Raw genomic sequence first — 115,343 nt, 5'->3', positions numbered from 1 at the left:
ACTGAATTATGATATACAATTCCATTCAAAGAAATAATCGCTACTTCAGTAGTTCCACCCCCAATATCTACTACCATAGAACCATTGGCCTCATCTACTGGCATTCCAGAACCTAATGCAGCAGCCATAGGCTCTTCGATAAGAAAAACTTCTCTAGCTCCAGCTCCAACAGCAGATTCACGAATAGCCCTTCGCTCAACTTGAGTTGATCCACAAGGAACACATACTAACACTCTAGGACTAGGTCTAATAAATTTATTTTCATGAATCTTATTAATAAAGTATTGCAACATTTTTTCTGTTACAAAAAAATCAGCAATTACACCATCTTTCATCGGCCTTATTGCAATAATATTACTTGGAGTTCTTCCTAACATAGACTTTGCTGATACTCCAACAGCAGCAATTCTTTTCTGTCCATCTTTAATTCTTAAAGCTACCACTGAAGGTTCATTTAAAACAATACCCTTTCCTTTAACATAAATTAAAGTATTAGCAGTTCCTAAATCAATTGATAAATCATTAGAAAAAATACCTCTCAATTTCCTTAACATAATAGACTCTATGCTTAATACAATAAAAAACAAAATAAAAATATCTGACAAATAATAATTTTGAAATAGCTAAAAACAATAAAATCAGAAAATACTTTTAAAATTCTTTATAAAATTTTTTGCTATTTTCTTTAAAACCGACTTAATAAATACATAACAATAATTTTCAATATTTTTTATATATATTTTATTCTATATAAAATATACAATGTATAATCAATACAAGATATTATCACTATTTTAATTGTTACATAAAACGATAAAATTATAAAAGAATCTAAACAATTAGTCTATAAAATTATTTTTTTTAAAATAAAAATAAAACTTAATCTTTTATAAATTATAAATAATGTTCTATTTTATCTCATTCTTAATAATATTTACTATATTTTCAACAGAAGAATTAACAAATAAAGATTTTATCCTCCTTTTAATATCTTTTCGTTTTGCATATAACTTATTAACCCATAATAAAAGACTTTCTGCAGTTACAGTATTTTCATTTAAAACTATACTAACCCCTTTTTTTTTAAAATAAAAAGCATTGTCAATTTGTTCTCCACGACTAACATTTTTAGACAATGGTATTAAAATATTTGGTTTTCCTAAAGAGAGAATTTCATAAATAATATTAGCACCAGCCCTAGATATCACAATATCACTTGCCGCTAATAAATCCGAAAAAATTTCATCAGCAAACTCAATTTGAAAATAATTTTTTCTATAAAAAAAAGATAAATCTAAATTATTAGATCCACATAAATGAATTATTTGATAATTTATGCAAAATAAATGTAATGACTTTCTTATAATAGAATTTAAAATCAAAGAACCTTGACTTCCTCCAACTATTAATATACAAGGAATACTATCATGAAAACCACATAAAGATAAACCTTTAGATTTCAACCCACGAAATATAGAAGATCTAATAGGAACACCTGTAACAAATACTTTTTTGTTTTTTAAAAATAAATATTTTTTTTTTAAATCCATTGATAAGCACACAGATGTTACAAAAGGCAAACTTAATCGGTTAGATAATCCTAAAGTTATATCAGACTCATGTAAAATTACAGGAATACTATTTAACCATGCTGCAATAATTACAGGAAAAGAAACAAAACCACCTTTTGAAAAAACAACATCAACTTTCATTTTTTTAAATTTAAAAAATGTTTGAATTATTCCAAATAAAACTTTTATTACATCTATAAAATTTTTCCAACTAAAATAGCGTCTCAATTTTCCACTTACTACACAATGATATGAAACAAATGGCAAAGATGATATAAGATACTTATCCAATGTTTTATTTAAACCAAAATAATATATTTTCCAATTACTATCATATTTTAATGATTCCATAATTGCTATATTTGGAATAATATGACCAGCACTACCCCCTCCTGTAAAAACAATACAAAACATAAAAAGTATAAAATATCGTTATTTTATAATGAACATACTATAAAAATTTTAAAATTTTATTTTATATAATTTAAAATTACTAAATTTAATAACCAAATATTTTATCATGATATAAAATATAAAAATTATTTGTTATTACTTATAACCTATTGCTTAAAGTCAACTAACAAAACTATTATTTTATATAAAATTACACATTACCATTTTATAATAAACAAAAAATTATAAAAAATATAGATTACAAACATTAATAAAAATTATTAACCAATAATAATGTATTTAATTTTTATTAAAAAATATTTTATAATTACAAATCATTCTAACTTAGAATAAAAAATTAGAATACATAATGAAATCATTCAATTTACATTCTATATCTCCAATAGACGGTAGATATTCAAAAAAGACAAAAATATTAAAAGCTTATTTTAGTGAATTTTCTTTAATATATCATAGATTAAAAATAGAAATTTATTGGTTAAAATCCTTGATAAATAACAAAAAAATTAAAAATTTATATAAATTAAATCATAAAGAAAACAAATATTTAAAAAAAATATTAAACAACTTTAATGAATCTGAAGCAAAAAAAATAAAAAACTATGAAAAAAAAACAAATCATGATTTAAAAGCAATAGAATATTATTTAAAAGACAAATTTAAAAAATCTAAAATACTACAACAATATATACCTTATATTCATTTTGCATGCACATCAGAAGATATAAATAATCTTTCTTATACAATTATGATAAAAAATGCTATTCAATATGTTATAGAACCTATATTATCTAAAACCATTAATAGCATCCTAACTTTAGGGAAAAAACATAATAATATACCAATGCTATCTAGAACACATGGACAACCAGCATCACCAACAACAATAGGAAAAGAAATGGTAGTGTTCTTATCTAGACTAAAACATCAAAAAAGTCAATTATCTAAAATAAATTTATCAGCAAAATTTAATGGAGCCGTAGGAAATTATAATGCACATATTATTGCATTCCCAAAAATAAATTGGATAAAACATTGCAAAAAATTTATTAATTCATTTAAAATTTCATTCAACAATTATACAACACAAATAGAACCGCATGATAATATAGCAGAATTATGCCATGTAATGGTACGCATTAACAATATACTACTTGATTATACAAAAGATATATGGTACTACATATCAATAAACTATTTTTCCTTAAAATTTTTTTCAAAAGAAACAGGTTCTTCTACAATGCCACATAAAAATAATCCAATAGAATTTGAAAATGCAGAAGGAAATCTAAGTTTATCTAATACATTATTTGCATATTTTGCAAATAAACTAACAAAATCAAGATTACAACGTGATTTATCAGGATCTACTATATTACGAAACATAGGAGTTCCTTTTTCTCATACAATAATTGCTTACAAATCAATTATCAAAGGAAATAAAAAAATCATAATTAATCATGGAACAATAAAAAAAGATTTAAACAATAATTGGGGAATAATGTCTGAAGCAATACAAACTATCATGCGAAAATACAAAATACCAAACGCTTACGAAAAAATAAAGAAAATAACAAGAGGAAAAAAAACCAATAAAAACAACATAAAAAAAATCATAAAAGATTTAAATCTACCAATCAAAATAAAAAACAAATTAAATAAACTAAACCCAGAAAAATATATTGGATTATCTAAATTATTATCAGGTAATTTTTATAAAAATTTTAATAAAAATATATAAAATAATATATATCAATAAAAACAAAATTATAAAATATTAAAAATAAAAAATGAAAACCGAGATGGCGAAACTGGAAAACGCGCTAGACTCAAAATCTAGTAGTTATTAATAACTTTACGGGTTCAAATCCCGTTCTCGGTAAATATATTTTTACAAAATTAACATATAACACTATATGTCATATACAACGATCATTCAAAATGGACCATCTAGGCTTAACTGATATAGAAAGATCAGGATCTTGAATTCCCTTTAAAAAATATTGACATCCTACATAAGCAACCATAGCACCATTATCTGTACAATACTCTAAACTAGGAAAAAATACATCACCATCCAATTTTTTCATCAACTTTGTCAATGCTTTTCTTAATGCTTTATTTGCACTTACACCACCTACAACAACTAATTTACTATTTAAAGTTTTTTTTATAGCTCTTTTACATTTGATAACAATCGTATCTATAACAGCATCTTGAAATAATTTAGCTATATTTTTTTTTGCCCTTTCATCTTTATCACTTTTATTCCAAACTTCAACTGCATAGGTTTTTAACCCACTAAAACTAAAATCTAAACCAGACTTATAAATCATTGGTCTAGGAAATTTTTTAAATAATAAATTATTATCACTAATAATATCTCTATCTTCATTAAAAGAATCTGCAATTTCAGCTAAAATAGAACCACCAGGATACATAATACCCATCATTCTAGCTATTTTATCAAAAACTTCTCCAACAGCATCATCTAATGTATCTCCTAATAAACAATAAGTACCCAATGAACATACTTTAACCAACTGAGTATGTCCACCAGATACTAATAACCCTAAAAATGGAAAATCAAGATTTGGATAATCAAGTTTAATCGATAATAAATGTGCTTCTAAATGATTAATTGCTAAAGAAGGTTTATTTAACGAATAAGCTAAACTCTTTGCAAAACAAGTGCCTACTAATAAAGAACCAACTAAACCAGGACCTGCAGTATATGCTACAGCATCAATATCAGTTATTTTCAACTTTGCTTTCAATAAAACTTCATTCATTAGTGGTATCAAACGCTTTATATGATCACGAGATGCTAATTCTGGAACTATTCCTCCATAAACTCTATGTAATTTAATTTGTGAATATAATACATGAGAAAGTAATCCATATTCAGAATCATAAATTGCCATACCCATTTCATCACAAGATGATTCTATGCCTAATATTCGCATTTATACTAAATAATACATAATAATTATTATTATTTTTATAATTTATTATAAAAAATAAAATTTGACAAATACATCCTATAAAATTAGAATATGTCAACTATATTTTTTTAGGAGAATAAATGCCAACAATTCGTATAAAAGATGGAGAAAATTTAGAATATGCACTAAGACGCTTTAAACGATCATGTGAGAAATCTGGAATTTTAAATGAATTAAGTAAAAGAGAATTTTATGAAAAACCAACTACAGAACGAAAAAGAAAACAAGCAGCTGCTATAAAAAGACATTTTAAAAAAATAACCAGAGAAGAACTTTTTATAAAAAAATCTAAAAAAAATACTAAACATAATAAAAAAACGAAAAAATATAAAAAAATAAAGTATTTAAACAATTTAAAATATTAAAATAATTTAATCAACATTACAATTTCATAACTATCATATTATTAGAATAATTAATTAATAAATTTAAAAAATTTTTAATATTAAAAACTAATATAGTTATTATTTATTAACCAATAAATTTCTATGTAAAAAATACAAAAATTCGATTTTTAAAAAAAATTTATAAAAAAATATCTTAAAATAATGTTTCCAACAGATTCACAATATATAGCTAATATAGTATTAAAACAAATAGATATAGTTCAAATAATTAATAATTACCTAAAATTAAAAAAAATAGGAAATAATTTTACTGCATATTGTCCGTTTCATAAAGAAAAAACTCCATCCTTTAAAATTGAAACAAAAAAACAATTTTTTTATTGCTTTGGATGTGGAAAAGGAGGAAATGCAATTAGTTTTATTATGAATTATTTTAACAAAAATTTTTCTGACTCTGTTAAAATATTAACTTCAAAAATTAATACAAAAATAAATATTATTCCAAATAAAAATAAACTTTATTATTTCACAAATACATATAATCTATTAGAAAAAATAAATTCTTTTTACCAAAATACACTAGAAAAAAAAGGGAAAAACGCAATAAAATATTTAAAAAATAGAAATATAAAAATAGAAACAATAAAATTTTATCAATTAGGATATGCACCAAAAGGATTTCATACTCTTATAGATAAATTTAAAACTCATCAACAAGATTTAATCGATACTGGAATGATTATAAAAAAAAATAAAAAAATCTATGATCGATACCAAAACAGAATTATGTTTCCTATACACAATCATTATGGAAAAATCATAGGTTTCGGAGGAAGAGCTCTAGAAGAAAAACAAAGTCCAAAATATATCAACTCACCAGAAACAACCTTTTTTAAAAAAAGTTTTGAACTTTATGGATTATATCAAATAGCACAAACTAAAATTAATTCTATAATTATCGTAGAAGGATATATTGATGTTATCACACTATTTCAAAATAAAATTAGAAATACAGTTGCTGTATTAGGAACATCAATAACAAATAAGCACATAGAAATATTAAAAAAATACACAAAAAAAATAATCTTTTGCTTTGATGGAGATCTACCAGGAAAAAAAGCAGCATGGAACGCAATGAAAATTTGTCTATCACACATAAACAAAGAATTAAACATTTATTTTGCTTCATTACCAAATAATCAAGATCCAGACGAAATTATTCAAAAAGAAGGAAAAAAAAAATTTATTCACTATATAAATAACTCCAAATCATTAGATATTTATCTTTTAGAAAATTTTTATAAATATTTTAACACAAACTCAATTATAGAAAAACATAAATTTATACACACAATCAAACCATATATACTAAAAATTCAAGATGAAATATACAAAGAATTATTATTAAAAGAAATATCCAAAAAAATAGGAATTGACATTAATAGATTAGAACATTTAATTAATAATTATAATAATAAAACAATAAATATATATAATAAAGAAAACAACTTTATCAAATCAAAGAATCCTGTATTAAATATCATCTCTTTACTAATTCAATATCCAGAAATTATTTACAAATATAATATGAATTTAAATTTACTAACTGATAGTAACATAATAATAAAAAATATTGTAAAACAAATACATGAAAATCCTAAAATTAATACAGCAATATTACTAGAAAAATGGAGAAACACCTCGTTATTTAAATATTTTATTAAATTAGCATCTTGGGATTATACATTATCAAAAAATAACTTATTACAAGAAATCAAAAATTACATTACAATTTTAAAAAAAAAAAAATTAGAAACTAAAATAGAAAAATTAATTAAAAAATCAAAAAATAAAGAACTTACTCAAACAGAAAGAACACTTTTACAAAATATGATAAAAAAAAAACATAAAACTAAAAAAATTAAAAATTATTAATAATATAAATAAATATTGGAAACTAATTATACCTAGTTTATAATCAAATTATTTTTTTTATTCTAAACGATATTTTATTAAATACTTCAAACTATGAAAAATGACCAAGAACAACATTCACAAATTACTAAAGTAATTAAATTAGGAAAAGAACAAAATTATCTTACTTATTCTCAAATTAATGATTTTTTACCAAATATCATTGATCCAGAACACTTTGACGTAATTATAAACATGTTAGAATCAATGAATATCAAAGTATTCGAAATATCCCCCAATGAAAATGAACTTGCCTTACTAGGAACAACAGAAGAAATACCAGAAGATGTAGAAGAAGTAGCAGCTGCTATCGCATCAGTAGATACAGAAACAGGAAGAACAACAGATCCAATTAGAATGTATATGAGAGAAATGGGAAGTGTAGAATTATTAACACGACAAGGAGAAATCGAAATAGCAAAACGAATTGAAGATGGAATAAATCAAATTTTAAAATCACTAGCAAATTATCCTAAAACAATAGAATTACTATTAATAGATTATGATAAAGTTCTATCTGAAGAAATAAAATTAAATGATCTCATCAATGGCTTTCTAGATACTAAAACAATAAAAGAATCAAACATCGATAACATACAAAAAACAGTAATAGATAAAACACCACAAGACGATCTTATTTTTATACAAAATCTTGAAGAAACAATAGAAAACAATAATATAAAAAATAATATTAATTCAGAAGAAGAACTAAATCCTAAACAAGCTAAAATGTATTTTGATAAACTAAGAAAAAAATTTAATAACGTAATAAAAACACTAAAAAAATATGGAAATACATCCAAAAAATCTCTATCCTCAATAAAAACAATGTCAAATTGGTTCTTGAAATTTAAACTAACAACAAGACAAGTAGACCGTTTAACACAATATTTTAAAAAACTTAAAAATCATATTAAAAAATATGAAAAAAATATTATGCAATTATGTGTTTATAAGGCACGCATACCTAAAAAAATATTTATAAATTCTTTTTTAGGTAAAGAAACAAATTTAACTTGGATTAATACGCTAATCAACACATATTCTAAAAAATTAAATCTAAAATTAATATCAAAATATAGTGACAAAATAAAATTTCTTCAAAATCATCTAATCAATCTTGAAAAACTGCACGGGCTTACAATTAACGAAATAAAAGACATAAATAATAAAATTTCATCAGGAGAAACTAAAGCAAAAAAAGCTAAAAAAGAAATGGTAGAAGCAAATTTACGTTTAGTAATTTCTATTGCCAAAAAATATACTAACAGAGGTTTACAATTTCTGGACTTAATTCAAGAAGGAAACATAGGTTTGATGAAGGCTGTAGATAAATTTGAGTACAGAAGAGGTTATAAATTTTCTACGTATGCTACATGGTGGATTAGACAAGCAATTACCAGATCCATAGCTGATCAAGCTAGAACTATACGAATTCCTGTACACATGATAGAAACAATAAACAAATTAAATAGAATATCTAGACAAATTCTACAGGAAACAGGAAAAGAAGCTACACCAGAAGAATTATCAAAAAAAATGGACATAAATGAAGAAAAAATACGAAAAATATTAAAAATAGCAAAAGAACCAATTTCCATGGAAACTCCAATAGGAGACGATGAAGAATCACATTTAGGAGACTTTATAGTAGATAATAATATCGAATCTCCATCAGATAAAGCCACAATAGATGGACTGAAAGAAGCAACAATAAACATATTATCCACTTTAACTCCTAGAGAATCTAAAGTATTAAAAATGAGATTCGGAATAGAAATGAATACAGATCATACTTTAGAAGAAGTTGGAAAACAATTTGAAGTTACAAGAGAACGTATTAGACAAATAGAAGCAAAAGCATTACGAAAATTAAGACATCCATCTAGATCAGAAAAATTACGTAGCTTTCTTGAAAATGATAAAATTTAATCTTATTCATATACATATAATCAATACTTTTTATTAAAATTTAAATCAATTAAAAAAATATATACTTTCTTCATTATTTTATATAAAATAGTACGCACATATTTATTAATCTTCAGGGCCTATAGCTCAGAGGTTAGAGCAGCGGACTCATAATCCGTTGGTCCTAGGTTCAAATCCTAGTAGGCCCAAAATTAAATAATTTGAACAAAAATTTAAAACTAAATACAAAAAAATAAGAATTTATTTTCTATAAGTTAAAATCTCATCTTTTTTATCTTCGACCAATTTATTAATTTTAGATACATACAAATCAGTAAGTTTTTGAACAACATCTCTAATTAAATAGCGTTCATCATCTTTAGAAATTTTCTTTGACTTACTTAATATTTTACAATGATTATTTACATCACGACGAATATTCCTAATACAAACTCTTGCTTCCTCTCCCATCGATTTTATATACACTACTATCCTTTTCCTTTTCTCTTCAGTTAATAATGGACTATAAACATAAATATCTTCTTTTTTTACAATTACAGATAATCCTAAATTAGAATCTAAAATAGATTTTTTAATAAAATTAACTAAATTTTTATCCCAAGGTTTGACAATTAACGTTCTAAAATCTAAAATACTAATATTAGCAATCTTTCTCAAAAAAAATTTATTACAATTATAATTAACAATAATATTATTCAATAAAGAACTATTAATACGAATCATCACATTCTTTTTTAAATTATCTTGCATAGAAAATAAAACTTTATCCATTTTACAAATAACATCAGACTTAATATTGTTAATAATCATATTCTAATCACCACTTACAATAGTCCCAATTTGCTCACCAAACATAATTTTTTTTAAAACATCAAAATCCGAAAATTTAAAAACTTGAAAAGGCATATCATATTTTTGACACAAATAAACAGCAGTAGTATCCATAATTTTTAATTCATCTTTTAAAATTTTATTATATGTTAAAAACTTATAAAAAATAGCCTCTGAATTTTTTATAGGATCATCTGAATAAATTCCATCAACAATTGTTGCTTTTAACATTATATCAGCATTAATTTCAATAGCTCTTAAACACGCAGCAGAATCTGTAGTAAAAAAAGGATTTCCAAGTCCTGCCGTAAAAATTACAATATATTTTTTATTCAAATAATTAATTGCTTGATTTTGATCATAAAAATTAGTTATACCCATAATAGGTATAGATGACATTAAAAAGGAAGGAACATTAATCTTTTTAAAAGATCCATGAATAGCTAATGCATTCAATACAGTAGATAACATACCAATATGATCTCCCGTAACACGATCAAAACCAATACAACTCAATTCTGATCCTCTAAAAAAATTTCCCCCACCTATCATTAAAGCAACTTCAATCCCCATATTAATTAAACCAACAACAGAATCCCTTATAAAATTAACAGCATTAAAATCTATACCAAAACTATTGTTACCTAACAATGCTTTTCCACTATATTTTAATAAAACCCTTTTATATTTAAACACATAATTTTCTTTTATTACCATCAACTCAATATAAAACTCCTAAAATAAAAACAAATCTATACTAAACCACCTAAAATTAGAATTTATATAATTCATCATTTTCCAATCTCAAATCTTATAAAAGACAATACAGTAACACATTTCTCTCTTAAATAATCATTAACTTTCAAATTACTATCTTTTATATAAACTTGCTCTAATAATGAATTTTCTTTAATAAACTTATTAAGTTTTCCATCAACTATTCTATGATATAAATCATCTGATTTATTTCTATAATGTTTTTTAGATTGTTCTAAAAAAAATTTGCGTTTTTCAGAAATCATTCTATCAGAAAACTGATCTCTACTAACTACCATAGGATTGCATGCTGCTATATGCATAGCTATATTTTTAGCTATCAAATCATCTCCACCGTTCAAATGAACTAAAACACCAATGCGAGATCCATGTAAATAATATCCAATTCTATGATCAAAGCTATTACATACAATCTTATTCAAACGATTTAATTCAATATTTTCTCCTAACTTTAAAATAAGATTCTTTTTACTTTGATCCACCGTTATTGATTCACCTAACAAATTTTCATTATTTAAATCCATTATACTAAATACTGTTGGAATAAATAATGCTGTATCTGCAACTTTCATCACAAAATGCATAAAATGAGCATTTCTTAATACAAAATCAGTTTCGGAACGAACTTCTAATATCACTGCACTTTTACAATCTTCTGATCTACTAATAAAAATAACACCCTCCTTGGTTTTTTTTATAGATTTATTAATAAATTTATCCTTGCTATATTGATAAATATTCTCTACAGCTTTATCAAAATTCCATTCAGATTCTATAAGAATCTTTTTACATTCCATTATACCAACTCCTGTATATTCCCTCAATTTTTTGACTAAATTAACGTAATTTAAATCCATAAATATCTCCTCATACTTTAAACAAAATAAAAACATTTAATCTTACAATTAAGATATTATCTAATAAAATATTAGTATAACATTTAAATATTATTTTTCAGACTTTGATAAAAATAATGAAGAATTAGATTTATTCTTCTCTATAAGATTTTTATTTTGCTCAGAAATAATAGCATTAGTAATAAAACTAATATAAATATCAATAGCTTTCATAGAATCATCATTACCAGGAATAACATAATCAACATAATCAGGATTATTATTAGTATCTACTACTCCTATTATAGGTATTTTTAAACGACAAGCCTCTCTAACTGCAATATGCTCAAATCCAATATCTACTATAAAAATAGCATCTGGCAAACTTTCCATGTTTTCAATTCCGCCTAAACTTCTATCTAATTTATTAAACTCCCTTAATAAAATTAAAGCTTCTTTTTTAATCATTGTATCCAAAATTCCTTTGCTCCTCATTTCTCTTAATTCTTTTAATCTAAATATAGATTGACGAACTGTTTTCCAATTAGTTAACATTCCACCTAACCATCTATGATTTACATAAGGCATTTTACATCGATTTGCATTTTCAAAAATACTTTTCTGAGCCGCCCTTTTTGTACCTACATAAAGAATCTTTGCTTTATGCATCACCAAAGTACTAACATAATTTGCAGCTTCTTTTAACTTAACTAAAGTTTTTTCTAAATTAATTATATGAATTTTATCTTTAGAACCAAAAATATAAGGAGACATCTTCGGATTCCAAAATCTAGTACGATGACCAAAATGTACTCCAGCCTCTAACAATTCACGTATACCTAAATGCATATTCTTCCTCATAAAAATAAAAATTAAATTTTAACTTATATTTTATTAAATAATATTATCATCTTAACGATAGAACATAAAAATAATAATATTAAATTTTAAAAATCAAACAACAAACTTAATATTTTTTGAAAAAAATTATGTTTTTAAAATTAATTCTACTATTATACATATTTTAATATTATAAAATATAAAATACATATTTTATTACTAAAGGAAACATATCAATGAAAATAAATATTAAAAATAATCAAGAAATTCAAAAAATGAGAATTGCAGGAAAAATAGCAGCTTCTGTATTAGAAATGATAGAACCATACATACAAGAAGGAATAACGACAAACGAAATCAATAATTTATGTCATGATTACATAGTAAATACACAAAAAGCTATTCCAGCTCCATTGGGATACTTTGGATTTCCAAAATCTATTTGCACATCCATAAATAATGTTGTATGTCATGGAATACCAAATAATAAAACATTAAAAAATGGAGATATAATTAATATTGATATTGCTATTATTAAAAATGGATATCACGCTGATACTAGTAAAATGTTTATAATAGGTACAGCCTCCGAAAAAGCAAAAAATATTGTGCAAACTTCATATGAATGTTTATTAATTGGTATTTATCAAGTCAAACCTAATATACACTTAGGAAACATAGGACATGCGATACAAAAACATGCTGAAAAATACCAATACTCCATTGTAAAAGAATATTGCGGACATGGAATTGGAAAATATTTTCACGAACAACCACAAATCCTACACTATGGAATACCAGGAACAAAAGAAATATTAAAAAAAGGGATGACTTTTACTATAGAACCAATGATTAATGCTGGAAAGCCTGATACAAAAATACTACAAGACCAATGGACTGTCGTGACAAAAGATAATAGTTTATCAGCACAATGGGAACATACAATATTAGTAACTGATAATGGATTTGAAATTTTAACTTTACGAAAAAAAGAGAAAGAAACGATAAAAAATATCATAAAATCTCTTAATAAGAAAATAAATGTTATTTAAAAAATTATTATTAATTTGTAAATTAATAAACTAAATATATATAACTTAAAAGTTGATATTTTCTCTGATTTATATCAAATTATAATTTTCTACATTCGTCAAAAAAGTCTTTTAACAACTTCGAACACTCTAACTCTAAAATTCCTTCATCAATTTTAACTTTATAATTCAATAAATTACTATTAAATAAATTACATATTGAACCACAAGCACCATTTTTAATATTTCTCAATGAAAAAACTATCCTACCTATTCTAGATTGAATTATTGCTCCAGCACACATATAACAAGGCTCTAAAGTAGTATATATCATAGTATCTAATAATTTATAATTTTTTAAATTTAAAGCAGCCAAACGAATTGCATTCATTTCAGCATGAGCACACGGATCACATTTTTGTAAAACCTGATTCCAACCATAACCAACTAATGTTTGTTCTAACGTTGTTATTACAGAACCAACTGGAACTTCACCCTGATTCTTTGCAATTAAAGCAAAGTTATATGCCTTCTTCATCCAAAAAAAATCATTTTTACGATACACTATTCCCATTCTATTGTTGATGGAGGTTTTCCAGAAATATCATAAACTACTCTAGATACTTCTTCAACTTCATTAATAATTTTGTTAGAAACATTTTCTAAAAAATCCCAAGGTAATTTTACAATTCTAGCTGTCATAAAATCCATACTCTTTATAGCTCTTAAACAAATAACATACTCATATAATCTATTATCTCCAATAATTCCAACAGTCTTAATTGGAAGAAAAATAGAAAATGCTTGATCCACTTTATGATAAAGATCATATCTTTTTAATTCTCTAATATAAATTTCATCAGATTTTTTTAAAATATTAATATATCTTCTTTTAACTTCTCCTACAATACGAATACTAAATCCAGGTCCCGGAAATGGATGATTATAAACTATATCACAAGATAATCCTAATTTTAAAGCTATATCTTTGACTTCATCCTTGAATAAATCTCTAATAGGTTCTATTAAATTCAAATTAAAATTAGGTGGTAATCCTCCAACATTATGATGCGTTTTAATTTTAAAAGAAAAATCATTAAAATCATTAATTAATGAAGATTCAATAACATCTGAATAAATAGTACCTTGAGCTAACCAATTAATATCAGAAAACTTTCTTGCATTATCAATAAATATTTTAGCAAAAACAGAACCTATAATCTTTCTTTTTTTTTCTGGAGAAACAATACCACTTAAAGCATTTAAAAATTTATCTTCAGCATTTATTCTAATAACATTTATCCCAGTATCTTTCGTAAAATCATCTATTATTCTACGAATAAAGTTATAATCTAATAATCCTGTATTAATAAATATACAAATTAAATTATTTTTTATTGCCATAAAAAGTAATTTAGCTACTACTAAAGAATCCAAACCACCAGATAAAGCTAATAGTACTTTATCATTTTTAACTTTACCTTTAATATCAAAAATAATCTTATCTATAATATTTGTTTTCATAAAACAAACATTTGCACTACAAATATCAATAACAAACCTTTCTAAAATTTTTACTCCTTGTAAAGTTTGTGTAACCTCAGGATGAAATTGTAATCCATACCAAAATTTTTTTTCATTTGCTATACCTGCAATCACCCTATTGCTTGTACTGCAAATAATATCAAAATTTTTTGGTAAAGTAACAATATGATCTTTATGACTCATCCAAACATCTAAAACCCTAATATTTTTACTATTTTTCCTATCATAAATATTTTCTAACAAACTATTACTATTTTTGGACAAAAAAACCTCTGTATGACCAGATTCTAACTTATTCACAGAACAAATCTTTCCACCTAATTGTGCAACCATGATTTGCATTCCATAACAAATACCTAATATAGGTATTTCTAAATCAAATAAATATTTAGGAACTTTAATATGCGATATAGAATTTACAGAATATGGACCTCCAGACAAAATTATTCCACAAGGAAATAAACTCTTTAAAAAATTAATATCTACATTGTATAAACAAATATTGCAAACAACTCCCATTTCACGAATTCTTTTAGCAATTAATCTTGTATATTGTGAACCAAAATCAAAAACTATTATAGAATTTCTTTTTTTAATTTTTAACATAAAATTTAATCAATTTGATAATTTGGAGCTTGTTTAACTATATTAACATCATGAACATGTGATTCTCTCATTCCAGAATGAGTAATTTTAACAAATTTTGATTTTTCATGTAACATTTTTATGTCTATACAACCCAAATATCCCATACAAGATTTTAATCCACCTATTAACTGTATAACAACAGAATGCAATACACCTTTATAAGGAACTCTTCCCTCAATCCCTTCAGGAACTATACTATCTGAATTCTCTTCATTATCTAAAAAATAACGATCGGAATATCTGGTAATTCCAGACATAACACCTAAAGAACCCATACCCCTATAACTTTTATAGGCTCTACCTCTATAAAATTCAGTATTACCAGCAGATTCTTCAGTTCCAGCAAATATTCCACCTAACATTACAGAATCTGCCCCAGCAGCCAAAGCCTTACATATATCACCAGAATATCTAATCCCTCCATCAGCTATTATAGGAACTTCTCCTTTTAACTTTTTAAAAATACTTAATATAGCTGTAATTTGTGGCATTCCAACTCCAGTAACAATACGAGTAGTACAAATAGATCCAGGTCCTATTCCAACTTTCACCGCATCAACACCTGCTTTTACTAAAGTAAAAGCAGCTTCAGGAGTAACTACATTCCCACCAACTACCTGTACAGAAAATTTTTTTTTAATCCATCTTATAATATCTATAACTCTTTTTGTATGACCATGAGCCGTGTCTATAACCAATACATCTACTCCAGAATCTACCAAAGAATAAACTCTGTCTTCAGTATCCTTCATACTAACACCAATAGCAGCACCTACACATAATTGTCCAGAATTATCCTTACAAGCAAAGGGATTTCTCTTAGCATTTTGTATATCTTTAACAGTAATTAATCCACATAAATCAAAAGAATTATTTACCACTAATAATTTTTCTATACGATTTTTATGTAAAAGTCTAATAATTTTTTCTCTATCATCATTTTCATTAACAGTAACTAAACGCTCTTTAGGAGTCATAACATTCTGAACTAATAATGATAAATTAGTTTCAAAACGAATATCTCTACTAGTTACAATCCCAACTAATTTACCATCTTCAACCACAGGAAAACCTGAAACATTATAGTTATTCATTACTTCTAATAATTCTTTAACTGTAATATCCGAATTAACAACTATAGGATTTCGTACTATCCCACTTTCAAATTTCTTTACTTTTTTTACCTCTTCAGATTGAGAATAAATACTCATATTTCTATGTATTATTCCAATACCTCCTTCTTGCGCCAATGCTATAGCTAATCTAGATTCTGTGACCGTATCCATTGCAGCAGAAAGAAATGGTAAATTTAAAGATAATTCATTTGTTAATCGAGTTTTTAAAATAACCTCTTTAGGAAGAATATCTGAATATGATGGAACTAACAACACATCATCAAAAGTCAAAGCTTCTGCTTGCATATTAAAATCTAACATAATGAAGAATTTTTCCTTCTTATCTATGATAAGATCAATATTTACCTATTTAATAAATGTTTCCTTGAAAATCAAAAATAAAACATTTTATACTTTTATAAGTCAGAATATGATATCATATTTTATTAAGAAACTACAAATATATACTACTATTCAATAGAATCCTAAAATTGGCTAAAATAATTGTAATTACTTCAGGAAAAGGTGGAGTTGGTAAAACTACAACATCTGCATCAATAGCTACAGGAATAGCATTATACGGATATAAAACTATAGTTATTGACTTTGATATTGGACTAAGAAATCTTGATCTCATAATGGGATGTGAAAGAAGAGTCATATATGATTTCATTAACGTAATTAATGGCGAAGTCACACTTAATCAAGCTATTATAAAAGATAAAAGAATAGCAAATTTATTCATATTGCCAACCTCACAAACAAAAGATAAAGAATCGTTAACATTTAACGGAGTAGAAAAAGTACTAAGTGACCTTTCTAACGAATTTGACTATATAATATGTGATTCTCCAGCAGGAATAGAAACAGGAGCTTTAATGGCAATGTACTTTTCTGATTACGCAATTGTAGTTATTAATCCAGAAATTTCTTCTATACGAGATGCTGATAGAATATTAGGATTATTATCAAGTAAAACTAAAAGAGCAATTGAAAATAAAAATCCTATACAGGAATACTTACTAATAACAAGATACGATCAAAAACGCGTAACAAAAGGGGAAATGCTATCGATTTCCGATATAAAAGAAATATTAGGTATACCAATTATAGGAATAATACCAGAATCTAAAAGTATTCTACAATCTTCTAACACAGGAATTCCAATTATTTTAAATAAAAAAAGTAATGCAAGTATCGCTTATCAAGATACAGTAGATAGATTTTTTGGAAAAAACAAACCATTTAAATTTATCAAAAATAAAAAAAGAGGAATACTATATCGTCTATTTGGAAAAATAGGAATATATTAAAATGAATCTATTAAATTTCTTCAAAAAAGAAAAATTTTCTTCAAAAACTGCAAAAGAACGATTAAAAATTATTATTTCTCACGAAAATTCTAATGAAGATACAAAAAATAAATTATTAGAATTAGAAAAAGAAATTATAAGTGTAATAACAAAATATATTCATATAAATAAAGATCAAATAAATATTCATTTAAAGAAAATCAATAATCACAGTTCTACTATAGAACTAAATATAACAATGCCACATATAAAATAAAACATGTTCAATGATATAAATATTAATAAATAAAAATTATTTAAAATCTTTAAATCATTTATTTATTAAACATCATCGAATATTTGTTAATTATAGATTTTACTGATTTGATTCGTATATTTAAATCATCTGGTATATCTCCACCTCCTTGAGCAATACAATCATTTCCACCACCACGATCACATAATACTTTAATAATATCTATAATTTTTGGAAAATACATAACAATATTCCTACTGATACTAGATATAACATTAAGTTTATTTTTCTTTATAAAAAATATAATTAAAATCGTGCTTTCAAGTTCTTTATTTATTAACTCTAATGTATTCTTTAATACTTTAACATTATCCACAACATCACTTTTTATTTGCTCAATTAAAAAACTAATTCCATTAATTTCTTTCATATTTTTAAGTAAAGTTTTTATAAAATATAAAGACATTTTTCTATTTAGTTCATTTAATTTTTTTTCTATATTTTTTTCTTTCTCTATAATATTTAATACTTTATTTACAATAAATTCCGTTGTTGTATTAAAATGATTTGAAATTGTTTGTAATTGGTTTATTCTTTCACGAATCCAAGAAAAAGCATAATAACCAGTTTTTATTTCTATCCTTCTTACACCGCTAGAAATACCATTCTCAGAAATTATCTTACATAATCCAATACTTCCTGTACTCTTTACATGAGTACCACAACAAAATTCTTGTGATATATCTTTCCCTATAGATACAATTCTCAAATTTTCACTATAACGTTGACTACTAAAGGAAAATCCAGTATTTATATTTTTAAAATCTTTTTTTTGCTTATACTTTATCAATACTAAATAATTAGACCTAATTTTATTATTTATACTATCCTCAATTTCATATAAAGAATTTAAAGATACTTTATCAAAATGAAAAAAATCAAATCTAGCACGTTTATCCTCTATCAAAGATCCACATTGACGCACATGAATTCCAAGAACTTCCTTCAATACACTATATAATAAGTGAATCGCAGTATGATTAGAAGATATTGCACAACGCCTAAGAATATTAATTTCAATAACAACCTCTTGATTAATAAAAAACTTTCCTTTTTTTAAATATCCATAATGAAAAATATTTTTTCCAAAAAACTTAGCATTTTTTACAAAAAAAATACTACCATCATTAGAGAATATCTGTCCAGAATCACCTACTTGTCCTCCACTTTCAGCGAAAAATACAGTTTTATCAAGAACAATTATACTTCTAACTTTATAATTGTCTAAAATAGAAATTGACTTATTATCAATAAATAAAGCAATAATTTTTGCTTTTATCGTAAAATGATCGTATCCAAAAAATTCAGTAGAATTAAAATTCTTACATATTAAAAAATCATCTTTTACATTAATAGAATGTTTTAAAAAACTCCTTGATAACTCTTGTCGTTTTTTCATTAATCTATCAAACTCTTTTACATCAATAAAAAAATTATAATCTTTAACAATATCTAACATTAAATCCAATGGAACACCATAAGTATCATATAATTTAAATGCCACATTTCCAGAAATTTCTTTATTTTTTGAATAATTCATCTCTCTTTTTAAAAAAATAATTCCTCTATTTAAAGTATGATTAAAACGTAATTCCTCCTGCATTAAAATTTCTTTTATTTTTTCTTTAGAACTTAATAATTCTGGATACTCAGTTCCCATCAAAAAAACTAAAGAATCCACCAATTTATAAAAAAAAGGAGAAATTAATCCTAATTTATTTCCATATTTAATAGCTCTTCTAATAATACGACGCAATATATATCCTCTACCTACATTTTCTGGTAATACTCCATCCATAATCAAAAAAGAACATGATCTAATATGATCGGAAATTATTTTTAAACAAACACTTTTCTTATCACTATCTATAATTCCTAATTTTTTTATTTTATCAATAATATACTTAAAAAGATCTATATCATAATTATCCTTCACCCCTTGCATTACAGAAGTAATTCGTTCTAAACCCATTCCAGTATCTACAGAAAATCTAGATAAAAGACTTAACTTTCCATATTTATCTTTATTAAATTGCATAAATACAATATTCCAAATCTCTACATAACGATTTCCCACATAAAAATCATTAAAATCAAACAAAATAGAATCTCCATTATCATAAAAAATTTCAGTACAAGGACCACAAGGACCAATATCTCCCATAGACCAAAAATTACTATCTTTTCCCCTTCGTATCAATCTTTTACTGGATACACCTATTTTATTTAACCAAATATCTTCAGTTTCTTTATCTTTTTCATAAATAGTAATCCACAATTTATCTTCTGACAAATTTAAAAAATTTAATAAAAAATCCCAAGCATAATAAATAGCTTCATACTTAAAATAGCCACCAAAACTAAAATTACCTAACATCTCAAAAAATGTATGATGTCTTTTTGTATATCCAATACTTTCAAAATCATTATGTTTACCACTAACACGCATACAACGCTGCACACTAGCAACATTATGAACAATTGGTTCTTCCAAACCAAGAAAAATATTTTTAAACTGAACCATACCGGAATTAACAAACAATAACGTAGAATCATCTGAAGGAATTAAAGAAGTCGAATCCACAATATGGTGATTATTTTTATAAAAATAATCAATAAAAACTTTTTTTATTTCTAATCTTTTCATTATTAATAATGAAACTAAAAAATATAAAAAACATAAAAACTATAAAATAATGGTTTCTAAATCATATTAACCTTAAAAAATAAAACTTAATTACAATTCTTCTAATAAATAAAAAGTATCTATATCTATTAATACTCAATTTTAATGTTATTAAATATAAAATTTTTTATATAATTTCAAACAAACAATAAATAATTCTATATCTATACAATGCTTATATTAAAGTATATATATTAAAAATATTCAACTAAATTTAAAATTTTACTAAAGAAAATTGATCTATATTAAAAATAATAATATTATATTTTATATATAAATACTATTTTTATCATTCTAATCTACTTAATAAATGTACATATATCGAAAAATATAAAAACTATTTAACACTATTTTTAATTCTATTCCTACGTATCTCTTTTGGATCAACTAAAAGAGATTCATAAATTTCAATACGATCCCCATTATTTAAAAATGTTTCTAAAGAAACTTGTTCTGAAAAAATTCCAATAATTTTCCCAACAAGATTAGGACATAAAGAAATAATATTTGTTTTATACAAAGCATCTTTAACCGTAGAACGAAACGGTAAAAATAACTTGAAATGAAACCATGTAAAATCATAATTAACATAAATTAATTCAATATTTAACATACAAATCCTTAGCTCTTTTATAAAAAGCATCCACAATTCTATTAGAAAATTTATATAAAATAAACTGAATAGGAAAATACTTTATTTTCCTCTCGATAATTTTGCAACTTAAACTAAAAGATATCTTACAATTAACATTTTTTTTTCTATCAAAATACCAAAATCCACGTAAATAATTAAATGGACCACTAATTAAATTAATTATAATCATTTTATTTAAAAACAAATAATTATATGTAGTGAATGATCTTTGTTGTCCCAATACAGAAATAACTAATGTAGCTTTCAATTCATTATTATTTTGATAATGCACTAAACTTTCAGAACAATATGGTAAAAATTCATCATATTTTTCAACATCATTAACTAACATAAACATTTGTTCACAACTAAATGGAACAACACAAGTTTTTTTTATATAAAACATCATATACCTCTTTTTTTAAACTTTAAAAATTAATAAAATACTTTTAAAAATTTCTTAATTTTCATATGTTTTTACATAAACATTCTTTTTATAAAAAATTAATATTTTCTTAACCAATCTTCTAAAAAAATACAAGCAGAAAAACTATCAATAGGAGAAGACATAACTTTACGATAACCCCCACTTTTAAATAATCTATCACGTGCCTCAACAGTAGATAAACGTTCATCTATAAAATAAACTGATTTTAAAAATCTATCTCTAAGTTGATCAGCAAAAATTCGAGTAGCAACTGTAATATGTTGTTCTCTACTATCAATACAAATTGGTAAACCTAATATTAAAGCATTTGGATTCCAAATACTAATAATTTTTTTAATGGAATTCCAATCTGGTACACCATTAACAGATTGTAATGTAGGCAAAGGATTTGCACTACATGTTACTCTTTGTCCAACTGCTAAACCTATACGTTTATATCCAAAATCAAATCCTAAAAAAATTTCATAAAATCTATTCATAAAAATTTTTATTTAAAATTTTGTAAAAATATTCTTACATATTCTAACAACATTAATAATTAATTATTTTCTAAAATAAAAATTAAATATCACTTCCATATTCTAATAACTAAAAAATTTTCATATAAAAAAAAATAATATAATCAATTAATAAAATCAAAATATAATTTATTATACCTATAATACCTAAGAAAAACTGAAAAACACCAAACATTAGTAACAAATATATAACTTTTAACAACAACCATATTTTTAGTTCCATTAATTAACAAACCAATTTTTTTATCTAAAAAATTATTTATACTTATAACCAACATATACAACAGCCAATTCCAATTATAGATATTAAAATATCAAATAATCTAATTCCAATTTACAAATAATAAATACATACCACAAAAATGCTTTTTCATAACATATAAACATTACTATTCAAAACCTTACATAACTTCAAATAACAAATTTTAATTTTAATAAAACTTATATACCTTTCAATAAACAATAATGCTTTCTCCTTTGTGTTAAAAACAATAAAAATATTAATATAGAAAACAATAAAATTGCCATAAAAGTATGAATCATAGAAACCCATAACGGTAAAAAATAAATAACATTAATAACCCCTAAAATACATTGAAAAATAACTATCAATAAAACAATAAAAATAATAATTTTCAATCCATTTTCTTCAACATATTTCATAAAACTAATACATAAAATTAATAAATAAATTAATGTAAAAACCGAACCTAAACGATGCATTTCCTGTATAGCAGAACGAATTTCAACATTAAAAATCCCTCCTTGATAATTTTTGTTAACCAAATGAAACATATTAAAAATGTAAGAAAAATACAACTTAGGAATCCAAACACCATTACACTTTGGAAAATCAACACAAGAAATTCCTGAATAATTCGAACTAACCCATACACCTAAAATAATTTGTATAAAAACAATCAATATACCAATCTTAATCCATATTTTCCATTGAGGATAAAAATTTATATTGGCTCTCGGATATAAAAACAACATAAAATAAAATAAAAGTGAAAAAATCAAAATACCTACTATAAAATGTCCAACTACTATAATTGGAAATAATTTCAAAACAATCGTTAATTTTCCCAATTCTATTTGTAACAATAATAAAAATAACAAACTAAAAAACAATTTATAAGGAAACCTAACAAAACATGATCTGAAAAAAAATAATAAAAAATCTAAAATAATAATAAAAACCCCTAAAATACTAGCAGCATACCTATGGGTAATCTCTATATTTGCCTTCTTAGTATCTAATACAGATAAATAGCTTAATTTACTTTTTAAGTAAACCCAATTTCCATAACAAAATGGCCAATCTGGGCAACCCAAACCTGAATTACTTAAACGAGTATATGATCCTAATAAAATTACTACTATAGATAAAAATAATAAAAAACATATTAAAATTCTTATTATTTTAATTTTTATTAAAAAATTTTTAATATAAAAAAAATTATTATTAATCAAAACAACCTCTTATATTACAATTTAATACATAATCGCTTAACAAATAAAACATCTATTTTTTTAAATAAAAAACAATAAAAATTATAGACAAAAAAAACCACTGAAAAGCATAAATATAATTTTTCAAAAAAAAACTCATACTATCAATCTTTTCTTCATAAAAACAATTATGTTTTTTTTGATAATCCAATAACAAAATAAAAGGATAAATTCTTTTTTTCAAAAATTTGCCTAATTCTTGTAAATCTAATGATTCTACAAAAAATATCCCATGCCGTTTTTCTAAAAACTTTCCTAATAACCAATAATTTTTTATAGGATAATAAACATATCCAATAACATTGTGAAAATCATTAATAACCGAAAGCAACTTTTCTTTTCTTGTTTTCTCTATATTAAAATTACTATAACTAATCCAGCCATTATCAACTAGTACTAATTTTCCATTTAACAACAATAAAGGAACAAAAAAACGATATCCAAAATTGTGATGACAGTACTGATTATCTAAAAGCAAAAAATTTTTCAAGTATTTACCTTTAATAATAATCTTTTCTAAATTATACGGAAAATTCATATTAACAGTCCATTCTTTTAGATAACTATTTTTATTAAATAAATAACTTTTTTTTAAAAATTCTCTTTTCTCATTCGCCTTATGAAATTGAAATAACCCCAAACTAATTAATATTAAAAATATTAACAAATATATTACATTAATAAAAATTTTAAAAAACATAAAATGACTTATACTAATAAAAAACAAATTAATAATTCAATAAAAATATTACTCATATAAAACTATTTATCCATATAACTATAAAAATTAATTTTACCAAAAAATACCAATAATCTTTATTAATTTACCTATTAAAAATAAATTTATAAATTTTATTTATAATTAAATTATTAGTATAAAAATATACATACACTAACACTAAACACTTTTTTTTAATATTATAAAATTATTATATATTCTTCAATATAAATATATATTTTAACATATCAATCGGAGAGACAGGGATTCGAACCCTGGGAAGATTTATCTATAAAAATAACAATTTCTTCAACGATTTTCGAAACCGTCGCTTTAATCCACTCAGCCATCTCTCCATATATAATGTTTATATAAAATTTCCTTTTTATAAAAAAAACCTTTTTTTTTTAAAAAGTAAACAAATAACCCAAATATTAATCCACAAAATATAGAACTTATTCCTAAAAAAGAAATACCAGAAAAAATAATAATAAAAGTAACAAGAGATGCTTCTTTAGCATACTGATCAACAATATTAAAAGACATATATAAACTTTCACTAATGATACTTAATAATGATAAACCAGTAATAGCTGTAATTAATTCTTTAGGAAATATGCTAAGTATAGAAAACATTAAAGATCCACCAATTGATCCTATAAAAAGAAAAAAAAATCCTGCAAAAACAACTGATTTATAACGTTTAGATGGATCTTTATGTGCATCACTTCCCATACATATAGGAGCAGTAAATGTAGACAAATTAATAGCATAACAACCAAAAGGAGCTAAAAAAATCGTAATAATCCCAATCCAAATAATTAAAGATGAAATTGGAGGATTATATTTAAAAGAATTAATAATTGTAATTGCAGGAAGATTTTGAGTCATCATCATTATAAAAAATAATGGTAAACCAATATTAACCAAAGAGTAAAAAGAAAACTTTGGTTTTATATAAGTTAATTCAATCAAATTAAAATATAAAGGATGAAAAATTAATAATTTTTTTAAAAAAGATATTAAAATACCAATAAATAATACTAAAAAAATAATATATTCATTAAATATTCTTTTCCCTATTAAATAAACAAAATACATAGAAAGAACTAATAAAAATTGACTTTGCATCGCTTTAAAAAAATTTATACCAAAATGTAATAAAACTCCAGACAACATTGAATAAACAATAAACTTAGGTATCCGCATAATTATATTTTTAAACCAACCCGTTATTCCAAATAAAACTGTCAAAAAACCACAAAACATAAATATACCAATAAATTCATTTAATGAAACTCCACAATAAATATTAGTAATTAAAAAAGCAGCACCAGGAGTTGACCATGCTGTTAAAATAGGCATTTTATAATATGCAGAAAATCCAACACAAGTTAAAAAAATTCCTACGCTTAAAGCAAAAATCCAAGAACTAGCTTCCTTTAAACCTAAACCAAATGCTAAAGGTAATTGAAAAATTACAGCAGAAGAACTAAAAAAACCAACCATTACAGCTGTAAAACCAGCATTTAAATTAGAAAAATTTATATATTTTTTCATAACAAATCAAATCTATAACTAAACTATATTAAGATAAAATCAATTTTATTAAAATTATTACTAAAATTATAGTAATTATTCTTGTACTAATTATCTAACAATCAACTAACTCTATCACTAAAACTATTTAACTAAAAAAATAATAAAAAACCAAAAAATAAAAACTCTTATATCTACAATATTAAATTCTATAAAAATAACTTATATATAAATTAAAATAACATATTTAATATAAATAAATAAATTACGGATCAATAAATATTGTAGAAATAAAATTTCTATATATAATACTTCTTACTTTTATCAAACATTCTAATTTAACTATTAAAGTCAAAATTATGTTAATCCTCAAAAAATTTCATAAAAAAACAAATCAAAATTTTTACTAAAAATTTATTTAAAATTCATTAAATTTTATAGAAACTAAGTTTTATTAATACAATTTTATATAATAATCACTAATTAATCATATATAACAACTGCAAAAAATATAGGATCTTAATCTAATGAAAAAAATCAATCATATCATTATATACATAAGAAAAAAACAAAAAAAACAAAACATTAATCAAAGCTTACATAACTTAATTGAATATCTAAAAAATAATAATATAAAATATTTTTTGGATTACAAAATAACAAAAATTTTTAAATTAAAAAAAGCAAATCCAGATTATAAACTAATAAAAAAATATGATTTAATTGTTGTAATAGGAGGAGATGGAAGTCTACTATCCGCAGCACAAATAGCTATTCAAGCTAACATACCAATTATAGGTATTAACCAAGGAAATTTAGGATTTTTAACAGACATATCTCCAAACAATTTAAAAAAAAATTTAAATTCTATTTTCTCCGGAAATTACCAAGAAGAAATTAGATCTTTACTTCATTTATCTATTTATAATGGAAAAAAAATATATTATCAAAAAGATGCACTAAACGATATTGTATTAAGTAAAGGAATAAAAACATATCTTATTGAATTCGATATTTATATCAATAAATATTTCGTAAATCACTATTGTTCAGATGGAATAATTCTGGCAACTCCAACAGGATCAACAGCTTATTCTTTATCAGCAGGAGGACCTATTGTTCATCCAAAACTTCATGCAATTATATTAACACCTATATCCTCACATAACTTAAATTCTCGACCTTTAATAATTGATCAAAAATCAAAAATAAATATAAAAATCAATAAACGTAACAAAAACACAATTTTCATCAGCTGTGATGGACAAAAATATACATTAATTAAACCTGGTCAGTATATATCTATTAAAAATAGTAACAAAAAACTTAGAATACTACATCCAAACAATTATCAATATTACAAAAGCTTAAAAATTAAATTAGGATGGGGATACAAAAACAAAAAAATAAACTATTCATAAAATAGATCCCAAAATTTTGCTCTAACAAAATATCTATTTATACTAATATAAATATAAAATCAAATTTATATTAATATCAAAAATATAAATTTGTTATATATAAGTAAATTTTGTCCTGCAATAAGGGCAAATTACAGTACTCATTTTTTTTATAGATAAATAAACTTTTGGATGAAAACCATATTGATTTGGAATTCTATTATTAGGACAACTTAATGGCAAATCAATTTTAGATATTAAAAATTCTTTTTTATTTTTAAACAATCTTTTTCCTCTACTTAATAAAAAATTATTATTTTTATACATTTTCTTTATCCACATTTAATATAAAAAATGATATTTAAATAATAAATCTTGTACCGTATTTACAATACGAGTATAAATATCACTTTTATCGCAACAAAAAAAATAACCATCTCTTCTCCAACGTCTTAACCAAGTTAATTGTTTCTTTGCTAATTGACAAGTAGATTTGATTCCTTTGTTACACATATTTTTATAACTATAATAACCTAATAAATATTCAATTACCTGTTTATAACCTATAAGCTTCATGATAGGAGACGATAAAGATAATTTCCATTTTACAATTAATTTATTCACTTCTCCTACCAAATCTTTAGATAACATTTTCAAAAAACGTACAGAAATCCTTTCGTATAACCAAAATCGATTCTCTGGATACAAAATTAAATTTATAAAATTAAATTTAACATCACTTTTCTTTAAAAGATAATAAGATAAAGGTTTTCCGGTAAAATAATATACTTCAAGACCTCTTTGAATGCGTTTTTTATCACCAGAACAAATTTTGGAAGCAAATAAAGGATCAACACTTTTTAATTTTTCGTATAAATAATTCCATCCATATTTTTTTGCTTTATATAGAACATATATTCGTATAGAATCACTACATTCTGGAGAATAATATAAACCATTCTGTAAAACATTAAAATACATCATAGAACCACCTACTAATAAAGGAATTTTATCTTTTCTTAAAATATTTTTTATACATAAAAATACATCATTATAAAATTTTGCAACTGAATAATATTCACAAGGATTTAAAATATTAATTAAATAATGAGGATATTCTGATAATATCCTACTACTTGGTTTATTTGTTCCTATATTTATCTCTTTATAAACCATACCAGAATCCACACTAATAATCTCAAAAGGAAACTTTCTATACAAAGCAATAGCAAGAAAAGTTTTCCCCGAAGCAGTAGGACCCATTAAACAAAAAACTGTAGGTAATTTCATTTTTTTAAAAACAAAATTTTTAACAACATTACTAACTAATTTTAATTGAAAATAAAATCTTATATTTTAATTATTTCTTATCAAAAATAAAAATATTAAAAAATCTTAAAATTATATACTCATTAAATTTTATTAATAAAATAATAACCCATTTTATACAACATTGCTATCTTACTATTAAATGGAACATTTTCTTCAAAAAAACATTTTAAACCAGAAAAAATTGCGTATGCAATCTTCATTCGATAAAAAGATACGTTTAAAAATTTTTCTTCCTTTGGATTAGATATAAAACCTATTTCTATTAATATAGATGGTATATCCAAGGATTTTAATATCATAAATCTGGCTTGCTCTACCATAGAATTATGTAAATCTATTACATTATTCAAATAATATAATACCCTTTTAGCTACACCAAAGCTAATCCTCATTGTATCAATTTTATAAAAATTAGAACAAACTGATGTTAATAAATTACTGTTACTATTAATTCTCGAAAACTTATATTTTTTACATCTAAATAATATTTTGTTAATTGATAAATATTTAAGATATTTTCTATCTTTTTTTATATTCGATAAAGTAAAAACTAAAGCACCACTAGATTTTTTATCTAAACAAGAATTTACATGAATAGAAATTAATAAATCAGCATTATATCTTTTAGCAATCAATAATCTATCTCTTAATGAGATATAAGAATCTTTTTTTCTAGTTAAAAACGCATGCATACCAACTTGATTATCTATTAACTCTTTAAGATATTTTGCTATTATTAATGTAATATCTTTTTCTTTACTGGAATCTAATCCAGAAGCTCCTGGATCTTTTCCTCCATGTCCAGGATCCAATATTATTACTAAATTACGATATAAATTTCTAATATTAAAATACCTTATAAAAAAATCTGAAATATAATAAATAATTTCCTTTTTTTTAAAAAAATCTTTATTACTTATTAAATAAATAAAAAGCTTTTGATTTAAACAAAAAAAATCTAAAACAAACTTAACCTTAACAGAAACCATCCTATTAATATTAAAAATCAAACGTAATATATTATTATTAACATAAAATTTACTTACATTCGTAATTAATGAACCCTTAAAAAAAACTTTTTTAAAATCAAACACTAGAGGTTTAATACTTTTTAAATCAACAATAATTCTATTTGGTTTACTTAAAACAAAAACATGACATATTACTAACGAACTATATCTTAATAATATATACGTTTTATATTTTTTTTTTTTAATATTGATAGATATTGATTGATCAATATTGTCAATAAAACAAAAAATAAACAACAAAAAAATAAAATTTACAATATAAAAAATAAAAAATAAAACTTTATTAAAATAAACTAATAATTCTTTCTTATTAAACATAAATTTAATAATTTATGTTACAGATAAAATCCTAACTTAGACATTATTATTTCCCCTTTTTTACTTAAGCATTGTAAAGATAATAATCTACCCCATTCATATAATGATAAAACAAAATTAAGATCAACATACTTTTTAATAAATGGATAAATAACCTCAGGCCACTCAATACAACAAACAGAATTTTGCAATAAATAATCCATAATTTCAATATTATCTAATTCACAAATATTATTTATTCGATAAAAATCAAAATGATAAATATTTATATTTTTCATAGAATTTTGATAACTTTCAACGATAGAAAATGTTGGACTCACAACTTTATCTCGGATTCCCATATTTTTTAATAAAATTCGAATAAGAGTTGTTTTTCCTACCCCTATATTACCACTAAAAGTTAAAATTAAAGGAGGAATTAATACTTTAACCAATTGTCTAATAATACTTTGGAAACATCTTTTACTTAAAATTTTAAAAAAATATTTTTTTTTCATAACTTATTTTCATATTTATACATAACAATAAATATTGTCTAACACAATATATTTTTTATCATTATCATAAAAATAATCACTATTTTTACAATTCTTCACTTATAAATAAAAATACTTATTAATAGATAATATTATTTTTTTACAAATAAAAATCAAATAAACTATCTATTGAAAAAAATTTATATTCCTTTGTAACCAAAACATTAAATCACTAGCTAATAAACCACGTTCACCATTTATAAATGCAGCTTGAGAACCAGATATTCCATGAACCCATACTCCTAATATAACAGAATCTCTGATAGATAGACCCTGCGATAGTAATCCACCTAACACTCCACTTAAAACATCACCCATTCCACTACTAGCCATTCCAGGATTCCCTTCACAACAAAGATAAGGAATATCTTCTTGATCAGTATAAATAAACGTATCATATCCTTTAAGAACAACAGCACCACCATATTTATTTTTTATTTTTTTTAATGCTTTGTAACGATCTTCTTGAATTTCTTTAACTGTACAAGATAATAAAGATGCAGCCTCTCCAACATGAGGAGTTAAAATCCAATTATTTTTATAACAATTCTTAAATTTTGATAAAATTCTCAAAGCAGAAGCATCCACAACAGTAACAATATTCGATAATATTATCTTTTTAAATAAAAATCTCGTACATGTATCTTCTATCAATCCAGGTCCAATTACACAAACCGTTGACTTTTTCATTAATTTAATAAATTGCAATATATCTTTAAATTCATAAACCATAACTTCAGGTAAACTAAAAGAAAATTGATTTACATATTCACTTTTAGTAAACACAATTACTGAGCCAGCACCAACTCTTAATGCAGCCTTAGCAGACAAATATACAGATCCAGGCATTCCATAATTTCCGCCAATAATTAAAACACGACCAAATAAACCTTTATGAGAATTTTTTTTTCTTTTCAAAAAAACTATATCTTTATACAAATAATTATTTAATAAATAAACTGTAGGATTAACATCTGAACAAGTATTATCAGATTGAAATGAAATACAAACTATTTCTCCACAATAATCAGGACCATCTAAAATTAATAAACCCAATTTAATTACTAAAAATGTTATAGTTAAAGTAGACTTTATTGCTCCACATTGAAAAATGCAACCAGTATCTCCATCTATTCCTGATGGAATATCTAAAGATATCACAGGCAAAAAACTATTGTTAATCCTATTAATGACATTACTTATTTTTTCTGTATTTATAAAAAAATCTTCATCATCGTCATCTATTCCAATTAAAGCATCAATAATTAAATCTACATTACTATCTATACAATCATCAATTGTTTTATAAACAAAATTAATTTTAAACTTATTAAGTATTAATTTTTGAATTAATAAAGATATTGATTTAAATAAATTACACTGATATATCATCATAGTGTATCCGTTTTCATATGCAAACTTCGCTAGCATATAACCATATATAGCATTGAAACTACTTCCACAAAATATAGCAATTGTTTTAACCATAGGATATCTATAATTAATATTTAATAAAATATTCTTTGCAATCTTTTTAATTAAATCGCTATCAGTTAAATTAAATATTTTTAATATATTTTTTTTATATAAAAAAAAATCTTTTTTTCTATATACAGAAAAATATTTCATAATTTTTAATAAAAACTAAAACAAAAATATATAATTATTGTATATAAAATTCGAAAATAATATTCATACATTAACGCTTAGAATATTGGGTTGATTTTCTAGCCTTATGCATTCCAAACTTTTTCCTTTCAACCGTTCTTGAATCACGAGTTAATAAACCATTAGATCGTAATTTTTTTCTATAAAATTGAGTAGAATATTCTTCATTTAACTGATCATCATTTAATAAAACACTATTAAAAAATTTCCTTTCATCATAATTTACTAAAGCTCGTGCTATACCTAAACGAATAGCACCTGCTTGCCCAGAAATTCCTCCACCATAAACTTTAACATTTATATCAAATTTATTCATAGAACCTATAACCATCAATGGTTGACAAATTAATACACAAGCTACATCCCCAAAGTAATCTTCTAAAAAACGATTATTAATTTTGATTTTACCACTACCAATCGATAAAAATACTCTGGCAACTGAACTCTTTCTTCGTCCAGTTCCATAAAAATAAATATTATTAACATTCATATTTATCAACTCCCTCAAATATCTATATTTTTAGGATTTTGAGCCTTATGAGGATGTTTTAATCCTAAATAAATTTTTAATTTTTTAATTATAGACCTTCCCAAAGAATTTTTAGGCAACATTCCTTTTAAAGCCAATCTAATAATATGTTTCGGATTCTTTTTTTTTAACTGAAAAAAATAAATACTTTTTAACCCTCCAGGATATCCTGAATGTCTATAATATTTTTTTTCTTTAAATTTTTTTCCAGTTACCAATATTTTTTCTGCATTTACTATTATTACATAATCTCCATTATCTAAATGTGGAGAATATTCTGGTTTATTCTTTCCCATCAAAATAATAGCTACCTTGCTTAAAAAACGACCTAAAATTTTATTAGAAGCATCAATAATATACCAATCACGTTTAATTTGTTTTTTTTTCAAACTAAATGTTTTCATATTAAACTCCATAAATACCTTCAAAAATAGAATTTTTATTACATAGAATTAATATATAAATAATTTCTATTTAAAAGATCTCTTATGTATTATAATATAATAATTTAATTTATTATTATTTTACATATACCTTAATACAATTGAGTGTTCTTTTTCTAAAGAATTAACAATAAAATTTATTGTATCATTTATTTCACTATCCGTCATTGTTCTATCAAACCTTTGAAAAACAAAAGAAATAGTAACACTTTTTTTATTACTAGGTATTAACTCACCAACATAAATATCGCAAACACCAAAAAACACTACATTTCTGAACCTTACTAATTTACTAAGTATATTTTCTATATTACAAATATTCATATTTTTATCTACCAAAAAAGATAAATCTCTAGAAATTTTAGGAAATCTTGAAAATTTTTTGTATTTTTTTGGCACAAACGTAAAAATTTTTTTAATTTTTTCTAAAAACAATTCAAATAAAATAATTCCTTCAGGCAAAGAAAACATATTTGCAATATATGGATTCAATTTTCCACACCATCCAATACAATCTGAACTAAAAACAATTTTTACTGACTGTCCAGGATGTAAAGCTTGATTTGCAAAAGAAACAAAACAAATATTTTTTATATTTAAAATAGAAAAAATTAATTCTAAATCTCCTTTTATATCATAAAAATCAAAATTTTTTTCTGAATACTTCTTCCAAGATAAATTATTATTTCTCTTTCCTAATAGTAAACCAGAAATACAAAAAGTTTCTTCCAAATATCCATTTTTATTAAAAAATACTATACCAGTTTCAAATAATTTTATAGATTCTTCTTTACGAAAAATATTATTTTTCATAGACATAATTAATCCAGGCCATAAACTTGTTCTCAAATACGAAAATTTTTCAGACATAGGATTAACTAATGATAAAACTCCTTTACTACCAAACAAAGCATTTTGTAAAGAAGGATCTGTAAAACTATAATTTATCACCTCACTATACCCTCTATTTACTAGCAATAAAGAACATCTTTTAGATAAAAGATCAATAGAATCTATAGAACTAATTTTCAATAGAGAAACTATTTTTTTTCCAATAATTTTATTATACCCATAATATCTAACAATTTCTTCAATTAAATCTATTTCTGATTCAATATCAAAACGATATATAGGAATAGTTACAATCCAATGCATATTATTTTTTTTTAGAAGTACCATATTCAATAAATGAAATATATTAGTTACTTTTTTTTCAGATAAATAAAAACCCACCAACTTTTTAAAATTATTAAAATTAAAAAAAATCTTTTTCCTAGATGGAAAAAATTTTTTATTGAATACTTTAAATACCGAAGAAAGATTTCCTCCCAGAATATTTTTTAAAAGATCTGAAACACGTTCTAAAGACAAAGATAGCAAACTATAATCTATACCTCGAGAAAATCTTTGAGAATATTCAGTATATATATTGTATCTTTTAGAAGCTGACAAGATCAAATGTGGATCTAAAAAAAAATTACTAAAAAATAAATTTTTTATATTTTTATTACAACATATAGAACTATTATGTATCAAACCAGGTAATGCTAAAATTTTATTATTACTGCACATTACTAACGTTTTATCATCTAATATTATCTTTTTTCCATCAAAAGATTCAAACTGTTCTCCACAATAAGATAATCTAATAATAATACTATTTTCATGTATAAGATCTAAATCAAAATAAAAAATAGGAATACCAATTTCTAATACAACATAATTAATAATATCTACTATTGGTGAAACAATTTTAATATCAGATCTATTTAAACGCTCTTTCATCCAATCAGGAGTATAAGACTGACAATTAATATCTCGTATAATTCTTCCATTATAAATTGGACAAAATTTAAAATCATTTACATAAATATTTAATTCTTCATTAATGTCTTTTTCAATAAATAAATTACTAAAAAAATTTTTTACAGGAGCCCCCATAAAAGAAGATACTTCTCTGGCTATACCCAATACACTAAAACAATCAGAACGATTAAAGCTTAAAGCAATATCTAAAACATTATCTTTTAACAATAAATATTTAGATAAATCTGCACCAACAGGTGCCGTTTCATTTAAAATTAAAATTTCATCAACATTATCACTCTTTGTATAAAAATTTAAATTATAATATGTGCATAAAATTCCTTGAGAAATTTCTCCAAATATTAAATCTTCTTTTACAATAAATTTATTTAATAATTTCGAACCAATTATGGCACAAGCAACTTTACTACCTATATAAATTTCCTCAGAAATCTTGCAAACAACCTGTATGATATTAAGATTTTTATCTATTTGTAATTTACATATCATTAATCCATTTTTTTTTGGATGACGTATTATATCAATAACTTTTACAATTTTAACATTCGAAACACCACTAGAAACTGGAAAAACTGATTTAACTTCTAATCCTAAATTAGTTAAAATATCTACTAATTTATTAGTATCAACAGAAAAATCAATCCACTCACGTAACCAAAATTCACTTACTCTCATTATACTTATATCAAAATAATTAATATGTATTTACAAATATCTCTAATAAAACTAACTCTAAAATGAAATTATTTTATACAAATTGTTTTAAAAAAGATAAATCATTTTCAAACATTATTCGTATATCATCAATTCCAAAATATAACATTGCTAACCTATCTAATCCTATTCCAAAAGCTAATCCCTGATAACCCTTAAATGCACTATTTATATTATTCAATATATTTGGATGTACCAAACCACATCCAAGAACTTCTATCCACCCCATAAACTTACACAATTTACACCCAGAACCTAAACAACTTACACATCTAATATCCACTTCAGCAGATGGTTCAGTAAATGGAAAATAAGATGATCTAAATCTGAGTACTACTTTCTTTTTAAAGAAATAATTAAAAAAATCTTCTAATAACCATTTTAAATTAGATAAATTAATAGTTTTATCTATCCATAAACCTTCTACTTGATGAAACATTGGAGTATGAGTACGATCAAAATCTCTTCTATAAACTTTTCCTAAAGATATCAACCTTAATGGAGGCGAACATGTTTTTATTGTTCTAATTTGTATAGTAGTTGTATGAGTTCTTAATAACTTATTACTATTATTGATATAAAAAGTATCTTGTGTAGTACAAGCTGGATGATAATCCGAAATATTTAATGCCTCAAAATTATAAAATTTTGTTTCTATTTCAGGCCCATTTATAAAGTCAAATCCAAAATAACTAAAATAGTCATAAACTATATACTTTACTTGAGTAATTGGATGAAAAGATCCACAATGATTATTACGACCAGATAAAGAAGTATCTAAATATTCAGTTGATAACTTTTCTAATAATTCTTTTTTTTTTAAAAATTTTTTTTTATTTTTAAATAAAACCTCAATCTCATTTTTTACTTTATTAATTTTATTCCCTACAATAGAACGTTGATCAATAGATATATTTAATAAATTTTTAATAATTTTTTTTAAAAAACCATTTTTTCCTAAATATCTTGTACGAATTTTTTCCAATAAAAAGATACTATCAACTCCATCAATAGCAATTTGAATTTCTTTCTTTAAAGTATCAATATCTTTTTCCTTCATAATAAAAATTATTATTTTTTAAACAAAAAATTATTCTTTATGAAATAAATATTTAATTCAAAACAGAACATTAATTAAAATTAAATTCTTCAATGTACTAAATTAAATCAATTTTTTTTAATAATTCTAAAAAAATAGAATGATTATAAACAGCCATATTTGATAATATCTTTCTATTTAAAGAAATACCCATTCTTTTTAATTTATATATAAACTTACTATAAGACAATCCATATTCTCGAACTTTAGCATTAATACGTATAATCCATAGAGATCTAAACTGCCTTTTTCTTTGTTTCCGATCTCGATAAGAATATTGATTAGCTCTAATTACAGCTTGTTTTGCTACGCGAAAAACACGACTTCTAGCGCCATAATACCCTTTTGCTTTTTTTAAAATTTTCTTATGACGTTTTCTCGATATTATACCTCTTTTAACTCTAGGCACTTTAACCTCCAAACTTATATAATTTTAATATCGAATATGTATCACATTTCTTTAAAAACTTACTAGATACACGCAAAGAACGTTTCCTCTTAGAGGATTTCTTAGTAAGAATATGATTTCTATTAGAATGTCTATATTTAATCAAACCATTACCTAAAATTTTAAAACGTTTTTTAATACCACGATGTGATTTTAATTTTATCATTTATATGATCCTATATTTGTCAAAAAATACAAATAACATATTGTTATAAATCAACTTTATTTCTTTGGACCTAAAATTATTAATAATTGACGCCCTTCACGTTTAGTTTTTTGTTCTACAATACCATACTCCATAGAATCTTTCTGCAAACGATCCAACAAAGATATACCAATCTCTTGATGAGATAATTCTCTCCCTCTAAACCTTAAAGTTATTTTTACTTTATCTCCATCTTTTAAAAATCTAATTATATTACGCAATTTAATCAAATAATCTCTTTCATCTGTTGTTGGTCTAAATTTAATTTCTTTTAAATTTACTTTTCTTTGCTTTTTTTTAGATTCAGAATATTTTTTATTTAAATTAAATATAAATTTTCCATAATTCATTATTTTACATACAGGAGGATTTGCTTTTGAAGAAATTTCTACTAAATCATAACTTAATTCTTTTGCCATTTTCAATGCATTATCTAAAGAAACAATACCAACTTGATTACCATCTATATTTATCAAACGAACTTCTTTAGCAAAAATTTGCTCATTAACTTTAACATTACAATTTTTAAAAATACTATAATATTTATTATTCTTAATAATAATTTATATCTCCTAAACATTTTGCTTTAGCCTTTAAAGCCACAGCATGTTTTAAAAAATTACACATTAAATCAACATTCATCAAACCTAAATTAATTCCTTCTCTGGTGCGTATAGAAACCATATTATTTTTTTTCTCTTCATCTCCTACTATTATTAAACAAGGTATTTTTTCTATAGTATATTTATAAATTTTCAAATTAATTCTTTCTCTTTCCAAATTACATGCTACTCTAATACCTTCTTTTTGTAAAATTTTAGTAATCTTTGTTGCATAATTATATTGTTTTTCACTAATAGGTAATATAACTACTTGTACTGGTGATAACCAAAACGGAAAAGAACCAGAATAATGTTCTATTAAAATACCTAAAAAACGTTCTAAAGATCCTAAAATAGCCCTATGTATCATAACAGGAATTTCATATTTATTGTTACTTGATATATACATTGCTCCCAAATTTTTAGGCATAAAAAAATCTATTTGAATAGTTCCACATTGCCAAATACGACCAAAATTATCTAATAAAGAACACTCTATCTTTGGACCATAAAAAGATCCTTTATTATTAATACCATTCCATTTTATATTTTTATAAATTAAAGAATCTTTTAAAGAACTTTCAGCAATATCCCATATAGAATCACTACCAATTCTTTTTTTAGGTCTAAATGCTAAATCATATTGAATATTGCTAAAACCAAAATCCATATAAACCAATTCAATAATATTAATAATATCAACAATTTCATTTTGAAGTTGTTTTTCAGTACAAAATATATGAGCATCATCCTGAATCATATTCCTTAATCTCATTAAACCATGCAATGATCCAGAAGGTTCATTTCTATGACAATTTCCAAATTCAGAAAATTTAATCGGTAGTTCCTTATAACTATGAATTTTTTGATTATAAATTTGGACATGACATGGACAGCTCATAGGTTTTATAGCATAACTTCTTTTATTTGTATTTATAAAAAACATTTCTTTATTAAAATTTCTGTAATGACCAGATAATTCCCACAATTTTTTATCTATTAACTGAGGTGTTTTAATTTCTTGATATTTATTTTTACATAACAAATCTCTTAAATACGTTTTTATAAGATTTAAAATTAACAAACCTTTTTCATGCCAAAAAACCATACCAGGAGCAATATCTTGAAAATGAAATAAATCCAACTTAATTCCCAATTTTCTATGATCTTTGGATTTTAAATTCTCTATATTTTTAAAATATAAATCTAAATCACTTTTAGTTTTAAAAACCACACCATATATACGTTGTAACATTTCATTTTCAGAATTCCCTTTCCAATAAGCACCTGAAACTTTTATCAATTTAAAAAAATTTAAATACCCAGTAAAAGGTACTTGAGGACCTCTACATAAATCCGCAAAATCTCCTTGTTTGTAAAGAGAGAATACAGAACTTTTTGAAATTTTTTTTATAATTTTTACTTTATATATTTCTTTTTTTTCTTTAAAAAAAGAAATAGCTTCAATATAGTTGAATTCAATTCGTTCAATAGAATAATTGTTTTTAACAAACTCATACATTTTATTTTCTATACGATGCAAATCATTTAAATCAAATGAACGTTTATAATAAAAATCATAATAAAATTCCTCTTTTACAGATGAACCACTTACCAATAAAACATCAGGAAATAAAAACTTAACAACATTTGCTAAAAGATGCATCATAGAATGACGTATTATAAACATTGCATCATTATCGTCTTCAGTAATGATTGATAAAAAACTATCTTTATCTATAAGATAATTAACATCAACAAATTTATTACCTATATTACCGGCTAATATCTTCTTTTTAGAAAAGAAATCAATAGTTTTAGCTACATCTAAAACTGTAACAGGAGAATCAAAATATACACTCCTATTATTAGAAAACTTAATATTTGGCATAATTTAATTCATTAAAAACCTTTATTAATAAAGGTAAAATAAAACATACAAAAAGTTCACATAATAATTAGGCACGAGTGGAATCGAACCACCAACCACCACCATGTCAAGATGATACTCTACCATTGAGCTACGCGCCTTTTTCTCTTTTAAAAGAACCTATTTATAGCAAATAATAAAAAAGTATTATTAAAAATAAACCTGGTAATCACCTACTTTAACATGAAGAAGCTTCATACTATCATCGGCGCATATTCGTTTCACTTCTGAGTTCGAAATGGGATCAGGTGGTTCCAAATCGCTATAATTACCAGGAAAAATTCTAATATATCTTAGAATAATTAAAATATTAATTAATAAAATATCAAAAAACTAACAATAAAATTTTATATTATATGATCAAGACAATCAGCCTATTAGTACGAGTTAGCTACACTCATTACTGAGTTTACACATCTCGCCTATCAACGTTGTAGTCTTCAACGAGCTTCAAGGGAAAACTTATCTTGAGGTTGGCTTCCCACTTAGATGCTTTCAGCGGTTATCCTTTCCAAACATAGCTACCCGGCTATGCAACTGGCGTTACAACCGGAACACCATAGGTTTGTCCACTCCGATCCTCTCGTACTAGGAGCAGCTCCTCTCAATTTTCCTACGCCCACGGCAGATAGGGACCGAACTGTCTCACGACGTTCTAAACCCAGCTCGCGTACCACTTTAAATGGCGAACAGCCATACCCTTGGGACCTGCTTCAGCCCCAGGATGTGATGAGCCGACATCGAGGTGCCAAACACCGCCGTCGATATGAACTCTTGGGCGGTATTAGCCTGTTATCCCCGGAGTACCTTTTATTCGTTGAGCGATGGCCCTTCCATTCAGAACCACCGGATCACTAAGACCTACTTTCGTACCTGCTTGACCTGTCAGTCTCGCAGTTAAGCACCCTTTTGCCTTTACACTCTTAGTACGATGTCCGACCGTACCGAGGGTACCTTTGCGCTCCTCCGTTACTCTTTAGGAGGAGACCGCCCCAGTCAAACTACCCACCATACATTGTCCTTAAGCTTGATTAAAGCTTGAAGTTAGAATTCCAATAACAACAGGGTGGTATTTCAAGGTCGGTTCCACATGAACTGGCGTTCATATTTCATAACCTCCCACCTATCCTACACAATTATTATCAAAATTCAATATAAAGCTATAGTAAAGGTTCACGGGGTCTTTCCGTCTAGCCGCGGGTATACTGCATCTTCACAGCAATTTCAATTTCACTGATTCTTGGGTGGAGACAGTGTGGCCATCGTTACGCCATTCGTGCAGGTCGGAACTTACCCGACAAGGAATTTCGCTACCTTAGGACCGTTATAGTTACGGCCGCCGTTTACCGAGGCTTCAATCCATTGCTTCAAAATCATAAACTGATTTTTAACAATATCAGTTAACCTTCCGGCACCGGGCAGGCGTCACACCCTATACTTCTTCTTACGAATTTGCAGAGTGCTGTGTTTTTAATAAACAGTCGCAGCCACCTATTCTCTGCGGCCAAATTAAGCTCAATTATGATTAATATATAATATCACTAAATATGGCATACCTTCTCCCGAAGTTACGGTATTATTTTGCCTAGTTCCTTCACCCAAGTTCTATCAAGCGCCTTAGTATTCTCTACCTATCTACCTGTGTCGGTTTGCGGTACGTATTTTTATAAGTTAAGGTTAGTAGATTTTCTTGGAAAATGGCGTAAACAACTTCTTCACACCTATTCGGTCAAATCCTTTAGCACCTTAACGATATATATACTATTGTATATATAACGGAACGGGATTTTCCTCATTCCTCGTTTATATGCCTCTACCAGAAATCCAATAACTGGCTTGCCTAGCCTTTTTCGTCCCTACAAAATCACCACTTATAAAAAGTTCAGGAATATTAACCTAATGTCCATCGGCTACGTCTTTCGACCTTACCTTAGGATATCGACTAACCCTGCCCCGATTAACGTAGGGCAGGAAACCTTAGACTTTCGGCGAGGAGGTTTTTCACCTCCTTTATCGTTACTCATGTCAGCATTCGCTCTTCTGATACCTCCAGTTTACTTCACAATAAACCTTCTACGGCCTACAGAATGCTCCCCTACCTATTTACATTATTTTTTTTATACATAAAAATATATAAAAAAATATATAAATATCGTAGCTTCGGTGAATAATTTAGCCCCGTTAAATCTTCCGTGCAAGATGACTCGACCAGTGAGCTATTACGCTTTCTTTAAAGGATGGCTGCTTCTAAGCCAACCTCCTGGATATCTATGCCTTCTCACTTCGTTTTATCACTTAATTATTACTTTGGGACCTTAGCTGACGATCTGGGTTGTTTCCCTTTCCACAACGGACGTTAGCACCCGCTGTGTGTTTCCCATGATACAATTAATCCGTATTCGTAGTTTGCATCGGTTTAGTAGGTCATTCAAGACCCCCTAGCCGAAACAGTGCTCTACCCCAGATAATTATTCTCATAAGACGCTACCTAAATAGCTTTCGGGGAGAACCAGCTATCTCCGAGCTTGTTTAGCCTTTCACTCCTAGCCACACCTCATCCGATAATTTTTCAACATTACCCGGTTCGGACCTCCAATTAGTGTTAACTAATCTTCATCCTGGACATGGCTAGATCGCCCGGTTTCGGGTCTATTCCTAGCGACTATACAAACCAAAAAAACAAACGCCCTATTAAGACTCGATTTCTCTACGGCTCCCTTATAAAAAGTTAACCTCGCCACTAAAAATAACTCGCTGACCCATTATACAAAAGGTACGCAGTCACTAATAAAAACATACCTATAAAATAGAATTTTAAGTACATTATTTTTAGCTCCCACTGCTTGTACGCAAACAGTTTCAGTTTCTATTTCACTCCCCTCTCCGGGGTTCTTTTCACCTTTCCCTCACGGTACTTGTTCACTATCGGTCAGTAAGTAGTATTTAGCCTTAGATGATGGTCCACCTATCTTCAACCAAGATTTCTCGTGTCCCGGTCTACTTATTAATGTACTTAGTCTCCGCACAAATAATATATACAGGACTTTCACCTTCTATGGTTAACTTTTCCAAATTATTCTATAATTTATTAAATGCGTAACTTACACTGGCTGTTTCCCTTTCGCTCGCCACTACTTAGGAAATCTCAATTTTGATTTCTTTTCCTCTAGATACTAAGATGTTTCAATTCTCTAGGTTCGCTTTTAAACTCTATTTTATTTAAGTTTAAATGACCAATAAATTTGGTCAGGTTTCCCCATTCGGACACCTTTGATTCTTTCGCCTGCTTTCAGCTTATCAAAGATTTTCGCAGAATGCCACGTCCTTCATCGCCTCTTACTGCCTAGGCATCCACTATTTGCGCTTACTTTTCTTGATCATATAAAATAAAATCTCTACAAAAATTTTATTATCTAATTTGCTTGTGTATACCTAAATGCATTTTTCCAAATTGTTAAATAACAAAAAAACATATAAAAAAACCTCATGGAGTCGGGGAGAATTGAACTCCCGACCATCTGCGTGCAAAACAGAAGCTCTACCAACTGAGCTACGACCCCCCAAAAAAAATAAAAAACTTATAAAAACATAAAAACAAACTAATCAGACACAATAATTAAATTATGATTTCTTATTCTACTTACTTCGTAAGGAGGTGATCCAGCCGCAGGTTCCCCTACGGCTACCTTGTTACGACTTCACCCCAGTTATGAACCACACCGTGGTCAACGTCCTCCTAAAAATTTTAGGTTAAACTATTGACTTCTGGTGCAACCCACTTCCATGGTGTGACGGGCGGTGTGTACAAGGCCCGGGAACGTATTCACCGCGACATGCTGATTCGCGATTACTAGCGATTCCGACTTCATGAAGTCGAGTTGCAGACTTCAATCCGGACTACGACTCGCTTTTTAGGATTGGCTCCAGGTCTCCCTTTGGCTACCCTCTGTACGAGCCATTGTAGCACGTGTGTAGCCCTACCCATAAGGGCCATGATGACTTGACCTCATCCCCCCCTTCCTCCGATTTTTCATCGGCAGTCTTCTTAGAGTCCCCGACTTTATCGATGGCAACTAAGAACAAGGGTTACGCTCGTTACGGGACTTAACCCAATATCTCACAACACGAGCTGACGACAGCCATGCAGCACCTGTATCAGCGTTCCTCCCGGCACTTTAACATCTCTGTTAAATTCGCTGTATGTCAAGGGTAGGTAAGGTTCCTCGCGTTGCATCGAATTAAACCACATGCTCCACCGCTTGTGCGGGCCCCCGTCAATTCCTTTGAGTTTTAATCTTGCGACCGTACTCCCCAGGCGGTCAACTTAACGCGTTAGCTTCGCTACTTATCATTAAATAATGACCAACAGCTAGTTGACAACGTTTACAGCATGGACTACCAGGGTATCTAATCCTGTTTGCTCCCCATGCTTTCGTGCCTCAGTGTCAGTTTTGGGCCAGGTAGTCGCCTTCGCCACTGATGTTCCTTCCGATATCTACGCATTTCACTGCTACACCGGAAATTCCACTACCCTATCCCATACTCTAGTTTGGTAGTTTTATCTGCACTTCCTAAGTTAAGCTTAGGTCTTTCACAAATAACTTACCATACAACCTACGCACCCTTTACGCCCAGTAATTCCGATTAACGCTTGCACCCTCCGTATTACCGCGGCTGCTGGCACGGAGTTTGCCGGTGCTTATTCTGTAAGTAACGTCCAATATAAAATGTATTAAATTTTATATTCATCTTCCTTACCAAAAGTGCTTTACAACCCTCAGGCCTTCTTCACACACGCGGCATTGCTGGATCAGGGTTTCCCCCATTGTCCAATATTCCCCACTGCTGCCTCCCGTAGGAGTCTGGGCCGTATCTCAGTCCCAGTGTGGCTGACCGTCCTCTCAGACCAGCTACTGATCGTTGCCTTGGTAAGCCTTTACCTTACCAACTAGCTAATCAGACGCAGGCTGCCCTTAAAGCGTTAGGCCTATATTGGTCCCCAACTTTTCTCCATAGAGAATATTCAGTATTAGCCTAAGTTTCCCTAGGTTATCCTAAACTTTAAGATACATTCCTACGTTATACTCACCCGTTCGCTACTCGCCATCAATTTAAGATTTAACTCCTAAATTATGCTGCCGTTCAACTTGCATGTGTTATGCATGCCGCCAGCGTTCAATCTGAGCCAGGATCAAACTCTTCAGTTTAATTCTCTAGCATTTATTTTACATATTTACTAGCTATATACCACTTTACTATTCATAACTATCATAAAGTGTCCTCATAGTCTGTTTTAAATTTTTAAAGAACTTTATCTATACTAAGAATACAAAATATTATACTTACTTAATAAATTTGTCAAACTTTTTATATGAAATATATTTTTCCATTATTTTTTTAAAATAAATTTAGAAAAACGTAATTTACCAACTTGTATAATATATATTTTATTTTCAAAAAATCGCACAGATAAATCAAAAATACGTTTACCATCAATTTTAACAGCACCTTGTTTTATTAAACGAAAAGATTCAGAATTACTTCGAGAAAAATTTAAATGTCTCAAAATATTTATAATAGACAACCCTTCATCATATAAAATAGTTTCTATAATTAAATTCTCTGGAACTAATTTATTTCTAAACTTATCTATAAATATCTTATGTGCCAAATTAGCATCTTTACGAGTATATAAAAACATAACTAATTCTTTAGCTAACAAAACTTTAACATTCATTATATCTAATCCACTAATCTTTTTTGTTTGACTAAATAAATCGAATCCACACAAAGATTTTAAATCTAACACTTTAATATAATGCCACATTGTATTATCTGAAATAGACATAATTTTTCCAAATATCTCTTCAGGAGATTCATTAATTCCAATATAATTATTAAAAGATTTTGACATTTTTCTAACACCATCTAAACCTGTCATCAATGGCAGCATCATAACACATTGTGGTGTCAATCCATATTTCTTTTGAATCTCTCTTCCAATCAATAAATTAAATTTCTGATCAATACCTCCTACCTCAACATCAGCATTTAGAACCACAGAATCATAACCTTGTAACAAAGGATATAAAAATTCATTAATTAAAATAGATTTTTTCAAAGAATATCTTCTTCGAAAATCTTCTCTCTGAAATATTCTAGAAACAGAACACTTAGACATTAAACTAAAAAAATCTTCAATACTCAAAGTATTTAACCATGCAGAATTATAAACTATCTTTGTCTTATTTCTATCAAGAACTTTGAATATTTGTTCCTCATAAAATCTAATATTATTCCAGATACTTTCTTTGGAAAGAGGTACTCGAGAAACACTACTTCCACTAGGATCACCTATCCTAGCAGTAAAATCACCAATTAAACAAATAATCTGATGCCCCAACATTTGAAATTGACTCAATTTCTTAAGAATGAGAACATGACCTAAATGCAAATCTGCAGATGTTGGATCAAAACCAGCCTTAATAACTAATTTCTTCTTACTTTTCAATTTATAAATCAATTCACTAATCGATATAATTTCACAACATCCAGAAATTAACTTATCGTACCAAACTTGTTTTTTTGAACTGTAAATTTCTAACATATATAATTCATTATTAATAAACAAAACTTTAAAGTTTACATAAATACAACAAAACAAATAATTTTTACTAAAAAACAACTATTTGTATAACATCAGTTAATACCGTTATTTATCTAATTAAAACTAATTTCTTAAAAAAAAAATGAAAAATAACAATACTAGAAGCAATCCCAAAAAAATCAGCCAGTAAACCAACCAAAACAGTATATCTCGTATTTTTAATACCTATAATACCAAAATAAGTAGTAATAATATAAAAAGTAGTTTCTGTACTACCCATCATAATAGCAGCCATTTTAGCAATATCAGAATTTCCTCCATATTCATGCATTAATTCAGCCATAATTCCTATAGAAGCACTACCAGAAAATGGCCTAATTAATATTAATGGTAACAATAAAGAAGGAATACCTAATTTAAATAATACAGGATGAAGAATCTTCTCAATTATTTCAAAAAAACCAGATGAACGTAACATACCAACAGCAACTATCATAGCTACTAAATATGGAACCAAAACAATACTAGTTGAAAACCCATCCTTAGCTCCGGAAACAAAAACATCAAAAACATTAACCCTTACAAAGGCAGCATAAACAAAAACAAAAATAAAGAAAAAAACAAATAAAAAACTAAAAAATTTACTTAAATCAATAAACATATTGTCATATCCCACTATAATAAAACTCTTTACTTATCTACCTGATAAGTATAATATTTCTCAAAGATTTTCGTAAAAAAAATAGCCACAATAGTAGATACTGATGTAGCTAATAAAATAGCGTACACAATTTTTCCAGGATGTAAATTTCCATTCATAGAAAGCAAAGCAAGTGTAGTTATAGGAATAACTTGAATACTAGAAATATTAATAGCAACAAAAGTACACATAGAATTAGTAGCATAATCTACATAATTATTTAATTTATGTAACTCCTTCATTGCCTGCAATCCAAACGGAGTGGCAGCATTAGATAAACCTAAAATATTAGCAATTATATTTAATGACATGGCTTTAATAGCTGGATGAAAAATTGGAATATCCGGGAATAAAACATACATAATAGGTTTAAGAATTCTAGACAAATAATTAATTAAACCGGAATCTAAAATAACTTTCATAACACCTAACCACAAGGCCATTATTCCAGATAAATTAATGGCAATTTGAAAACCAAACTTAGCAGACTTAATAATAGATATCATCAATTGATCTATACGATTTTGAATAATCGCACTAATAAACGATAGTATAATCATACCCAACCAGATTAAATTTATCATTTTTAAACCATATATTTTAAATAAAAAAATATTATTCTTTTTTAAATATCTATTTATACCATCTTAAAATACTTTTGATAATAACTAAATTAACAATTTTTTAAAAACTAAACTAAAGACATAATAAAAATCTACTAAACAAAAATAAATAATTTACTATAATTCAATAATATTAACTATACAACATATCTAATTTAAATTAGTAAAATATTTATATCTATAATAAAACTTAAAATTTTATAACAAAAACTTTTATTTAGTTTTATTAACATAAGTTTCCTTTAAAAAAAAGGCTAAAATAACAGCAATAATAATACCAATAGGTATGCTAGATAAAGCAAATTGATAATCAATCCTAGTATATAAATCTTTAACCCTATTAATATTATCTATATTACCTAAAAAAACTTTACTTGTATGCAGTGACAAGCTTAAATCTAATAAATTTCCTACAAAAGGTTGCAAAAACATCGCTCCAAGCATCACTATCATATTTGTAACAGCCATTGAAGTACCAGAATATTCTTCAGATCCTATTTCTCTACCAATAACAAACACAATACATTGAACGCTATATAATATACCCAAAATAAATACCAAAAAATTAATTGAACATTTACTTAACCAAGGATAATATAAAATTATTAACATAACACCTGCTGCTCCAGAAGCTCCAAATAACATTGGTATCTTACGACATCGTAATCTGTCAGATATATATCCCATTAAAGGAGCACCAACAGTAAAACCAAAAAATAATAAAGAATTAGCAAAATTAGCTTCTTCTTGCGTAAAATTACAAGCATGAACTAAATAAGGAACTCCCCATAATTCAGCAAACACAGTTGTAGGTAAATAAACCAAACATCCAAAAAAACCATTTACCCAAATTTGTTTATTACAAATAATAACACATAAACTTATAAAACTTTTTTTAAAACTTAAATACAAATTATCAGAAACTTCATATTGTTTTTTATCTCTAATACCAATCCATAACATAATAACTAAAAAAAATCCAAAAAGAGCAGTAAAATTTATAGCTCTTTTCCAACCTACAGCAATCACTAACTCTCCAAGTAAATTATCTGCAATCATAGCACCAATAGTTCCTAAAGATGCAGTTATTCCTGCTATTAAAGCTAACTTATCCCTTGGAAGCCAAATTGTCGCTAATTTTAAAACACCAACAAATGCAAAAGAAGATCCAAATCCAACTAAAAATCTTCCTACCGCAGCAATCCAAAATATATTTGTATTAGAAAATACAAAAGTACCTATAACACAAAAACAACAAGCTACTGTTAAAGATAATCTAGGACCATAATAATCTAATAACATTCCAACAGGTAATTGCATTGGAACATAAGCACAGTAATAAAAAACAGATAAAAATCCAAATCCAGTAGCTGACAAATGAAAATACTCACGCAAAGAACTCTCCATAACACTGGGGAAAATACGTAAAAAATATTCATAACTATAATATAAAGCACTAAGACCACATATAAACCAATAAAATATTGTACATTGTCTTTTTTTATTATTTAAAAATATTTTATTTTCTATCTTTTCTTCATACATAAAAAAATCCTAAATTTATATGAAATTAACATAAAAACTATATTTCTTTTAAAACATGTTTACTCATCAAAATTTCATTAACTTTATGTAAAAACAAATTTTTTTAAAAACTAATTTTCATTAGAACATAATTTTAATTTAATACTCAATAAAATAAAAACTAATAAAAAAATTTAATGTTTTAACAAACAAATATTATAACAATAAGTATCTTATTTAAAAATAAAATTCAAAATATAAAAAAGGCGCTACACAAGCGCCAATACTAACTATACATAATATATATACTTTTATAACATTATTAATTTTAACTTTATTAAAAAACAAAAATATCTTACTTTATTTTATAACGATCTATAAACTTTTGAACTCTACCACCTGCACTAACTATCTTTTGCGTTCCTGTATAAAATGGATGACACTGAGAACAAATTTCAATATTCAAACTTTTATTTAAAGTTGAACCAACAATAAAATAATAACCACAATTACACCTAACTTCTATATCAGTGTATTTAGGATGTACTAAATCTTTCATTAACATTCTCCAATTTCATATATATTATGAAATATATTAATAATTATTAATTTTTATCTACTAATAATTTTTAATAATAACAACAAAAATCTTTATTTTAATTCATATCACAAAAAAAATTTTTATTCAATAAATAATCTATTATAAATAAACTCACCTACAAAAGCATCTAACCTACATAATTTAATACACACCATACTGGTGCATGATCTGAAGGTCTATTTAATCCTCTAAGATATTTATCAATTCCAAAATCTATACATATATTCAATAAACTATTACTTAATAATATATGATCTATACGAAAACCTTTATTCAATTCAAAACTATTAAATCTATAATCCCACCAACTAAAACATTGTTCATATTTCAATAATAAACTAAAAATATCCTTAAAACCTAAAGACAATATTTTAAAAAAAAAATTACGTTCAACTTTACTGACTAACAAACAATCTTTGATTCTTTTAGAATCATAAATATCACTATCTCCTGGAGCAATATTAAAATCACCCAAAATAATTATTTTTGAATAAAAACATAATTGACTCTTAATAAAAGAAATCAAATCTTTTAACCAAATTAACTTATACAAAAATTTTTCTGAACCTATATTAAATCCATTTGGAACATATATATTAATAATCCTAATATCTAAAATCGTAACAGCCAACAAACGAGAACCTAAATATCCCAAATTCTTATAATTAATCACACTATTATTCATGATTGGAAATTTACTTATAATAGCAACTCCATTATAAGATTTTTGACCATTAAACACTGTATAATAACCTAAATCAAAAAAAATTTTTTCCGGGAAATTTTTATTTTGTAATTTAGTCTCTTGCAATGCTAATACATCTATATTAAAAAATTTAATCCAATCTAAAACATAACTCAAACGAACTTTTAAAGAATTAACATTCCACGTAGCAAATTTAATCAAAACCAATTACCATTATATTCAATAATCAAAGGAGCATGATCAGACCAACGATTTTCTTTATAGATATTAACATTACACACTCTATTTGCTAAACCTTTTGTAACAATCTGATAATCAATTCTCCAACCTATATTATTCATCCAAGATTTAAAATTACGATAACTCCACCAAGTATACTGATTTTTACTCTTATTTAATACACGAAATGCATCTACTAAATCAAAATCTTCAAATATCTTATCCATCCATTTCCTTTCTTCTATTAAAAAACCAGATTTTTTTTGATTACCACGCCAATTTCTAATATCTATCTTTTTATGTGCAATATTAAAATCTCCACAAAAAATAATTTCCTTTTCAGATTTTTTTAAACTCAACAAAAACTTTAAAAAATTATTTAAAAATTCATACTTTACCTCTTGCCTATAACTTCCACTACTTCCAGAAGGAAAATAAACAGATGCAACACTAAATTTTGAATAATCAAATTGTAAATATCTACCTTCATTATCACATAAAAAAAAATCTAAACCAAATTTAACATGTTTAGGTTTATAACGAGAAAAAATTGCTACACCACTGTAACCATTTTTTTTAGCACTAAAATATGTACAAAAATAATCTTTAAAATTATAAACACTTTCCTTTGGTAAAAAAACTCTACTTCTTTCTATCTTAACTCTCACTTCTTGAATACACACTATATCAGCATCTTGTGTAAATAACCAATCAAAAAATCCTTTTTTTATAACTGAACGAATTCCATTAACATTAAAACTGATAATCTTCATTAAAAATATAAACTAACGTTTTATTAAATAAATAATAATCATTTAAAAAAAACAAATTTAATTGTATTAATATCTAAATATTAAAACTAAAATAATATATCTCTTTACATTAATATAATTATTAAAATAAAAATAATTATATCAATAAAAATTCAAAATTTTTTTAAAAAACTACAATATCAAATAATATTGCTTTAAAATCTAAAAAAGTATATTTAACAAAATAAAAATCTTATTATATAACTAAATATACTAATTTCCATATAGATGAAAATAATTTTTTACTACGACGTTCAAATTTCGTTAACGGTCTTGTGTCGTTATTTAAAAAAAATAAATAACTGTTTTTAACATGATTAAAACAATCATTATCAACTAATTTTAAACTAGAATAACTACTAAAAATAGTTCTCATACTTTTTGCATAGCTCTCACAATCCGTCATACAAAATAAAAATCCATATTCTCTGATCTTGGAAATAAGAGAATTAACAAAATCAAATTGAATTAATCTACGCTTATGATGCTTTCTTTTTGGCCAAGGATCTGGAAAAAAAATCTGTACACCCATTAAAGATCTATCTTTTACTTGATATTTAAAAACATCAACAGCATCATAAGGTGCAATACGAATATTTTTAATATTTCTATCCTCTACATTAGCTAAAACATTCCCAATCCCAGGATCATATACATCAATACCAATAAAATTTAAATGTAAATTTTTCTCAGCTGCAAAAAGTAAAAAATCCCCCATACCAAATCCTATTTCTATAATAGTATCTGATTTTCTATTAAAAACAGAATAAAAATCCCATTTTTCATAATTTAAATCTAATTTATAAAAACTTAACAATTTCTTTAAAGCTTGAAATTGTCTATTACTCATTCTTTTATTAGATCTTATAGAAAAACTTTTAATCCGATTCAACATATACATATTATAAAACATAAATTGTTTAATAAATATCTTAAAATTCTAATCATATTAACAAAACCAATTAATAACTTGAAAATATTTAAAAAATACAATATTTAATTGCACTTTATATTGTTTCAATGCTATAATCCTTTAAAAAAATAATTTTAACATCTAAATGATTCATTTTTAATATGTCTCGTATATGCAAAATAACCAAAAAAAGACCCATGAAAGGAAATAACGTATCACATTCAAACAATAAAACAAAAAGAAAATTTTTTCCAAATTTACACTTTCATCGTTTTTGGATTCCAAAAAAAAATAAGTTCATAAGGATTAAAGTCAGCAAAAAAGGTATAAAAATACTAGAAAAACAAGGAATGAATATTCAATAAATAAATAACTTTAACACATAAAAAAAATATAAAAAAACAATGTCAAAATCTAGAACAAAAATAAAATTATTATCTACATCAGGAAGTGGATATTTCACTACAACAACAAAAAATAACAAAAATACTCCCAACAAATTAAAACTCATGAAATATGACCCTACTATAAAAAAACATTGTTTATTTGAAGAAAAAAAGATAAAATAAAGTTAATATATTAAAAATATATACAAAATACTATTTTTGCAAGTTCCAAACATATAATTTTATTAAATCCACTTTAATTCAGAAATTTATTAAAATACATTGACTCCACAAAATCTATTTCATAAACACATAAAAATATTACAGCTATTTTAATTATATTAAAAACATAAATAAAATAAATAATACTGATTATTTCAACCAAAATATAATATATAGTAACAACAAAAATAAAATTATGTAATAAACATACTGTTTACAATAAATATTAAATTTAATAATATTATTTAATATATTCTTATATCCAATTTATATAAATATAAAATATCTAAAAAAAATATATAAAAATTATCTTATGCTAAATAACATTTAATAATTAATATATAATTTATTCTAAATAATCTTAACTTATGTAAATTAAAACAACACAAAAACTAAATTTAGATCACACTTATTATAAAACTTATGGTACAATTAAACAATAAATCTAGATAATAAATTAATCATCACAAATGCAAATTAATTATGAATTCTAAAACATTTAATATAATTCTAAAAAAAACATCAATGCTATCAAAAAATGTTAAAAGTCTAATTTTTAAAATCAAAGATGAAAAATCTACGTTCTCCTATAAACCAGGTCAATTCATTACAATATTTTTTAATTACAAAAATCAAATAATTAAAAGAAGCTATAGTATAGCTAACATACCAAACGAAAAAAAATATATAGAAATTGCAGTAAGTTACATAAAAAATGGTTTGGCAACAGAAATATTATTTAATTTAAAATATAACGAATGTTTAAATATAAAAGGACCCTTTGGGAAACTAATATTAAAAACTAATAACGAAACATTTAAACGTTATATCTTTTTAGCTACCAATACAGGTATAGCTCCATACAGATCTATGATAGATGAATTAAAAACTAAACTAAAACATAACAAAAACTTAAAAATAATTATTTTACAAGGAGTTAAAACAAGAAAAGATATCTTATTCAAAAATGAATTTATTGATTTTTCAAAAAAATATCCTCAAACTTTGTTTAAAGCATGTTTAAGTCAAGAAAAAAATACTTTACATAATTATGAATTCTTAGGATATGTGCAAAATGCATTAACAAATTTTAATTTAAATACGAAAGATGATATTATTTACTTATGTGGAAATCCTAATATGATTGATCAATCAACAACTTTATTAAAAAAAATTGGATTCGAATCTCAACAAATTATACGAGAAAAATATATATCAAAATAAAAATTAAATATTGCAACTAAATTGCAATAATTTAACAAATTAATGTAAAATTAATAAATAAAAATATAAAAACTTATAATACTAACAAAATCCTATACTTATAAAGTATAACAATAACTTTTTATATACTTATTTTAAGTAATAAATAACTTCAATAATCACAAACAATTACATAAAAAAAACAATAAATCATTTCTAATACCAAATATCTATAAAACTTACATATTATATATAATATAAAAAACTATTAATTCTCAAAATAAAATAAGAACATGAGCTTTATTACAAAAAACATTAAACTTGCTATCTCTTATATTAAACAAGGAAAAATTATAGCAATACCAACCGAAACAGTTTATGGACTAGCAACTAACATTTACAATATTAAATCTATTAAAAAAATATTTTCCATAAAAAAAAGACCATTCAATTATCCACTAATATTGCACATAAATAAAAACTGGAACATAAAACAATGGATTTCTTTCATTCCACGATACGTTCACACACTAACTAAAAATTTTTGGCCAGGACCTCTAACATTAGTAATGAAAGCAAAACCAAATACACATATAAACCCTTTAATTATCTCTAGCACAAATACTATAGCATTAAGATGTTCTTCTCATCCTATTCTATATTTTATTTTGAAAGAACTAAAAATGCCTTTATTAATAACATCAGCAAATACTTTTGGAAAAATAAGTCCAACTACAGCTAAACATACAAAAGAATATTTAAAAAATGAAAAAATACTTATTTTAAATGGAAAACGATGCTCTATAGGTATAGAATCAACTGTTATAGATGCAACAAAAAAAAATAAATTAAACATATTACGATTAGGAGCTATTAACTCTGAAAACATAAAAAATGTCTTATTAAAAACAAAAAAAACTAATAAGTTTTATCAAAAAACACAAAACAAACATATAACCATTAATTCTAATCAATTAAATAAAAACTATTTATTTAATAAACCATTATATTTTTTTGAAAATATAAATACAATCAAAAATTTTTATAAAAAAAACCAAATGCCAATATATATATTGGCATTTTCTAATATCAAATTTATACCAAAAACACCATTATTTTATAAATTCCCAAATAAAATCAAACAAAGTACATTTGAATTCTATTTCCAACTACGAAAAGCAGAAAAATCAATAGCAAAAATAATAGCAATTGAAATGCCACCCAATACAACTAAATGGGAAACAATAAAAGACCGAATAAAAAAAATTTCTGTTCCAATAGAATCTATATAACTAATACACTTTATTAAATAATTACCAATATTAAAATACTATTTATATTTATTTTATAAAATTAATAAATGTTCTACCATAAAACACATAAATTTACAAAAAAATCATTTTTTATCTTCAGATAACATAAATATACCTGGAGCATTGCGTAAATATTCTTTATAATCCATACCATAACCAAATATAAAATTATTTTTAACTCTTAAGCCAATAAAATCTGCACTTTTAAAATTTGAAGAAATACGATTTTCATTTTTCTTGTCCACTAAAACAGCACTATAAACTTTTTTTGTTTTCATTTTCTTTATTTTCTCTATTATTTTAGATAAAGTAATCCCTGCATCTAAAATATCATCCACAACTAATACTGTACGATTAACTAAATTAATTCTAGGCTTTACTTTCCATTTTAAAATTCCACCATTGATATTTCCACAATAACGAGTTACATGAATATAATCTACTTCTAACGGAAAATTAAGTCTAATTAATAAATTTCCCATTAAAACTAACCCTCCAACCATAACGCATACTATAACTGGATTTTTATCATATAACTCATTACTTATATTTATAGCCATTTTATCCAAAGCAGCTTCTATTTCTTCTATTTTAAATAAACATACAGACTGTTCATAAATTTTTCTTATTTTAAGTGGAATAAACATATTTTTTTATATACAATATTTACTCTTTATTTTTATTTGGGATTGGAAAAACATTTAACTTACCAATATTTTTCGTACGATCATAAATTTTAGAAACACCCCTTTTTTTGACTTCATCTATTCTAAATATAGAATTCATTGGAATAAATGTTCTTAAAACACTACCAAATTCTATTTTTAAACGCTCTTCAGAAGGATCTACAATAAAAGAAGTAGTCTCTCCAAATATAAAATCTTCTACTTCAATAAATCCAAATATTTCACTTTCAGAAATTTTACTAGCATATATTTCATATACCACATCTTGATTCGAAAATGTAATTCGATACAAAGATTTTTTCAACATTTAATTACCTAAAGCCATTAAATACTTGCTAAATTAGCATAAAACGTTATCAATAAAAAATACAAAAATTATTTAATATTATTATAGCATTAATAAATTAATTACAAAAAATGACTACATAAATTTTAGAAATTTCAATAAAAAATCTTTTTTTTAAAAATATAAATAAAAAAATTAACTTCCAAAAATGTTATATAAATAGTTATTAATATATCAGTTAAATAATGTTGCATAAGTAACACACGAGAAAGAGATACAATAAAAGCAAAAAATATTAATACATAAAAAAAATAAGGATATATAGTGGAAATTCCTAATGTTATACTGATAATAGTTGTTACATGACTAGAAGGAAAAGACCAAAAAAACTTATCAAACTTCAAACCATATATACCATATAAACCTTTAAGAAAAAATAATTTTGGCCTAGAACGACCAATTAAAACCTTTAAAACCCCACAACAAATATTCGGTACAAATATACATAAAAAAAGAAATAAAAACCTATAAAACCATATAAACGACATATAAAAATATCTAAAATAGATAATAAAAAATATAAATAATATTAAATATATATACCACACTCCAAATTTAGTAATCCAATTAAAAAATATAAAAAATCTTATTTTTAATCTACTAACATATATGATAAAGATCAAATCATAAAAAAAAATAACATTATTAAAAACAAATAAAATACCAAAAATAGTGGATTTAAAAAAATCAAAAAAACTTTATTTAAAAACAAAACATTTTCATTAAAAATATTTTTATATTTCATACAAATAAATTAATAATAATATTTAATTTTGGATTAATACCAAATCTAAATCACTATTTTTAAATCTATTAAAATAATAGTACTTCAATTTCCTAAAATTACTTAAAAAAACTTAAATATTACAATTTATAAAATATAAAATTATAAAAAATAAAGTAATAAAACTATTATTTTTAGATAAAAATTCTATTTATTAATAATTCAAAACATAAAATCTATATTTATTACAAATAATATATATTTTACTATGATACTTGTATTTATTATTTATAAACAACACTCATATTGTTTTATGACAAAACCACTTACCTACAAAATAATTTTTTTTATATAATTACTAAAATTACAAAATTAAAAAATACTGAAAAAACATTTATAAAAATAGTATTATATATTTTTACAAAATATATATAAAAATAAATAACTCACCCCACACAAAATTCTTGTAAAACTATTAAAATAAGTTTAAAAACTGAAATTAACGATAAATTTACTCATTCATAACTACAACATCTTGTGCTTTAAATCCCTTAGGACCTTTTCCCAAAACAAAACTAACTAAATCATTTTCATGCAATGTTCTAAATCCTGGGCTCTGAATATCTTTATAATGTACAAAAATATCTTCTCCTTCATTTTTACTAATAAAACCATATCCTTTTTTTTCATTAAACCACTTAACACGACCAGTTACTCTTTGTGACATATTTTCCTCACTTTATAAAATAAACTCTTAATAATAAAATTTTTGTACTACAATAATTATTATTATTTAAATCAATAAATATAAATAATAATATTAATAATCGATTTTTAATACTAAAAATATAAATTTAAAAAATAAATATTATACTTTTACATATTATAATATATTATATATATAAAAAATACAAAAAAGTATAATTTATATTTAAAATAACATTCTAATTAACAAAAATAAAACCAAAATTTCTAATAAATTAGAAAGTAAACCAATACTTTAACTTTAATTAAAAATAATTGACAACAAATCCCAAAAAAACAAACTTTAATAAACCTTTTGTTATATCAATCTTTAATTTTAAATTAATAAAATTAAATATAAAAAATGGTCTTACAATTTTTCCATATAAAAATATTAATTAATTAAACTAATATAAAACAATTAATGCCAATTAATATAACTTTTCAGAACAAGGCCTTATTATATCTAATCCAGATAAATAGGTTTTTAAAACATTCGGAACACAAATATTTCCATTCTCATCTTGATAATTTTCCATAATAGCAGCTAATACCCTACCAACTGCTAACCCAGAACCATTTAACGTATGAACCAACTTAATTTTATTTGTATTACATTCTCTATACCTAGCTTTCATTCTACGAGATTGAAAATCCTCCATATTAGAGCAAGAAGAAACCTCTCTATAACAATTTTGACTAGGAAACCACACTTCTAAATCATAAGTCTTAGAAGCATTAACACCAATATCCTTCCTACATAAATTCATAACACGATATGGTAATTCTAAACGCTTTAAAATAACCTCAGCATGATTTATCAAAATCTCAAGAGATTCATAAGACTTCTCAGGTACAGTTATCCATACTAATTCAACCTTTTCAAACTGATGCTGTCTTATTATTCCTTTATTATCTTTTCCGTAAGAACCAGCTTCTTTTCTAAAACAAGGAGAGTAACAAACATACTTAATTGGCAAATTTTTTTCCATCAAAATAATATCTCTAACAATATTAGTAACAGATATCTCTGAAGTCGATATAAGATAAAAATCTTCTTCACCACACAATTTAAATAAACCATTTGAAAATTTAGGTAATTGACCAGTACAAAACAAACTCTTTTTATTAACAATATATGGAGTATATATTTCTCGATAATCATGCTCGAGAACATGAACATCCATCATAAACTGAATTAAAGCTCTATGTAACCTAGCAATATGCGAGCTCATCACAACAAATCGACTTCCAACAATTTTAGCAGCACTATTAAAATCTATTTGCCCTAATTCTTTTCCTAACTCATCATGAGATTTTATAGGAAAACCAAAATTTGAAATAGTTCCATATGTTCTTATTTCCTCATTTTGATTTCCTAATGGAACAGAACAATGAAGAAAATTCGGTAATGATAAAAGAATAACTTCTATTTGTTCTAACACTTTTTTTAATTTTAATATCTTCGTTTTTAAAACTTCATTAATAAAATTAATTTTATTAAAAAAACAATTTGTATCTTTTGACTTTCTATTATCAGAAATTTTAATAAAATTAGAATACTTCTTCTTTTTATCTTTTAAATCCTGTATAGAATTTTGCAAAAATTTCCTATCTGTATCAAGTTTACTAAACAAATCTGCATCAAAAAAAAATTTACGTTTTAAAAGTTCACCTTCAACATATTTAGGATGTCTACGTAATAATTTGATATCTAACACTACAAAATACCCTTAACAATTTTAACTAAGATTTAACTAAAAAAAATAATAAACAAAATTATATAATATTAACTACATAAAATGTAATAATCCTTATCCAATCATTTTAAAAAAAATAAATCAAAAAAATTTCTAAAAACTATATTTATTTAATAAATTTATAAAATTCCTATAAATATAGGCAGTGACAATCAAAAAACCATATATATCCAAATATTACGAAATAAACAATATTCAAAATTATTTTATTTATTAACTTCAACTTCTTTTGCAAAACATATAAAATCAGCAGAACAAACAATCTTATTATTAACTAACGATTCCCCATATATTTTCCAAAAATTTCTTCTTCTTTTAATGATACTAACTTTTAAATATAACTGATCCCCAGGAATTACAGAATCCCTAAATTTAGCATTATCAATAGAAGAAAGTAAATATAAAAATTTATAACCTTTTTTAGGAGAATTAGATAAACTTGATAAGATTCCACCAGCTTGCGCTAATGATTCTAATATCAAAACACCGGGCATAATCGCATTTTTAGGAAAATGCCCAACAAAAAACACTTCATTAATTGAAACGTTTTTTATAGCTATTAAATACTGAGATACTTTATACTCTAACACTCTATCAATTAATAACAATGGATAACGATGAGGCAATAAATCCATTATTTCATTAATAAATACAAAATTATTCACATTTAAAATCATAACTTATATTAAAATATATACTTTCTCAATACTACTGATATGACTTGATCCTTATTATACTATAATAAACTCTCCTTTTTAAAAAATAAATTTACATAAAAATAAATATTTATCTAAAACAAAACTAATATTATTTATCTCCTTAATTATCTTAAACTTTAATTAAAGATTAATAAAACAAATTTTAATGAAATTAAATACTAAAAAAATCTTTTTAAGCACATTATGATAACATAGAAAATTGAAAAAACTTACACTGATCAAATGGATACTTATTCAGAGGAGTTGCTAAGGAAAACATTACCAATCCAAAAGGAGATTTCCATTCCATAGAAAAACCAGAGGAATAACGTAAATATCCATAATTTTTCCCAGATAAATATTTAAAAGACTTATATGAAAAAACACCACCAATATCTATAAAAATAGAACTTCGAATTTTTTCATTAGTAAATGGATGCGGGAAAATAAGATTAAAACTTCCGTTAATTAACAAATTTCCTCCTACTACTTTTCCAAAATCATCTTTTGGACCCAATGAATTAACTTCATAACCTCTAACTTGACCAAAACTAGATATTCCTCCAGCATAATAATTTTCAAAAAATGGTAAAGTAGAACGTTTATTAAATGAATTTCCATAACCCACATTATTAGATACAAAAAAAACAAAACCTTTTCCTAAATTAATATACCATCGACCTTTATAATCAATTTTATAATAAAACAAAGAATTAATATTAATAGGAAAAGATACTAATAAATTAATTAAATATTCTAAACCAGAAGTAGGAAACACTTCTCTATCATAACTATGATGAAACAAACTACTAACAATACGAAATTGATTAAAAACTTTCCCATTCATATCAATAAAACGTTGTATATATCTCATATCTTTTCTTACATGTTTTATTCCTAAATTTTCATAACCAAAACCAAATTTAAAATTACTTTTTTTATTTAAAAACATATTTAAATTTAAATCAAAACCAATTTTATTAGATCGATAAGAAAAAATATCTGATTTATTAAAGATTTCTCTATGACAATATAAATTAACACCATATTCAATTTTAGAATTGTAAAAAGGATTTAAATAACTAATAAAATAATTTTTACTATAATTAATATTATCAAATTTAAAACTCAATAAATTCCCACTACCGAACAAATTTAATTCTTGAATAAATAAATTCAATTGTAATCCACTTAATCCATATCCAATAGAACAATTTATCTTTTTAGAAGAAGATTCTTTGATGTAAATATCTAAATCAACTTGATCTTTACTACCTTTAACCAAATTAATTTTAGTATAAACACTATTTATATAACCCAAAGATTTTATTCTTTCCTCAGATTCTCTTATTTTACTCAAAGATAATAACTCACCAAAATTACTTTGAACCATCCTACTTCTCAATACATAATACTTAGTTTTTTTATTTCCATGAAATCTTATTTTTCTAACATACATATGTCTTCCTGAAGACATATCAAAAATAACAAATACTAATCTATTTCTATCATTAATATTAAATATCACACCAACATTAGAAAATTCATAACCTAATTTGCTATACTCTGACTTAATCAATATCACATTATTATTGATAGTTGACCAAGAAAATATATTACCTTTTTTAATATTAACTATTTTCATCATTTTATTAAAAGAAATAATATTATTTTTCTCAAAAAAAGAAAAACCAGCAAACCGATATTGTTTTCCTTCATATAATACAACTTTAACAAAAATACTTTTTTTATCTGATAATAAATTTGTATTAATAGACAACACCCTAAATTTTATATATCCATTATTAATATAAATTACTTTAAGTACATTTAATAAAATTATTTTTATAGATTCTATAGAAAACTTACCGTTTTTACCTAAAAAACCAAAAATTTTTTCTTTAAAAATATTAAAATCAAACAATAATTTTTTTTCAGAAAAAACATTATTACCAACAAATTTAATTTTTTTAATAAAAAATAAAGGCTTAGAAAAAATAAAAATTTTTATATCTACATAATTTATTTTCAAAAATTGTACTTTATATTTAATATATAAATTATATTTTTCATTAAAAAATAAAATTTTTTTAACATCTTTCTCAAACCGAAATAAAGTATTACTACTAAACAGAGATCCTTTTACTATTCCCAGCTTCTTTTGTAATTTTACAATTAAATTAATATCAACATTATTTCTTAAACCCACTATATTTACAGATCTAATAACTGATTTTTCTATCAACCTAACTAACAATACCTTATTTACTTTTTTTAAAGAAATAAATTGAAATAAACCAGTATAATTTAATTTATTACTAATTCTGTTAAGATCTACAAAGCTTATATCTTTTCCTATTATATTTGAAAAATAATTTAGAACATTATTAGAATTAATATGCTTTAAACCATATATTTTAATATTATTAATTATAAATGCATAAGAAACATTAACAATGTTGCTATAAAAAAAATAAACCAAAAAAAATAATATATTTTTAAATAAAATTTTAAAAATTTTTGAATAAAACTTCATCATTCTATTTTAATCCTAATATAAAAAACTATATAAAACTATCAATAGCAATAAATTTATCACTAATCTAATATAACTAAAACAATAATTATTTATTAATAGAACTTTTTTTTAAAAATTAAATATATTAAAATATATATCTTATTAAATTTTATAAAAAAAACTAAATTTTATTAAACAAAAATTTATCAACAAACAAAATCAATTTATAAATTATTAAAAATAATATCACTAATACTTATAATTACATTATTTTTAAATATAAAAACCAACTTTTCATTAATGTTTTCTAAAATTTTAATTAATTAAACATTTTACTATCAAATAAAAAAAAAAGTAGAAGCAAATAAACTATCCAAACGATCCAAAAAACCACCATGACCTGGCAAAAAACCGCTTATATCTTTTAAAAAAACTCTTCTTTTAAGCATACTAATAAATAAATCTCCAAATAATGACATTACTAATACAATAAACACCACAATCATCCAATAATAAATATTATCCATTACATGGAATAATCTATGTTCTAAAAAACCACAAAATAAAACACAAAAACCACCTCCCAAAAACCCTTCAATTGTTTTTCCTTTACTAATCTTACTAGCTATTAAAATTTTCCCATATTGTTTCCCAAAAAAATATGCACCAATATCTGAAACCCAAACTAAAAAAAATAAATTAATCATTAAACATTTGCCATGTTTATATTTGTATATTTCAGCCAAACTTCCAAAAAATGAAGTTAAAACTATTAACCCAAACAAAAATACCATAAATTTACTACTCCAAATAAATTTTAACCTAGGAAAAATTCCTATAAAACACAATAATGTTATCCAAATTAATAAAATTAATAACAAACAATACTTAAAAATATTAAAAATTAATATCCAAATACAAAACAACATTACAATGATAAATATCAACCTTTTCCATGTTGTACTTATTGGAATTAAATACATCCACTCAACACTACAAATTATAGATAACAAAAACAATATAAATATAAAAAAATAATAATTAGAACATTTAACAATAATTAAAACTAATGGAATTAAAATTAAAGATGTTATAAATCTTGATATCAACACTATATTATTATATTTCACCTTATATTTTTTTTTAAATATTACCATAACGACGACTTCTCAAACTAAAATCTTTTAAAGCTTTTTCAAAATCTTTAATTGTAAAATCTGGCCATAAAACATCAGTAAAATATAGCTCAGTATAAGCTAATTGCCATAAAAAAAAATTACTTATTCTTTTTTCTCCACTAGTACGAATAAATAAATCCGGATCAGGAAGTGGGTAAGTACATAAAAATTTAGAAATCAACGACTTATTAATTAATTTATAATTAATTCTCTTTGAAACAACTAATTTTACAATATTTTTTATTGTCTTCAATAAATCCCATCTACCGCTATAATTTACTACTATATTTAAAATCAATTTTTTATTATCTTTAGTTACATATTCTGCCTTTCTTATTCTATCTCTCAAAGAAATAGGAAGTTTTTTACATTCACCTAAAAAACGTAAAGAAACATCATGATTATTAAGATTATCAATTTCTCTATCTAAAACACTAATAAACAACAACATTAAAGATTCAATCTCCTCCTTTGGTCTGCTCCAATTTTCTTTACTAAAAGTAAATAAGCTAAGAATAGGTATACAATGATTTAAAGAATAAAAAATTATATTTTTGATAACATTTACACCATATCTATACCCATCAACACGTTCCAAACCATGTTTTTTTGCCCATCTACCATTTCCATCCATAACAATAGCAACATGCTTTGGTAAATTCTTAATTTTCACAAATTTAAATAAATTCCTATTTAATATAAACAAATATAATAAATTATTATATTATCTTTTTAAAACAAAATAAAAATTACTTAATTAACAATAAAATTACAAAATATAAATAAAATATTTTTTAAATAATTATTTAAATTAATATAAATTTCATTATAAATAAATAGTATAAAATTTAAAAATTAATACTATCTTTAAATCTATATAACAAAATTTTCCAAAATACTGAAAAAAAAAATTAATCTAACTTTGTATAATTTACCGCATTAACGGAAATAAAATAACATCACGAATCGAAACGGAATTAGTTAAAATCATTACTAATCTATCTATTCCAATGCCTTCTCCAGCTACAGGTGGCATTCCATATTCCAATGCTTCAATGTAATCTAAATCAAAATACATCATTTTTTCTTCATCATCAATATTTTTTTTAATAATTTGTCTCCTAAAACGCTTTTCTTGATCTTCCGGATCATTTAATTCTGAAAATCCATTTGCTATTTCATAACCACAAATAAATAATTCAAAACGTTCAGAAATATTGTGATCACAATCACATCTTCTAGCTAAAGGAGAAAATTCTACAGGATAATCTAGAATAAATGTCGGCTGTATTAAATATTTTTCTACTGTTTTTTCAAACATTATCATATGTAAACGGTCTAAACTATCCATTTTATCATATGACACATGTAAATAATCTAAAAAATCTCTACACTTATCTAATGTATTTATATCATTTTCTTCAATATCCTTATTATATGTAATAATAGATTCTTTTATAGTTAATCGAGAAAAAGGCTTTCTAAAATCAATTAATTGATTCTGATAAATAACTTCTCTTGTACCTAACACAGAATCACACAAATAATGTATTAATTTCTCCGTAAAATCCATTAAATAACGATAATTAGAATATACCTGATAAAATTCTATCATTGTAAATTCAGGATTATGACATATGGATAAACCTTCGTTGCGAAAACTACGATTAATCTCATAAATTCTTTCAAATCCACCCACTATTAATTTTTTTAAATAAATTTCTGGGGCAATTCGTAAAAATATTTTTTTATCCAAAACATTATGATAAGTAATAAACGGTTTAGCCTCTCCTCCTCCAGGAACAGACTGTAACATAGGGGTTTCAACTTCTATAAAATCATTATTATCCATAAACATTCTTAAATTTCTTATTATTTTTGATCGCAATAAAAACGTCCTCCTTGTTCTATCATTAGACATCAAATCAATATAACGTTTTCTATAACATATCTCTTTATCAGAAAGACCATGAAATTTATCTGGCATAGGATGTAAAGATTTAACTAATAGTTCCATTTTATTAGCTCTAACAGTAATTTCACCAGTATTTGTTTTAAATAAAATACCTGATATCCATACAATATCTCCTAAATCTAAATTTTTAAGTTTATTAAACAATACTAAAAAATCTTTTTTATTTATATAAACTTGTAATTTTCCAGATATATCTTGAACATGAAAAAAACCAACCTTTCCTATAATTCTCTTTAAAACAATACGTCCAGCAATAATTACATTTATCTTATTTTTAAATAAAAAATCTTTTTCCTTACATTTATATTTAGATAAAATTACAGAAATCAAATCTTTATAGTTAACATTATTTGGATAATTAAAACCTTGTTTCCTTAGACTAATTAATTTTTCTTTACGAACTCTATATACAAAACTTGTATTATTTAAATAATTCTTATTCATCATCACTATTATGTATAATTTTAATTACTAATATTTTTTCTTAAATTAGATTTAATAAATAAATCTATCCCACCATATAAAACTGATTGAACATCATTCACTATAACTCCAGTACGTAAATCCTTAATTTGTGACTTATCTAAAACATAAGAGCGAATTTGAGATCCCCAACTAATTTTTAATTTATTAGAGTTTAAAACTTCTTTTTCAGCTTGTTTTCTTCTTATTTCAATCTCATAAAGTTTAGCACGTAATTGCTTTATTGCTTGAGCCTTATTCCTATGCTGACTTCTATAAGATTGACACTGAACAACTATCCCAGTAGGCTCATGTGTTATACGAACAGCAGAATTAGTACAATTAACATGTTGACCTCCAGCACCTGAAGAATGATATGTATCGATACGCAAATCAGAAAAATTTATCATTAAATGAATATTTTCATCTATATCTGGATATACAAATACAGAAGAAAATGAAGTATGACGTTTATTACCTGAATCAAATGGAGATTTTCTCACTAATCTGTGAATCCCTGTTTCTGTTTTGAGTAATCCATAAGTGTACTCACCAAAAAATTTTATAGTAGCACTCTTAATTCCAGCAATTTCTCCAAAAGAACATTCAAGTAATTCACTAACAAAACTATGTTTGTCTGCCCAACGTAAATACATACGTAACAACATATTAGACCAATCTTGAGCATCTATCCCACCAGAACCAGCCTGTATATCCATATAAGCATTCTTCTTATCCATTTTATCTGAAAAAATATATTTGAACTCAATATCTGTTATTTTTTGATTTATTTTTTTTATTTCACTTTGTATATCAAAAACTATATCCTGATTATTTTCCTTGCAAGCTAAATTAAATACACTTTCAATGTCATCTACATATTTACTTAACTTATTTATTTTATAAATTTTTTCTTCTAATTCTATCTTTTCTTTTCTAAAGCACCTTATTTTTAACAAATCTTTTATAAAATCATGTGACTCTAATTTGTCTTTTATGTAAACTAAACGTTTACATTTATTATCAAAATTAAATATAGATTTAAGTTCTAAAATATTATTTCTCAAATTAGATATACTTAAAAAAACTTGTTTTTTATTTATCATAAATAATAAATAATAATTAAATATGTACGAATAATCCATATGATGTTATAAACAAACATACATATAAATACACTTTTAAAAAAAAATTAAAAATCTATAAATAAATCAATCAATTTAATTTAAAAATAAATTCAAAATATAATTTAACTATAAATTAAAATTATTAATAATTATAATATAATTCAAATTCAAACGGATGTACTAAATATTTAAATTTATTAATTTCTAATTCTTTTAACTTAATATAATCTTGAATAAACTTTTTAGAAAAAACATTTCCATTTAATAAAAAATTAAAATCATTCTTTAATGATTGTATAGATTCCTCTAAAGAATTACACAAAATAATATTATTTATATAAAACCTATTTTTAGATTCTTGAGAAAGAATATACTGATCTAATATTGTAGAATAATAAATTTTATTCAAAACACCATCTATACCAGCCATAACAATAGCTGAAAATGCTAAATAAGGATTAATCATTGAATCCATAAAACAAATATTTATTTGATAATATCTGTTTTTACTAGTTAAATAAAATTTACAATAAGATTGTTCTTTCTTTTCTAAATAATAACAAGATATAAAAATAGATTTATTAGCATTTGATTTTATTCCTTTATAACTATTCACACTAGGCATAGTAAATGCCTGCAAAGCACGAATATGCTTTATTATACCACTAAGATAATAAAAAAAAATATTATCTTTATTCAGAGAAGAATTAAAATTTTTTTTCAAAAAAAATAAATTAACATTATCTTTTACCAGAAAATGACTGCAATACATAATATTGTCTTTAATTCCAACAACAGGATACGGCATAAAAGTAGATGTTTTTCCATAATTATGAGATACATTATGAACTATATATTTTACAATCTGAAAAAAATCAGATTGATTTAATAAAGAATTATTCTGCATAGTTAAAACACATTGATTACTATTAAATTTATTCGAATAATGCATTTCAATAGGTATACCTATTGAACACAATGTATTAGACATGGTAGAACATATATCTTTTGAGAAATCTATTGATAGCCCAGTTGTATCTTTATTAAACATTTCATCTAAAGAAAAAACATAATTTTCTTCAAAACGACCACTTACTTTCCAATCTAATACTTTAGAATTTACCTGATAAAATACTCCATTCATCTCCGTTTTCCATAAAACATCATCAAACAAAAAAAAATTAGGAGACACCTTGAATATCACCTTATTAGCAAACCCATTTGTATTAATATAACTTTCTGCTCTTTTTGCTAAAGAACGAAAATCACAATACAGATATGTATTATTTTCAAAATCAAATATATCACAATAAATTATAACAGTATTATCTTGACTAAAAGGATCAATCCAAAAATGATTAATATCAGGAATCAATTTATATTCTTTATAATCCGATTTTAAATATTGATTTAACAAAGAACCACTAATTATTTTTCCAGAATTTATAAAATTTTTATTGATAAACTCAGATGCTATTAAAATTCCATTATCTTTACCAAAAAAATCTATAAATTTTAAATTAACAAATTTAATATCTTGTTTTTTTATAAAATTTTCTAAATTTTCTATATTATTATCCATATTAAAATAAATTTCTTAAAAAAAATATTAACATATTTTAAAACAAAAATTTTATTAAAAATAAATTTACAAACTATAAATATCAATAAAATTCTTAAAATTTACAAATAATCAATTACACTATACTAATAATTTTTTATTAAAAAAATAAAATCAAAAAATTTATTTTTATATCTTATAAAGATAACGTAATTCTCTAACACACCATATTATTAATATAATAATATATCCTATACTAATTATAATAACTTCTCAATTAATAAAATTAAAATGTCTAAACAATATCGCCACATTTACCAAAAAAAATTTGGACAAAATTTTTTAAAATCAAAAAAAATAATCAAAAAAATTCTACATTTACTAAATATTAATCCAAAAGACAAAACTATAGAAATAGGCCCTGGCTTAGGTGCAATAACTAAATATCTATTAAAAAAATTAAATCAATTAATAGCAATAGATATAGACAAAACAATTCAAAAACCATTACTTAAACTTCCATATTCCAATAAATTAAAATTAATTATAAAAAACGCATTAGACATAGATTATTCCCAATGGGGGAAGAATTTACACATAGTAGGGAATTTACCTTATAATATATCAATACAGCTATTAATATATCTTATAAAATATAAAAAATTTATTAGCACAATGCATTTTATGATACAAAAAGAGGTTGCTTTAAGATTAATAGCAAGTCCATCTTCCAAGAAATATGGACAATTGACAATCATTATGCAATACAATTATAGAATTCAATACTTATTTACAGTAAAACCAGAAAATTTTTCTCCAAAACCAAAAGTAACCTCATCAATGATAAAATTAATTCCATATTCTCATCCTCTAAGTAAAACCACAGACTATTTATTACTGAATAAAGTAATAAAAAAAGCATTTTCAACACGTCGAAAAACTTTATTAAATAATTTTAAACCAATATTAAAACAACAACATTTTATCAAATTACAAATCAATCCTAAATTAAGACCCGAACAGATTGATATTAATGATTATATTAAAATTACAAATTTTATAAAAAAATACTCTATACAATGTCATTAAACACATACCAAAAAAGTCAATCTATTCTAATATAAAACTAAAATTATACAAAAATATGTAATATTATACATTTCATTATATATGAAACATATATACTATATTGACATATTAAATTTTAATAATAAATTATAAAATAATTGAATAAATCCTATAAAATAGGTTATATTATCATTTTTAAATATCTTTAATTTTCATTAATTTAATAATGTCTGATTACGCAATAGGTGACATACACGGATGTTATGACAGTTTATTAAATCTTTTAGAAATAATTGATTTTTCTGATAAAAGAGACAAACTTTGGTTTGTAGGAGATTTAGTAAATAGAGGACCTAATTCTATAAAAGTATTACGTTTTATAAAAAATTTACCCATAAAACCAAATATATCCCTAGGGAATCATGATTTATATCTACTTAATTGTATATTTAATAAGCACTTTTCAAAACACATCAATAAAAAAACTAAAACAATATTACAAGCTCATGACATATTACATTTAGGACATTGGTTAAAACAACAATCTATTATACATTATAGTAAAAAACTAAATGTAATAATGTGTCATGCCGGAATACCACCTATATGGGATTCCAAATTGGCAAAATTTTATGCAAATCAATTAAAAATATATATAAATACAGGATTATATTTTTCAATAACTAATCAATTATACGAAAAAAAAATCAGTTATCAACAATATAAACACATTCATAATAAATATATAAAACTAAGTAATTACTTCACAAAAATGAGATACTGTAATATAAATGGAAATCTATTACTAGAATATAAAAATATTAACTTAAAACAAAACAATTATTTCCCATGGTTTGAAGTTCCTACGAGAAAAAACATACATGAAGACATCATATTTGGACATTGGTCTAAATTGAATGGTATATGTAAACAACCAAAAATATATCCATTAGATACTGGATGTGTATGGGGGAAAAAATTAACAGCTTTAAGATTACAAGATAAAAAATATTTTCAAGCACCAGGATTAAGACATACATTTTAACAAAAAAAATACCAAAATATTAACATCATTAAATAATATTAAAAATAACCTAAAAAAATTATTAACCAATCATCTTTTATATTTTTTAAAAAACAATTTCTTAAAATTATCAACTTTTTTATAATCTTTAATTATTTTATTAACTCTATCAAACTCTTTTAATACACGATTGACATCTTGAATTTTTGTTCCAGAACCAATTGCTATCCTTTTTTTTCGAGAACCAATAATAATCTTAGGAAAGTTACGTTCTATTAAAGTCATAGAATTAATTATAGCAATATATTTTTTAATCTCTTGTTTACTAAAAGAATGTTTTATTCTCTCTAAATTTAGATTCATACTTGGTAACCTATTTATTAAACTAGAAATATTTTCTACCTTATATAAATTTAATAAATACCTCCTAAAATCTTCTAAACCTAATAATCTACCATCACTGACTCTATCAAATAATTCTACACTTTCCCGATTATTTGTAATATTATTATCCATTTTCTTTTGAATTTCATCAAAAAAACCAAGAATATCACCCATACCTAATATGGTAGAAGCAATTCTATCTGGATAAAAAAACTCAAAATCATAAATACTTTCTCCATTTCCTATAAACTTAATAGGCTTATCAACAACATACTTTATAGAAAAAGCCACACCACATCGAGAATCACTGTCAGTTTTAGTTATAATAAATCCTGTAAACGGAATAAAATTATAAAAACTCTTTACAATATTAATTGAATCTTGACCTACCATACTATCAATCACGAATAAAACTTCTGATGGACAAATATTATCATACAAATCCTTTAACTCTTTCATCATAACAGAATTTATATGTAACCTTCCTGCTGTATCAAAAATCACTATATCCGCATTCAATCTTTCTGCTTCTTTTAATGTTTTTTTTGCAATATCTATTGGTGCATACTGGTCTCTTAATAAATTTAAAGAAAAAAAAGGAACCATGATCTCTTCAGATAAAATCTTTAATTGTTCAATTGCTCCAGGCCTATATACATCTAAACTAGATAACATAACATTTTTACACATTTTTTCCTTCAAATACCAAGCTAACTTAGCAGAAGTTGTTGTTTTTCCTGAACCTTGCAATCCAATCAAAAAAAATATTACAATAGATTTGTAATGAAAATTACAACTCTTTAAAATTAATTCATTACATACCTTACCCCCCAACACAGAAACTAACTCGTCGTAAATAACTTTCATAATAAATTTAAATGATTTTACATCAGAGAATACTCTTTCCCCTAATATTTTTTGTTCTACTTTTTTTATAAAATCATCAACAACAATAATCGATACACCTGATTCAATAAAAGAAATACGAACTTTATTTAACATCCAACAAACGTTATCCCTACCAATATTTTTTTTTCTTTTAAACTTATCAAATATAAATGATAATTTATTCGTTAAATGCTTAAACATAATGAAATTCAAATTTATTCATAAAATTACTAATTCACTCACATAATATTAATATAAATTTAATAAAAACTATATACAAAAAAATAAACTAATCAACTTAATATGATTTATTCAAAAAACTATACATTCCTTAATAACCATATCTAATACAAAACTATAAAATTTTATATGAAATCCTTTTAAAGGACTAAACTATATTTCTATAAAATTTTAATTTTTTTTAAAAACCTCTATATACAAATATTATTAGAAATCATTATTCGTTATAATGAAATAACAAACTATGATAGAATATCATTAAAAACTAAATAATTTTAAAAATTAAAAAATATTTAATAAAATTAAAATATTTATCATTATAATAATAATCTAAAAAAAACAATATTTTTATATTTACAATAAAAAACAACAAAGTATGTCTATTTATTATTTTTAATAATATATTTTTTATAATATATAATAAGATACTATATCTACCACCTTATTAAAATAAATAAAAAATCTTAAACTTAAAATTTAAAATTGCATAAATATAAATACATTTTTTACTATCGTTATACTCTACAAAAAAACAAATATCTAACCAATATTAACTAAAAAATAAAAATATTCATATTCCCTTAAAAATATATTTTTACACATATAACTAATAATTACTAAAATCTTACTATTAATATGAAAAAAAAAATAAATCACAAAACTATTAAAAATTATTCTCTAAAAATAGGAAAATTTTTTATAAAAAAAAATATAGGATATGTTATACCTTATAATAAAACTTTAAAAAATATAATCTTCATTCATAAAAAATTTTATCTAGGAGCTATATCTGGACAAATAGTATTAGTAAGCACTACATATTCAGCAAAAGAATATAAAACAAACGGAAAAATTATAAAAATTTTAGGAAATAGCATAACAACAGAAATAGAAACAAAAGCAATAATATTGTCTAATAAAATTCCTTATAAATGGCCAAAAAAAATATTAACTGAGACGAAAAAAATCCCACAATACATAAAAAAATCTGAATTCAAAAAAAGAAAAGATCTAAGAAAAATACCATTTATTACAATAGATAATGAAAATGCACAAGACCTAGATGATGCAATATATTGTAAACAAACACCTAAAAAAAATTATCAACTTTATGTAGCTATTGCTGATGTTAGCCATTATATTCCAATTAATTCACTAATTGATAAAGAAGCAGCAAAAAGAGGAAACTCTATATATTTCCCTAATAAAGTTATACCAATGCTTCCAGAGAAACTGTCCAACAATATATGTTCATTATTACCAAACAAAGATAGATTATGTATAATCATTGAAATTAATATCCATAAAAATGGAAAAATTAATAATACATATTTTTATAAAGGAATTTTTCGTTCATATGCTCAACTCACTTATAATCAAGTAAATAAATGGATAAATGCAAAAAATATTGACAACAAACATAAAAAAAATTGGACTATTATCAAAAAACTGTATCAATTAAAACAAATTTTACTTAAAAATCGAAAATTACGTGGAGCACTAAAATTAAACAATACAGACATTTCACTAAAATTAAACACAGAAAAAAAAATCAAAAAAATAATATCTGTAAAAAAAAATGATGCACATGATATTATTGAAGAATGTATGCTAATGGTTAATACAGAAATTGCAAAATTATTAATAAAATATAAAATTCCATCCATATACAGAATCCATGAGAATCCAGACAAAAAGAAAATAAAAAAATTATTTCTATTTCTAAATAGAATAGGATTTGAAACTAAAAATAATAAATTAATCGAATCAAAAGATATACAAAAAATAATAAATGAAATTCATAAAAAACCTAAATACTATTTCCTTGAATCAACAATAATAAAATCAATGAAACGAGCAAAATATAGCGAAAAAAATATAGGACATTTCGGACTAGCTTACAAAGAATATACACATTTTACCTCTCCAATACGTAGATATTCAGATTTACTAATTCACAGAGCTATATCACACATTATCGAATATAAATCATCTAAAAATTTTTACTATTCTCAAACAGATATTAAGAAATTAAGCAAACATTGCAGTTTCACAGAAAAACGTTCAGATAAAGTCACAAAAAATCTAATTTTATGGTTAAAATGCAATTTTTTACAAAAAAAAATAGGAAAACAAATACAAGGAACAATAATATCAATTACTCATTTTAATATAATCGTAGATTTAAAAAAATGGCACTTAAAAGGAATAATTTATATAAAAACATTAAAAGATGATCATTATATCTTTAATAATATCAAATATAATTTGATTGGAAAAAAAAATAAAAATATATATAATTTAGGAGATACCATAAATGTATCTATAACAAACATTAATATAAATAAAAAAAAAGTTATTCTCCAACTTATTAATAAACTTTGATTATGCATAATTATTATGTATACGGATTTCATCCAGTACATTTACTATTATTAAATAATAAAAAAAACATTGACAACAACATAAAAAAAATAATCATTAACAAAACAAGAAATGACATACGTTTTCAAAAAATTATTCAATTAGCTAATAAAAATAATATTCTTATTGAAAGAATTTCAATAAATAAAATTAGAAAAATGTATCCTAATATCCTTCATCAAGGAATTATCGCAATCACTAACAATAATAAATATTTTCATAATGAAAAAAAACTAGAAAAATTAATTAAAAATAAAAAAAATTCTAACTTAATAGTAATATTAGATGGAATAACAGATCCACAAAATTTAGGCTCATGCATAAGAACAGCAAGTTTATCTAAAGTAGATTTTATACTAATACAAAAAAAAAATAACACAACAAGATTTACCCATATTATTAATAAAACTTCTTGTGGATCATTACACTATATACCAATTATTACAACAACTAATTTAATCAGATCTATAAAAACCTTAAAAAAAAATAAAATATGGATCTTCGGTTCTACACCAGAAGCAAATAAAAATTTATACACAATCGACTTTAAATCAACAAATATTGCTTTAATATTTGGATCCGAAAACAAAGGGATACGTTGTTCTGTTAAACAACAATGTGACTTTTTATTTTCAATTCCAACATTCAATAACGAACTAAAATGTCTAAATATTTCTGTATCAGTAGGAATTTGTCTATACGAAATTATAAGACAAAAATTATATAACAAATAACAATAACTATAACTAAAAATATTTTAAATATATGAACGCCTACAGTATTAAAAAAATATAAAATCCAAAAAAATTATTTATTCCTAAAGCATTATAAAAAAACTACCATATAAAAACTAACAAACTCTACTGTTAATAAATTCCCAATTAACTAAATTCCAAAACGAATTAATATAATCTATTCTAGAATTTCTATAATCTATATAGTAAGAATGTTCCCATAAATCAAGTGTTAATAATGGAATTTTATCTTGGATTAATGGATTATATGCATTAATAGTAGTCTCAATTTTTACTGAATTATCTTTATTATTGTCTAATACTAACCAAACCCATCCAGATCCAAAAAAAGATAAAGAACTATTAGTAAAACTATCCTTAAATTTATCAAATGACCCAAAATTATTGACAATAATGTCATAAATCTTTCCAACTGGATTACCACCAGAAACAGGACTCAAACACCTCCAATAAAATGTATGATTCCATACTTGTGCAGAATTATTAAACAATTCTCCAGATGAACATCGTACAATATCTTCTATAGTAAAAGATTCATATTTAGTACCAGCAATTAACCTATTAAGATTATTCAAATAAGTACGATGATGTTTCTCATAATGAAAATATATAGTCTCTTTTGATAAAAAAGGAACAAGCGCATCCATTTCATAAGGGAGTGGAGATAAACTAAATGCCATATTAACTGTCCTATAAATAAATTTAAATATTTTTATTATATATAAAATTGACAATAAATTTCAAGTACTAAACAACAAATTTTCAAAAAAAATCAATTATCAATAAAAAAATTAATTTTCAATCATTATAAAATTTGCAATCTTAACACTAATAAATTATCATAAAATATAAAATTAAAATTATAAATGAGGTTTTACTTTGAACAAAGAAATTAAAAACGAACATGATCAACTAGTAATTGATCTTATCAAAAAACAAATCAACGAAAACCCAATCATTCTATATATGAAAGGAAATCCTGATAATCCTAAATGTGGATTTTCTGAAAAAGCTGTAAGATATATCATTGCTTGTAACATAGAAAATTTCAAATACGTAGACGTATTAGAAAATAATGACATACGTAAGGAACTGCCAAAATACTCTAATTGGCCAACATTTCCTCAACTATATGTAAACGGAAAGTTAATAGGAGGATCAGATATTATAGAAAATCTTTTTAATCAAGGAAAACTAAAAACAATACTACAAAACAATTAATACAATTAAAAAAACCATAAAATACAGGAAAACACAATGAGTACAATATTAGTTAGTAAAAAAGCACCTAATTTTACAGCACCAGCTGTACTTGAAAACAATTCTATAATTAATGAATTTAATTTATATGAAAGAACTAAAGACAAATATACAGTTCTATTTTTTTACCCACTTAATTTTACATTTGTATGTCCAACAGAATTAATATCTATAAATCATAGAATAAATGAATTCAAAAACTTAAATACAGAAATTATATCTATATCTGTAGATTCCCAATTTTCACATTACACATATAAAAATACCCCAATAAAAAATGGAGGAATTGGACCTGTTAAATTTGTAATGGTCTCAGATGTAAAACATACTATATGTAAATCCTATGAAATAGAACACCCAAATGAAGGAATATCTTTAAGAGGAACATTTATAATAGATAAAAACCGAATAATACGACACCAAAGTATAAATGATCTACCAATTGGAAGAAACATAGATGAAATACTAAGAATACTAAACGCAATACAAACATTTGAAACTAATGGAAATGTTTGCCCAGCCGGATGGGAAAATGGTAAAAAAACAATACATCCTTCCTCAGAAGGCATTATCAAATTTTTACAATTAAATTCAGAAACACTTTAAAACTTTAAAAATTTATCTATAAAATATAAATATTACATAAAGTTCTGAAATATTTATTTCATTCAAAATAATTAAAAACTAATTTATGTAATATAAAATAAAACCTTTAAAGTTACTACTATTTTATATAAAAAATAGAACTTTTAAATAAAAATAGTATTGACTTTTTTAAAAAAAAACATAATATAAGATTATATATCAATGGTATTATATGCATAATATAATCATTAATCATAATAATAAATAATCTAAAAAACAAAATTTTTGGAGATCAGAATGTTAAATCTAAAAAAAACAGCAATAGCCGTACTTACTTTAAGTAGCAGCGCAGTATTCGCTGGAACTATGGGGTCCTTTTGTACTCCTTTATCGGTTTCTGTTCCATGCAAAAAAAATACATGGGATTTTAGTGCTTATACTTTATATTTAAGCTCTGAAACAAACGAAAACAATCATGATAATGAACAATCAAACATAAGCGATAGTTACATTACATGGCCATACCTTATAAATTTAGAACATAATCTAGGTTTCAAATTAGTAAGCTCTTATTACTTAAATTCCGGAAATGATATAACATTCAACTGGAATCATTGGCAAGGAAATGAAGAAAATAATATACATCAAGGAGATTTAATAGATTTAATACCACACAAAACATCTATGATCACCGACATTTCCGGGGAAAATATAAAACCAAAATGGAATTCAATGGATCTAGAATTCGGACAAACTATAAATCTAAATAACCTTACTAATATAAGAATTCATACTGGAATTCAATATTCCAATATAGAAAGAGATCAAAAACTAACTTTATCTAGTCAAGACTTTGCAAACAACAATCTACTATATAAAGAAAGTACTCAATATACAGGAATGGGACCAAATATAGGAACCGATATAACATATAATTTTGGAAACGGATTTTCAATATACGGTAAGGGATCAACAGCTATATTATCTGGAGATCATAAATCTATATCAACTCATTTCAATGAGAAAGGAGAAGTAACTTACGATACCAAATCAAAAACATCTATAATTCCTGGAATAGAAACTCAACTAGGAGCAAAATACACATACATGACAAATAAAGGAGATGTAACGTTAAATACAGGATGGACTTGGATTAGTTACTCAAATGTGATAGATACAATAAGTAACAATTCATTATCAAGAAACTCAAACTTTTCTGTATATGGTCCATTCTTTGGAATAAAGTGGACAAGCAACATGTAATTTCTAATTTTTATTAATAGTAATTACAAATATATACTATGTGTATATATACAAAAAAAACAAAAAACTAAAGAGCCCATATTTCTAAAATGGGCTTTTTTAGTTTAAAAAAAGCCATTTTTCTTCTGTTTTTTTAAAATATGCCAATAAAATCAGATAATTGGATTAAATATATGTCTACAACTCATAATATGATTAATCCATTTGAAAAAACAAATATTAGAAAAAAAGGGAACAAAAAAATAATTTCGTATGGATTATCTAGCTATGGATATGATGCCAGATGTTCTAATGAATTTAAAATTTTCACTAATATAAATTCCGTTATTGTAGATCCAAAGAACTTTAACAAAAATAGTTTTCTAAATTCATCAAAAAATACTTGTACAATACCACCTAATTCATTTGTATTAACAAGAACAATAGAATACTTTAAAATACCAAGAAATATTTTGGCAATTTGTATAGGAAAATCTACATATGCAAGATGCGGAATTATAACTAATATAACACCAATAGAACCAGAATGGGAAGGACATATAACAATAGAATTATCTAATTCCACAAATTTACCAGTAAAAATATATGCAAAAGAAGGAATCATACAAATAATTTTTTTAGAATCCGACTCAAACTGCTCAATATCTTATCAAGACAAAAAAGGAAAATATCAAAAACAAATAGGAATAAAACTACCATGTTTGTAAAAAAACATCTATAATAACAAATTATATCTATATCTGTTACACATAACAACATATTAACAATTTAATTTTATATATAACAATCAACAAATATATATTTATTATAAAAATGAACTCAATAAAAAAAAAATAGCAAAATCAACTTTAAAATATATTAAAAACTCATCTATTATAGGAATTGGAACAGGAACAACCGTAAATTATTTTATAAAGTATATATCTACAATAAAATATTTAAATAAAAAAACACTATATATACCAAGTTCTAAAATAACAGAACAATACCTTAAATTTTTCAATTTACCCATTACAAATATAAATTCCATTTCAGATTTACCTATCTATATCGATAGCGCAGATGAAATCACAACAAAATACAATATGATCAAAGGTGGAGGAGGAGCATTAACTAGAGAAAAAATTATTGCTTCCTTTGCAAAAAAATTTATCTGCATTGTTGAAGAAAGAAAAATTGTCAAAAAATTAGGTAAATTTCCAGTAGCAGTAGAAGTTATACCAATGGCAAAAAATCATGTAATAAACGAACTAACTAAACTAGGTGGAATTCCTAAACAAAGAATAAATTTCATAACTGACAACGGAAACATAATATTAGATGTTCATAATTTAAACATAAAAAATCCAAAATCTTTAGAAAAAAAAATAAACAATATACCAGGAGTAATAGAAAACGGAATATTTGCAAAAAGAACTGCAAATAAAATTATAATTGGCACAAAAAATAATCGTATTATTAAACTATAACTTTGTATATTTCAATTATATAATATTCATATAAGATATTTATCTTACTATATAAACCATAACACTTACCAATAAAATCAATAATAGAGACAAAATACCCATCACAAAAAAACTCTTACGAAAATCTTCCCTACTAAATTGTTCTAAATTATATCTAATAACATTAAAAATCAAATAAATAACAAACGAGATAATAAAAAAACCAAAAATCCAATAAAAAAACAACATTACAATCTCCTATATAAATCTGTAAAAAACAAATTTTCTTTACGAAAACATCTTTATTTATAAAATAAAAACCGTTCTAATAAAATATTTATATTTATAAAAAATATGAACAAAAAATAAAATTAACAAAACTATTATAATTCCTAACCAAAAATACTTTTTTCCCCATAAAATTACAAATTAATAAAAACATATAAAACAAGAGATACAAAATATAATTAAATCTTCATTCTTGACGTTTCATCGCATCAAAAAAATCAGAATTAGTTTTATGATGTTTCATCTTTTCTAATAAAAACTCTATAGAATCAGTTTCATCCATAGATTGTAAAATTTTCCTCAATATCCATATTCTATGTAAATATTCAGAACTCAATAATAGATCCTCACGACGAGTACCAGATCTATTTATATTTATAGCAGGAAAAACTCTGCGCTCCGCTATATTTCTACTTAAATGAATCTCCATATTTCCTGTTCCTTTAAATTCTTCATAAATTATCTCATCCATCCTAGAACCAGTATCAATTAAAGCAGTAGCAATTATAGTCAAACTACCACCTTCTTCAATATTTCTAGCCGCACCATATAACCTCTTAGGTCGCTGTAATGCATTTGCATCAACACCACCAGTTAAAACCTTACCAGATGATGGAATAACAGCATTATAAGCCCTAGCTAATCTAGTAATAGAATCAAGAAGAACTACAACATCTTTCTTATGCTCTACCAAACGTTTAGCCTTCTCAATAACCATTTCAGCTACCTGAATATGACGATTAGCAGGCTCATCAAAAGTACTGGCAACAACTTCACCTTTAACAGAACGTTGCATTTCAGTAACTTCTTCAGGACGCTCATCAATTAATAAAACTATTAAATAACAATCTACATAATTTTTTTCAATAGAGTGCGCAATATTCTGCAACATAATAGTTTTCCCTGCCTTGGGAGGTGAAACAATCAATCCTCTCTGACCTCTACCAAAAGGAGCACAAAGATCAATAACTCTAGCTGTTAAATCTTCAGTACTACCATTTCCTTGTTCCATAATCAAACGCCTTGTAGCAAATAAAGGCGTTAAATTTTCAAATAAAATCTTTCTTTTAGCATCTTCTGGAGAATCAAAATTAATTTGATCAACTTTTAATAAAGCAAAATAACGTTCATTATCTTTAGGCGGTCGAATCTTTCCTATGATAGTATCACCAGTACGAAGACCAAATCTTCTTATTTGACTAGGAGAAACATAAATATCATCTGGACCAGCTTGATAAAAACCCTCTTCAGATCTTAAAAACCCAAAACTATCTGGCAAAATTTCTAATACTCCGCCTCCAAATATATCTTCTCCCTTACAAGAATGAGCTTTTAAAATTGCAAAAATAATATCTTGTTTACGCATGCGCGATGTATTTTCTGTACCCATTTTTTGAGCAATACTCACAAGATCAGCAATTGGTAATTGCTTTAATTCACTAAGATTCATGATCTCCACACTATATATTAATTGCTTTCTATTAACTTTATAAAATGAATTCTGAGAATTATAAATTAATTGATAACACTACTTGAATTTACCCCATATAAAATTATTTTCTTAGAATAAAAATAATACATCAAACAACCCTCTTTCTTAAGATATAAGAAACATAAAATTTATAAAAATCATATTAAAATGTAATTTTATTACATATAGAACATAAAATCTACTGATTTATAATAAAATAATAAATAATTATCGTTCTTATCTACACATTAAATTCAATCTCTATAAAAAATATTTAAAATCATAATAATATTCTATTATTTTTTTGATAATTATTTAAAATAAAGATTATTATAAATAAAATAAACTTTCTACACAATATAAACTTGACAATGCTTAAAAATACTTTGAAAATTATGTTTCAAATATTTTTTTCAAAAAAAAATATAACTTTACTAATAAAAATATTTGCAAATAATAAAATCTTTTTTATAAAAAACTATCTCATCCAAAAATTTATCAAAAAATACAATATAAATACAAACGAAATCAAAGAGACAAATATAAAAAAATACAAATGTTTTAATGATTTCTTTATAAGACATTTAAAAAAAAACTGTAGAATTATAGAAAAAGCTACAATTATATCTCCAGTAGATGGAATCATCAATGAAATAGGAGAATTAAAAGACAAAAAAATTTTAAAAATTAAAAATCAATCTTACTTAATAAACGAATTATTTTTTCATAAAAAAAAATTAAATAATAATTTAAATAAATGTAATTTTATAATATTTTATTTATCACCAAAAAATTATCATAGAGTTCATATGCCAATAAACGGCATATTAAAAAAAATAATATTTATACCAGGAAAACTATTTTCTGTAAATCCAAAACTAGTACATGTCATACCATTCATATATGCTAGAAATAAACGATTGATAATGAAATTTAAAACACAAATAGGAAATATATATATCATATTTATAGGAGCAACATTAGTAGGAACAATTGGAACAAACTGGACCGGAGAACAAAATTACTCATATAAAAAAGAATTTCTTTTTTTTTCAAATCAAAACGAAATAAACAATAATTCTAATAAGTCAAAATTCAAAATTAAAAAAGGGAAAGAAATAGGATATTTCAAATTAGGATCTACAATAATTCTTATATTTCCAAAAAATAAAAACATTAAATGGAGCTCTACAATATATACAGGAAAAAATATTTTCTATGGTCAATCAATTGCTAATTTAATAAATAATAACACCAACAACTAAAAAATTTTCTTACTATAAAATAAAATATATTGAACATATGCCGAGAGGAGGACTTGAACCTCCAAATAGAAAATACTCTATATTAGTTCCTGAAACTAACGTGTATACCAATTTCACCATCTCGGCATATAAAAAAATAAAATTTTTTATATATTAATAAAATAATCATAAAACTTTAATTTCTTTTTGATTAAAAATCATCAATAATTGATATCCTATAAAAATCCATTTTTCATCAAAAAAAATATCCTTTTTATTCTTAAAAATATTAAAGAACAATTAACTATTATTTAAAAATAAAATAACATATAATTTTAAAAATCATTAAATTACTTTACTATATTTAAAATCTTTCAAAATAAAACCTTCTAAATATTCTACTTATCTATAATCATATCAAAAAAATTCATTTTAAAAAAAATATTATTACAAAACCAAAATATAGTATTTCATTGCTAATATGAATGATTTATAATATTAAAAATTAATTAAAATTAGATTATTATCATTTATAATGAAAATCAATGATTTTAAATTAAAAAAAAATAACTACAAAATAAGTATGGTTACTTGTTACGACTATTTATCAGCATGCATAGTTTCTGAATCTAATATCGATGGAGTATTAGTAGGAGACTCAGTATCTATGGTAATATATGGATATCCAAATACCACAATGACAACCATAGATATGATCACATCTCATACAAAAGCTGTATATAAAGGAATAAAAAATAAATTTATAATTAGTGATTTACCATTTTTAAGTTACTGCTACTCATTATCAGACACAATAAAAAATGTAAAAAAAATTATTCAATCTGGAGCACAAGCAATAAAAATCGAAGGAGGAAATAATCATATATATAAAACAATCAATTTTCTAGTAGAAACAGGAATTCCAATTATGGGTCATATAGGATTAACTCCACAATCTATCTATAAATTAGGAGGATATAAAATACAAGGAATAACCAAAGAAGAACAAAACAAAATCTTAAATCAAGCAAAAAACTTAGAATCATCAGGATGTTTTTCTATAATAATAGAATGTGTACCAGAATCATTAGCAAAAAACATTACAAAATCCATAAAAATACCTACAATCGGTATTGGAGCTGGACCCAACACAGATGGACAAATACTGGTATGGCACGATTTACTAGGAATACAAACAAAATTTAAACCAAAATTCTTAAAACAATATACAAAAATAAAAAATACGATCTTAAATTCTATAAACAAATATAACAAAGAAATAAAAGAAGAAAAATTTCCTACCATAGAGTATACATATTAACAAAATAAATCTATATTTAATATTAATTAAGTTATAAATTAAAAATTTTTCAATATTATATAATTATGCTTGCTATACAAATTAAAAATCTATACAAAACATATAGTAATGGATTCAATGCACTACAAAACATTAATTTAAATATCAATCCTGGAGATTTCTTTGCTCTATTAGGAAGTAATGGAGCAGGAAAATCTACGACAATTGGAATAATTACAACATTACTAAAAAAAACATCAGGAAATATTTATATTTATAATAACAATTTAGATAAACATCCTAAACTAGCAAAATCTTATATGGGATTAGTTCCACAAGAATTCAATCTTAACATATTTGAAAATAGTGAACAAATTCTAATTAATCAGGCAGGATATTATGGAATGACAGAAAAAGAGACAAAACCAAGAATGGAATGGTTATTAAAAACAATTGGCTTATGGAAAAATAGAAAATTAACTATAAGATACCTATCTGGAGGGATGAAAAGACAATTAATGATTGCCAGAGCATTAATACATGAACCAAAAATTTTAATTCTTGATGAGCCAACAGCTGGAATAGATATAGAAAATAGACATAATATGTGGAGTTTCTTAACAAAAACCAACCAGGAAGGAACTACAATTTTATTAACAACTCATTATTTAGAAGAAGCAGAGCAACTATGTAAAAATATTGCAATAATTCATAAAGGCATTATTGTATATAATACTTCTATAAAAACCTTACTTAAAACCTTAAAAAAACAAATTTTTATTTTTAATACAAAACAACCATTTCAATCTCCACCTAAACTAAAATCTATATATACAAAAAAAATTGACAATTACACTTTTGAAATTCATATAGAAAATAACTATTCACTAAATGAAATATTTAATTCATTATCAAAAAACGGATTTATAATCCATAGTATGCGTAACAAAACTAACAGATTAGAAACACTATTTTTAGACTTAATCAATAATCAATCATGATTACCATTAAAAAACAATACATTGCTTTATATACACTTATTAAACATGAATATATGCGTATTATACGCATAGCAAACCAAGTATTCATTCCTCCTATAATAAATAGTACACTTTATATTTTAATATTTGGAACCATAATAGGGAAACAAATAGGATTAATAAATCACAATATGAACTATTCTAGTTTTATTACTCCAGGATTAATTATTATGTCTGTCATAATAAATTCTTATAACAACGTTTCATCATCATTATTTAATGCACGATTCCAAAAAAATATAGAAGAAATTTTAATAAGTCCCATGAGTGATAATTTACTACTCATTGGATATACATTTGGTGGTATATTAAGAGGAATGATAGTATCTGTACTGGTATACACAGTATCTTGCTTTTTCTATTTTATACCAATAAAACATCTAGCACTTACCATACTAATAATTATATTAGTATCTAGTATTTTTTCCTTAACCGGATTTACAAATGCACTCTTAGCAAAAAATTTTGATGATATTACAATAATCCCAAATTTCTTTCTTACACCATTAACTTATTTGGGAGGAATTTTTTATACAAGTAATATGCTATCCAACACATGGAAAACTATTTTGTACATAAATCCAATATTTTACATGATAAAGATATTACGTTACGCTATAACTAATAATGAAGAAAAAAATATAAACATTTCAATATTTATAATCTGTATAATAATAATTGTATTCTTTACGATTAATAAAATACTTCTAAAAAAAGGCATTGGTTTAAGAAATTAAACTTTTATTTATATAAAACTTTCAAAAATAATAAAAAATGTAATACTACACAATCTACAAAACTAATTTATTAAAAATAATAAACTAATAATCTTAAACAAATACTTAAAAAAAATAAGAATGTACCTTACCATAATTTTTTTTATAATTAATACAATTTATATTATAATAAAATTTTATATATAAAATAATTTTAATAACAATGAAAAAAAACTATCAGTTAAAATTTACAGATACACATGAATGGATTGAAATAAATAATCTAAAAACAATATGCAAAATTGGAATCACTAATTATGCTCAAGAAACACTTGGAGATTTAATTTTTATTAATTTTTCTATAAAAAAATATCAAACAATAAAAGCAAAGGATATAATAGCTATCATTGAATCTATAAAAGCAGCATCAGATATTTATAGCCCAATTACAGGAACAGTAATTGAAATAAATAAAAACGTAGAACGTGATCCATCAATAATCAATAATGACCCTTATAATAAGGGATGGTTAATAAAAATACAACCTACAAATATCAATGAAACAAAAAATCTGTTAGATGAAAATCTATACAAAAAAACTATTAAATAATCAACAAATAATTAAAAATTATGCCATATATACCACATACAAAATCAGACGTAAATTCTATGTTATCCACAATTGGAATTAAAAAAATCAAAGAATTATTTAGAGAAATACCACCATTTCTATTTTCAAATAATTTTAAAAATATTCCGAAAAAGATCAACGAAATAAGTATGCTAAAAATAGCAAGTAAATTAGCAAAAAAAAATAAAAAAGGAATTTGTTTTATTGGAGCAGGAAGTTATGAACACTTTATTCCATCCATTGTATGGGATATAGCATCTAGAAGTGAATTTTTAACTTCCTACACACCATATCAACCAGAAGCCAGTCAAGGAACATTACAAATACTTTACGAATATCAAAGTATGATATCAGAATTAACTAAAATGGAAATATCCAATTCATCTATGTATGATGGATCAACTGCATTAGCAGAAGCAATATTCATGGCAATACGAATTAAAAATTCTAATAACATAAACGAAATTACCAAAGAAAAAAAAATAATATTAATTCCTAACTCTTTACATCCATTGTATAAATACACTTTAAAAACTATTCTAAATAATCATCAAAAAATAAAAATTATCTACATACCATTTAATCAACAAACAGGAATAACAAATTTATCTGAATTAAATAAATATAAAAGTAAAAATATTACTGCAATAGTAATTACACAACCTAATTTCTTTGGTTGCCTTGAACCAGTAGATGAATTAACATACTGGGCAAATCAAAATAATATAATTAGCATAGCTTGTGTAAATCCATTATCTTTAGCAATACTTACTCCACCAGGTACATGGGGTAAAAATGGAGTTACAATAACATGTGGAGAAGGACAACCACTTGGTTGTCCCATGTTCTATGGAGGTCCATACTTTGGATTCTTTGGAACCAAAATGAAATATGTCAGACAAATGCCTGGAAAAATTGTAGGAAAAACCACTGATAAAAATGGGAAAATAGGATTTACTCTGGTTCTACAAACCAGAGAACAACATATAAGAAGAGAAAAAGCAACATCTAATATATGTACAAATCAAAATCTATTAGCTATAGCTGCAACAATTTATTTAAGTGTTTTAGGATCAAAAGGGTTAAATAATATAGCTATCGAATGTCATGAAAAAACAAAAAATTTAATACAAAAACTTATAAAAATAAAAGGTATAACACTACTTTTTAAAACACCATTTTTTCATGAGGCATTAATTAAAGTAAAACATAAATATTATGCAGTAGAAAAAATACTATCAGATCTAGAAAAATATGGAATATTTGGAGGATACAAAGTAGAACAACATTATCCAGAACTAAAGAATTGTATATTAACTTGCGCAACAGAAATGAGAACTAAAACAGAAATTGAATATTTCTATAAAACTCTTAAAAAAATAATGGCCTCTCACAATTAAATAGCAATTTAATCTAAAAATCATCATATTTAACTTTACACAAAAATTAGTACAAAAATATGTAAAACTTTTTATATTACAAATATTATTTTTATCTATTTAAATCAATAAAATTCAAAATATCTAATTTACTAGCACTTCCAATTTTTCTGTCAACCAAAATACCATCTTTAAACAAAATCAAGGTAGGAATACTCATCACATTATACCTCTTAGGTATGTCTAAATTAGAATCAACATTAATTTTCCCAAAAAGGATAATACCCTTATACTCTATAGATAACTCCTCTAATATAGGAAATAATACCATACAAGGATTACACCAATCTGCCCAAAAATCTACTAAAAAAAAACCACTTGAATTCATTAATTCATTATCAAAATTTTTATCATCTAATATCTTTATATACATAAACAATATCCCTTACAATATATTTGTATTAACAAATACACATTTTAATTTTGTATTATACTAAATCGTAAAAAAAAAGAAAGAAAAAATCTTATTCTTTTGTAAGAAAACCTATATATTACTTATCTATTAAATAATTATCAATTAAACGTACTTTTCCTATCTTAACTGCTATAAAACGTCTAGAATCATATTCTTCTAAATATTCTATATGTATTCCATTTTCATTAAGTTTTTTTTTAATATTTACTAAATTTTTTTCATTTAAAAATATGTAAGAAAATAAATTAGCTTTATGTCGTTCCTCTTCAGTTAAAAAACTATTACGAGAACTGCAAGCTAATCCACTTTTTTCTCTAATCGTAGGACAAACTATAACATCAACATTAATAAAAAACGCATTAATCATATTTAATACTAAATTGTATTGTTGATAATCTTTCTCACCAAAATAAATTTTATTTGGCTTTATTATATTTAATAATTTCATAATTATAGTAAGCATACCTGTTACATAATTAGACCTTATTAAACCTTCCATTCTATTTGAAAAAAAATTTTCTTGTATTTTGTAATGATCTCTACTTGAATAAATATCATTATTTTTAGGAAGCAAACAAAAATCAACTTTTAAATCAATCAAACTACTCAAATCATTTTTTAATGTACGAGGATAATTTATATATTCTTTATCAGATTCAAATTGAATAGGATTTACAAATATACTAACAATAGTCAAATCATTTTCTTCCTGACTTTTTTTAAATAAAGAAAAGTGTCCATCATGTAAATTCCCCATTGTAGGAATAAAACCTAAAGACTTATAACAAGACAAAGAATCACGAAATTCTATCCATTTTAAAATTTTAGAAAAAACTTTCATTTCAATTACAAAATATTCATAAAAAGTAAACTAATTATAAAATATATAACATATTTTTTCTACAAAAACTATTTAACAATATAATAAATTTTATTTTACCTATATGATAAAATTACTAAAATAGTAATCAAAACTTTATCCTATATAAAATTTGCATATGATTATTGATAAACTAAAAAAAAATCAACTAAACAAACATTTTTTTATGTTTAAAGGAAATTCAGGTTACTTAGAAGGAATAATACAAATCCCCTGCAGAATAAATAAAAAAAAATATATTGTAATAATAGGACATCCTCACCCATTAAAAGGAGGAAATATGTATAATAAAATCGTTACAACCATAGCAAATTCCTTTAATACTTTAGGAATACCCAGTGCAACATTTAATTTTAGAGGAGTAGGAAAATCAGAAGGAAAATATGATAAAGGATACGGAGAAACACAAGACATGCTAAGTCTTGTAAACTTATTAAAAAATAAAAATAAAAAATTTAAATTTTTATTTTCAGGATTTTCTTTTGGATCTTATGTAGCCTATAAAACAGCTTTGCATTTTAAAAACACATTACTAATAACTATAGCTCCTCCTATTAATCATTACCATTTTGATTATAATAAAAACATTAAAAAAATATCTTGGATAATTTTTCAAGGTAATCAAGATCATATAATACCAATATCAACAACAAAAAAATTTTCTCAACAATTTTCCCCTCCTATACCAATAATTTCATTTAAAAAAACAGGACATTTTTTTCATAAAAAATTAATTGAATTAAAAAAAGAATTAATAAAACACATTTATACAAAACTTTTTTATAAAAAAAATAAAACTCCTATATAAAAAATGCACGTAAAAATAATAACATTTATCAAAATCCATCTTTATGATTAATTATCAACTCAATATGCACATAACATATACTAAATAAATATCTTAATTAAAATCTATTTTTCCTTAATACCAGGATTTTCTAAACTCAGAATACCTGTATTAAAATCATAAGCAAAAATTTCAGCATATCTAGCCCAATCTATCATTGTATGTAAAACTCTCTTAGATTCTTTTTCATCTAAATAATACTCAAGTTTATTTAAAAAATATTCCTCTGAAACTTGATGATCATATTTTTGATCCAGTACATAACGTATATAACGAGCTAAAAATACTTTTTCCAATAAACAACAAGAAAATATTCGTTTACGACCTTGCAAATCAGCATTTGAAAATTGTACACCTAAAATGCTTAGTTTAATTTTTCCATCAGATACATCAGCAAATCCTAATATAGTCAAACTTTCTAAAATGGGAAATAAATCATCAATATCCATCATTAACTCATCTGCCAAATCTAATAATTCAATATTTCCTTTAAAAAATTTCATAGTTTCAATTAAACCAGATAATTCCGCTGGATCAACATCTGGCAAACGATACCATAAATTAATCTGCTTCTTATTTTTAGTACATTTAGACTGATACCTTGGTTCAGTTGTCATTAATCTATAAACATGATCCACAAAATCTCTAAATTCAGATTTATTAGGATTTCTAGGTTTCAATAAATTAACTTCAACCTCCGCAGAAATATATCCAGGATCACTACCAAAAATTATAATACGATCAGAAAGCATAACCGCTTCTTCAATATTATGAGTAACCAATAATATTGCATTTATATTAGTTTTCTTTTGCTCCAGTAATCTTAATAAATCTGATTTTAAATTTTCAGCTGTTAAAACATCCAAAGCAGAAAAAGGCTCATCCATAAGTAAAACATCAGGATCAACAACCAATGCCCTAGCCAATCCAACTCTCTGACACATACCTCCAGACAATTCCTTTGGGAATGCTGACTCAAACCCATCTAAACCAATAATATCAATAGTTTCAATGGAACGAATACGTCTTTCCTTTTTAGAAACACCTTGAGCCTCTAATCCCAATTCTACGTTTTCTAAAACAGTTAACCAAGGCATTAAAGCAAAAGATTGAAAAACCATAGCAATACCAGGAACTGGTCCAAAAATTTCTTTTCCACGATATATTACTTTTCCAGAAGAAGGAGGTATTAAACCAGCAATAATACGTAACAAAGTAGATTTTCCAGATCCTGACTTTCCAAGAATAGTAACAATTTCTTTATCTTTTAATTGAAAACTTATTTCATCAAATACCAACAAATCTTTTCTGAACCCTTTTTTAAAAACTTTAGAGCATTTTTCTAAAGAAATAATAACTTTTGATGACAATTCTGAATTATAAATCATATATTTTTATTTTAAAATAAACAAAAACGATTTCTGGCTAAACGATAAAGTGGTTTCCAAATTAAATGATTAAACATCAAAACATAAATACACATCACAATTGTCCCTAAAATAACTTTAGGAAAATTATTATCTATTATGTTTGTTTGAATATATCCACCTAATCCACTTGCTTTTAAAACAATATTTCCCCAACTTACATACTCTGAAACAACACTAGCATTCCAAGCTCCTCCAGAAGCAGTCACAGCTCCGGTAATATAAAACGGAAATATACTAGGAAGTACTAAACGTCTCCACCACTTCCAACCTGTAAGATTAAAATTATCTGCAACCAAACGAAGATCACTAGGAATATTACTAGCTCCAGCAATAACATTAAATAGTATGTACCATTGCATTCCAAGAATCATTAAAGGAGTCAAAAATATTTCAATATTTAAATGAAAATAAACAATAACAATGACAAATAATGGATAAAATAAATTTGCAGGAATAGAAGAAACAAATTGAATAACAGGCTGAATTTTCTGAGAAAATTTTGGATTTAATCCAATATAAACACCAACAGGTATCCAAATCAAAGAACTTATTATAATCAAAACCAAAACTCGAACACTAGTTATTGCACCAAGCAAACAAACATGAAAAATTTCTATTAAATTAAATTTCATCAAAACAAATTTAATTAGTATACAAATAATTGTTCCTATAAAAATCAAAATAAAAAAATTTAATAACCAATTAATTTGTTTCAAACATAAATACCTAATAAAATTAAATTTTTTTATACATATTTTTTTAATCCAATAAGTATTAATAAAATTATCCCTAAATATACATATTTTCTTGTATATTATCTTTATTAATACTCCACTTCTCATTAAATTAATTAACCATGACTTATATTCATCTTCATTAATACATTGTTTAATTTTAAATTTTTCTGACCAAACAATTAATGGTCTAAATAAAATTTGATCATAAAGAAAAATAATAATAATCATAGCAAAAATAGAATAACAAACAGCCAGTAAATCGCGATATTCAATTGCCAATGCAATATAAGAACCAATTCCAGGTAAATGAATACTATAATGAGCAATAGAAATTGCTTCTGATACCACAACAAAAAACCAACTAGATGACATAGAAATCATTATATTCCATAACAAATTTGAAATAGAAAATGGAACCTCTATCTTCCAAAATTTTTGCCAAGCCGAAAGTTGAAAAATTTCTGCTACTTCTTTTAAATCATTAGGTAATAATCTTAATGACTGATAAAATCCAAGAACAATATTCCAAACTTGAGCTGTAAAAATAGCAAAAATAGAAGCAAACTCTGCACCAAGTAAACATCCTGGAAATAAATAAATAAAACTATTAACAGTGATAGATATAAAACTTAACACAGGTACCGACTGTAATATATCAATTAATGGTATAATAATCTTTTCGGCTTTATTACTTTTTGCAGCAAAAGTTCCAAATATAAAGGTAAATAAAATTGATAATATTAAAGCAATAAACATACGCAATACAGTACGTAATGAATATAATGGCAACTTAAATAAAGAAAGAGAAATCGTTAATTTCTGACCTACCTTATATGGATATACCATTTGCTTCCCAGCTATAATAAATAAAAAACAAATTAAAAAAAACAACAAAAAAAACAATAAATCTGAGCAATTAACAAAATTCTTAATTTTTTCTTTATAAATATAACAAAAACTATTATTATAGTAGCGCACAAAAATAACCTAATTTCATAAAACCTTTGAACCACTAAACTTTAAAAACAACTATATCAACTATTAATATAAACTTATATAAAATATGTCAAAAAACAATTTCATAAAAAAAATTTAATAGATAATTAATTGTTATTAACTAACCTTAATAATAAAAAACAATAACATTACAAATTTTTATTAAAAAATAATATATTAATATTATTCCTAATATTAAATAAACGAATATAATAATTATGTAAAATTTAATATATAAAATATTAAACAAACATTGTTATAATGTACATATTTATTCATATGATTTCAACATAACAATCATTTAATCATATACAAAATCAACTCTTCATTTTTTAAAAAGTCAACTAAAAAATAATATAGAAAAACACAATTATTACAAACCTATAAATTAATAAATTAACTAAACAAAACTTTTATAACCAAAATATTATAATATTTTATTGAAAAACAAATAAAATTCTATTACCTCTTTTTTGAAAAATATAAACTAAAATACCTTTCTGCATCTAAAGCAGCCATAGAACCAAACCCAGAAGCTGTAATTGCTTGTCTATATATAGGATCCATAACATCACCACAAGCAAACACTCCAGAAACAGATGTGGATGTAGCCATTACATCACTATTATTAGTACAATAATTAATATCATTAGTTTTAAAAAAATTAACAACAATATATCCATTTTTATCAATTAACAATTGATCTTTAAATATATTCGTATTTGGTGTAAAACCTATAGCAATAAAAACACCATTAACATCTAAAAATTTAGAATTCTGATTCTTTAAATCATATGCAGTTATTCCATTAACTGTAGATCCATCTCCTAAAATATCAATTACTGTATGATTCCACAATATTTCTATTTTACCATCATCAACCTTTTTAAATAATTTATTCTGCAAAACAAACTCAGCACGTAACACATTCTTTCTATGAATTAAAATCACATGATCAACAATATTCGATAAATATAATGCTTCTTCCACTGCTGTATTCCCCCCTCCAACAACACAAACTCTTTTATTACGAAAAAAATATCCATCACATGTGGCACAAAAAGATACACCATGCCCTAAATATTTTTTTTCTGAACTTATACCTAAAAATCTATGAGAAGAACCTGTAGCAATAATTAAAGCATCACAAAAATAAACATTCTTTTCCCCTTTTAAAAAAAATGGTCTACCCTTTAAATTTACATTAGTGACTCTATCATAAACAATATTCACATTCAACTGTAATACATGGCGTTTTATATTTTCCATTAATTCTGGACCATGAAATTTACTAATATTTCCAGGCCAATTATCAACAGATGTTGTAGTAGTTAACTGACCTCCTGGTTGATCTCCTGCAATAACAATTGGATTTAAATTAGCACGAGCAGCATATATAGCTGCAGTATAACCAGCAGGACCAGAACCAATTATAACCAATGAATATTTATTAACAAAACTATTCATAATTAATTCATATTTTTATTAAATCACAAATAAATATATTATATAGAATATAATAAATACATATATCATTTTTTTATAAAATTTACAATTATGGAAAAACATAAACTTCATTCTCCAAATAACGTTGAAGTAAATCCTAAAAAAAACCTTTTAAAAAAATATTTAAAAGAAACTTACTTACTTTTGACAATTATGTCATCAATATTTATTTTAATATCCTTATATTCCTATAACATTAACAACAATATGAAAAAATATATTCTGAATAAAGAAAACTATAAAAAAATATCTAATTACTGTGGCATTGTAGGATTACACATAGCAAATATATTATATTATCTCTTTGGATATTTTTCTTTTTTTATTCCAATTTGGATATTATATATAACATTTAATTTATTAATTTATAATCATAAAGATATTAAAATCCATCATACTGATATATATATAAAAAATATAGGATTTTTTCTATTTATAATTAGTGGAAATAGTATATTAACTTTAAATTTCCAAAATCAAAATAATGATCTTACTTATCATAAAAACGGAATATTAGGAAAATTTATCTTAAATAATCTAGAAATGCTTTTTAATAAAGAAGGAACCATACTCATACTTACAACAATATTTTTAATTAGCATAAATTTTATCACTAAAATTTCTTGGACTCACCTAATAAAAAAAACTCTATATATTTTATCCAAAATAATAAAATGGACTTTTAAAAAAATAAAAATATTTTTTTTTATTAAAAAAAAAGAACAACTTGAATATACAAAAAAAAATATTATCAATAAAAATACTAATTTTATTATTAAACAAAATAAATTAATAAAAATACATAATAATAATAATAATTCAAAATTAAACCCAATTTTTGAAAAACACTGTAAAAATTATACAAAAAGAAAAACAATAAATTTATCTAACATCATTCCTATAAAAAATAAAAAACAAAATAATTCAAATAAATACATAAAAAACGATAATAAATATATTGCAGAAAAAATTAAAAATACCTTATTGCAATTTAGTATTAAAGCTAATGTAGTTAATATACAACAAGGACCAATTATAACAAGATTTGAACTTCAATTATATTCTGGTACAAAAATAAGAACAATACTATCCTTATCAAAAGACTTGGCAAGATTACTATCAGTAACATCAATAAAAATTATTGAATCCATCCCAAAAAAAACTACCATAGGTTTAGAATTACCAAATAAAATACAAAATACTATAAAACTTTCTGATATCTTACTTTCAAAAGAATATCAAGAATCATATTCTCCAATTACCATAGGATTAGGAGTAAATACAATTGGTAATCCTGTTACTATTGATTTAAAAGAAATGCCTCATATCCTAATTGCAGGAACAACTGGATCAGGAAAATCAATGAATATACATTCTATGATTCTCAGTATTCTTTTAAAATCCACTCCTAAACAAGTTCAATTTATCATGATCGATCCTAAAATAATTGAATTATCTACATATAATCAAATACCACATCTATTAATGCCAGTAATAACAGAAGCAAAAAAAGTATCAACAACTCTTAATTGGATTATTAAAGAAATGAAAAAACGTTTTCATTTAATGAATACTTTAAAAGTACGTAATATAGAAGAATTTAATAAAAAAAATTCTAAAATCAAAAAATATAATTCAAAAAACAAGAAATATTGCATTCAAAACCAAAATATACAAAACAATCTTCCATATATAATAATAATTATTGACGAACTAGCCGACATAATTTTAACAGAAAAAAAAAACATAGAATCATTAATTGTATACATAGCACAAAAATCTAGAGCATCTGGAATACATTTTATAATATCTACACAACGACCATCAGTAAATATATTGACAGGAATTATCAAAGCTAATATCCCAGCACGTATAGCTTTTCAAGTCTCTTCAAAAATCGATTCTTATATTATCTTAGACCAACAGGGAGCCGAACAACTATTAGGAAAAGGAGACATGCTTTACTTATCTCCGCAAAAAAAAATCACAAGAATACATGGACCCATAATTAGTAATCAAGAAATAAATAAAATAATTAACTACTGGATTAATAAAACATATTGATAATTTTATTGTTAATAAACAATCAATCTATATTAAAAACCATATTATTCATAATCATGAATATTATTCTTTTACTTAAAATTCATAAGATCTAAAAAATCTTTTAAATGATCCCTATTTTTTTCCTTTCTTAAATAAAAAAATAAACTCTTCATGGAATATTCATATTCACTCTCAGTTAAAATTCCACGTATTAATTCAAAACGTAAATAAATACAATATGTATTTAACACATCAATTTCACAATAATTTCTAATATCTTTGATATTACCAGAATTAAAAACATCCCAAACCTTTTCTCCACTCATTTTAATCTTACCAGGAAATCCTAACATGGAAGAAATAATATCTAAAGATGTAAAAGCCACATTTTGATATGCAGATAATATATCCATTAAATCAATATGTCGATAATGAAATCTATTTAAATAATTATTCCACCGAAATTCTCTTCTACAACTTCCTATTTCCCAATAAATACGAGATGAAACTTTATGTAATAAAGAACGATAATGAATTACTGGTAAATCAAACCTACAACCATTCCAACTAACTAAAATAGGAACATATTTTTCAATACCAAAAAAAAATCTTTTTAATAATTCTTTTTCATTGGACTGTATAGAACCTAAAGACCACACTTTAACATAATCATCATATTTAAATAATACAGAAATAACAATAATTTTTTGTAAAAAATGAGGAAAAAAACTATGGCCGACACTAGTTTTTCTTAACGCACAAAGTGCCAAAAATACGTTCTCATTTGAAAGACCATTCAAACCATAAATCCTTTTACCCAATTCAATATCAGGAACAGTCTCAATATCAAAAACCATAACATTCATTTATTTATAATTGAATAAAATACTTTTTAATCCTATTCTTAATAACTAATAAAATAACATATAATCCCTAATAAAATTCTCTAAAACTACATTAAAATTAAATGATATTTATATAAAATCATCAAATCAATCAAATATCTTAAAACTACACATTACCTTCCTATTTTAAAACACTTTATATTGCTTTTTCCTATATCAAAATATACAATTTAATAAATACCTATTTTGTACATTAAAAAAATTGATTTTATATACATTCACAATATTTGATAAATATAGACATTTTATCTCAAAATAAACAATAACAACACTATGAATATAATATTATTAGGATTTCCTGGATCTGGGAAAAGCACTCAAGGTAATATGATAGCCAACCATTTTAATTTATTACATATCTCTACCGGAAATATATTAAGATCAAATATAAAACTACTGAATATTAAAAATAATGATTTTAATTTAATAAAAAAAGGAAAATTATTACCAGACAACTTTATTATTAATATGATCATGAAACATATTAAAAATTCTAAAAATAAAAATGGACTTTTATTTGACGGATTTCCAAGAACAATAAATCAAGCGCACTCATTAAAAAAAAAAAACATTCTTATAAATTTTATTATAGAACTTCAAATTCCAGAAAAAGTACTAATAAAACGTATTTCAGGTAGAAGAATCCATCCATCTTCAGGAAGAATTTATCATATAAACTTCAATCCTCCTAAAACTTATGGAATCGATGATATTACAGGAGAACCATTAATACATAGAGAAGATGATCAAGAAAATTCAATTAAAAATAGGTTATATTCATACTATATTAATACAAAACCCATTATAAAATATTATAATAACTGGAAAAAAATAAATTTTTCAAATTTTCCAAAATTTTATAAAATAAATGCAAACAAAGAAAAAGAAGAAATTTTTAAAAAAATTTTGAAATATATTAAAATATAATATAATAAAATCAACAATCAATAAGAAGCATCAATAAAACCCATTAATTATAATTAATATAATTTTAAGTTTATTAATTTTTAATTTTATTTGTTCACTAAAGATAAAAAACACTCTATCTTATTTAACAAAATAAACTTTAAAATTCATTTTTACTAAAAATACTTTTTTTTTAAAAATAAATAATTTATAAAATATTTTCATATTTTTCAGGTATAATAGAAACAACTTAATCAATAATTAAAATTATATTTATATAATGAATATTTCTATTAAAATCAGAAATATATTTCTAATAGGACCAATTGGATCGGGGAAAAGCACAATAGGAAAAATTTTAGCAAAAGAATTAAAATTTGAATTTTATGATTCTGATACTGTTCTTAAAAAAAGAACAGGAGCTGATATATCTTGGATTCTTGATATAGAAGGAATAGATGGATTTAGAAAAAGAGAAAAAAAAATTATAGAAGAATTAACAAAAAAAACTAATATAGTACTAGCAACAGGAGAAGGATCTGTCACAATAACAGAAAATCAATATGCATTAACTTCAAGAGGAACTGTAATATATCTAAAAACTTCCTTACAAGAACAATATGAAAGAACTAAAAAAGACAGTAAACATCCATTACTAAGAGCAAAAAATATAAAAAATCAACTAAAAATCTTAAAAAAAGAAAGAGAACCAATATATATAAAATTATCTGATATAATCTTTGAAACTGATAAACTAACAACAAAAACAGTATCAAATAATATCATAAAATATCTTTATAACAATACATTGTAATCTTCTATAAACAAAAAAACTAAAATAAAAATCTTAAAATAAAAACCAATCAAAATACATTTTTTTAAAAAAAAACTCTATATTAGACTCATAAAACAAAATCAAATAACTAAATAAAATAAATATATCTAATAAAAATAATGAATAAAAATTAAAAGTTATAAATACAAACATTAAACTTAGCCATAAAGATTTTATTTTAAAACTTTAAAAAACAATCATCCTAAATTTACTGTACCGCAATCTTTTTAAAAATAAAAATAAAAACAATTTATTAAATAATACAATAAAATCCCATTTTTTAATTATTTTATTTCAATAAAATACGTTTTATAATAGTAAAATATATAGAAACCAACTTCCCTAAACTTGATACAGAAACTCTTTCATTGACTTGATGAATAGTTTTATTAACTAATCCTAGCTCTATAGTATCTACACCATAGCATGCTATAAATCTAGAATCAGAAACACCACCACAAGTAGAAATATAAGGAAAATTATTTGTTACTTCTTTTATTGATTGAATACCAATATCCAACAAAAATTTACGTTTTAATAACAATGGTCTAGTATTAAATTTCCACTTAATCGAATAACATATATTTCTTTTATCTAAACATAACAATAATATCTTTTTCAATGACTGAAAATTTTGTTGACTCGAAAAACGAAAATTAAAATTAAGTACTAAACTTCCTGGTAAAACATTATTACCACGATTATATCCTTCATCAACCTTAATATATGTAGCCTGAAAAGAAGTTTTTGGAAAAAATTTATCACAGCATTCATCAAACTTTTTATTAGACAACTCAAATAAAATTGAATTTAACTGATGTATTATATTTAAAGAATGATTTGGATATGCAACATGACCTTGTATTCCTTTTAATATTAATTCTCCATTCAACGAACCACGGTGACCTACTTTAATACAATCTCCTACAACATTATTACTAGATGGTTCCCCGACAATACAAAAATCAGGAATAATTCCATTTAATTTTAACCTTTTCATAGCATATGAAGTACCTAAATGAAATTGATCTCCTTCCTCACCACTAGTAATTAAAAATCCTATACTACCATTAAATGTTGAAAAAGAATCAATAAATCTTTTAACTGCAACCATCATAGAAGCAATAGCTCCTTTCATATCAGCAACACCACGACCATAAAACATTCCATTTTTCTCTTTTAAACAAAAAGGAAAATATATCCATTGATTCTCATCCCCAACAGAAACCACATCAGTATGACCTGCAAATACCAACATAGGAGAAGATTTACCAATAAACGCAAAAAAATTAGAAACAGGAAAATTATTAAATTGATAACAACTAAATCCTATACATCTTAAATAATTCATAATATAATTTTGACATCCCATATCATACGGAGTAACAGAAGGAAAACTTATCAATTTTTCTAAAATTATCTTAATATTGTTATTTATACTCATAAAATATCAAATCCCATTACGTAAAATATCATTAATTTTCACTTTACAAAAAGTCTTTTTATCCACCTTTTTTACGATTACAGCACATGATAAACTATAATTTCCATCTCTACTAGGAATACTACCTGGAACTACAACAGATCCACACGGTATGCGACCATAACTAATAGATCCAGTTAATCGATTATAAATTTTAGTACTCTTTCCAATAAAAACTCCCATAGAAATAACCGAATAACTCTCTACAATAACTCCTTCCACTATCTCTGACCTTGCACCTATAAAACAATTATCTTCAATAATAGTAGGACTATCTTGTATAGGTTCTAACACACCACCTATACCAGCCCCTCCGGATATATGAACATTATCACCAATTTGAGCACAAGAACCAATAGTTGCCCATGTATCAATCATAGTTCCTTTTCCAATATAAGCTCCAATATTAATAAAACAAGGCATTAAAACTGAATTATTTCCAATAAAAACTCCATTACGTATAACAGCATGTGGAACAACACGAATATTTCTTTCACTAAACTCTTTCTCTGAAAATTTTAAAAAACGAAATGAAAATTTATCATAGTATTTACAATACTTACAATCAATAATTGAATTTTTATTCAACTTAAAATAAAGAAAAATAGCTTTTTTAACCCAAGAATTAACAATCCATTTTCCAAATTTTTTTTCAGCAACCCTATATTTTCCATTATTTAATCCAAAAACTACATCATCTATTGCTTTAACTATTTGATTAAAAAATTTGTCAGAAGACAATAATAATTTTCGTTTTTTATACCCATATTCTATTATTGATTTTAAATCAAACATTTCTACATTTTCATTCAACTTAAAAAAAATAAACCCATTAATACACCTACATAATACAATCTTTCTAATAAATTTAATACTTTATCTACTTTATTTATAACATATCAATTTTATTTTTCTTTAAAAGAAAAAAACAAAATAATCCTTCATATTCAATGTATTTCAAATTATTTATTAACTTATACATATTTTTTATAAGGAAGATAATTAGGTACCCAAAATGAATTTTCTACAACTTTCTCTATGTCAGAATCAATAATATCAATTCCAGCAATATTTTCAATAATAGCAGTTTCAGCTACAGAAACAGCTATTTTTTTAGATATAAACTGAATTTTATCCAAATATGGTAACAAAGATAAAGAAATATCAATTTTAGAAGGAGAATATCTTCTTAACACTTGTATTGCTGACCAAATCATATTTTCAGATAATCTTCTTGCTTTTACAGAAGAAATTCCCAATCCTATACCAGGAAAAATCACAGCATTATTACATTGAGTAATTTCCAGCAATCTATTTTTATAACAAACTTTCGGGAAAAATGTTCCTGTAGCTACAACTGCCCTACCACAACTCCACTTTATTATATTTTCCGGATATGCTTCAATTTTTTCAATTGGATTTGATAAAGCAAATATAATAGGAAAACTATCTTGCATATATGAACATAAAGACCTAATAATTTTTTCGGAAAAAGCTCCATATTGTCCAGATGTCCCAATTAAAATAGTAGGATGTATCATACGTATAACATTTAATAATGAAAGATTATTTTGAACAAAACAAGGCCATTTCGAAATTTCATAAATTTTACGAGCATAAGGTTTTTGAAAAGCCTTCAATGAAATATCAGAATCTATTAATAAACCTTGTTTATCTATAAGCCATAAACATGAAAATGCTTTTTCCCTAGTAAAACCTAAACGTAACATTGCATCAACAATTTGATTACTTATACCGATTCCAGCAGATCCAGCGCCAAAAATAACAATACGCTGATCTTCTAATTTTTGATTAGTAATATCTAAAGCAGATAATAAAGCTGCTAAAGTAACCGCACCAGTTCCTTGGATATCATCATTAAAAACACATATATCTTTTTTAAATTTATTTAAAATAAAATTTCCATTAATACTACTTAAATCTTCTAAATGTAAAAAAACCTTTGGAAAATATTTTTTTACCTTATCAATAAAACAACAAATAAAACTGTTATAGTCTTCTACCGATACACGCAAATGTCTATATCCTAAATAAAAAATATTATTTAATAAATTAACATTATTTGTACCAACATCTAAAAATACAGGCAATATACGATTAGGATTAATCCCACCACAAACAGTATAAATTATCAGTTTCGCTATAGATATTTCTATCCCACCTATCCCTTGATCTCCTATTCCAAGAACACACTCACCATCTGTAACAACAATAATATCTATATTAGAATATAAAGTATTATTTAAAATCACATCTAGCCTATTAATATCTTCAAAAGAAATATATAAACCATTTCCTCTGCGAAATTCATAATTAAAATTTTCTACAGCCAAACTAATATTTGGAGTATAAATTATATTTATCATTTCATTTAAATAACAAGATAACAATTTATAAAAAAGAACATAATTTTCATTACGTAAATTATTTAAATAAATATACTTTTGAATATTACTTTTATAATTTGAATATTGCAAATAAGCTCTTCTTACTTGTTCTTTTAAGGTTTCAACTCTGTTAGGAAGATTTCCAAATAAAGAAAATATACGACGCTCTTCATTGGTAAATGCAGTTCCTTTATTTAACCAAGGAATACAAAGTAACATTTCTCTTTCCATAGAAGTTTCAAGTACTAATTCATCACTATATTTATTGTATGTTATTCTATAATTTAACATAATCATTAAAATAAAAAAATTAAAACCAAAATTTATAAAAATTAATATTTTTATTTAAAATAAAACTTTTAAAAAACTATTAAAATTTTCTAAATAATTATATGATAATATATATGTAATCTCAAATTTAGATCATTTAAATTTTTAGAATTTATTATAAATTTGAACAAATAAAACTATTTAAAAAAAATAGAAATACAATCCTATTAAAAAAAATATTTTTTATAAAACCATTAATATTAAAAATATCTTATGAAAATATTAATAAGTAACGATGACGGAATATATTCTCCAGGAATTAAATTTCTTAGAAAAGAAATGTCACTTATAGCAGAAACTATTGTTATAGCACCAGATCGAAATTGCAGTGGATATAGTAATGCTTTAACTCTCACAAAACCTTTAAAAATTAATAAATTAAAAAATAATTATTACAGTGTAACTGGCACACCAGTTGATTGTGTTCATCTAGGTCTTACAGGATTAATTAATAAAAAATTTGATATTGTAATATCAGGAATCAATGATCAACCTAATTTAGGGGATGATATCATATATTCCGGAACTATCGCTGCAGCTATGGAAGGAAGATATCTAAAACTTCCAGCAATTTCATTATCAATATCAAAAAACAAAAATGATAATATTTATTATTATAATGTAGCTGCTATTATTGCACGTCAATTAGTAACCAATTTATACGAAAATATTTTCCCACCAAAAACAATACTAAATATAAATGTTCCAAATATTCCGTTAAATAAAATAAAAGGAATAAAAATATCTAGATTAGGAACACGTCATTATCCAAAATCTTTAATTAAAGATTATGATCCAAGAGGAAATAAAATATATTGGATTGGCTTACCTGGACTAAAATCCGACACTGGTCCTGGAACAGATTTTTATGCTATTAAAAATAATTATATTTCTATTACACCAATAAACACAAATCTAACCAATTATAAAATTTTCAATGAATTAAAAATATGGATAAATTCTATCCATATAAAAATATAAAATTATTAAAAATTAATAAAAACTATCTTTCTTTAATCTAATGTATTTAAATATAAATAATACATCTTCAATAGACATATTGCTACTACCACTACCAATAAATTTAGAAAAATATTTATTCATAATATTCGTTTGTATACGTAAAAATGGATTAATCTTTTTTTCTATTCTTAATGTAGACGGTAATGTGCAATACATATTATTTTTTAATAAAAACCTATAATATTTATAAATATAAACATTATCAGATTCCAATTCATAAGCAAAACGTAAATTATTCAATGTATACTCATGAGCACAAAACACTTTAGTATCTTCTGGTAATAGAACCAATCTCATCAGTGAAAAATAAAGTTCTAAATAAGATTCATTATCATTATATACTTTTCCGCAACCTCCAGAAAATAAAGTATCTCCACAAAACAACCACCGTTGATTACATTCATAATAACTAACATGAGTAGCAGTATGACCAGGGGTTTCCATTACAAAAAATTTCCAATCAAAAACATTTAACACATCACCTTCCATTACCGAACAATTTACTACAAACAATTCTTTATCTTTTGGACCAAAAACCAATACATTAGGATAATAACAAATTATCTTTTTAACTCCAAAAATATGATCAATATGTGCATGAGTAATTAAAATAGCACTTATTTTAAAGTTATTTTTCCTAACATAAGATAAAAGATAATCAGAATCTCCTGGATCAACGCAAAAAACATTATTTTTTTTATCTATCCCGACCCAGATATAATTATCTTGTAAAGATTTTATAGGAAAAATTCTCATAAACTTTTTTTTTAAAAAATCTTAAAATTAAAAATCATTATAAAATAATTTTATAAAATTTCTTACTAAAAACCTAAAATTTTTAATGAAAGTAAAATATTCTGCAATAAACTTAATATTGTCATAGGTCCAACACCTCCAGGAACAGGAGTAATCCAAGAAACTTTTCCATTCACAGCATTAAAATCAATATCCCCCCTTAGCTTTCCATCCCTCAACCTATGAATACCAACATCAATAATTATTTGATTAGAACATAACCAATCAACAGATATTACATTAATAACACCAGTAGCTAAAACAACAATATCAGCTTTTTTAACATAATCTTTTAAATTCAATGTTAATCTATTACATACAGTAACCGTAGCTCCAGAATTTAAAAACTCTAAAACAATAGGCCTGCCAACAGTAATAGAAGATCCAACAACTACAACATATTGTTTTCTAATAGAAATTTTATAATAATTTAATAAACTAATAATACCAAAACCGACACAAGGCCTAAACAAAGGATTATTTTGTATTAATTTCCCTATATTATAGGGGTGAAATCCATCAACATCTTTAAAAGGATTAATAGATTCTATAACATTATTAATATTTATCTCTTTAGGCAAAGGAAATTGAATTAAAATTCCACAAAAATTCTTATTATTATTTAAATCTTTAATTAATTCAATTAATTCTTTTTCTGCAATATCAGATGGATTATTAAAAATATAAAAATCGATCCCAATTTTAGAAAAAATTTTACATTTATTTTGGACATAAATTTTAGAAGATTCGCAATTTCCAACCATTACTATAGCTAATCCTGGGAAATTAATTTTCCCATATCTCATTTTCTTTATATTCCACTCAATATTTGATAAATAATTATTTAAAACTTTTTTCCCATCCAAAAACAAAGTTTTCATAATAAAATAATAAAACTTTCACAATACTTTAAAATAAAATCCTATTAAAGATAAACAAAAAACTTTTTTTTAATAAAACTATTTTATATAAAAAATACTTAATAAGTATAAATGAAAAAAATATCAAAAAAAAAGAAAGGAAAAAATAAAATTTAAATATATAATAATTATTACCATCTCTTTAGGTGTTTTATTTAAATTCCTTAATTTAAATAAACAATATATTAACCAAAACTTATCTTTTTTAAAACAAAATATTCTTATTCATAAATATTAATATTTGTATTATGAACATAAGTAGTAATAAAATAAATAACAATTATTTTATTAAATTTAAATATGTTAATTTAACAAATCAAATACTACTATAAAACAACCATAAAATATCTAAATAAAAAAATAAAAACTTTTATAATATAAATTCAATCTATTTTATAAAATCAAAAATTTTTATGATAAAATTTACAAAAATTTATTGATATAAAATCAACAATGAAAAAAAACAATAACAATAATTTTATCAAACAAATAGTTAAAAACTATTTATTAAAAAACAAAAATAAAAAAATAATAACAAGATTTCCTCCGGAACCTAATGGCTATCTACATATTGGTCATGCAAAATCTATATTTCTTAATTTTAATATTGCTAAAGAATTTAAAGGAAAATTCCATATACGTTTTGATGACACAAATCCTAAAACAGAAACTTCAGAATTTGCAAAGAATATAATAAAAGATATCAAATGGTTGGGTTTTAAATCCTTTTCAATAAAATATTCCTCAAATTACTACTATCAACTATATAAATACGCCATTCATTTAATTAAATCAGGAAAAGCATATGTCGATAGTTTAAACTCAGAAGAAATACAAAAATATAGAGGAACTATAAACTATCCAGGTATTAATAGTCCCTACAGAAACAGATCAATATCAGAAAATCTATCTTTATTCTTACAGATGAAATCCGGAAAGTTTCCTAATGGATCTCATGTATTACGTGCAAAAATAAATATGAAATCTCCAAATATAAACCTTAGAGATCCTATCCTGTATAGAATTTGTCATACATCACATCCAAAAACTAAAAAAAAATGGTGTATTTACCCTATGTACGACTATGCACAACCAATATCAGATTCCATAGAAAATATTACACATTCATTATGTACTTTAGAATTTCAAGATCATAAAAAACTATATAATTGGTTTATAAAAAATCTACCTATTACATCGTCTATACCAACCCAAATTGAATTCTCTAAACTTTCTTTAACTCATACTTTAACAAGCAAAAGAAAAATAAAATCTTTAATAGAAAAAAATATTGTTTCAGGTTGGAATGATCCTAGATTGCCCACAATATGTGGAATGAGAAAAAGGGGGTACCCAGCATCATCAATTAAACAATTTTGCGAATCACTAGGAATTTCTAAAAGCGAATCTATTATTGATTATTCAATTTTAGAACAATATGTAAGAAATGATCTAAATAAAATAGCAAAAAGAGCATTTTGTGTAATCAATCCATTAAAAATAATCATAACAAACTATCCGAATCATAAAATAGAAGAATTTAACGCTACATATTATCCACAAAAAAAATGTTTAACAAAAGATCGTATAATCCCGTTCAGTAAAGAATTATATATCGAAAAAAATGACTTTATAGAAAACCCACCAAAAAAATATTTTCGTTTATCAATGATAAATGAAGTACGATTAAAATATTCATATACAATCCGTTGTACAGAAATAATCCGTGATAAAAATGGAGAAATAATTGAATTACACTGTACATATGATAAAAATTCTCTTAAAAAAAATATTCACAATAAAAAAAATAAAGGAATTATTCACTGGGTTTCTATTGCACATGCACATAAAGTTAATATCATTCAATACAACAAATTATTCATAAACAAAAATCCCAATTCTGAAAAAAACTTTTTAAAATTCTTAAATCCATACTCAATGATAATAAAAACTGGATGGTGCGAACCATCATTAACAAACCAACCAATTAATGAAATCTTTCAATTTGAAAGAATAGGATATTATCAAGTCAAAAAAACAAAATTAAACAAAACCTCTACTTTTCACAGAATTGTAGATCTCAAAAACAAATGGAATATACAAAAAGGAACATCTTAATGTTATATCTATATAACTCTCTAACAAATAAAAAAGAACTATTTAAACCAATTACTCCTAAAAAAATACAAATATACGTTTGTGGCATAACTGTATATAACCATTGTCACTTAGGACATGCAAGAACAATGATAGTATTCGATACAATTATTCGATTTTTAAAATTTAAAGGATTTACTATAAACTACATACGTAATATAACAGATATAGATGATAAAATTATTGCTAAAGCTAAAGAAAAAAATATTTCTATATATAAATTGACAAATAATTACATAAAAAAATTACGAAAAGATACTAAAAATTTAAATTTAATAAAACCTAATAAGGAACCAAGAGCTAGTCAATATATAAAAAATATTATTAACATAATAAACAAACTTATTAAAAAGGGATATGCTTATACAGATCATGATGGAAATGTATACTTCAAAGTAAGCAATTTCAAAGAATATGGAAAATTATCTAAAAAAAATATTTCAAAGCTCATTGTTGGATCAAGAATAAATATTATAAAAAATAAAAAATCTCCACTGGATTTCGCATTATGGAAAAAATCCAAAAAAAATGAACCAAATTGGCCATCCCCATGGGGAAATGGAAGACCTGGATGGCATATAGAATGCTCAACAATGATTATGAAAGAAATAGGATCCCAATGTGATATCCATGGAGGAGGAATAGATTTACAATTTCCACATCATGAAAACGAAATAGCACAAAGCGAAGCAATAAATAACAAAATACCATCTAACTATTGGATTCATGTTGGACTGTTAACTACAAACAATAAAAAAATGTCAAACTCTATAAAAAATACTTTAACTATCCAAAAAATCTTACAAAAATACCATCCAAATACTATCAGATATTTCTTTTTAAGCAGTCACTATAGAAGTCCTTTAACCTACAATGAAAAAGAATTGCAAAAATCGAAAACATCTCTAAATAATTTATATAAATGTCTAAGACATATAACAACAAAACATAATACATTAAATCAACATTGGATTGAAAAATTCCAAACAGCAATGAATAATGATTTTAATACACCAAAAGTATTGTCTATTTTATTTGAATTAAAAACTGACATTAATAAAACACATTCTCCAAATCTTGCAATAACTCTACGATATTTAATGTCATTACTAGGATTAGTAATACCTAAAATACACATCAATAAAACAAAATCAAAACATCTATTTACCAATAAAAACAATCAATACATAAAATATTTACTAAAAACACGAGAAAAAGCAAGAAAAGAAAAGAATTGGGAAAAAGCAGATAATATTAGAAATAAATTAACAAAACTAAATATAAAAATAGAAGATAATATTAACACTACAAAATGGTTTAAAATCTCTAAATAAATTCTATTAAAAATTAGAATAACATTTTTTAATTTTAATACAACAAATTAATGGTACATCTAAAAAAAATAAACAAAAACCTACATATTGAAAAATATATAACATATATATATACTACTATTAATAAAATTAATTTAATAATTATATTTAACTAAAATTCAATACTTTTTTTTTTAAAATCTTAATATAAACATTAAAATACACAATATTATGAACTGCTTATTTTGCAAAATAATTAATAAAAAAGTTAAATCAAACATTATTTTACAAACATCAACAATTATTATTTTACAAGATATAAAACCTCAAGCACCTATACATTTACTCATTATACCAATAAAACATATATCAACTATAAATGAAATAAATCAAGAAAATATATACATCATTAACGATATTATATTAAACGCAAAATTAATTGCTGAAAAAAAACAAATAAATCAAAAAGGCTATAGATTAATATTTAATATTAATAAACAAGGAGGTCAAAAAATAAATCATGTACATTTACACTTATTGGCAGGACGTCAAATGAAATGGCCTCCAGGATAAAATGCAAGAATTATATAAAAAAATCTTAGAAACTATCGGGGAAGATTTAAAAAGAGACGGATTAAAAAAAACACCAGAACGAGCAGCAAAAACTTTTCGTTATCTTACCAGTGGATATAAAAAAGATCTTAAAAAAATAATTAACAATTCTATCTTCCAATCTGAAATCAAAGACCTAATTCTTATTAAAAAAATAAAAATATATTCTATATGCGAACATCATTTATTACCATTTTTAGGATATTGTCATATTGGTTATATACCAAATGGAAAAATATTGGGTATATCTAAAATAATAGAAATTATCGAATACTATTCCAGACGTTTACAAATACAAGAACGATTGACTACAGAAATAGCTAACTACATTTCACACATTTTAAAAGCAAAAGGAGTTGGAGTAATGATTGAAGCTAAACATTTATGCATAGAAATGAGAAACTTTAAAAAACAAAATCCTTATTTAACAACACTATCTATGACTGATGAAATAAAAAATAAACCCCATAAAAGAAATGAATTCCTTACACTAATAAAATAAAATATTTTTTACAATAATTTTTCTAAACAACTATTGTTCTCTTTTCCCTACTTATTTAATATCTCTGATATAACTACTCCTATATGCTCTGGAGAATAAACAACATTAACACCAACATTTTCTAAAGCAAAACATTTGTCTTTAGCCATACCTTTTCCATTAGATATTATAGCTCCAGCATGACCCATACGTTTATTATAAGGAGCAGTTACGCCTGCTATATATGCTACAACTGGCTTTTTGATATATCTCTTAATAAAATCTGCAGCTTTTTCCTCTAAAGATCCACCAATTTCCCCAATTAATACAATTAAATCAGTTCTACTATCTTTTTCAAATAAATATAGAACATCAACAAAATCCATTCCTATAATTGGATCTCCACCTATTCCAACACAAGTACTTTGCCCAAATCCACTATCAGTAATACACTTAACTGCTTCATATGTTAAAGTTCCAGATCTAGATATAACTCCTATATTTCCAGATTTATGAATAAATCCTGGCATAATACCTATTTTACATTCTCCTGGAGTTATAACTCCAGGACAATTAGGTCCAATAAAATTTATTTTCTTATTTAACTTTAAATAATACTTAATTTCTAACATATCTAAAATAGGTATACCTTCAGTAATACAAACAATTAGCTTAATATTAGATTCTATCGCTTCTAAAATCGAATCCTTACAAAAAGGAGCTGGAACATAAATAACAGAAGCATTAGCATTAGTTTCTTCAACTGCTTCTAAAACAGTATTAAACACTGGTAATCCCAAATGATTACATCCACCTTTTCCTGGAGTAACACCACCTACAAATTTAGTACCATACTCAATTGATTTTTTACAATGAAAAGTTCCCTGCTTCCCAGTAAAACCCTGACAAATAACTTTTGTATTTTTATCAATCAATATACTCATTTCAGCAATATTCCTAATTGATTTATTTTAATTATAATTAAATTTCTTAATTTACTTTATATAGTAAGATCAACAATCTTCTTTATAGCATCAGTTATATCAATAAAACTAATAACGTTTGCAAAACCAAATTTTTTCAATAAATTAAAAGCTACATCAGAATTATTTCCATTAAATCTAATCACAATAGGTATATCAATACAAATATTTTTGATAGCAAATATTATACCGTCAGCAATAATATCGCACCGAACAATGCCACCAAAAATATTAATCAATATACCTTTTATTTTTTTATCTGAAAAAATAATTTTAAACGCTTCAACTACTTGATCTCTTGTTACACTACCACCTACATCTAAAAAGTTAGCAGGAATACCTCCATAAAACTTAATCATATCCATTGTTGCCATAGCTAAACCAGCTCCATTTACCATACAACCTATATTTCCATTTAAAGAAATATAATTTAAATTCCATTTCGATGCCCAACTCTCTTTATATTCTTCTTGCTTAATATCTCTCATATCTTTTAAATAACTTTGACGATATAAAGCATTATCATCTACTCGTATTTTTCCATCTAAACATATATATTCATGGTTATTCGTTAAAACTAAAGGATTAATTTCTAACAAAGATAAATCATACTTAAAAAACATATCACTAATTTTCTCAATTAAAAAAATAAAATCTTTTAATAATTCACCTTGTAAACCTAATTTAAACGCAATAAATCGCAACTGAAATGGCATAATCCTTAAAAAAGGATCTACACAAATTTTAAAAATTTTTCCTGAATCTTTTTTAACAGACTCTTCAATATCCATTCCTCCAAAACTAGATACCATTAAAATAATTTTTTGCTTAAAATTATCTATGGTAATTCCTAAATAAAATTCTTTCTTAATCTTATTAACTTTTTCTTCTAATAAAATTTTTTCTACAGGAAAAACTAAATGAGATTCTTTTCCAATCAACAACTTTTTATGCAACAAAGAATTAACTGCATTAACCATATCCAATTTATTATTTGATACAAATTTTATCCCACCATTTTTTCCTCTCTCACCAGAATGAACTTGGGCCTTAATAACCCATTCCGATATAAAATCATATTTTGAAATAAATAATAAAGCCTCATCTACATTAAAAATAACCTTTCCAACGGGAACTTGTAAACCAAAATCAACAAATAATTGTTTAGATTGATATTCATGTAAATTCATTATTTTTTCTCTCTTTTATAAAATCCATAATTTAAATTTCTAACAATAAACATGCAGGATCCTCTAAAAATTTTTTTATGGAAAGAACAAATTGTATAGAATCCTTTCCATCAATTAAACGATGATCATAAGAAAAAGCAATATACATCATAGGTCTTATAACAATTTTCCCATATTCAACAATAGGACGATCCTCAATTTTATGCATTCCTAATATTCCAGATTGAGGAGGATTAATAATAGGAGTTGATAATAAAGAACCAAAAACACCACCATTGGTAATAGTAAATGTACCACCATTCATTTCTTCAATAGTTAATTTATTTTCTATAACTTTATTAACAAAATCTTTAATAGCATTTTCTATACCAGCAATATTCATTGTATCTACATTTCTCAACACTGGAACAACTAATCCTCTTTTACTAGATATTGCAACACCAATATTATAATAA

At 24.1% G+C, this 115,343-nt stretch carries 105 protein-coding genes, 6 tRNA genes and 3 rRNA genes (2 of these 114 cut by a window edge); 38 read left to right on the top strand and 76 right to left on the bottom strand.

Annotation, left to right across the window (positions count from 1 at the left end):
• Window positions 1-554, bottom strand: partial view of a rod shape-determining protein gene (locus tag RQL38_RS02280; protein WP_338521463.1) — the 5' portion only. 484 nt of this gene lie to the left of the window's left edge; 554 of the gene's 1,038 nt are visible here — the first part of the coding sequence; the start codon lies at window positions 552-554; the stop codon falls past the left edge of the window.
• 354 nt (window positions 555-908) lie between these two features.
• Entirely contained in the window at window positions 909-1,985 is a 1,077-nt protein-coding gene (locus tag RQL38_RS02275) for an undecaprenyldiphospho-muramoylpentapeptide beta-N-acetylglucosaminyltransferase (protein ID WP_338521461.1), read from the bottom strand.
• A 349-nt stretch (window positions 1,986-2,334) separates the two neighbouring features.
• On the opposite strand from RQL38_RS02275, the gene purB reads away from it, so the two are divergent.
• Window positions 2,335-3,726 (top strand): adenylosuccinate lyase, encoded by a 1,392-nt coding sequence (gene purB / locus RQL38_RS02270; protein WP_338521460.1) that lies wholly within the window; start codon window positions 2,335-2,337, stop codon window positions 3,724-3,726.
• 55 nt (window positions 3,727-3,781) lie between these two features.
• Window positions 3,782-3,867: transfer RNA gene (locus tag RQL38_RS02265), tRNA-Leu, on the top strand.
• Window positions 3,868-3,904: 37 nt separating this feature from the next.
• Here RQL38_RS02265 and tsaD read toward each other — a convergent pair.
• Complete coding sequence (gene tsaD / locus RQL38_RS02260) at window positions 3,905-4,951, bottom strand: tRNA (adenosine(37)-N6)-threonylcarbamoyltransferase complex transferase subunit TsaD (protein ID WP_338521458.1); 1,047 nt, start codon at window positions 4,949-4,951, stop codon at window positions 3,905-3,907.
• 119 nt (window positions 4,952-5,070) lie between these two features.
• On the opposite strand from tsaD, the gene rpsU reads away from it, so the two are divergent.
• The 4 genes from rpsU (at window position 5,071) to RQL38_RS02240 (ending at window position 9,431) form a co-directional block, all read left to right on the top strand.
• Window positions 5,071-5,355: a 30S ribosomal protein S21 gene (gene rpsU / locus RQL38_RS02255; RefSeq protein WP_338521456.1), complete on the top strand. Its 285-nt coding sequence runs from the start codon at window positions 5,071-5,073 to the stop codon at window positions 5,353-5,355.
• 183 nt (window positions 5,356-5,538) lie between these two features.
• Entirely contained in the window at window positions 5,539-7,272 is a 1,734-nt protein-coding gene (dnaG, locus tag RQL38_RS02250) for a DNA primase (protein WP_338521453.1), read from the top strand.
• Between the two features lie 93 nt (window positions 7,273-7,365).
• On the top strand, window positions 7,366-9,243 hold the full coding sequence (gene rpoD, locus RQL38_RS02245; RefSeq protein WP_338521451.1) for an RNA polymerase sigma factor RpoD: 1,878 nt from the start codon (window positions 7,366-7,368) through the stop codon (window positions 9,241-9,243).
• 115 nt (window positions 9,244-9,358) lie between these two features.
• Window positions 9,359-9,431: transfer RNA gene (locus tag RQL38_RS02240), tRNA-Ile, on the top strand.
• 52 nt (window positions 9,432-9,483) lie between these two features.
• Here RQL38_RS02240 and RQL38_RS02235 read toward each other — a convergent pair.
• The 4 genes from RQL38_RS02235 to rpsB form a co-directional block, all read right to left on the bottom strand.
• Window positions 9,484-10,053, bottom strand: coding sequence for a ribosome-recycling factor (locus tag RQL38_RS02235; RefSeq protein WP_338521449.1), 570 nt, complete (start codon window positions 10,051-10,053; stop codon window positions 9,484-9,486).
• A gap of 3 nt (window positions 10,054-10,056) precedes the next feature.
• Window positions 10,057-10,791: a UMP kinase gene (gene pyrH, locus RQL38_RS02230; RefSeq protein WP_338522013.1), complete on the bottom strand. Its 735-nt coding sequence runs from the start codon at window positions 10,789-10,791 to the stop codon at window positions 10,057-10,059.
• Window positions 10,792-10,865: 74 nt separating this feature from the next.
• Complete coding sequence (tsf, locus tag RQL38_RS02225; RefSeq protein ID WP_338521448.1) at window positions 10,866-11,708, bottom strand: translation elongation factor Ts; 843 nt, start codon at window positions 11,706-11,708, stop codon at window positions 10,866-10,868.
• 90 nt (window positions 11,709-11,798) lie between these two features.
• Complete coding sequence (gene rpsB / locus RQL38_RS02220; protein ID WP_338521446.1) at window positions 11,799-12,536, bottom strand: 30S ribosomal protein S2; 738 nt, start codon at window positions 12,534-12,536, stop codon at window positions 11,799-11,801.
• A gap of 227 nt (window positions 12,537-12,763) precedes the next feature.
• Here rpsB and map point away from each other — a divergent pair, with 227 nt between their 5' ends.
• Window positions 12,764-13,579: a type I methionyl aminopeptidase gene (map, locus tag RQL38_RS02215; RefSeq protein ID WP_338521444.1), complete on the top strand. Its 816-nt coding sequence runs from the start codon at window positions 12,764-12,766 to the stop codon at window positions 13,577-13,579.
• Window positions 13,580-13,658: 79 nt separating this feature from the next.
• On the opposite strand, the gene tadA is transcribed toward map, so the two are convergent.
• Genes tadA through guaB form a run of 3 tightly spaced genes read right to left on the bottom strand, consistent with a single transcriptional unit; the run spans window position 13,659 to window position 17,187 of the window.
• Window positions 13,659-14,123, bottom strand: coding sequence for a tRNA adenosine(34) deaminase TadA (gene tadA, locus RQL38_RS02210; RefSeq protein ID WP_422388202.1), 465 nt, complete (start codon window positions 14,121-14,123; stop codon window positions 13,659-13,661).
• The gene (guaA, locus tag RQL38_RS02205; RefSeq protein ID WP_338521441.1) at window positions 14,123-15,709 is read right to left on the bottom strand and encodes a glutamine-hydrolyzing GMP synthase; all 1,587 of its coding nucleotides are present in this window, start codon (window positions 15,707-15,709) and stop codon (window positions 14,123-14,125) included. The genes tadA and guaA overlap by 1 nt, the downstream gene beginning before the upstream one ends.
• Window positions 15,710-15,714: 5 nt before the next feature.
• Window positions 15,715-17,187 carry an IMP dehydrogenase gene (guaB, locus tag RQL38_RS02200; protein WP_338521439.1) on the bottom strand — a complete coding sequence of 491 codons (1,473 nt, stop codon included), beginning with the start codon at window positions 17,185-17,187 and terminating at the stop codon, window positions 15,715-15,717.
• Between the two features lie 170 nt (window positions 17,188-17,357).
• On the opposite strand from guaB, the gene minD reads away from it, so the two are divergent.
• Window positions 17,358-18,179 (top strand): septum site-determining protein MinD, encoded by an 822-nt coding sequence (minD, locus tag RQL38_RS02195; RefSeq protein WP_338521438.1) that lies wholly within the window; start codon window positions 17,358-17,360, stop codon window positions 18,177-18,179.
• 1 nt (window position 18,180) lies between these two features.
• Window positions 18,181-18,435, top strand: a complete 255-nt coding sequence (minE, locus tag RQL38_RS02190) for a cell division topological specificity factor MinE (RefSeq protein WP_338521437.1) — start codon at window positions 18,181-18,183, stop codon at window positions 18,433-18,435.
• A 58-nt stretch (window positions 18,436-18,493) separates the two neighbouring features.
• Here minE and alaS read toward each other — a convergent pair whose 3' ends face one another.
• The 9 genes from alaS to RQL38_RS02145 all read right to left on the bottom strand — a co-directional run bounded on the left by alaS (window position 18,494) and on the right by RQL38_RS02145 (window position 26,553).
• Window positions 18,494-21,121 carry an alanine--tRNA ligase gene (alaS, locus tag RQL38_RS02185; protein ID WP_338521435.1) on the bottom strand — a complete coding sequence of 876 codons (2,628 nt, stop codon included), beginning with the start codon at window positions 21,119-21,121 and terminating at the stop codon, window positions 18,494-18,496.
• A 376-nt stretch (window positions 21,122-21,497) separates the two neighbouring features.
• Entirely contained in the window at window positions 21,498-21,773 is a 276-nt protein-coding gene (locus RQL38_RS02180; protein ID WP_338521433.1) for an RnfH family protein, read from the bottom strand.
• Window positions 21,760-22,200 carry a type II toxin-antitoxin system RatA family toxin gene (locus RQL38_RS02175; RefSeq protein ID WP_338521432.1) on the bottom strand — a complete coding sequence of 147 codons (441 nt, stop codon included), beginning with the start codon at window positions 22,198-22,200 and terminating at the stop codon, window positions 21,760-21,762. Before RQL38_RS02175 ends, RQL38_RS02180 begins: the two co-directional genes overlap by 14 nt.
• 98 nt (window positions 22,201-22,298) lie before the next feature.
• A complete protein-coding gene (gene ruvX / locus RQL38_RS02170) occupies window positions 22,299-22,721 on the bottom strand; it encodes a Holliday junction resolvase RuvX (protein ID WP_338521430.1) in 423 nt (140 codons plus the stop codon).
• Between the two features lie 143 nt (window positions 22,722-22,864).
• On the bottom strand, window positions 22,865-23,038 hold the full coding sequence (locus tag RQL38_RS02165) for a hypothetical protein (RefSeq protein WP_338521429.1): 174 nt from the start codon (window positions 23,036-23,038) through the stop codon (window positions 22,865-22,867).
• Between the two features lie 163 nt (window positions 23,039-23,201).
• Window positions 23,202-24,236: a COX15/CtaA family protein gene (locus RQL38_RS02160; protein WP_338521428.1), complete on the bottom strand. Its 1,035-nt coding sequence runs from the start codon at window positions 24,234-24,236 to the stop codon at window positions 23,202-23,204.
• A gap of 52 nt (window positions 24,237-24,288) precedes the next feature.
• Window positions 24,289-24,975, bottom strand: a complete 687-nt coding sequence (locus RQL38_RS02155) for an SURF1 family cytochrome oxidase biogenesis protein (RefSeq protein ID WP_338521426.1) — start codon at window positions 24,973-24,975, stop codon at window positions 24,289-24,291.
• Window positions 24,976-25,246: 271 nt separating this feature from the next.
• Window positions 25,247-25,349 (bottom strand) — tRNA-Ser (locus RQL38_RS02150).
• On the bottom strand, window positions 25,336-26,553 hold the full coding sequence (locus tag RQL38_RS02145; protein ID WP_338521425.1) for a benzoate/H(+) symporter BenE family transporter: 1,218 nt from the start codon (window positions 26,551-26,553) through the stop codon (window positions 25,336-25,338). The genes RQL38_RS02150 and RQL38_RS02145 overlap by 14 nt, the downstream gene beginning before the upstream one ends.
• A gap of 506 nt (window positions 26,554-27,059) precedes the next feature.
• Between RQL38_RS02145 and RQL38_RS02140 the strand changes: the two genes are divergently transcribed.
• Window positions 27,060-27,953 (top strand): NAD(+) kinase, encoded by an 894-nt coding sequence (locus tag RQL38_RS02140; protein ID WP_338521424.1) that lies wholly within the window; start codon window positions 27,060-27,062, stop codon window positions 27,951-27,953.
• A 93-nt stretch (window positions 27,954-28,046) separates the two neighbouring features.
• Here RQL38_RS02140 and RQL38_RS02135 read toward each other — a convergent pair whose 3' ends face one another.
• From RQL38_RS02135 to trmB, 26 genes are all read right to left on the bottom strand, one after another.
• Window positions 28,047-28,259 carry a zinc-finger domain-containing protein gene (locus RQL38_RS02135; RefSeq protein ID WP_338521423.1) on the bottom strand — a complete coding sequence of 71 codons (213 nt, stop codon included), beginning with the start codon at window positions 28,257-28,259 and terminating at the stop codon, window positions 28,047-28,049.
• A 15-nt stretch (window positions 28,260-28,274) separates the two neighbouring features.
• Complete coding sequence (gene miaA, locus RQL38_RS02130; RefSeq protein ID WP_338521422.1) at window positions 28,275-29,222, bottom strand: tRNA (adenosine(37)-N6)-dimethylallyltransferase MiaA; 948 nt, start codon at window positions 29,220-29,222, stop codon at window positions 28,275-28,277.
• 122 nt (window positions 29,223-29,344) lie between these two features.
• Complete coding sequence (locus tag RQL38_RS02125) at window positions 29,345-30,613, bottom strand: N-acetylmuramoyl-L-alanine amidase (protein WP_338521420.1); 1,269 nt, start codon at window positions 30,611-30,613, stop codon at window positions 29,345-29,347.
• A gap of 17 nt (window positions 30,614-30,630) precedes the next feature.
• Window positions 30,631-31,110 carry a tRNA (adenosine(37)-N6)-threonylcarbamoyltransferase complex ATPase subunit type 1 TsaE gene (gene tsaE, locus RQL38_RS02120; protein WP_338521419.1) on the bottom strand — a complete coding sequence of 160 codons (480 nt, stop codon included), beginning with the start codon at window positions 31,108-31,110 and terminating at the stop codon, window positions 30,631-30,633.
• Between the two features lie 165 nt (window positions 31,111-31,275).
• A complete protein-coding gene (locus RQL38_RS02115) occupies window positions 31,276-32,778 on the bottom strand; it encodes an NAD(P)H-hydrate dehydratase (protein WP_338521418.1) in 1,503 nt (500 codons plus the stop codon).
• 70 nt (window positions 32,779-32,848) lie between these two features.
• Complete coding sequence (rpsI, locus tag RQL38_RS02110) at window positions 32,849-33,307, bottom strand: 30S ribosomal protein S9 (RefSeq protein WP_338521416.1); 459 nt, start codon at window positions 33,305-33,307, stop codon at window positions 32,849-32,851.
• Between the two features lie 14 nt (window positions 33,308-33,321).
• Entirely contained in the window at window positions 33,322-33,750 is a 429-nt protein-coding gene (gene rplM, locus RQL38_RS02105) for a 50S ribosomal protein L13 (RefSeq protein ID WP_338521414.1), read from the bottom strand.
• A gap of 120 nt (window positions 33,751-33,870) precedes the next feature.
• Window positions 33,871-36,291 carry a phenylalanine--tRNA ligase subunit beta gene (gene pheT, locus RQL38_RS02100; RefSeq protein WP_338521412.1) on the bottom strand — a complete coding sequence of 807 codons (2,421 nt, stop codon included), beginning with the start codon at window positions 36,289-36,291 and terminating at the stop codon, window positions 33,871-33,873.
• Window positions 36,292-36,364: 73 nt separating this feature from the next.
• Window positions 36,365-37,390, bottom strand: a complete 1,026-nt coding sequence (pheS, locus tag RQL38_RS02095) for a phenylalanine--tRNA ligase subunit alpha (RefSeq protein WP_338521410.1) — start codon at window positions 37,388-37,390, stop codon at window positions 36,365-36,367.
• A gap of 97 nt (window positions 37,391-37,487) precedes the next feature.
• Complete coding sequence (rplT, locus tag RQL38_RS02090) at window positions 37,488-37,838, bottom strand: 50S ribosomal protein L20 (RefSeq protein WP_338521408.1); 351 nt, start codon at window positions 37,836-37,838, stop codon at window positions 37,488-37,490.
• 1 nt (window position 37,839) lies between these two features.
• Window positions 37,840-38,043 carry a 50S ribosomal protein L35 gene (gene rpmI / locus RQL38_RS02085; protein ID WP_338521406.1) on the bottom strand — a complete coding sequence of 68 codons (204 nt, stop codon included), beginning with the start codon at window positions 38,041-38,043 and terminating at the stop codon, window positions 37,840-37,842.
• Between the two features lie 56 nt (window positions 38,044-38,099).
• Window positions 38,100-38,615 carry a translation initiation factor IF-3 gene (gene infC, locus RQL38_RS02080; protein WP_338522011.1) on the bottom strand — a complete coding sequence of 172 codons (516 nt, stop codon included), beginning with the start codon at window positions 38,613-38,615 and terminating at the stop codon, window positions 38,100-38,102.
• 19 nt (window positions 38,616-38,634) lie between these two features.
• Complete coding sequence (gene thrS / locus RQL38_RS02075) at window positions 38,635-40,575, bottom strand: threonine--tRNA ligase (protein ID WP_338521405.1); 1,941 nt, start codon at window positions 40,573-40,575, stop codon at window positions 38,635-38,637.
• 68 nt (window positions 40,576-40,643) lie between these two features.
• Window positions 40,644-40,715 (bottom strand) — tRNA-Val (locus tag RQL38_RS02070).
• Window positions 40,716-40,774: 59 nt separating this feature from the next.
• Window positions 40,775-40,890 (bottom strand): 5S ribosomal RNA (rrf, locus tag RQL38_RS02065).
• A gap of 80 nt (window positions 40,891-40,970) precedes the next feature.
• Window positions 40,971-43,993 (bottom strand): 23S ribosomal RNA (locus tag RQL38_RS02060).
• 108 nt (window positions 43,994-44,101) lie between these two features.
• Window positions 44,102-44,174, bottom strand: a tRNA-Ala gene (locus RQL38_RS02055).
• An 88-nt stretch (window positions 44,175-44,262) separates the two neighbouring features.
• Window positions 44,263-45,821 (bottom strand): 16S ribosomal RNA (locus tag RQL38_RS02050).
• The 16S, 23S and 5S rRNA genes sit together here with 2 tRNA genes alongside, the layout of an rRNA operon.
• 182 nt (window positions 45,822-46,003) lie before the next feature.
• A complete protein-coding gene (gene tyrS / locus RQL38_RS02045) occupies window positions 46,004-47,221 on the bottom strand; it encodes a tyrosine--tRNA ligase (protein ID WP_338521404.1) in 1,218 nt (405 codons plus the stop codon).
• A 109-nt stretch (window positions 47,222-47,330) separates the two neighbouring features.
• Window positions 47,331-47,882: a nucleoside recognition domain-containing protein gene (locus tag RQL38_RS02040; protein WP_338521403.1), complete on the bottom strand. Its 552-nt coding sequence runs from the start codon at window positions 47,880-47,882 to the stop codon at window positions 47,331-47,333.
• A 29-nt stretch (window positions 47,883-47,911) separates the two neighbouring features.
• Window positions 47,912-48,505 (bottom strand): nucleoside recognition domain-containing protein, encoded by a 594-nt coding sequence (locus RQL38_RS02035; RefSeq protein WP_338521401.1) that lies wholly within the window; start codon window positions 48,503-48,505, stop codon window positions 47,912-47,914.
• A gap of 252 nt (window positions 48,506-48,757) precedes the next feature.
• Window positions 48,758-50,089 carry an MFS transporter gene (locus tag RQL38_RS02030; RefSeq protein ID WP_338521399.1) on the bottom strand — a complete coding sequence of 444 codons (1,332 nt, stop codon included), beginning with the start codon at window positions 50,087-50,089 and terminating at the stop codon, window positions 48,758-48,760.
• 334 nt (window positions 50,090-50,423) lie between these two features.
• Window positions 50,424-50,627, bottom strand: a complete 204-nt coding sequence (gene rpmE, locus RQL38_RS02025) for a 50S ribosomal protein L31 (RefSeq protein WP_338521398.1) — start codon at window positions 50,625-50,627, stop codon at window positions 50,424-50,426.
• A gap of 169 nt (window positions 50,628-50,796) precedes the next feature.
• Window positions 50,797-51,576, bottom strand: a complete 780-nt coding sequence (gene xth, locus RQL38_RS02020) for an exodeoxyribonuclease III (protein WP_338521396.1) — start codon at window positions 51,574-51,576, stop codon at window positions 50,797-50,799.
• Window positions 51,573-52,367, bottom strand: a complete 795-nt coding sequence (locus RQL38_RS02015) for an exodeoxyribonuclease III (protein WP_338521394.1) — start codon at window positions 52,365-52,367, stop codon at window positions 51,573-51,575. Before RQL38_RS02015 ends, xth begins: the two co-directional genes overlap by 4 nt.
• 235 nt (window positions 52,368-52,602) lie before the next feature.
• Window positions 52,603-53,301 carry a tRNA (guanosine(46)-N7)-methyltransferase TrmB gene (trmB, locus tag RQL38_RS02010; RefSeq protein WP_338521392.1) on the bottom strand — a complete coding sequence of 233 codons (699 nt, stop codon included), beginning with the start codon at window positions 53,299-53,301 and terminating at the stop codon, window positions 52,603-52,605.
• A 179-nt stretch (window positions 53,302-53,480) separates the two neighbouring features.
• On the opposite strand from trmB, the gene rpmB reads away from it, so the two are divergent.
• The 4 genes from rpmB (at window position 53,481) to RQL38_RS01990 (ending at window position 56,422) form a co-directional block, all read left to right on the top strand.
• Window positions 53,481-53,684: a 50S ribosomal protein L28 gene (rpmB, locus tag RQL38_RS02005; protein WP_338521390.1), complete on the top strand. Its 204-nt coding sequence runs from the start codon at window positions 53,481-53,483 to the stop codon at window positions 53,682-53,684.
• Window positions 53,685-53,723: 39 nt separating this feature from the next.
• A complete protein-coding gene (gene rpmG / locus RQL38_RS02000) occupies window positions 53,724-53,888 on the top strand; it encodes a 50S ribosomal protein L33 (RefSeq protein WP_338521388.1) in 165 nt (54 codons plus the stop codon).
• Window positions 53,889-54,410: 522 nt separating this feature from the next.
• Complete coding sequence (locus RQL38_RS01995; RefSeq protein WP_338521386.1) at window positions 54,411-55,151, top strand: FAD-binding oxidoreductase; 741 nt, start codon at window positions 54,411-54,413, stop codon at window positions 55,149-55,151.
• Between the two features lie 272 nt (window positions 55,152-55,423).
• A complete protein-coding gene (locus RQL38_RS01990) occupies window positions 55,424-56,422 on the top strand; it encodes an L-threonylcarbamoyladenylate synthase (RefSeq protein WP_338521384.1) in 999 nt (332 codons plus the stop codon).
• A 104-nt stretch (window positions 56,423-56,526) separates the two neighbouring features.
• Here RQL38_RS01990 and RQL38_RS01985 read toward each other — a convergent pair whose 3' ends face one another.
• The 12 genes from RQL38_RS01985 to RQL38_RS01930 form a co-directional block, all read right to left on the bottom strand.
• Entirely contained in the window at window positions 56,527-57,090 is a 564-nt protein-coding gene (locus RQL38_RS01985) for a hypoxanthine-guanine phosphoribosyltransferase (protein ID WP_338521382.1), read from the bottom strand.
• 19 nt (window positions 57,091-57,109) lie between these two features.
• Window positions 57,110-57,436 (bottom strand): DUF1820 family protein, encoded by a 327-nt coding sequence (locus RQL38_RS01980; protein ID WP_338521380.1) that lies wholly within the window; start codon window positions 57,434-57,436, stop codon window positions 57,110-57,112.
• Window positions 57,437-57,570: 134 nt separating this feature from the next.
• Entirely contained in the window at window positions 57,571-57,963 is a 393-nt protein-coding gene (locus tag RQL38_RS01975) for a phosphatase PAP2 family protein (protein ID WP_338521378.1), read from the bottom strand.
• 747 nt (window positions 57,964-58,710) lie between these two features.
• Window positions 58,711-58,926 (bottom strand): cold-shock protein, encoded by a 216-nt coding sequence (locus RQL38_RS01970; RefSeq protein ID WP_100114910.1) that lies wholly within the window; start codon window positions 58,924-58,926, stop codon window positions 58,711-58,713.
• A 448-nt stretch (window positions 58,927-59,374) separates the two neighbouring features.
• Window positions 59,375-60,664, bottom strand: a complete 1,290-nt coding sequence (gene serS / locus RQL38_RS01965; protein WP_338521376.1) for a serine--tRNA ligase — start codon at window positions 60,662-60,664, stop codon at window positions 59,375-59,377.
• A gap of 245 nt (window positions 60,665-60,909) precedes the next feature.
• The gene (gene fabZ / locus RQL38_RS01960) at window positions 60,910-61,368 is read right to left on the bottom strand and encodes a 3-hydroxyacyl-ACP dehydratase FabZ (RefSeq protein WP_338522009.1); all 459 of its coding nucleotides are present in this window, start codon (window positions 61,366-61,368) and stop codon (window positions 60,910-60,912) included.
• Window positions 61,369-61,603: 235 nt separating this feature from the next.
• Entirely contained in the window at window positions 61,604-63,940 is a 2,337-nt protein-coding gene (gene bamA / locus RQL38_RS01955; RefSeq protein ID WP_338521374.1) for an outer membrane protein assembly factor BamA, read from the bottom strand.
• 317 nt (window positions 63,941-64,257) lie between these two features.
• Window positions 64,258-65,076 carry a phosphatidate cytidylyltransferase gene (locus tag RQL38_RS01950; protein ID WP_338521372.1) on the bottom strand — a complete coding sequence of 273 codons (819 nt, stop codon included), beginning with the start codon at window positions 65,074-65,076 and terminating at the stop codon, window positions 64,258-64,260.
• Window positions 65,063-65,731 carry a polyprenyl diphosphate synthase gene (uppS, locus tag RQL38_RS01945; protein ID WP_338522007.1) on the bottom strand — a complete coding sequence of 223 codons (669 nt, stop codon included), beginning with the start codon at window positions 65,729-65,731 and terminating at the stop codon, window positions 65,063-65,065. The genes RQL38_RS01950 and uppS overlap by 14 nt, the downstream gene beginning before the upstream one ends.
• Before the next feature lie 297 nt (window positions 65,732-66,028).
• A complete protein-coding gene (gene lysS / locus RQL38_RS01940; protein ID WP_338521370.1) occupies window positions 66,029-67,516 on the bottom strand; it encodes a lysine--tRNA ligase in 1,488 nt (495 codons plus the stop codon).
• A gap of 20 nt (window positions 67,517-67,536) precedes the next feature.
• Window positions 67,537-68,640: a peptide chain release factor 2 gene (prfB, locus tag RQL38_RS01935; protein WP_338521369.1), complete on the bottom strand. Its 1,104-nt coding sequence runs from the start codon at window positions 68,638-68,640 to the stop codon at window positions 67,537-67,539.
• Between the two features lie 163 nt (window positions 68,641-68,803).
• On the bottom strand, window positions 68,804-70,243 hold the full coding sequence (locus tag RQL38_RS01930) for a glutamine synthetase beta-grasp domain-containing protein (RefSeq protein WP_338521367.1): 1,440 nt from the start codon (window positions 70,241-70,243) through the stop codon (window positions 68,804-68,806).
• A gap of 270 nt (window positions 70,244-70,513) precedes the next feature.
• Between RQL38_RS01930 and rsmA the strand changes: the two genes are divergently transcribed.
• Window positions 70,514-71,311, top strand: coding sequence for a 16S rRNA (adenine(1518)-N(6)/adenine(1519)-N(6))-dimethyltransferase RsmA (gene rsmA / locus RQL38_RS01925; protein ID WP_338521365.1), 798 nt, complete (start codon window positions 70,514-70,516; stop codon window positions 71,309-71,311).
• Window positions 71,312-71,516: 205 nt separating this feature from the next.
• Window positions 71,517-72,335 (top strand): symmetrical bis(5'-nucleosyl)-tetraphosphatase, encoded by an 819-nt coding sequence (locus RQL38_RS01920; protein ID WP_338521364.1) that lies wholly within the window; start codon window positions 71,517-71,519, stop codon window positions 72,333-72,335.
• A gap of 69 nt (window positions 72,336-72,404) precedes the next feature.
• Here RQL38_RS01920 and RQL38_RS01915 read toward each other — a convergent pair whose 3' ends face one another.
• A complete protein-coding gene (locus tag RQL38_RS01915) occupies window positions 72,405-73,787 on the bottom strand; it encodes a signal recognition particle protein (RefSeq protein ID WP_338521363.1) in 1,383 nt (460 codons plus the stop codon).
• Between the two features lie 675 nt (window positions 73,788-74,462).
• On the opposite strand from RQL38_RS01915, the gene rnr reads away from it, so the two are divergent.
• Together rnr and rlmB are read left to right on the top strand one after the other, a co-directional pair.
• Window positions 74,463-76,211: a ribonuclease R gene (gene rnr, locus RQL38_RS01910; protein ID WP_338521361.1), complete on the top strand. Its 1,749-nt coding sequence runs from the start codon at window positions 74,463-74,465 to the stop codon at window positions 76,209-76,211.
• 2 nt (window positions 76,212-76,213) lie between these two features.
• Complete coding sequence (rlmB, locus tag RQL38_RS01905) at window positions 76,214-76,984, top strand: 23S rRNA (guanosine(2251)-2'-O)-methyltransferase RlmB (RefSeq protein ID WP_338521359.1); 771 nt, start codon at window positions 76,214-76,216, stop codon at window positions 76,982-76,984.
• A gap of 116 nt (window positions 76,985-77,100) precedes the next feature.
• Here the strand turns inward: rlmB and RQL38_RS01900 are convergent, their stop codons facing one another.
• Window positions 77,101-77,685, bottom strand: coding sequence for a superoxide dismutase (locus RQL38_RS01900; protein WP_338521357.1), 585 nt, complete (start codon window positions 77,683-77,685; stop codon window positions 77,101-77,103).
• A gap of 238 nt (window positions 77,686-77,923) precedes the next feature.
• Here RQL38_RS01900 and grxD point away from each other — a divergent pair, with 238 nt between their 5' ends.
• The 5 genes from grxD (at window position 77,924) to rpiA (ending at window position 81,582) form a co-directional block, all read left to right on the top strand.
• A complete protein-coding gene (gene grxD, locus RQL38_RS01895; RefSeq protein ID WP_422388210.1) occupies window positions 77,924-78,226 on the top strand; it encodes a Grx4 family monothiol glutaredoxin in 303 nt (100 codons plus the stop codon).
• 36 nt (window positions 78,227-78,262) lie between these two features.
• Complete coding sequence (locus RQL38_RS01890; protein ID WP_338521353.1) at window positions 78,263-78,871, top strand: peroxiredoxin; 609 nt, start codon at window positions 78,263-78,265, stop codon at window positions 78,869-78,871.
• A gap of 276 nt (window positions 78,872-79,147) precedes the next feature.
• Window positions 79,148-80,113: an Lpg1974 family pore-forming outer membrane protein gene (locus RQL38_RS01885; protein WP_338521351.1), complete on the top strand. Its 966-nt coding sequence runs from the start codon at window positions 79,148-79,150 to the stop codon at window positions 80,111-80,113.
• 140 nt (window positions 80,114-80,253) lie between these two features.
• Window positions 80,254-80,820, top strand: a complete 567-nt coding sequence (gene dcd, locus RQL38_RS01880; RefSeq protein ID WP_338521349.1) for a dCTP deaminase — start codon at window positions 80,254-80,256, stop codon at window positions 80,818-80,820.
• 93 nt (window positions 80,821-80,913) lie between these two features.
• Window positions 80,914-81,582 carry a ribose-5-phosphate isomerase RpiA gene (rpiA, locus tag RQL38_RS01875; protein WP_338522006.1) on the top strand — a complete coding sequence of 223 codons (669 nt, stop codon included), beginning with the start codon at window positions 80,914-80,916 and terminating at the stop codon, window positions 81,580-81,582.
• Between the two features lie 39 nt (window positions 81,583-81,621).
• Here the strand turns inward: rpiA and RQL38_RS01870 are convergent, their stop codons facing one another.
• Together RQL38_RS01870 and rho are read right to left on the bottom strand one after the other, a co-directional pair.
• A complete protein-coding gene (locus tag RQL38_RS01870) occupies window positions 81,622-81,810 on the bottom strand; it encodes a hypothetical protein (RefSeq protein ID WP_338521347.1) in 189 nt (62 codons plus the stop codon).
• Between the two features lie 226 nt (window positions 81,811-82,036).
• A complete protein-coding gene (rho, locus tag RQL38_RS01865) occupies window positions 82,037-83,299 on the bottom strand; it encodes a transcription termination factor Rho (protein ID WP_338521346.1) in 1,263 nt (420 codons plus the stop codon).
• 392 nt (window positions 83,300-83,691) lie between these two features.
• On the opposite strand from rho, the gene asd reads away from it, so the two are divergent.
• Window positions 83,692-84,585 carry an archaetidylserine decarboxylase gene (gene asd / locus RQL38_RS01860; RefSeq protein ID WP_338521344.1) on the top strand — a complete coding sequence of 298 codons (894 nt, stop codon included), beginning with the start codon at window positions 83,692-83,694 and terminating at the stop codon, window positions 84,583-84,585.
• 38 nt (window positions 84,586-84,623) lie between these two features.
• Here asd and RQL38_RS01855 read toward each other — a convergent pair.
• Window positions 84,624-84,711, bottom strand: a tRNA-Leu gene (locus RQL38_RS01855).
• A gap of 388 nt (window positions 84,712-85,099) precedes the next feature.
• Between RQL38_RS01855 and panB the strand changes: the two genes are divergently transcribed.
• The 5 genes from panB to gcvPA all read left to right on the top strand — a co-directional run bounded on the left by panB (window position 85,100) and on the right by gcvPA (window position 89,651).
• Window positions 85,100-85,885 carry a 3-methyl-2-oxobutanoate hydroxymethyltransferase gene (gene panB / locus RQL38_RS01850; protein WP_338521342.1) on the top strand — a complete coding sequence of 262 codons (786 nt, stop codon included), beginning with the start codon at window positions 85,100-85,102 and terminating at the stop codon, window positions 85,883-85,885.
• 65 nt (window positions 85,886-85,950) lie between these two features.
• A complete protein-coding gene (locus RQL38_RS01845) occupies window positions 85,951-86,865 on the top strand; it encodes an ABC transporter ATP-binding protein (protein ID WP_338521340.1) in 915 nt (304 codons plus the stop codon).
• Window positions 86,862-87,641 (top strand): ABC transporter permease, encoded by a 780-nt coding sequence (locus RQL38_RS01840; protein WP_338521339.1) that lies wholly within the window; start codon window positions 86,862-86,864, stop codon window positions 87,639-87,641. The genes RQL38_RS01845 and RQL38_RS01840 overlap by 4 nt, the downstream gene beginning before the upstream one ends.
• A 202-nt stretch (window positions 87,642-87,843) precedes the next feature.
• Entirely contained in the window at window positions 87,844-88,230 is a 387-nt protein-coding gene (gcvH, locus tag RQL38_RS01835; protein WP_338521337.1) for a glycine cleavage system protein GcvH, read from the top strand.
• Window positions 88,231-88,250: 20 nt separating this feature from the next.
• Window positions 88,251-89,651 (top strand): aminomethyl-transferring glycine dehydrogenase subunit GcvPA, encoded by a 1,401-nt coding sequence (gene gcvPA, locus RQL38_RS01830; protein WP_338521335.1) that lies wholly within the window; start codon window positions 88,251-88,253, stop codon window positions 89,649-89,651.
• Window positions 89,652-89,742: 91 nt separating this feature from the next.
• Here the strand turns inward: gcvPA and trxA are convergent, their stop codons facing one another.
• Window positions 89,743-90,063: a thioredoxin gene (trxA, locus tag RQL38_RS01825; RefSeq protein ID WP_338521333.1), complete on the bottom strand. Its 321-nt coding sequence runs from the start codon at window positions 90,061-90,063 to the stop codon at window positions 89,743-89,745.
• 118 nt (window positions 90,064-90,181) lie between these two features.
• Entirely contained in the window at window positions 90,182-90,946 is a 765-nt protein-coding gene (locus tag RQL38_RS01820; protein WP_338521331.1) for a pantoate--beta-alanine ligase, read from the bottom strand.
• 157 nt (window positions 90,947-91,103) lie between these two features.
• On the opposite strand from RQL38_RS01820, the gene RQL38_RS01815 reads away from it, so the two are divergent.
• Window positions 91,104-91,793, top strand: coding sequence for a hypothetical protein (locus RQL38_RS01815; RefSeq protein WP_338521329.1), 690 nt, complete (start codon window positions 91,104-91,106; stop codon window positions 91,791-91,793).
• A 104-nt stretch (window positions 91,794-91,897) separates the two neighbouring features.
• Here the strand turns inward: RQL38_RS01815 and RQL38_RS01810 are convergent, their stop codons facing one another.
• From RQL38_RS01810 to trxB, 3 genes are all read right to left on the bottom strand, one after another.
• Window positions 91,898-93,220 (bottom strand): nitrate/sulfonate/bicarbonate ABC transporter ATP-binding protein, encoded by a 1,323-nt coding sequence (locus RQL38_RS01810; protein ID WP_338521328.1) that lies wholly within the window; start codon window positions 93,218-93,220, stop codon window positions 91,898-91,900.
• An 11-nt stretch (window positions 93,221-93,231) separates the two neighbouring features.
• Complete coding sequence (locus RQL38_RS01805) at window positions 93,232-94,845, bottom strand: ABC transporter permease (protein WP_338522004.1); 1,614 nt, start codon at window positions 94,843-94,845, stop codon at window positions 93,232-93,234.
• Between the two features lie 612 nt (window positions 94,846-95,457).
• Window positions 95,458-96,462 carry a thioredoxin-disulfide reductase gene (gene trxB / locus RQL38_RS01800; protein WP_338521327.1) on the bottom strand — a complete coding sequence of 335 codons (1,005 nt, stop codon included), beginning with the start codon at window positions 96,460-96,462 and terminating at the stop codon, window positions 95,458-95,460.
• A gap of 90 nt (window positions 96,463-96,552) precedes the next feature.
• Here trxB and RQL38_RS01795 point away from each other — a divergent pair, with 90 nt between their 5' ends.
• Window positions 96,553-98,565, top strand: coding sequence for a DNA translocase FtsK (locus RQL38_RS01795; protein ID WP_338521326.1), 2,013 nt, complete (start codon window positions 96,553-96,555; stop codon window positions 98,563-98,565).
• A gap of 71 nt (window positions 98,566-98,636) precedes the next feature.
• Here the strand turns inward: RQL38_RS01795 and RQL38_RS01790 are convergent, their stop codons facing one another.
• Window positions 98,637-99,413, bottom strand: a complete 777-nt coding sequence (locus tag RQL38_RS01790) for a 3'-5' exonuclease (RefSeq protein WP_338521325.1) — start codon at window positions 99,411-99,413, stop codon at window positions 98,637-98,639.
• A 312-nt stretch (window positions 99,414-99,725) separates the two neighbouring features.
• Here RQL38_RS01790 and RQL38_RS01785 point away from each other — a divergent pair, with 312 nt between their 5' ends.
• Together RQL38_RS01785 and aroK are read left to right on the top strand one after the other, a co-directional pair.
• Entirely contained in the window at window positions 99,726-100,379 is a 654-nt protein-coding gene (locus RQL38_RS01785) for a nucleoside monophosphate kinase (protein ID WP_338521324.1), read from the top strand.
• A gap of 259 nt (window positions 100,380-100,638) precedes the next feature.
• Window positions 100,639-101,172, top strand: coding sequence for a shikimate kinase AroK (gene aroK / locus RQL38_RS01780; RefSeq protein WP_338521323.1), 534 nt, complete (start codon window positions 100,639-100,641; stop codon window positions 101,170-101,172).
• Between the two features lie 310 nt (window positions 101,173-101,482).
• On the opposite strand, the gene dapE is transcribed toward aroK, so the two are convergent.
• The 3 genes from dapE to RQL38_RS01765 all read right to left on the bottom strand — a co-directional run bounded on the left by dapE (window position 101,483) and on the right by RQL38_RS01765 (window position 105,375).
• Entirely contained in the window at window positions 101,483-102,637 is a 1,155-nt protein-coding gene (gene dapE, locus RQL38_RS01775) for a succinyl-diaminopimelate desuccinylase (protein WP_338521322.1), read from the bottom strand.
• A 6-nt stretch (window positions 102,638-102,643) separates the two neighbouring features.
• Window positions 102,644-103,471: a 2,3,4,5-tetrahydropyridine-2,6-dicarboxylate N-succinyltransferase gene (gene dapD, locus RQL38_RS01770; protein WP_338522002.1), complete on the bottom strand. Its 828-nt coding sequence runs from the start codon at window positions 103,469-103,471 to the stop codon at window positions 102,644-102,646.
• A gap of 179 nt (window positions 103,472-103,650) precedes the next feature.
• Entirely contained in the window at window positions 103,651-105,375 is a 1,725-nt protein-coding gene (locus tag RQL38_RS01765) for an NAD-dependent malic enzyme (protein WP_338521321.1), read from the bottom strand.
• 252 nt (window positions 105,376-105,627) lie between these two features.
• Between RQL38_RS01765 and surE the strand changes: the two genes are divergently transcribed.
• On the top strand, window positions 105,628-106,395 hold the full coding sequence (surE, locus tag RQL38_RS01760) for a 5'/3'-nucleotidase SurE (protein WP_338521320.1): 768 nt from the start codon (window positions 105,628-105,630) through the stop codon (window positions 106,393-106,395).
• Window positions 106,396-106,407: 12 nt separating this feature from the next.
• Here surE and gloB read toward each other — a convergent pair whose 3' ends face one another.
• Both gloB and RQL38_RS01750 read right to left on the bottom strand, forming a co-directional pair.
• Entirely contained in the window at window positions 106,408-107,193 is a 786-nt protein-coding gene (gene gloB, locus RQL38_RS01755) for a hydroxyacylglutathione hydrolase (RefSeq protein WP_338521319.1), read from the bottom strand.
• A 65-nt stretch (window positions 107,194-107,258) separates the two neighbouring features.
• A complete protein-coding gene (locus RQL38_RS01750) occupies window positions 107,259-108,113 on the bottom strand; it encodes a bifunctional 5,10-methylenetetrahydrofolate dehydrogenase/5,10-methenyltetrahydrofolate cyclohydrolase (RefSeq protein WP_338521318.1) in 855 nt (284 codons plus the stop codon).
• A 492-nt stretch (window positions 108,114-108,605) separates the two neighbouring features.
• Between RQL38_RS01750 and RQL38_RS01745 the strand changes: the two genes are divergently transcribed.
• The 4 genes from RQL38_RS01745 to folE all read left to right on the top strand — a co-directional run bounded on the left by RQL38_RS01745 (window position 108,606) and on the right by folE (window position 112,736).
• Complete coding sequence (locus RQL38_RS01745) at window positions 108,606-110,270, top strand: glutamine--tRNA ligase/YqeY domain fusion protein (protein WP_338521317.1); 1,665 nt, start codon at window positions 108,606-108,608, stop codon at window positions 110,268-110,270.
• The gene (gene cysS / locus RQL38_RS01740) at window positions 110,270-111,643 is read left to right on the top strand and encodes a cysteine--tRNA ligase (RefSeq protein WP_338521316.1); all 1,374 of its coding nucleotides are present in this window, start codon (window positions 110,270-110,272) and stop codon (window positions 111,641-111,643) included. The genes RQL38_RS01745 and cysS overlap by 1 nt, the downstream gene beginning before the upstream one ends.
• A 210-nt stretch (window positions 111,644-111,853) precedes the next feature.
• Window positions 111,854-112,195 (top strand): HIT domain-containing protein, encoded by a 342-nt coding sequence (locus RQL38_RS01735; RefSeq protein WP_338521315.1) that lies wholly within the window; start codon window positions 111,854-111,856, stop codon window positions 112,193-112,195.
• Window position 112,196: 1 nt separating this feature from the next.
• Window positions 112,197-112,736: a GTP cyclohydrolase I FolE gene (folE, locus tag RQL38_RS01730; protein ID WP_338521314.1), complete on the top strand. Its 540-nt coding sequence runs from the start codon at window positions 112,197-112,199 to the stop codon at window positions 112,734-112,736.
• Between the two features lie 47 nt (window positions 112,737-112,783).
• Here folE and sucD read toward each other — a convergent pair whose 3' ends face one another.
• The 3 genes in view from sucD to odhB are tightly spaced (at most 56 nt apart) and all read right to left on the bottom strand, a layout consistent with a single transcriptional unit that may run on beyond the window.
• Entirely contained in the window at window positions 112,784-113,659 is an 876-nt protein-coding gene (gene sucD / locus RQL38_RS01725) for a succinate--CoA ligase subunit alpha (protein WP_338521313.1), read from the bottom strand.
• Between the two features lie 56 nt (window positions 113,660-113,715).
• Window positions 113,716-114,888 (bottom strand): ADP-forming succinate--CoA ligase subunit beta, encoded by a 1,173-nt coding sequence (sucC, locus tag RQL38_RS01720; RefSeq protein WP_338521312.1) that lies wholly within the window; start codon window positions 114,886-114,888, stop codon window positions 113,716-113,718.
• Between the two features lie 31 nt (window positions 114,889-114,919).
• Window positions 114,920-115,343: the 3' end of a dihydrolipoyllysine-residue succinyltransferase gene (gene odhB, locus RQL38_RS01715; RefSeq protein ID WP_338521311.1), read on the bottom strand. Its footprint extends 818 nt past the window's final position; 424 of the gene's 1,242 nt are visible here — the last part of the coding sequence; the start codon falls outside the window, past its right edge — the gene reads right to left on this strand; the stop codon is at window positions 114,920-114,922.

The sequence above is a fragment of the Candidatus Legionella polyplacis genome (assembly GCF_037013735.1).
Classification (GTDB): Bacteria; Pseudomonadota; Gammaproteobacteria; order Legionellales; family Legionellaceae; genus Legionella_E; species Legionella_E polyplacis_A.
Note: the sequence above shows the minus strand (reverse complement) of the source record. Positions and strands in the feature narration are given on the sequence as shown.

What these genes read in the sequence shown, in the direction of transcription:
- trmB (WP_338521392.1), bottom strand. Translation starts at nt 53,301, where the DNA reads ATGTTGAATCGGATTAAAAGTTTTTCTATAAGATCTAATAAAAGAATG.
- RQL38_RS02135 (WP_338521423.1), bottom strand. Translation starts at nt 28,259, where the DNA reads ATGTATAAAAATAATAATTTTTTATTAAGTAGAGGAAAAAGATTGTTT.
- lysS (WP_338521370.1), bottom strand. Translation starts at nt 67,516, where the DNA reads ATGAATAAGAATTATTTAAATAATACAAGTTTTGTATATAGAGTTCGT.
- RQL38_RS02180 (WP_338521433.1), bottom strand. Translation starts at nt 21,773, where the DNA reads ATGTTAAATATTGAATTAATTTATGTTAATTATGATTTTACATGGTTT.
- RQL38_RS01815 (WP_338521329.1), top strand. Translation starts at nt 91,104, where the DNA reads ATGATTATTGATAAACTAAAAAAAAATCAACTAAACAAACATTTTTTT.
- RQL38_RS01970 (WP_100114910.1), bottom strand. Translation starts at nt 58,926, where the DNA reads ATGTCACAAAGAGTAACTGGTCGTGTTAAGTGGTTTAATGAAAAAAAA.
- prfB (WP_338521369.1), bottom strand. Translation starts at nt 68,640, where the DNA reads ATGATAAATAAAAAACAAGTTTTTTTAAGTATATCTAATTTGAGAAAT.
- bamA (WP_338521374.1), bottom strand. Translation starts at nt 63,940, where the DNA reads ATGATGAAGTTTTATTCAAAAATTTTTAAAATTTTATTTAAAAATATA.
- RQL38_RS01795 (WP_338521326.1), top strand. Translation starts at nt 96,553, where the DNA reads ATGGAAAAACATAAACTTCATTCTCCAAATAACGTTGAAGTAAATCCT.
- gcvH (WP_338521337.1), top strand. Translation starts at nt 87,844, where the DNA reads ATGAAAAAAAACTATCAGTTAAAATTTACAGATACACATGAATGGATT.
- RQL38_RS02125 (WP_338521420.1), bottom strand. Translation starts at nt 30,613, where the DNA reads ATGTTTAATAAGAAAGAATTATTAGTTTATTTTAATAAAGTTTTATTT.
- RQL38_RS02235 (WP_338521449.1), bottom strand. Translation starts at nt 10,053, where the DNA reads ATGATTATTAACAATATTAAGTCTGATGTTATTTGTAAAATGGATAAA.
- RQL38_RS02145 (WP_338521425.1), bottom strand. Translation starts at nt 26,553, where the DNA reads ATGAAAAAATATATAAATTTTTCTAATTTAAATGCTGGTTTTACAGCT.
- RQL38_RS01885 (WP_338521351.1), top strand. Translation starts at nt 79,148, where the DNA reads ATGTTAAATCTAAAAAAAACAGCAATAGCCGTACTTACTTTAAGTAGC.
- RQL38_RS02115 (WP_338521418.1), bottom strand. Translation starts at nt 32,778, where the DNA reads ATGAAATATTTTTCTGTATATAGAAAAAAAGATTTTTTTTTATATAAA.
- aroK (WP_338521323.1), top strand. Translation starts at nt 100,639, where the DNA reads ATGAATATTTCTATTAAAATCAGAAATATATTTCTAATAGGACCAATT.
- RQL38_RS01845 (WP_338521340.1), top strand. Translation starts at nt 85,951, where the DNA reads ATGCTTGCTATACAAATTAAAAATCTATACAAAACATATAGTAATGGA.
- RQL38_RS02140 (WP_338521424.1), top strand. Translation starts at nt 27,060, where the DNA reads ATGAAAAAAATCAATCATATCATTATATACATAAGAAAAAAACAAAAA.
- RQL38_RS01745 (WP_338521317.1), top strand. Translation starts at nt 108,606, where the DNA reads ATGAAAAAAAACAATAACAATAATTTTATCAAACAAATAGTTAAAAAC.
- RQL38_RS01985 (WP_338521382.1), bottom strand. Translation starts at nt 57,090, where the DNA reads ATGTTTATTCCACTTAAAATAAGAAAAATTTATGAACAGTCTGTATGT.
- RQL38_RS02175 (WP_338521432.1), bottom strand. Translation starts at nt 22,200, where the DNA reads ATGTTTTATATAAAAAAAACTTGTGTTGTTCCATTTAGTTGTGAACAA.
- RQL38_RS02030 (WP_338521399.1), bottom strand. Translation starts at nt 50,089, where the DNA reads ATGTATGAAGAAAAGATAGAAAATAAAATATTTTTAAATAATAAAAAA.
- sucD (WP_338521313.1), bottom strand. Translation starts at nt 113,659, where the DNA reads ATGAGTATATTGATTGATAAAAATACAAAAGTTATTTGTCAGGGTTTT.
- rpmE (WP_338521398.1), bottom strand. Translation starts at nt 50,627, where the DNA reads ATGAAAGATTTAGTACATCCTAAATACACTGATATAGAAGTTAGGTGT.
- trxB (WP_338521327.1), bottom strand. Translation starts at nt 96,462, where the DNA reads ATGAATAGTTTTGTTAATAAATATTCATTGGTTATAATTGGTTCTGGT.
- map (WP_338521444.1), top strand. Translation starts at nt 12,764, where the DNA reads ATGAAAATAAATATTAAAAATAATCAAGAAATTCAAAAAATGAGAATT.
- RQL38_RS02015 (WP_338521394.1), bottom strand. Translation starts at nt 52,367, where the DNA reads ATGAAGATTATCAGTTTTAATGTTAATGGAATTCGTTCAGTTATAAAA.
- gloB (WP_338521319.1), bottom strand. Translation starts at nt 107,193, where the DNA reads ATGAGAATTTTTCCTATAAAATCTTTACAAGATAATTATATCTGGGTC.
- RQL38_RS02035 (WP_338521401.1), bottom strand. Translation starts at nt 48,505, where the DNA reads ATGATAAATTTAATCTGGTTGGGTATGATTATACTATCGTTTATTAGT.
- tyrS (WP_338521404.1), bottom strand. Translation starts at nt 47,221, where the DNA reads ATGTTAGAAATTTACAGTTCAAAAAAACAAGTTTGGTACGATAAGTTA.
- panB (WP_338521342.1), top strand. Translation starts at nt 85,100, where the DNA reads ATGAAAATCAATGATTTTAAATTAAAAAAAAATAACTACAAAATAAGT.
- sucC (WP_338521312.1), bottom strand. Translation starts at nt 114,888, where the DNA reads ATGAATTTACATGAATATCAATCTAAACAATTATTTGTTGATTTTGGT.
- RQL38_RS01950 (WP_338521372.1), bottom strand. Translation starts at nt 65,076, where the DNA reads ATGGTAATATTTAAAAAAAAATATAAGGTGAAATATAATAATATAGTG.
- RQL38_RS01990 (WP_338521384.1), top strand. Translation starts at nt 55,424, where the DNA reads ATGAGCTTTATTACAAAAAACATTAAACTTGCTATCTCTTATATTAAA.
- rpsB (WP_338521446.1), bottom strand. Translation starts at nt 12,536, where the DNA reads ATGCATTTAGGTATACGTGAATTGTTAGAGGCTGGAGTACATTTTGGT.
- ruvX (WP_338521430.1), bottom strand. Translation starts at nt 22,721, where the DNA reads ATGAATAGATTTTATGAAATTTTTTTAGGATTTGATTTTGGATATAAA.
- RQL38_RS02165 (WP_338521429.1), bottom strand. Translation starts at nt 23,038, where the DNA reads ATGTTGGTTATAAGTATAAATAATTTTTTAGATAAAAAAATTGGTTTG.
- RQL38_RS01790 (WP_338521325.1), bottom strand. Translation starts at nt 99,413, where the DNA reads ATGAATGTTATGGTTTTTGATATTGAGACTGTTCCTGATATTGAATTG.
- rlmB (WP_338521359.1), top strand. Translation starts at nt 76,214, where the DNA reads ATGCATAATTATTATGTATACGGATTTCATCCAGTACATTTACTATTA.
- guaB (WP_338521439.1), bottom strand. Translation starts at nt 17,187, where the DNA reads ATGTTAGATTTTAATATGCAAGCAGAAGCTTTGACTTTTGATGATGTG.
- pheT (WP_338521412.1), bottom strand. Translation starts at nt 36,291, where the DNA reads ATGAGAGTAAGTGAATTTTGGTTACGTGAGTGGATTGATTTTTCTGTT.
- minE (WP_338521437.1), top strand. Translation starts at nt 18,181, where the DNA reads ATGAATCTATTAAATTTCTTCAAAAAAGAAAAATTTTCTTCAAAAACT.
- rho (WP_338521346.1), bottom strand. Translation starts at nt 83,299, where the DNA reads ATGAATCTTAGTGAATTAAAGCAATTACCAATTGCTGATCTTGTGAGT.
- thrS (WP_338521405.1), bottom strand. Translation starts at nt 40,575, where the DNA reads ATGCCAAATATTAAGTTTTCTAATAATAGGAGTGTATATTTTGATTCT.
- tsaD (WP_338521458.1), bottom strand. Translation starts at nt 4,951, where the DNA reads ATGCGAATATTAGGCATAGAATCATCTTGTGATGAAATGGGTATGGCA.
- cysS (WP_338521316.1), top strand. Translation starts at nt 110,270, where the DNA reads ATGTTATATCTATATAACTCTCTAACAAATAAAAAAGAACTATTTAAA.
- RQL38_RS01805 (WP_338522004.1), bottom strand. Translation starts at nt 94,845, where the DNA reads ATGGTATATCCATATAAGGTAGGTCAGAAATTAACGATTTCTCTTTCT.
- asd (WP_338521344.1), top strand. Translation starts at nt 83,692, where the DNA reads ATGCTTAAAAATACTTTGAAAATTATGTTTCAAATATTTTTTTCAAAA.
- RQL38_RS01870 (WP_338521347.1), bottom strand. Translation starts at nt 81,810, where the DNA reads ATGTTGTTTTTTTATTGGATTTTTGGTTTTTTTATTATCTCGTTTGTT.
- rpmG (WP_338521388.1), top strand. Translation starts at nt 53,724, where the DNA reads ATGTCAAAATCTAGAACAAAAATAAAATTATTATCTACATCAGGAAGT.
- pheS (WP_338521410.1), bottom strand. Translation starts at nt 37,390, where the DNA reads ATGAAGGAAAAAGATATTGATACTTTAAAGAAAGAAATTCAAATTGCT.
- gcvPA (WP_338521335.1), top strand. Translation starts at nt 88,251, where the DNA reads ATGCCATATATACCACATACAAAATCAGACGTAAATTCTATGTTATCC.
- surE (WP_338521320.1), top strand. Translation starts at nt 105,628, where the DNA reads ATGAAAATATTAATAAGTAACGATGACGGAATATATTCTCCAGGAATT.
- guaA (WP_338521441.1), bottom strand. Translation starts at nt 15,709, where the DNA reads ATGTTAAAAATTAAAAAAAGAAATTCTATAATAGTTTTTGATTTTGGT.
- trxA (WP_338521333.1), bottom strand. Translation starts at nt 90,063, where the DNA reads ATGTATATAAAGATATTAGATGATAAAAATTTTGATAATGAATTAATG.
- RQL38_RS01810 (WP_338521328.1), bottom strand. Translation starts at nt 93,220, where the DNA reads ATGATTTATAATTCAGAATTGTCATCAAAAGTTATTATTTCTTTAGAA.
- rpmI (WP_338521406.1), bottom strand. Translation starts at nt 38,043, where the DNA reads ATGATAAAATTAAAATCACATCGTGGTATTAAAAAACGTTTTAAAATT.
- RQL38_RS01765 (WP_338521321.1), bottom strand. Translation starts at nt 105,375, where the DNA reads ATGTTAAATTATAGAATAACATACAATAAATATAGTGATGAATTAGTA.
- RQL38_RS01890 (WP_338521353.1), top strand. Translation starts at nt 78,263, where the DNA reads ATGAGTACAATATTAGTTAGTAAAAAAGCACCTAATTTTACAGCACCA.
- rpmB (WP_338521390.1), top strand. Translation starts at nt 53,481, where the DNA reads ATGTCTCGTATATGCAAAATAACCAAAAAAAGACCCATGAAAGGAAAT.
- dapE (WP_338521322.1), bottom strand. Translation starts at nt 102,637, where the DNA reads ATGAGTATAAATAACAATATTAAGATAATTTTAGAAAAATTGATAAGT.
- RQL38_RS01735 (WP_338521315.1), top strand. Translation starts at nt 111,854, where the DNA reads ATGAACTGCTTATTTTGCAAAATAATTAATAAAAAAGTTAAATCAAAC.
- RQL38_RS01930 (WP_338521367.1), bottom strand. Translation starts at nt 70,243, where the DNA reads ATGGATAATAATATAGAAAATTTAGAAAATTTTATAAAAAAACAAGAT.
- purB (WP_338521460.1), top strand. Translation starts at nt 2,335, where the DNA reads ATGAAATCATTCAATTTACATTCTATATCTCCAATAGACGGTAGATAT.
- rsmA (WP_338521365.1), top strand. Translation starts at nt 70,514, where the DNA reads ATGTCTAAACAATATCGCCACATTTACCAAAAAAAATTTGGACAAAAT.
- dapD (WP_338522002.1), bottom strand. Translation starts at nt 103,471, where the DNA reads ATGTTTGATTTAAAATCAATAATAGAATATGGGTATAAAAAACGAAAA.
- folE (WP_338521314.1), top strand. Translation starts at nt 112,197, where the DNA reads ATGCAAGAATTATATAAAAAAATCTTAGAAACTATCGGGGAAGATTTA.
- pyrH (WP_338522013.1), bottom strand. Translation starts at nt 10,791, where the DNA reads ATGGTAATAAAAGAAAATTATGTGTTTAAATATAAAAGGGTTTTATTA.
- rpsU (WP_338521456.1), top strand. Translation starts at nt 5,071, where the DNA reads ATGCCAACAATTCGTATAAAAGATGGAGAAAATTTAGAATATGCACTA.
- tsaE (WP_338521419.1), bottom strand. Translation starts at nt 31,110, where the DNA reads ATGAAAAAAAAATATTTTTTTAAAATTTTAAGTAAAAGATGTTTCCAA.
- RQL38_RS01785 (WP_338521324.1), top strand. Translation starts at nt 99,726, where the DNA reads ATGAATATAATATTATTAGGATTTCCTGGATCTGGGAAAAGCACTCAA.
- RQL38_RS01920 (WP_338521364.1), top strand. Translation starts at nt 71,517, where the DNA reads ATGTCTGATTACGCAATAGGTGACATACACGGATGTTATGACAGTTTA.
- RQL38_RS02040 (WP_338521403.1), bottom strand. Translation starts at nt 47,882, where the DNA reads ATGTTTATTGATTTAAGTAAATTTTTTAGTTTTTTATTTGTTTTTTTC.
- dcd (WP_338521349.1), top strand. Translation starts at nt 80,254, where the DNA reads ATGCCAATAAAATCAGATAATTGGATTAAATATATGTCTACAACTCAT.
- RQL38_RS02275 (WP_338521461.1), bottom strand. Translation starts at nt 1,985, where the DNA reads ATGTTTTGTATTGTTTTTACAGGAGGGGGTAGTGCTGGTCATATTATT.
- RQL38_RS01840 (WP_338521339.1), top strand. Translation starts at nt 86,862, where the DNA reads ATGATTACCATTAAAAAACAATACATTGCTTTATATACACTTATTAAA.
- alaS (WP_338521435.1), bottom strand. Translation starts at nt 21,121, where the DNA reads ATGAAAAGATTAGAAATAAAAAAAGTTTTTATTGATTATTTTTATAAA.
- rplM (WP_338521414.1), bottom strand. Translation starts at nt 33,750, where the DNA reads ATGAAAACATTTAGTTTGAAAAAAAAACAAATTAAACGTGATTGGTAT.
- RQL38_RS01900 (WP_338521357.1), bottom strand. Translation starts at nt 77,685, where the DNA reads ATGGCATTTAGTTTATCTCCACTCCCTTATGAAATGGATGCGCTTGTT.
- rnr (WP_338521361.1), top strand. Translation starts at nt 74,463, where the DNA reads ATGAAAAAAAAAATAAATCACAAAACTATTAAAAATTATTCTCTAAAA.
- rpsI (WP_338521416.1), bottom strand. Translation starts at nt 33,307, where the DNA reads ATGAATGTTAATAATATTTATTTTTATGGAACTGGACGAAGAAAGAGT.
- RQL38_RS02155 (WP_338521426.1), bottom strand. Translation starts at nt 24,975, where the DNA reads ATGTTTTTTAAAATTTTTATTAATGTAATATATTTGTTAATATTTTTA.
- RQL38_RS01820 (WP_338521331.1), bottom strand. Translation starts at nt 90,946, where the DNA reads ATGAAAGTTTTTTCTAAAATTTTAAAATGGATAGAATTTCGTGATTCT.
- tsf (WP_338521448.1), bottom strand. Translation starts at nt 11,708, where the DNA reads ATGGATTTAAATTACGTTAATTTAGTCAAAAAATTGAGGGAATATACA.
- RQL38_RS01980 (WP_338521380.1), bottom strand. Translation starts at nt 57,436, where the DNA reads ATGTTGAAAAAATCTTTGTATCGAATTACATTTTCGAATCAAGATGTG.
- RQL38_RS01975 (WP_338521378.1), bottom strand. Translation starts at nt 57,963, where the DNA reads ATGTCGTTTATATGGTTTTATAGGTTTTTATTTCTTTTTTTATGTATA.
- RQL38_RS01750 (WP_338521318.1), bottom strand. Translation starts at nt 108,113, where the DNA reads ATGAAAACTTTGTTTTTGGATGGGAAAAAAGTTTTAAATAATTATTTA.
- RQL38_RS01995 (WP_338521386.1), top strand. Translation starts at nt 54,411, where the DNA reads ATGAATTCTAAAACATTTAATATAATTCTAAAAAAAACATCAATGCTA.
- uppS (WP_338522007.1), bottom strand. Translation starts at nt 65,731, where the DNA reads ATGGATGGAAATGGTAGATGGGCAAAAAAACATGGTTTGGAACGTGTT.
- dnaG (WP_338521453.1), top strand. Translation starts at nt 5,539, where the DNA reads ATGTTTCCAACAGATTCACAATATATAGCTAATATAGTATTAAAACAA.
- miaA (WP_338521422.1), bottom strand. Translation starts at nt 29,222, where the DNA reads ATGAAATTACCTACAGTTTTTTGTTTAATGGGTCCTACTGCTTCGGGG.
- rpoD (WP_338521451.1), top strand. Translation starts at nt 7,366, where the DNA reads ATGAAAAATGACCAAGAACAACATTCACAAATTACTAAAGTAATTAAA.
- RQL38_RS01915 (WP_338521363.1), bottom strand. Translation starts at nt 73,787, where the DNA reads ATGTTTAAGCATTTAACGAATAAATTATCATTTATATTTGATAAGTTT.